Raw genomic sequence first — 115,343 nt, forward strand, 5'->3', positions numbered from 1 at the left:
TACCTCCGGCGGCTTCCGCCGCCTGATCCAGATCGTCTTCGGCCTGTCCATCGCCTTCGCCGCGTCGAGCTTCTTCCTTTCGTTCTTCTCGTTCGGCGGCGGGGCGCTCATCTGATGGCGGGTGGCCTCGAACAGCTCGACGCGGTGCCGGGCTTCTCCATCCCGGTTCACCGGGCGCTGACCGAGCATATCCTGCTCGGCGGCGCACCGCGCTCCATCGCCATCGTCAACGGAACGCTGGCCGGGGCCGTCGGCCTCGGCCTTCGTCTCTGGCTGGTTGGCCTTGCGATCTGGGCAGTCGGTCATTTCCTCGCGGTATGGGCTGCCAAACGCGATCCGCTTTTTGTCGAGGTGGGCCGCAGGCACCTGCGCATACCCGGTCATCTGTCAGTGTGAGGGCGCGGCCATGATGAACCTCACCGAATATCGCCGCACCTCCGCTCGGCTTTCCGACTATCTGCCATGGGCAGCCCTGGTCGGCCCCGGCATTGTTCTGAACAAGGATGGCAGCTTCCAGAGGACGGCAAAGTTTCGTGGGCCGGATCTGGATTCTGCTGTCGCCGCCGAACTTGTCGCGGTCGCCGGTCGGATCAACAACGCCGTCCGCCGTCTGGGTTCGGGCTGGTCGATCTTCGTCGAGGCACAACGCTCCGAGGCTGCGACCTATCCCGATAGCAAGTTTCCAGATGCGGCTTCCGCACTAGTCGATGCTGAGCGCAAAGCCGGGTTCGAGGAAGCGGGCACACATTTCGTGTCAGGCTACTTCCTGACCTTCCTCTGGCTGCCACCCGCCGAAGATGCGGCTCGCGCCGAGACCTGGCTCTACGAGGGCCGTGAGCAATCCGGCGTCAATCCATGGGAGCTGATGCGCGGCTTCATCGACCGCACCGACCGCGTGCTGGCGCTGCTCGACGGCTTCATGCCCGAATGCCACTGGATCGATGACGCGGGCACGCTGACCTATCTCCATTCCACGATTTCCACGAACCGCCATCGTGTTCGCGTGCCCGAAGTGCCCATGCACCTCGATGCGCTGCTGGCCGATCAGCCGCTGACTGGCGGGTTGGAACCGCGCCTTGGTGACAAGCATCTGCGCGTCCTGACCATTATCGGCTTTCCGACAGCGACCACGCCCGGCCTGCTCGACGAGATGAACCGGCTCGCGTTCCCGTATCGCTGGTCCACCCGCGCCATCCTGATGGACAAGACGGACGCGACGAAACTCCTCACCAAAATCCGCCGTCAATGGTTCGCCAAGAGAAAATCCATCGCCGCGATCCTCAAGGAGGTGATGACCAACGAGCAATCGGCGCTGGTGGACACCGATGCGTCCAACAAGGCGCTCGATGCCGACATGGCCTTGCAGGAACTGGGCGCTGACGTCGCCGGCATGGCCTATGTCACAGCAACCGTCACCGTCTGGGACGCCGACCCCCGTATCGCCGACGAGAAGCTGCGTCTGGTCGAGAAGATCATTCAGGGCCGTGACTTCACGGCCATGCCGGAAACTGTCAATGCCGTCGATGCCTGGCTAGGCTCGATCCCCGGACATGCCTACGCCAATGTCCGGCAGCCGCCGATCTCGACGCTCAACCTCGCCCACATGATCCCTCTATCGGCCGTGTGGGCGGGGCCGGAACGGAACGAACATCTCGGAGCGCCCCCCTTGCTGTACGGCAAGACCGAAGGTTCGACTCCGTTCCGGCTTTCCCTTCATGTCGGCGACGTGGGCCATACCCTCGTCGTCGGCCCGACCGGCGCGGGCAAGTCCGTGCTGCTGGCGCTGATGGCGCTGCAATTTCGCCGCTATGATCGCAGCCAGATTTTCGCTTTCGATTTCGGGGGATCGATCCGGGCATCCGCGCTCGCCATGGGTGGCGACTGGCATGATCTCGGCGGTGGATTGACCGAGGGATCGGAGGTTTCCGTTTCCCTGCAACCGCTGGCGCGGATCGATGATGCCTATGAACGGTCATGGGCCGCTGACTGGATCGCCGCGATCCTGATGCGTGAAGGCATGATCATCACGCCGGAGGTGAAGGAGCACATCTGGACGGCGCTGACATCGCTGGCATCCGCCCCGGCGGGGGAACGGACCATCACCGGCCTTGCCGTGCTGCTGCAATCCAACGATCTGAAACAGGCGTTGCGCCCTTACTGCATTGGCGGCGCCTATGGCCGGTTGCTCGACGCCGAGGCCGAACATCTCGGATCAGCCGATGTACAGGCCTTCGAGATCGAGGGGCTGGTCGGCACTGGGGCTGCGCCTGCCGTCCTGTCCTATCTGTTTCATCGGATCGGCGACCGGCTCGACGGTCGGCCAACCCTGCTCATCATCGACGAAGGCTGGCTGGCGCTCGATGACGAGGGGTTCGCCAACCAGCTGCGCGAATGGCTGAAGACACTCAGGAAGAAGAACGCTTCCGTCATCTTCGCCACGCAATCGCTCTCGGACATTGACGGCAGCAATATCGCGCCCGCCATCATCGAAAGCTGCCCGACGCGGCTGCTTCTCCCGAATGAACGCGCCATCGAGCCGCAGATCACGGCAATCTACCGCCGCTTCGGCCTCAATGACCGGCAAATCGAGATCCTCGCGCGGGCCACGCCAAAGCGGGACTATTACTGCCAATCGCGGCGCGGCAATCGCCTGTTCGAGCTTGGCCTCAGCGAAGTCGGCCTCGCGCTCTGCGCCGCATCATCCAAATCCGATCAGACCCGTATCGCCGAACTCGTCGCCGAGCATGGGCAGGACGGTTTTCTCGCGGCCTGGCTGCGCCATCGCGGCGTCGAATGGGCCGTCGATCTGATCCCGAACCTCACAAATCTTGTCGAACGGACAGAGCCCGCTCGGCCGGTCGCGCCAGACCAAATCCATCCAGATGACAGCCAAGAAAAGGAGACCCTGCCATGATCCGTATCCCCGTTTCCCGATATGTCAGTGCATCCGTGCTGGCGCTGACGCTCGCCATGCCTGTTGCACTGTCGCCCATGCTGGCAAGCCCCGCTCACGCTTTTGGCTTCGGCCGCATCGTCTATGATCCGACCAACTATGCGCAGAACCTTCTGACTGCCGCACGTACGCTGGAGCAGATCAACCACCAGATCACCTCGCTTCAGAATGAAGCGCAGATGCTCATCAATCAGGCGAAGAATCTCGCCAGTCTGCCATATTCCTCGCTCCAGACTTTGCAGCAGAATGTCCAGCGCACGCAGCAGCTTCTGGCCCAGGCGCAGAACATTGCCTTCGACGTGCAGAACGTCGATCAAATGTTCCAACAGAAATACGGCAAGGTTTCGCTGTCCGCGACCGACGCCCAGCTCGTCGCCGATGCGCGGTCCCGCTGGCAGAATACGGTCGGCGGTTTGCAGGACGCCATGCGCGTGCAGGCTGGTGTCGTCGGAAATATCGACACCAACCGCGCTGAAATGTCCGCCCTTGTCGGGCAGAGCCAGAACGCCACCGGCGCGTTACAGGCGACACAGGCGGGCAATCAGCTTCTCGCGCTCCAGTCGCAGCAGCTTTCCGACCTGATCGCGCTGATGTCCGCCAATGGTCGCTCCGAAGCCCTGATCGAAGCCGAGCGTGCCACCGCCGCCGAACAAGGCCGCATCCAGCGCGAGCGCTTTCTGACGCCGGGATCGGGCTATCAGCCCGGCAATGCCCGGATGTTCGGCAACGGCAACAACTGACCGGACAGGAGGGGCGCGACATGGACGGCAAGATGCTGGCACGGCTGGGCGCGATCATATTCGTGGCCATCGCCATCACCGCCACGGTGATCGAAATGACCCGCGAGGATGAACCGGCGCAGAACCGTCCGGCGCCATCGCTTCAGCCCTCTGCCGATCCGCTGCGCCAGAGCCTGCGCCACTGCCAGCAGTTAGGCGAGGCCGCCGTGAACGATCCCGGCTGCCTCGCCACCTGGGCCGAGAACCGCGACCGGTTCCTCGGCCGGACGCCGGTGCCCGCCGCTCCGCATCAGAACGGGGGACAGTGAACCATGGGCGGCACCGGCGTCATCGACAATTTCCTGGGCGTCTTCACCAGCTATATCGACAGCGGCTTCGGCCTGCTCGGTGGCGAGGTCGCCTTCATCGCCACCACGCTAATCGTCATCGACGTGACGCTGGCCGCACTCTTCTGGTCCTGGGGCGCCGATGACGACATCATCGCACGCCTCGTCAAGAAGACGCTCTTCGTCGGCGTCTTCGCATACCTGATCGGCAACTGGAACAATCTCGCCCAGATCATCTTCGACAGCTTCGCCGGTCTTGGCCTGAAAGGTTCGGGCACCAGCTTTTCCGCCGCTGATCTGCTGCGGCCCGGCAAGGTGGCGCAGACTGGCCTCGATGCCGGTCGCCCGCTGCTCGAATCCATCTCGGACATGATGGGTTATTGGTCGTTTTTCGAGAACTTCATCCAGATCGCTTGCCTGATGTTCGCCTGGGCGCTGGTACTGCTGGCCTTCTTCATTCTCGCCGTGCAGCTCTTCGTCACGCTGATCGAGTTCAAGCTGACCACGCTGGCGGGCTTTGTCCTCATTCCCTTCGGCCTCTTCGGCAAGACCGCCTTCATGGCCGAGCGCGTTCTTGGCAATGTCGTCTCCTCCGGCATCAAGGTGCTGGTGCTCGCCGTCATCATCGGCATCGGCTCGACATTGTTCTCGCAGTTTACGGCCGGTTTCGGCGGCGTGACGCCGACCATCGACGACGCCATGGCGATCGTGCTGGCCGCACTTTCCCTTCTCGGCCTCGGCATCTTCGGTCCCGGCATCGCTTCCGGTCTGGTTTCTGGCGGCCCGCAGCTTGGCGCAGGTGCAGCAGTTGGAACCGGTCTCGCCGCTGGCGGCATGATGCTTGCTGGCGGCGCTGCCGCAGGCATGGCCGCGAAGGGAGGGGCAGCGGCGCTGTCGGGTGGAGCTGCTGCCGTCCGTGGCGGTGCTGCTGCCGCAGGTGCGGCGAGCGCCGCCTATAGTGTCGGATCGCTCGGCCAGTCAGGGGCTGCCGGTGTTGCCTCCGGCCTCGGCGGTGTTGCCCGCGCGGCAGGCTCAGCCGCAGCATCGCCCCTGAAGCGGACGGCATCGAAAGCAGCGGAAAGCGCCAAATCCAGCTTCTCCGATGGCGCGCGCGCCGGGCTCGGCGTCACCGGTGGATCGTCCTCGCAGGGAACCATTGGTGGTGCGAGCGTGGCCGGTGCCGCACCCGCCTCCGCACCGGCGGGCGGACCGCCTGCATGGGCGCAGCAGATGCACCGCCGCCAGGCGCTCAATCACGGCACGACCATGGCCGCCCATGCCGTCCGCTCCGGTGACAGCCACGGCGGCGGCTCTTCCGTCAACATTTCCGAAAGTGACCGCTCATGAACATCTTCAGACGTCCAGCGACCCATTACGGCAAATCGCCCGAACCCGAGACGCCTTACCAGAAAGCCGCACAAGTCTGGGACGAGCGCATCGGCTCGGCTCGCGTGCAGGCCAAGAACTGGCGCTATATGGCCTTCGGCTCGCTGATCCTCTCGGCGGGCTTCGCTGCCGCGCTGGTTCTGCAATCGGCGCGAGGGACCGTCGTGCCCTGGGTGGTGCAGGTCGATAATCTCGGCCAAGCCCAGACCGTCGCCGCAGCCACCGCCGATTACCGTCCGACCGATCCGCAGATCGCCTTCCATCTTGGCCGTTTCATCGAGCAGACGCGCTCGATCCCGGCGGATGCCATCATCGTGCGCCAGAACTGGCTGCGCGCCTATGAGTTCGCCACTGATAGGGGAGCGGCCGCGCTCAACGACTATGCCCGCGCCAACGATCCGTTCACCCGTGTCGGCCGCCAGCAGATCGCAGTCGAGGTTTCCAGCGTCATACGCGCCTCGAACGACAGCTTCCGCGTCGCCTGGACCGAGCGTCACTATGAGAACGGGCAGCTTTCCAGGACCGAGCGCTGGACCGCGATCCTGACCATCGTGATCCAGACGCCGCGCGATGCCGAGCGTCTGCGCGCCAATCCGCTCGGCATCTACGTCAATGCAATTTCATGGTCGCGGGAGATGAGCCAATGACCATCGCGTCTTCCCGCAATTCCGCCTTGCCGGTTTTCCGTAAACCCGCCTTCGCGGCTTTGTTGCTTTCGGCCACCATGCTCGCCGGCTGCGCCACCAACAAAGCGCCGCAGTTCAGCTATGATGCCGATGTGCCGGCGTTGCCCGTCGTGCCGACCGCTGTCACGGATGACCGGCCTCGGCCGCTTCACACGCCGCCGGCCTGGACGGTCGCACGCGGCGGCACTGCTGCCGGAACACCGGCAGGCCGCGTCGAGAACGCCAATGCCGCCGCCCGCGTCGAGCCGCGCCGCGAGGGTTACTATAACGCCATCCAGATCTATCCCTGGTCGGAAGGCGCGCTCTATCAGGTCTATGCAGCACCAGGACAGATCACCAATGTAGCGCTGGAGCCGGGCGAAAGCCTGACCGGCGCGGGACCAATCGCGGCGGGAGACACCGCCCGCTGGATCATTGGCGATACCGAGAGCGGGAGCGGTACGTCGCGCCGGGTCCATATTCTCGTCAAACCATCCCGATCCGACATCTCAACCAATCTCGTGGTGACGACCGATCGGCGCACCTACATGATCGAGCTGCGCGCCCGTGAGGCGCTCTACATGCCGTCCGTATCCTGGTCTTATCCGGCGCTGCCTGCCGGTCAGCGCCAGACCGTTCCGGCAGCACCCATCATCCCGGTCGAGGCGGCACGCAACTATCGTTACAGCCTGACTGGAGATACGCCGCCATGGCGGCCGATTTCCGTCTTCGATGATGGCCGCCGTGTCTATGTCGTTTTCCCGCGCGGCATCGTGCAGGGAGAGATGCCACCGATTTTCGTCATCGGTTCCGAGGGCGAGACCCAGATCGTCAATTCCCGTGTTCACCAGAACATCTTGATCGTCGATCGGCTGTTCGGAGCGGCTGAGCTGCGTCTTGGTAGCGGCAAGCAGCAGCAGACGGTCAGGATCGTTCGCATCGAGCAAAGACAAGCTGCCCAGCCCGCTAAAGCCGGAGAGCAACCGTCATGAGTGAAGAGGCTACCACCAACCCAACGCCGATGCGTCTGCGTGCCGAGCCGCCGCGCGTCACGCGCCTGTCGCGCAAGATGCTGGCCGGTGCCGGAGCTGTTGCGCTCCTCGGCATCGGCGGGGCGCTGATCTATGCGCTCCAGACGCGCGATATGAGCGGAAACGGTGAAGAACTCTATTCGACCGAGAACCGCGCCACGGCAGATGGACTGGCAGGTCTGCCGAAGGATTATACCGGGCCGGTCCTGGGGCCGGCATTGCCGGGCGATCTCGGTGGCCCGATCCTGGATGCCCAGAACCGGGGTCAGCCCGTCACGCCGCCCGCCATGGCGACGCCTGCCCGCGATCCTGCCGAAGAGCGCCGGCTTGCCGAGGAAGAAGCCGCACGTCTTAGCACCGTGTTCTTCCAGTCCGGGCCAAGAGTGGCGACGACAGCTGGCTCAACGATTCCGGGGCTTGTGGGGCCGGACCTTGGTGCCCAACCTGAAACGCAGGACCGGCACACAGCTTTCCTCAATGGTCCTGTGGATCGGCAGACCGTTGCCATGGATCGGATCATGGCGCCTGCCTCGCCCTACATCCTGCAGGCCGGGGCAGTGATTCCGGCGGCGATGATTACCGGCATCCGCTCTGATCTGCCGGGGCAGATCACCGCGCAGGTGACGGAGAATGTCTATGATAGTCCGACCGGCAGTCTGCTGCTGATCCCGCAAGGAACCCGCATCATCGGCCAGTATGATGCGGGCGTGCAATTCGGTCAGCGCCGCGTGCTGCTGGTCTGGAACCGCCTGATCCTGCCCAACGGCCGCTCCATCGTGCTGGAGCGCCAGCCCGGTGCGGACGCTTCCGGCAATGCCGGGCTGGAAGATGGCGTTGATTACCACTGGTGGGATCTGATGAAAGCGGCGGGGCTGTCCACGCTGCTCGGCATCGGCACGGAACTGGCGACCGACGACGAGGATCGCCTGATCCGCGCCATCCGCGACGGAGCGCAGGATACCATCAATCAGGCCGGGCAACAGATCGTCCAGCGCCAGTTGCAGGTCGCGCCGACCCTGACGATCCGGCCGGGCTACCCGGTCAGGGTCATCGTTACCCGCGATCTCGTACTCGAACCTTACAGGAACTGACCATGACGAAGCTGAAACTCGGCCCCCTCATCGAAGACAAGCCCGTGAAGGTGACGGTGGAACTGCCGGGGCCGCTGCACCGCGATCTTGCCGCCTATGCCGAAGTGCTGGCTCGCGAAACCGGCCAGCCCGCTGCCGATCCTGTCAGGCTGATTGTGCCGATGCTGGAACGGTTCATTGCGACAGATCGGGGCTTTGCCAGCGCCAGAAGATCTCGCTCATGAGGTGCCGCGCGAGTCATGGCGCGTCGCGGCGATGATTTCCATCAACGTATCGACGGCCTTTCGTGTCGCATCCCATTTGGCGGACTGGTCCATTTCCCGGTTCTGAAGGGTGAGGCTCACCGCGCCGTGTACCGTTGACCAGAACATGAAGCTGTAGCGGCTCAGATCCATGCCGGGCAAAAAGCCTTGGCCCTGAGAGCAGCGAAGTCCCGTCAGCAATAGATTTAGTATCTGTCTTCCAGCTTCGCCCGACCATGGATCATCGCTGACTCCGAGCCGTGGCGGCGGTGTGAACATCAGCCGGTACAGCGTGGGGTTTTCCAGGGCAAAGCGGACATAGGCATAGCTGCCATCACGCAAATAGCCGAATGGATTGCCGCGCATCTGCTGGAAGACGGCCAGCTTTTCTCTGTAGAGCTGGTTGAAACCTTCGTCCCGAACGGCGCGCAATAAGGCGCTTTTGTTGCGGAAATGGCCGTAAAGCGCTGGCGCTGTGCATCCGATGGCATGCGCGACCGCAGTCAGCGGTACGTCGAGGTCGCCACGCTCCGACAGCAGCCGGATCGTTGCGTCGATTGTACGACGAGCAATATCAAGTTCTTGCTCTTTCCGGGGACGGGCCATTCCGATGCCTGTTGCAACTTGTCGTGAAAACTAAACGACATTTACTTTTTTCGTTGACGGGCCGGAAGTCAAGAAGCAGCATTCGGTAACTGAACGTCGTTTAGTTTGAGGATGTGCGGAGAGCCGATGAACGCACATAGATCGATTTTCGCGTTGATGATGGCGGGGTGCCCGTCAGAAACCGAACGCTGTTTCGGATGATGCACCATGGCTGTGATCGGGAACAATCAGACCTCGCCTGATGATAGCCTCACGAAGGTCGTTGAGGGGAAACCTGGCACATCTGCGGTCCGGCTGAACCAGTTGCGATATTTTGTTGCCGCCGTCGATTATGGGAGTTTTCGCAAGGCTGCTGCCGCGCTTTCGGTGCAGGAATCCTCCATCAGCCGACGAATCCGTGATCTCGAAGATGAACTCGGGGCGTCGCTTTTTATGCGAAATGCTGGCGGGGTGCGGTTGACCGTTGCCGGGCGGGAATTCCTGCGCAACGCTCGCCATGCTCTTCGCCAGATCGATATCGGGGTGACAAAGGTGGCAGCGGTTGGCCGGGCGGAGCAAGGGCTGATCAAGGTCGGGATATTCTCGTCCCTCGCATCCGGTTTTCTGTTCGATTTGCTTCGAGATTTTGGGTCACGCCATCCGAAGGTGCAGGTCGACATTATTGATGGAAATTCGCCCGAGCATGTCGCCGCTGTCCGCAAGCTTTATCTGGACGTCGCATTCATCACGGGAACGACAGCATGGGACGGATGCGAGACGGAGCATATGTGGTGCGAAAAGGTTTACGTGGTGCTGCCTGATGAACATCCTTTGGCGGGCAAGCCCGAACTTGGATGGGCCGATTTGGCTTCCGAGCGGTTCATCGTGAGCGATGTCGCGCCGGGACAAGAGATCCACGACTATTTGGTCGCTCACCTTGCTGGTCTCGGCCGCCACCTCGATATTCAGTCTCAGCAGGTCGGCCGCGACAATATCCTATCTCTGGTCGCTCTCGGTCGGGGCCTCACTCTGACGAGTGAAGCGACGACCGTCGCGCAGTTTCCGGGGGTCGTTTATCGGAAGCTTGCCGGTGAGGTGCTGCCGTTCAGCATGGTCTGGTCCGCGCAAAACGACAATCCAGCATGTCGGCGGTTATTAAGCTTGGCCCGGTCGATGGCGGGACCGGCCGGGAGAAAGTAGGATTTGTCGGCACATGCGATTGTGCCGACGTGTAAGGCTACCCCAAGTTGCGCCCATCGGCTATTCCAGCGACTTTTCGATGAAGCCGAGCGTATTGGCGTTCTCGACCAAGGTTCGCACCTTGGAGCGCTCGAGTCCTTCAGGCACTTCCGCCTCGATCTCGAGCCTGAGTTTCACCTGACTGCCCGGAAGCGTGGTGAGCTGTTCGACGATCGCCTCTACAATCTGGTGGATGTCCCGGGCCGGACGATCCGGCGAGATCATCACGGTGCCGGAAAACCGCGTCGGCTTCTTTTCCGGCGCAGGCGTGGTCGGCGCGTCGTCCATTGGCGGCCCATCGGGCGCCGGCGTGCCACCACCCGGCCCCGAGGCTGTGTCGCCCGATCCAGGCTGCACCGGCGCCGGGCGGTGGGCTTCGGCCACCTCCGGTGTCACGATGACGCTGTCGCTGTCGATCACGACCGCGGCGCTGGCCGCCCGCTCGATCGCCAGCCCCAGATAGGTGCCGGCCCCCTCCTCCCATCGCTCGGCATAGGCGAACGGACCGGGCAGCATGCCACTCACCGCCGCCTGCACCGCCTTGACCAGTACGTCCTGGCCCTTGAGACGCGGCAGGTAGATGTAGCGGTTGAGATATTCCCGCAGGTCCTTGAGCGACAAATGCGGCTTGTCGTTCCAGATGTATTTCTGCAGGTCACGGTCGAGGCGCGACGGCCCCAATTCCGTCAGCAGGCCCTCCTCGGCCACCAGCTTCTTGCTCGCCCGGGCCAGCAGCCCGTCCTGCGCCGGAATCTTGCCCGACACCCATTCCCAATCCGCCTGTGCGCTTTCCTGGGCGGGATAGTGCAGATAGCACCACGCCTCTTTCAGGCGCGTCTTCATCGTCTCGTTCGCCTCGACCAGCTTCGCCTTGGCCAGCGCACTGTCGCTCTGGGTGAGGTTCAGCCGCTCGGTGTCGCGCACGATCTCGCCCCACGCCAGGGACGCGCGCACGGCGTCTTTCAGATGATCGAGCTGGCGGGCCTCCGCAGCGATGAACACCAGCATGTTGCGGTAGACGCGCGGCGTGCTGCCGCGCTGAGTGAGGATGTCCTTCGCCTCGACCAGCGCGTCCGAACCGTCGCGCCCGTTATGCGAATGCTGGACCCCCAGCACAACGACACGCACGCCGCCCGCCTCATCGGGGACTTCGGCTGACGAGGCCGGCGCGACCTGAACCGCGTCGAAATGCCCGCGATCGGCAAGCCCGTTCACGTATTTTCCGAGTTCGCTGTCGATCATCACATCGACCAGTGCCGCCTCGATCTGCGCCGCCTTGTCCGCTGCGATACGGTTAAGGCTCGCCGACATCGAGTACCAATAGCGGCCCAGATCGGCGTGCATGAACTTGGCCTGATTGGTCAGCCGGCGCAGCGCATCGCCGAAGATCGCCGGACGCTCGCCCGGCTGCACGACACCGAGATTGATCTGTTTGTCGTCGAGTCCGGTGTTCTGCTGCTGATGCGTCGGCGCCGTACCCATGAAGATCGCGCGGGCGACGCGGCGCGTCGCCGAATAGCGGTTAAGGTTGGGCGCCGATTGATCGACCTTGTACGGGGTGGAGGCCGTGCCATCGACGTCGCCGGCGATAATCGACTGCCAGGTCACGTCGAGATAATGGAGCAGTTCCGGCTCCACGCGCGGCGAACTCACCGCCACGCTGCCCGGCATGATCATCACTGACGGGTCTGCGTTCATCCAAAGTTCGTGGATCGCCTGCGCCATCAGGCGCAGGACGCCGCGCGTGCGCTGGAACTTCTCAAGCGAACCCCAGCTCGTATAGAGCTGGTCGAACAGCTCGGGATGGATCGGATAGGCCTTCTCCAGCTTGCGCCGATAATCCTCATCCGCGCAGCCTTGCGGGAAATCGTTGGCGTTTTCCCGGTACAGCTTGGCGAACTGCTTCAGCGTGTTGTCGCGATGATGGAACTTGTCGCCGGGGATTTCCTTGAACAGCCGCCGCCGGACGATCTCATAGCTCTCTTCCTGGCTCGCCGGCCGCCACGAGGATTCCACGCGGCTGAAGGTCTGCTTGAGGCGCGCGAGCGCCTCCTGGCCGCCTTCGCCGCCCACCTCGATCTGAGACGCCGGCAAGGAGGCGACCAGCAGCGTGCCGGGGCTGGCCTTAACCGCCTCGGTCAGCGACTGAACGAACGACAGGTTCGCATCGAACGAGCCGGACGGCAGGCCCTCGACCTTGTATATCTGGCGCAGATAGGCGACCCATTCATCGATCAGGATCAGGCACGGCGCATATTTCTTGAAGAGCGCCTCCAGAAGGTTGGAGCCTGGCGCAATGCCGCTGGCGTCATTTTCCGCCACCATGGCGAAGGCGTCTGCGCCGCCGAGCTGCCAGGCGAGTTCGCCCCAGGTCGTGCGGATCTTCAGGTCGCCTTCCGCGTGGAGCACGTCCTGCGGTCCTCGCGACGTGCCGACCAGGACCGCCCGATTGACGGCCTTCGGCACGGTCAGGCCGAGCTTGTCCAGCAACTGATCGAGGCCCGACAGGTCCTGCACCGGCGTCGGCCCGGCCATGTGATAGAGGGCCAGCATCGAGTGGGTCTTGCCGCCGCCGAAGTTGGTCTGCAGCTCGACGACCGGATCGCCCCCGCTGCCGGACAGCCGCTTGGCCGCGCCGATCAGCAGCGTGCTCAACCCTTCCGTCAGATAGGTGCGGCTGAAGAACTGGCGCGGATCGCGATATTCCGGCGGCGCGCTTCCCGAATGCACCTTGGCGAGGTCGGCCGCGAACTCTGCCTGCTGGAACTCACCGGTGGCGACATCCTGATGCGGCTCGACCACCTCGCGCCACGGCAAGAGGCCGGCCACGGTATCGACCGAAATTTCGAGGCGCTGGGTCTTCCGGCGTTCCTCATTGCGCGCCAGCTCGGTGAACTTGGTGCGCAGGATGGTGTCGCGCATCTTGCCGAGCTGCTCGGCCGTTTCCCCCGCGCTGATCGCCTCCATCAGCCGACGCATGGAATCGAGCGCGCGCTCGGCGTCGTCATAGGTGAAAGTCTCATTGTGCGACAGCTTGTTGCGCACGTCGCCCAGTTCGTTGACCAGCGAGCGCTCCGCACGGCCAAGAACGGTCTTGAACGCTTCAGCCCAGAACCGATCCATCGCGTTGAACAGCGCGGCCTGATCCCAGCCGACCTCGCCGTTGCTGTTCGGGCGCAGGTTCGGCAGCTTCTCCAGAACCTGGACCTGCCAGTGCCCCTTGAGGGAGGTCTCCAGCCTCTTTTCGACGAAGGGGATCAGCGCCGACGGCAGCAGCTCCATCCCCTCAAACACATATTGGCGCGTACTTTTTGCCACGTCCCGTTCCCCCTTAAATATCCAACCGGATCTGACGATCGCCGCTTGTGTCGTGAATGGCCGCCGCGGCCTTTGTCAGCTCGGTCCAGTCGGCGATCAGGGCGTTGTAAGCCGTGGCCTCCTTGGCATCCTTCCGCTTGTTAGCGCTGATGTCGTAAAGGCAGTAGGCGAGATCCTTCACGGCCTCGGCCTGGGTGTTGATCTTCTTCATCAGGACGGCGGTGTCGTGGGAGATGCCGTCCTTCTCGTGCAGGCGGACCAGGTGCTGGAGGCATTCCCACACCGTCAGGTGGCCATCACTTTCCGGCTCCCAATCCCCGGCGAGTTCGTCGCGAGAGAGAATACGGACCTTGCCGGCGGCGCTTTCGACGATACCGGCGTGCTTGACGCTATCGACAGAGATACCGCGCGCGGTGGCGATGCTGTTGGCCGTACCGTATTCGCCCTTGCCCATGCCATTCTGCTCAAACCAGGTGATGGCGAACCGCGTGTCCGCGTCGAACTCGCCCTGGATGCCGCCGAGATATTCATCCAGTTCCCGGTTGATGAGCTGAAGTGCAGTTTTCACGCTCATCGGGCTGTCGTCGGATTCCAGCACGGCCTTGTAGCGCGAGAACACACCCATCCCGGGGCCGATGGCCGACTGCGGCATGTCTGCCGGCGCAATATTGGCAGCCTGAAGCTCGGCGATCGCCGGCGGCAGCTCGCGTTTCAAAGCACGGATGAATTCGGCACGTGAGATGATTTCGGCCGTGGCTTCCTTCTTTCGGCACACGAGAACGACCGAATTGGCGAGGGCGTTGGTGCCCTTGGCGATCAGCCGCCCGGGGCTTTCGGTACGAATGGGCCATGTGCCGAGCACAGAAAAACCAGCGGAAATAACCGCTTGCAGAAAGGTGGACCAGCCCGTTGAGCTGATTCCTTCCTGCTCAACTTCACTTTGCTTGAAAGCATAGTAGATCGTGGCGGGAAAATCTGCGGCCGTTCCGTCAGCCATTCTTCCAATTGCCGCCGTCATTCCTTCAAGGAAAAACTTCTCCGCTGCATCCGCACCGCCGTGCCGATAAGGGGTCGCAACCAATTCTTCAGTTTTCGGCGTCGCCAAAACACCGAAAATCGATGGATAGATTTCTTTTAGACTAGGCTTGAGCCAGCAAAAGAAAAAATCTGAAAGGTCTGCGTATCCGATGTTGTCATAATAGGGCGGATCGGATGAAATTACTGTTCCAGCCTCATAAATCACTTCCCCAGCATTAACTTGTTTAACAGATCCAATTCCTGACGCGGGGAAATCTGCAATTGCCCTGCTGATCTTATCGACCGGCGTCGACCAATTCCCCCCTGAGTTCGAGAAGAAGTTGACTTCAGCATAATCCCAGACCATCGGAATCGCTTGGCGAGCAAAGGTTTCGCGCAGGGCTCCTCGATCGCTCATCCAGCTTGTCACGGTTGAGCCGAGGTTTGTTAATTTCGAGATCGCGAAAGCCAAATATACACTCACCGCCTCCGCATATGCCTTTGCACCATCACCACCATCACGCAGCGGGGCCGTGTTGGAGGATTTGCTTGCAGCCGACGCATCAACCTCGACCTGCGCACGCACCTCATGCACTAGGCTGCTAAAGGTATTCAGGGCCACCAACTGACGATCAGTGAATAGATCACCGAAGGTCGTGAGTCCGTAGTCTACCGTCCAGAAATTGCGAGGATCGTTCGGCAGGCTGGCCTCGGGCTTCCACGCAGGCTTTGCCGACAAGGCCAGCGTTCTGTGCATATCCGTAGGTGCAACATAAGCACGGGTGCGATGGCCTTCGGCGACGATCGCGATCAGTGTCTGGCCCATTTTACCAGCGCGTCCGTTGCTCTTCACATAGTCAGGGGTGATGGCGGTATCCGACATAAGGCATCGGAAATTCGCGCCACGACCCGCCTTGGTCCCTTCCTTAGCCGCGGCGATCTCGGCTTTGGTTCCGCCATGCCTAATCCGATAGGAAATGGTCTTGGCCTGCTTATCGACCATAGGCTCGACCCAAGCCTCCTTGCCGGTCTTGGTGCTGAGCAGGAAGCTTGAAGCGATCGGCACCTGGACGTTGGCAAACGCAGGATCGGGACTAGGCACCGTTCGCGCCCAGATCCAGGCAACTACTGTCGCTTGGCCGCCACCATATTCCTTGGACAGCTCCACCTGCGGATATAGATTCCCGATGCGCTCCCACGCCTTCTCGCGCATCCACTCGCCATAATATTTGACGTCCTCGGCGAGCCCCTCGGCGTTGCGGTAGAATTGCCGGTCCTTCGCGCCCGGATGGATGGGCTGCTTGTCCTTGAACCTCGGTGGGATCTCGATCATCGCCTTGCCGATCATCACCGCGACCGGGTTCAGGTCGGACCCATAAGCGGGCAGACCGAGGCGTTGCGCCTCCAGCGGGATCGAACCGCCGCCCGAGAACGGATCATAGACCGGCGGCAGCTCGCCGCCGCAGCTCTTGCGGATCTCGGCGCGGGCGCGTTCCAGCACTTCCTCGTTGGTCGAGTTCTCCCACACCACAAGTTCCTCAATGATGCCGAACAGGCGCTTGCGTTCGGCCTCCTGCGCTTCGGGCGTGGGGAATTTCCCGGGGTCGCTCGACGGATCATCGACAAGCTGGGCGAACAGCACCGCGCGGCACGCCGCCAGTGGCCGCCGCGCCCACCACATATGCAGCGTGGACGGATGCCCATGCCGGATGGACTTTTCGCGTGCGGAGGCGGCGTTGATCGCTTCAAGCGGGATCGCAACCTCAATCAATTTCTTCTTGGTGTTAGTCGTCGAGGTCATAAACCAGCCTGTAGGTTGCGGGATGGATGGTCAGTTCGCCGCCGTCGCGCAGGGCGCGCAGGCGGGCGCCCGTCATCTCGACGGGACCACCCTCCGGGTTGATAAGAATGAAGGAATAGAGGTCCGGCTTCTGGTCGAGCAGCCCCCAGAGATCGGCCTCGAGCTGGAGCGGTTCGTGCTCCAGACAATGGTCCTTGGGATAATAATGCCGCAGAACCTCGCCGCCTGCCGAGCGGCGCTCCCACGGAAAACGTGTCCCGTTGGCGCGACCGATCCAGCTCCCGTCCGCATGGAAAAAACGGTCCTCGCCGTCAGCCTTGTAGCCTTCAGCCAACGCAAACCGCGCCATGACACTGGGGCGTGGCGGCTTCGGCGCGACGCGGGGCCTGCTCGCCATCTCCGTCTCGATCAGCTCTCGATCCGGTTCCACGGTTGGCGAGACGGGCTCAGGCTGCGACGCCGGCTCATCTTCGTCCGCCAGGCGGAGATCATCCGCATCCGCGGGCTCGGCATCACCGCGTTCGTCTTCCGCGACCTGGTCGACGCCATCATCATCGCCAGGCTTGGCAGGGAGTTGGACTTCGACGATCGGAGCGGCGGCGATGTGCTGGGGACCGAGCGTGAAATTCTCCTCGAGATATTCTTTGATATCCTCAGGCGAGCGCTCGAACGCATAGGCGAGCGCTGCGCGAATGTCCGCGCTCAGAGGCCTGCCGATCTCTTCCGGCACCCGCTTGGCAAGCTTGGCCTTGGATAACGGGCTGACAAACAGTTTGCGCTCGAGCCACAGAATATCGGTGAGACGCGCGGTCCCCGCCGGGACGCCATCGAGATAGGGTACAACCTCCAGCTTGGGTGTCTGGACCCAGATCGTCGCCGCGATCGCTTCCGCCAACGCCCGCACACGCTCGGTCTCGACCGCATCGGCAAGCTCAATCCGCCCGAGCTGGGTTCCGAAGGCCGTGAGCCAGGCGCGGTGATCGTCCATGCCGGCCAACAGCGACGGCTGGTGGAAGCGTTCTTCGACAAGGTCCGACAAGGCCGGCAACGCCGAGAACGGCGGCGCCTGCAGAATCTCGCCCGACAGTCGCTGAAAATCAGCGGTCTTGCGCTTGATCCATTCGTGCAGATGGCTCCACCGGAACAGGGTCTGCATGCTCAGCCCATAGCCGAGCGTCTCGATCGGCGCCCACTCGCCCACGAGGTTCAGCCAGTGCGCGCACTCTTCCCAGATGCGGGTCGGGTATCGGACCAACAGGGTGCGAACCCGCCGGGCGTCGTCGGTCGACAGCACCTTGCCCGAGGCCAGCGTCCCGAGCCATTGCAACGCCAGGTCCGCCGATGGGCGATCGGCGACGCCGATACGATGCCACAGACTGAGATCGAGCACGGACCCGCGCACGACCGCTGCGCCAGGAACATCCCCCTCGTCCCCCGCCAGGAAGACGCCGACTGACGTCACCCACGTGCCGTCCTGGGCGAGGATCAGTTTCTCCGCCTTGAAGGCGGTTCTGATGTTCTGCGCGTCGGCAGTCGAGCAGCCGTCGAGCAGCTGGTCGAGCCGACGATACCATTTCTCAACCTCATGGGCCGGAGCCTTGTCGGATTTCGCCAGGGCGCGCAGCCGGTCGAGCAAACGTCCGGGGCCGCTCGGCGTGCTGCGGACCCCGAGAAGATCGAGCAAGGGGCGCGTCGTCTCCCGGTCGAGCAGCCCATTCACAAAGGGCTCGACGTCGATCAAGGCTTCTGTCTCAGGCGTCCGGCGCACCAGGTCGGCCGGAAGCTGGATCATGTTGCGCGTGTCGGGAAGGCAGGGTTTTGCGCGCAGCTTCATCAACCAGTCCGCCAGCAGGCGTTCTGATGTGACCGATCGCGTTGAGCCCGTGGTCGCGACCTGCGACATGCGAGCGCTGACGGCGCGCGACCAATAGGCGTCGCGCTGATCCAGGATCTTGCCGGCGATCTTGGCCCAGATGCCGGCGTCCGCCTTCGACAACGCCTCCCAATGCCGCCAATAATCGGACGAGAAGTCCCAGTCCTCAATGACGAACTGGTTGGTGACATAGGGATAGTAGAGCGCGCCGCGCGCACCGCGCGCCTGCGCCTCCGCGGTAAGTTGCTGCCGACCATAGGCGCTCTGGCGCTTCTGAACGAGCGGCGCGAATGTCAAAAGCCCCGCACGACCGGACGACACCCAGCGGAGCCAATCTTCGCGCGAGCAGGATTTGAAGCTTGCTACATAGTCGCCGTGCAAAAGCTGCGCCGCCCGCACCGTCTCGGGCAGCAGCTCTTCCAGCGCGCCATTCTCATCAAACAGAACGCCCTTGCCGATCGGCCGAAGCGTCCGATCGGCGCAGGCATAGCGGAAGGATTCCCCAACGGTGACGCCGAGCTTGGCCGCGATCTGAGCGAGCTGGACGCACTCGGCCAGCTTCGGCTGCCCCGAGCCGAAATAGTCGGCGGCGACGCGTTCGATCACGGCATTGACGTCACTCGTGCCGTCGAGACCGATCTCTTCCAGCACCGCGAAAGCCGCCTCGATCGGGTCGTTGCGACCTTCTCCCTCCGCCTTGTCACGGCGCTGTTCGGCGAGGAACCGGGTCCAGTTCTGGTTAAGCACGATCAGATGGCTGGCGAGGAACTCCCAGTCTTCCTCAGATTGAAGCAGCTTCTTCTCGCCAAGCCGAACGATCTCCGAGGCCGCGTAGAGCACGTCCTTGCCCTGAACCGGCACAATCCGCAGGCTGTCGGTGTCATGGCACTGCCAGCCCGTCACCTCGGGCGCGATATAGGCCCACAGGTTCAATAGATGCCGCCAGGTCGAGGGCCGAGGGAGGTGGTGGCTCCGCAGGCGTGTCAGCAGATCGGACTTCGAGAACTCCTCGACCAGCCCCCAATGGACCAGCTTGGTCCGATCCCTGGACGAGACATGCTGGCACAGGGCGGGACGGGCCGTGGCGTCGAGCAACGCCATTGCTTGGTCAGCCGGCCAGATGTCGAATATCGGCTGCGGAACGGTGACGGCGCCCCTGGCGGCGACAAGCTGTCCCTCTTCGGTCAGCAACAGCGAGCGACCATCGATCGCCGCGTCAAACGCCAGCTCGACGATCGCACCACACGCCCCCTCGAGCGTCGTCGCTTCCCGGTCAACCTCGGGAAGCAGGCCATAGGCGTCCGCCCGATCCTGCGCGCTGGCGCCGGCCTTCTCCAGCCACTCCATCATCGCGCTTGCGGCGAGTTCGCCGGCCCGGTTCAGAAGCCAGCGATTGGTCGGCGAGGTTTCCGGATCCTTGATCTTGAGACGCGCCGGGTCCTGGATGAAGGGCGCATTACAAGCGAAGGGAAGCGCCGTTTCAACCCCGGTCGGCAGCACGACATAGAGTCTGCCCTTCGCGCCCAGCACGATCTCGACCCGGCAGGGCGGGAAATCACTACTGTCTTCAGCGCCCAGCATCCGCTCCTTACGGATCTCGTCGAGCGCCTCGTCCGGAAAGGCTTCCTCGCCCGATCGCACCAACAGGAAGGGATCGTCCGCCTTCTCATCGAGGGCCATCCATTCGCTCCCTGCGATGGGGCCGGGTCCAAGGCTCTGCCAATGCACCTCGCTCTCGCCGATCCGCAAGCGTCGGATTGTCTTGAAGAAGAGCAGTGAAACCGGGCTCTTCAACCATTCATCGAGGTTCTTTTCGACCTCCCGCCGCAACCGCGCATCGGCGATCGCCACTTCAACGCGCGTGACGCCCGACGTCAGATTGCGGCCGTCGATCCAATGCGGCTGGGTGAACCGTGCGCGCTCGAAGGCGACCGCCAGAGTCGGCGTGACAAGCTCGACACGATCGCCCAGGCTGAAGGTGCTCTTGAACCCGATCCCTCGAAACCCGATCGTGTGAAGGGCCCGCTTGTTGGAATAACCGAAGCGGCAGATCGAGGCGAAGTGGGCCTCGATGAAATCATCGCCATTGTGCTCGAACACGAAGCGCTCATTCTCGATCGACACACAGGCTTCGCTGGCGCCGGCATCGTCGGCGTTCTGGAGCAACTCAGAGAGGATATGGCGAGGGCTCTGGACCTGCTTGAAAAGCTGGTGCCAAGGCCCTGCAAGTTCAGGATCAGCCTCAAGCTGATCCCATCGCTTGGTGGCGCGGTCCTGGATCGGCTGGAAATAGTCGGGCCACGCGACCGGCGCCGTCGCCATCTGGGAGGTCGCGGTCATAACGGCGCCTCTGCGCGCTCCAGCAAGCGCCGCAGATCGAACTGGATCGCCGTTTCGAGGAACGACGGTTCCCGCTCCACAAGCGGACCGCGCACGTAACGAGGCGCCTGAGCGACGTCGGCGTTGACGGAGACGATCGCCAGGATGAACTTCTCCGGCTCATGCAGGGAGGTGATGACCTCCTGCCGCGTAACCATCACGCTGTCCGCGCCGTCGATGCGACCCTTGACCTCGATGAAGCGCAGATGCCCCGACCTCGGATCGTGAGAAGCGATGTCGTAGCCGATCTTCTGGGCCGAAACATCGGCCGGCACATTGCCCAGCGCCCGCTCCGCGGCCATGACCGCTTCCATCGCCGCAAGCTCGATCCGTCGGCGCGCGGCGGGATCTTCGGCGAAGTGGTTCGGGCTGCCTGGCGCCTGACGCGCTTCGAGCAGGCCCCGCGGAATGACGACCATGCCGCCCCGCACGCGCGGCGGCTGCGATGAGATGAACCGCTCGCGCTCAAGCTGGTCCATTCGGCGCTTCTGCCGTTCCGCCAGATCTTCCGCCCGGCGTTGGGCGTTCTGCCAGTTCACTCGCGTCTTCTTGCCGGCGCGCTCTTCCTCCTTCAGCTCGAAGGCGCGCGCGTCCCAGTAGTTGATCTCCTTCTTGAGCCGCGCGCGAACTTCCTGCTCGACCTTTTCGATCTCGGGCAAACGCCGCGCCTTGACCTCGCCGACATGCCCCTGGGCCAGCTCGACCGTCGCAAACCGGATCGCAGCCTTTTCCAGATCCGTGGTCAACCAACTCTCATGCAGAAGCTCGCGGACGCTTTCGACCTCCTCCGGCGTCGCTGGCCGCAGATTCAAATGCGGCGCGATGCCCGCATTGACAGTATTGCCGGCCTTGTCGATGGCGGCGAACTGCAATCGCTGCGAAATCACATGCGGCTTGCCGGCGCTGGTCACACGCCCGTCCTGGACGCTGTGCTCCAGCAGGAAGATCGCCGACAGCGCGTCACCGGCATCGGTGTCGTCCACCAGGATCGCCCCCTGGCGCATGATCTGCTCATATTGCTCGCGGATCAGGCTGATCACGGCTTCGAGCAACGGATGGCCGGGGCAGACGAAGGCGGCGACCGGCTGCTGGTTGATCTTGTCCTTCTCGAAGCAGATCCGCTCATATTGCGTCTGGATCGGCGCGCCGGTCCCGATCTGGCGATCGCGCTCGCGAATGCGTACCGGCACATGGCTGATTTCCCAACGCCCTTCCTCTCGGCGCTTGATCCGGCCGCCCAGATGCTGGAACGCCTCGACAAAGAAGCTCTGGATATGGTGCGGCTGCAGGCGCAGCGCTTCGGCCCGCTCCATTTCGAGGCGCAGTTCCTCGACCCTGGCCTCCGGCATGGTGTCGTTGGTCAGCGCCCGGCGGCGCAGCAGTTCCAGCAGATGTCCCTGATCGACGGCGCCATCGACCTGCTGGAAGAGGCGCGCTTTGACGTCCTCCTGCTCGCCGTACTGGATCGCCTCGAACAGCAGATCCTTGAGCGCCACGCCGTCGAACAATTCGCCGAGCACGTCATAGACACGGCCGCCCAAGGCCTCGCGCGCCGCCTCAAGCTTTTCCAGCAGCCGCGCATAGACCTCGCCTTCGCGCGTATCGGCGGCGACGAGATTCCACAGATGACACACCTCGGCCTGGCCGATGCGATGGATACGGCCGAAGCGCTGTTCGATCTTGTTCGGGTTCCACGGCAGGTCATAGTTGACCATGAGGTGGCCACGCTGAAGGTTCACGCCTTCGCCCGCCGCATCGTTGGCGATGAGGACGAGCATGTCCTTGTCCTGCATGAAGCGCTCGACGACCTTGCGTCGCTCTTCGCGCGACACCCCGCCATGGATCACTTCGACGGCCTCGGGATTACCAAGCCGCGCCCGCACCTTGTCGAGCAGGTAGTGGAGCGTGTCCTTGGGCTCGGTAAAGATGATCAGCTTGCGGCGATGGCCTGCCGCATCGATCATGAGATCGTCGTCGAGGATACGATTGAGCTGGCTCCACTTTGTGTCCACGCCCGAGCGCAGCACGCCCAGCGCCATGCTTTCGAGACCCTTCAGCGTCTCGACTTCCAGGGCGAGTTGCTCGACCGTCTCGGCCGTCGTCGCGCCCGTCGAGATCAGATCCTCAAGCTCGTCGATCTCCTCCTGGCCATATTCCTCGATATTGCGCAGCATGTCAGCGTTGACCGCCGGTTCGCCCATGCCCGACCGGCGCCCCTTGGCGGCAAGGCGCGCCTCGCCCAGTTCGTTCTCGAGCCGTTCGCGCCGGCGCTTGAGCGACTGGTAGATGGCCGCCGGCGACGAGGCGAGACGCCGCTGGAGAATCTGCAAGGCGAAGCCGACATTGTTGCGCTTCTTCCCGTCGCCCTCGGCGAAGCGCTGCACCCGGTTCATCTCGGTGCGGACATATTCGGTGACGGCGGTGTAGAGCGCGGCCTCCCCTTCCGAGAGTTGATACTTGACCGTGCGCGCCCGCCGCTCGGGGAAGAGCGGTCGGCCATCGAACTTGAGCAGCTCCTCCTTGGTCAGTCGCCGCATCATGTCTTCGGTATCGGCATAGTGGACGCCGTCGCGGAACCGGCCTTCGAACCGGTCGCCGTCGAGCAGCGCCATGAAAAGCTGGAAGTCCTCTTCCTTGCCGTTATGCGGCGTCGCCGACATGAGCAGCAGATGCCGGCAGACCTGGCCGAGCTTCTGACCGACCTGATAGCGGCGCGTATATTTGACCTCGCCACCGAAATAGGTGGCCGACATGCGATGGGCTTCGTCGCAGATGATCAGGTCCCATTCGCGCGCGCTCATGAGCTTCTCCTGAAGCTCCTCGTTGCGCGCCAGCACATCGAGACGAACGATCAGCCGATCTCGGTCGCTGAACGGATTGCCCGACCGCGAGTTCTCGATCATGTCGCGAGAGAGAATGTCGAATTCGAGATTGAACTTCTGGCCGAGTTCGTCCTGCCACTGCTCGACCAGGCTGCCCGGCGCGACGACGAGACAGCGCTCAAGATCGCTGCGGGCGATCAGCTCCTTCATCAGCAGCCCGGCCATGATCGTCTTGCCGGCGCCGGGATCGTCGGCGAGGAGGAAACGCAACGGCTGACGCGGCAGCATTTCGCCATAAACGGCGGAGATCTGGTGCGGCAGCGGATCGACCAGGCTGGTGTGAATCGCCAGATACGGATCGAAATAGTGCGCGAGCTTGATGCGGTTGGCCTCTGTCACCAGTCGCAGCAAGGCGCCATCGGCGTCGAACGACCACGGCCGCCCGTTCTGCTCGACCTCAAGACGGTGCTCGTCGTCCCTATAAAGAACCGCCTCGGCGACCGCGCCATTGTGATCGCGGAAAACGACATTGACCGCCTGATCGCCGATCCAGTCGACCGAAATGACATGCACAGCCTGCGCCGAGGCCACGCCCCGCACGGATGCGCCGTTCTTTATGTCCTCAAGCCTTGCCGCCATCAGTCCGCGCGCCCCCCGTTTCGTTCATAGCTGAAGCTCCGCCCGCTCGAGCGCGGCCTCAGTTTCTTTGCGGTTTATTGTCACGATATGCTGGGTATGGGCGCTCTGTTTCGCAGCATCGCCCAGCAACCCCAGGCGCTTCAAAACATAGAAAAGCATCGCATAACGCACCGTGAGCACGCCGTTACCCTGATCGAGCCCGTAATCTTTGGCCACGACCTTCTTCTGGCTCGCCGTCAGCGCGGGGTGCGGGCCGATCATGACGTCGAAATAATTGTTCCACAGCCAGTCCTGATCGCCAGTCTCTCCCGGCTCGCCCTTCGCCCCCACATCCAGAATGCGCGGCAGCAGGAAATCCTTGAACTTGTGCTCAAGGTGGCAATAGGCCCGGGTGTGCCAGCGAAAGCCGTCATAGCCGAAGGCGTGGGGTGTGATGCGCCGCCAGAGCGGGTCCGGTCGCGCCGTGTTCATCGACTGATAGAAGACCTCGATGGAGACACCCTCACGGCTGGCGTCGAGGATCTTGCGCAAAACCTCTATGTCGATGTCCCGCCTCGGCGTCAGCGCGACATCAGCGCTGGGCAGGGCCGCAATCCAGGAATCATGTGACGGCACAGCCCCTTCGGCGACCGAGCGAAGCTGCGCGAGATAGAAGTAAGGATCAGGATCGAGGAAGCGCAACATGAACTTCTCGGCGGCGACATAGCGCTTGGCGCGCGTGTCATATTCCATGTTTCCAGGCGCCCGCTCCTGATAGAGCGTCAGATCCTTCGACGCCTGAGGAACCGATACGCCAAACGCCTCCACCAGGCCGGCGCGATTGATCGAGCCCTCCCAAAACAGCCGGAACTCAATGAATTCGAGCCGGCGCTCCACCCCCCACTTCAACGTCGTCGCTGCCTCTGCCATCGCTTCCGTCTCGGTTTAATGGGCGTAAAAACTATATTGACAACCAATGTCCGTCCGTGTAATTATTATTCCCATTAGGGGCTTTCGTCAATGGACGATCGGATGCAGGCGGGAGGGAGCATGTACGGCAGCGCTCGGGACAATACACCGGCCGTCAGGCGGCGTTCGCCGCCGCTGACGCGGCACCCCAACGTCAAGAGGCGCCCGGAAGGAGAGCGGTCATGACCATCGCCTATCGATCCACCCTGGTCGTTCACGGCCGCCTCGCCATGCGGGAAGGCCGCCTGGCGGCAGGGCGTGACGGCCGTCACGGTCTCCAGATCATGTCGTTCGAGCAGGCCGCGGTGCGGCTGGCCGGCGGTTTCGTTCGTCCGATCGACGACGAGAGTCTGCGCGCGGCCATCCAGGCCGCCCTGCCTTTGACGCCGATGGCCGAGCTGGAAAGCATCAAGGCCCTGCCAGGCATGATCGATGCGGCGGCTGACACCCTGCATAAAGCCTGGCGCGCCGGCATCGACCTTGCCGCGCGCGCCGCCGATCATCCTCGTCTCGGCGCAATCGCGCGCCTAGAGGCCGCCGTCCTCGACCATCTCCCGGCCGGCATGATGCGCCCCCTGGACATCGTCGCCGCCGCAACCACCCGCCTCGCGCATGCGCCGGCGGTACTCGGTCCGATGGAAATCACCGGCCTGACCGAACTCTCGCCCTGCTGGCGCCCGCTGCTTCAGGCGCTCACCGCCCATATTCCCGTGCAGTGGACCGCCGGCCCAAGGAACGCGCCGGCATGGCTGGAAGGCATGGACGTCGCCGTTTCGCGCGCGTCGGCGCAAACGCCCGAAGTCAGCGCCATGAGCGCGGCGACGGCCTATCACGAGGCCATCGAGGCGATGCGCTGGGTGCGAAGCCTCCTGGCCGCAGGCGTATCGCCCTCACAAATCGCCCTCGCGACCGCTTCACCCGCAGACTATGACGATCACTTCCTGGCCCTGCGCGCGGACGCCAATATCGACCTGCACTTCGTTCACGGAGTCCGGACCGTCGCCGCGCGCGAAGGCCAGGCCGCCGCCGCGCTGGCCGACATCGTCGTGCGCGGCCTGTCGCAGTCGCGGCTGCGCCGCCTGGCGACGCTGTGCCGGGACAGCGGACCTTTCGAAACTCTCCCTGAAGGCTGGCTGCGCGTCCTGCCGACCGATGCCCCGCTTTCGACGTCGAGCGCCTGGAACCGTCTGCTCGCCCGCCTGACGCCTAAAGACTGGCCCGATGGCGCCGATCACGCCCCGGCGCTGCGCGCAGGCGTCGAGCTTCTGGCTCAAGGCCCCGTCGCCGCCGCCAAGATCGGCGACGCCTTCCTCAAGGGCCGGGCGCTCGCGATCTGGCGCAAGGCGCTGCTCGCCGGACCCGCCGCCTCGATCGACGCGACGCTGGAAACCCTGAAGCAGGACGACGGTCTGGAAGCGTGCGTCTGCGTCGCCTGGATGCCGGCCAGCGCGCTTGCGGCGTCGCCGCGCCGCTTCGTGCGGCTCCTGGGCCTCAACTCCTCGCGCTGGCCACGGGGGATCGCCGAAGACCGGCTGATCCCGGACCATATCATCCCGACCCCGGTGCTTGATCCGCTGCCGGTCAATCTCGCTGACCGCCGCGACTTCGAGACGATCCTCGCCACGACCGCCGGCGCGGTCGTTCTGTCACGCGCCCGGCGCGATGCCGACGGACGCCTGCTCGGACGCAGCCCGCTGCTCGCCGGGCATGGCGATGAAACCTACCTGCGCCGCAACGCGACGCCGGCCCACGCCTTCAGCGAAACCGACCGTCTCATGGCCCGGCCGCAGGACTTCGCCGTCGATCCGCAAGCGATCGGCGCGCAGGGCTGCTGGCGTGACTGGCGACAGACCGAGATCACGTCCCATGACGGGCTGGTGCGCGCCGACCATCCCCTTGTGCTCGCCATCCTCGATCGCACCCAGTCGGCCAGCTCGCTGCGCCGCCTGCTGCGCAACCCGCTCAGTTTCGTGTGGATCTATGCGTTCGGATGGCGCGAGCCGCAGAGCAGCGCTGAACCGCTGGTGCTCGACGCACTCGGGATCGGCGATCTCGTCCATATGGTTCTCGACAGCGCCTTGCGCGATCTCGAAACCGGCGGCGGGCTCGCCTCCGCCGACATGGAGACCATCGAAACAGCGGTCGCCCGGGCCGCGCATGCCGTCGCCGCCGATTGGGAAAGCGAGCGCCCCGTTCCCCCCTCCGTCATCTGGGGCCGCACTCTCGACGACGCGCGCCTGATGGCCGGCCGCGCCCTGGCCTACGGCGACGAAGTCCTGCCCGGCGCACGCGCTTTCGGCGAGGTGCCGTTCGGCGGCTCGCAGCCAAAGTCGGACGCGGCGACGCCATGGGACACGAACGCGCCGGTCACGATTCCCGACACCGGCTTCAACATCGCCGGCTATATCGACCGGCTCGATATTTCGGGCGACGGCAAGCGTGCGCTCGTTCGCGACTACAAGACCGGCAGGCCGCCGCGCGGCGACATTCGCCTGAACGGTGGACGCGAGCTTCAGCGCTGCCTCTATGCCTTCGCGGTGAAGGCGCTCCTCGGCGACGACGTCGCCATCAGCGCCTCGCTGCTCTACCCGCGTGAACCGGTCGATCTCCAACTCGACGATCCCGAGGCGGTGCTTACCGAGATCACGGGCTATCTCCGGGCGGCCAGGACCAGCCTCGCCGGCGGCGCGGCCCTACCTGGCCCCGATACCGGCGGCGACTATGACGATCTCGCCTTCGCCCTGCCGGCCAACGCCGGCGCAACCTATTGCAAACGCAAACTCCCGGCCGCGACTGAGCGGCTGGGCGAAGTCGCTCGGATCTGGGAGGTGGAATGATGAGCAGCGTGTCCACAGGGCTGAAGGACGATGGCGCGCGCCGCGCCGCGATCAGCGTCCACGACCGGTCGATCCTGGTGGAGGCCGGGGCGGGATCGGGCAAGACCGCCGTCATGGCGGGACGTATCGCCGCCATGCTGGCCGAAGGCGTCTCGCCGCGCGCCATCGCCGCTGTCACCTTCACCGAACTTGCGGCGAGCGAATTGCTGTCCCGTGTCCGTGAATTCGTCGCTGACCTCTCGATCGGCAAGATCGCGACCGAACTGCGCATTGCGCTGCCCGACGGCCTCACCCAGACCCATTGCGACAATCTCGCCGCCGCCAGCGCCGCGATCGACGAAATCACCTGTTCGACCATTCACGGCTTCTGCCAGCGCCTGATCAAACCCTATCCGGCGGAGGCCGACATCGATCCCGGCGCCGGCGTCATGGATCGCAACCAAGCCGATCTCACCTTCCTCGAAATGGTCGATGACTGGCTGCGCGAGCGCCTGTCCGGCAACCAGGGCGGTATCCTCGCCGAGATGGTGCTGCACAGCCCCGGCGAAACCGTGGCGCTGGTCCACAAGATCGCCGAAAATCTGCGCCGCCGTCGCACGCTCGCAGCGCCGCCCATCTCCCCGCTCGACGGCCACCTGACGGCGTTCCGGCAGGCGACGGCGGATTTCGCGGGGTTCATGGACGCGGCGACGGCGACCGAACCTGAAACCGTGACGATCGTCGAACGGCTCATCGAGATGGCGACCGCCTTGGCCGGCGGACCTGATCTGGCGACGCCCGCTGGGCTCGTCGGGCTCCTCACCTCGCGGCCCCACCCGGACCTTTGCACCAAGGCCGGCACCTTCACCTCTTACCGCAAGAAGGGCAAATGGGCGGCCGCGGCGAAGCAGGCCGGTCTCTCCAAGGCCGATGGCGAGCGGCTGAACGACGCCGCCGACGCCCACTACACGGCCTGCTGCGACGCCTGGGCCCTGCTTCTCCAGGCCGCGGCGAGCCGGACCCTCGCGGCCCTGATCGAGGAAGCGCGTCCGATCCTGGACCGCTACCGCGCCCACAAGCGCGCCAGCGCTCAACTCGATTTCGACGATCTGATTTTCGCCGCGCGCGATCTGCTGCGCGACCATGACGACGTTCGCCGCGCGCTCGGGCGGCGTTTCGCCCACGTCCTCGTCGATGAATTCCAGGACACCGACCCGCTGCAGACCGAGATTTTCTGGCGTCTGTGCGGCGAGCCGGTCGACAGCGATGACGACTGGACCCAGTTCCACATCCGGCCGGGGGCGCTCTTCCTGGTCGGCGACCCCAAGCAGGCGATCTATCGCTTCCGCGGCGCCGACGTCGGCGCCTATGTGCAGGCCCGCGACGCCTTTCGCGCCCAGGACCCCGACAGCCTCCTGTCGATCTCCACCAATTTCCGCTCCTGCGCCTCGATCCTCACCTTCGTCAATGAGCGCTTCGAGGCCGTGCTCTCGGCCGATGGACAGCCGGGCTTCACCGCTCTGGACCCGTTCCACGACGACCGAGGCGGTCTGTGCGTAGCCGCCATCGACATCGCCGTCGCGGACGAGAACGGCAAGGCGAGCGCCGAGCAGCAGCGCGACGCCGAGGCTGACGCCATCGCCGAGCTGTGCGCGCGGCTGATCGACAGCCAGCCCGTCATCGACCGGCGCAGCGGGACCGAACGCCCCTGCCAGCCGGGCGACATCGCCCTGCTGGCGCCGACCGGTGCGGAGCTGTGGCGCTATGAAGAGGCCCTGGAGCGCCGGGGCATTCCCGTGGCGACCCAGGCCGGCAAGGGCCTGTTCCGCCGTCAGGAGATCCAGGACCTGATCGCGCTGACCCGCGTCCTCGCCGATCGCCGCGATACCCTGGCGCTCGGCGCTCTGCTGCGCGGACCTCTGGTCGGCCTCACCGAGGAAGAATTGCTGGACGTCGTCTGGGGGCTTCCGCGCGCCGAGGACGAACCCGCTCGAATCCCGCGCCTCGACCTCGGCGTCGACCCGGCGGTCATCGCCCATCCGCTCGTGCGCGAGGTTATCGAGCGGCTGCAATCGATTCTCCGGCGCGGCAACAGCACGACCCCGCACGCTCTGCTCTCGCAGGCCGTGGACGTCATGCGGGTTCGCCCGATCCTCCTTGATCGCCATCGTGGTCAGGCCGAGCGCGCGCTGGCCAATGTCGATCTCTATCTCAGCCTGTCGACCGGCTACGCCGTGCGTGGCCTGCGCGCCTTCGCCGAGGCGATGACAGCGGCCTGGTCCGACGAAGCGCGGGCGGTCGAAGGCCGGCCGGACGCCCAGGAAGAAGCCGTCGCGCTCTTCACCATGCACGCGGCCAAGGGGCTGGAATGGCCGATCGTCATCCCCATCAACACCATGACCGGCGTCATGGCGCCGGACAGCGCCGTCATCGACCGCCAGACAGACACCTTCTATTGCCCGGTCCTCGGCGTCGCGCCCGATGGCTACGAGACCGCGCGCCAGGCGGAAAAGGACGAGCTGGATCGCGAACGCATCCGGCTTTGGTATGTCGCCGCCACGCGGGCCCGCGAACTTCTCGTTCTGCCGCGGCTCGATACGACGCCATCGAAATCGGCCTGGATCGGTCTGGTCGATCTCTCGCTTGCCGAGCTTCCCGGCCTGGATGCCGCGCATCTGCCTGCCGGGATCACGACCGCCGGCGCCGGAGCGGTCAATGACCAGACGCGCGCAAGCTTCGCCGCGGAAGCCGAAACCATCGCCGCCGGACAGACGCGGCTGACCTGGCTTGCACCCAGCCGCGACGAAAACGCCGCCGGTGCCGTCCTTAGGGAAGAAGAGACGGCGATCTGGACCGGGACGGCCGACGACGCGTCTCCCGAGCTGGACGCCGCCGCCTTGGTCCAGGGCGGCCGTGAACGGGGCCTGATCCTGCACAAGCTCATGGAAGAGGTGCTGACCGGCGAAACCGAGCGGACAGTGGCGGCCCTCGCCGAACGGGCCGGCGTGCTGATCCGCGCCCTCGGACGAACCCCGGTCGCCGATCCGGCGACGGGCCTGTCGAGCGCAGAACTGGCGGGCTGCGTCGCCCGGACCCTGGCGCTGCCCGACATCGCAGCCCTGCTGCCGAAGCTCCAGGCCGAGTTTCCTGTCTATGCCGTGCATCAGGCCGACGGGGCGGAGACGGCGACGGCCGGGATCGCGGACGCCCTGACCCTGACCGACGCAGGCCGGCCCGCCGTCGTCGTGGACTGGAAAGGCGATGTGACGCCGGCGCCTGGAACGCTCGATCACTATCGGGCGCAGGTTCGGGCCTATCTTGACATGACCGGCGCCGAACGCGGCCTGATCGTGCTGATGACGTCCGGCAACGTCATTCCCGTCCAACCGACGAACCCGCCATCGTCCCTTTCTGAGCATGGGGCCGGCTGAACCCATGTCATCTCTTGGATGGATCGATTTCGATGAAGCCGAGCGCCAGCGCGCCCAACGCATCATGGCGCTCTTTCAGGAGCGCGAGACCCGCGACGAGTTGGGATTGGGGGCGATCCGAGATTCCATCGCCGACCACCTCTTTCCAGGCACCAGCACGATCCAGACGCGCCTGCGGTACATGCTCTTCATTCCCTGGCTCTATCGGGCGCTGGAGAAGCGAGAAATCCCCGAGGCCCAGCTCCGCGCCGAGGCGCGCGACACCGAGATCCGGCTTGCCGACGCCTTGAAAGCCGGCGGCGAGTCCAATGGCGTCATTGGCCGCGATGCGGGCCCACGGCTCCAGCGGCTGCCCAGCTCGGTCTATTGGGCGGGGCTGGGCGCGTGGGGCATTCGGGCTTTTCCCGGCTCGCTCGACAGCCTGTTCGTCGCCCTGCGCGGCCGTGGCCGCTCGCGCGGCGCATCCGGAAGCGAGGACGCCCTGGCCAGCGCCCCGGCGCCCGCCGTCTGGAATCCGGCCCTGCCGCGGATGCCAGACGACCTGCTCGATCAGGCCAACTTCCGCCTGACCGCCGACGAGGCGCAGTTCCTCATCGACCGCCTGGTCGCCAGTCAGCCGACCGCTCTGCTCACCATGCTGGCGCGCGAAGGCATCGACGCGGACTGCGACCATATCTGGATGCATCCCCATCTGTCGGCCTTTCCTGCCGCCGCCCGCCGTCTCGTCCAGCACGGCGAAATCTTCTCCCACGTCATGCACGGCGCGGCGTTGCTCTATAACCTCGCACTCAGCGAGCTGCGCCAGCGCGACGACTGGATCGAGGCGTATCGCGAGCGGCTTGCCGCCTGGCGCGACGACCTCGACCCCGGCGCCGTCCGCGCCTGGTCGCTCGATGAGTTCTGGTCCGTCGTGGAGCATCCGGCGCACGCCGTCCGCCCCGCAGCCAAACGCTTCGTGACCGAGTGGCGCGAGCTGGTTCTTGGCGGGGTCGGCCAGGTGATCTCGGCGCCAGGGGCCCGCCAGCTTGTCGAACAACGCGAACGCCGCCTCAAGACCAGTCAGTCCCGCTTCGGCAATCACGCCGTGCGCGACCGCTGGACCGGCGCATCGGGCGCCGATCGCCTCAGCTTCCGCTGGGCGCAGGCCAAGTCTCACCTGCGGGATCTTGCCCATGCTGAATAGACGCAGCCTCGATCCCGAGCAGCGCATGCTCTACGGCGCCAATCTTCAGCCGCCCGCCGGCTATGTCTTCGACGCGGCGGTCGCCACGACCTACTCCCTCGACTTCGAGACCGCGCTCGCCGTGCCGGTCAGCCTGGCCCTCTTCGCCGCCGAAAATCGCGACGATATCCTCTCCCATCCCCTGGCCCTGCTGGAAGGCGCGGAGCGGATCGCCGGTCGGCTCGTCGTCTTCACCGACGCCGGCCACATCCAGGCCAGCGCGCGTCCGCATTCCCGCCTGTGCTCCTTGCTGGAACGCATCGTGGTCGAGGTCGCCGCGCCGCAGGGCGGCGCCTTCCATCCCAAGATGTGGGCGCTTCGCTTCACGCCGCTGAGGCCCGAAGATCCGGCGCGGCTGCGCCTGATCATCCTGTCGCGCAACCTGACGCGCGACCGCTCCTGGGATATCGCCGCTTCCTTCGACGGCGTGATCACGAAGCAGCCAAAGGCCGCCAACCGTGGGCTCGCCGATTTCCTTCGTCGGCTCCCCGATCTGGCGACCGCGGGCGCGCCGGACGGAACCAGCACCCTTGTCGGTGAAATCGCCGAAGACCTGCGACGCGCCGAATGGAGCCTGCCAGAGCCGTTCCAGAGCGTCACCTTCGCGGTCAATGGCCTCGGCGGCAAGCCATGGCGTCCCGACCCCTGCGCGCGGCTCGGCGTCGTCTCGCCTTTTTGCGACGACCAGACCTTGGAGATGCTCGCCGGCCTGGCCAGCGCCGACAAGCCCGTCTTCATCGGACGGTCCGACGAACTCGTGCAGGTGTCGGGCGCGACACTCGACCGTTTCGCCCGCGTCACCGTGCTCGACGAAATGGCAGTCGCCGAAGACGGCGAAGAGGCCGATGCGACGACCTTGCAGGGCCTTCACGCCAAAGCCTTTATCGCCGAGCGCGGCTGGGACACCGCCATCACGGTCGGATCCGGCAACGCCACACGGCCGGCGCTGGTGACCGGCCGCAATGTCGAGCTCTTCGCGACCTTGACCGGCAAGCGATCGCGGGTCGGCAGCGTCGAAGAAATCCTTGGCGACAAAGGGTTCGGCCGGTTGACGCGACCATTTGTCCGCGACGAATTGAACCCTGGAGACGCCGCGCAACGCGCCGCCGAGGCGCGATTGGATCAGGCCCGGCGCGAGATTTGCCGCAGCGGCCTCAGGCTACGTTGCGAACGCGCCGAACCCGCAGATGACGGCGCGCCGCTCTGGCGGGTCTGGCTGGTCCCGTCCGAGCCGCTCTCCCTTGCCGGGATCGGTAGCTTGCGTGTCTGGCCGATCACGCGGGGCGAGGGTCACGCGCGCGATGGGTTGGAGCGGCTTCGGCAGGGACAGCCCGCGGACTTGGGCGCGATGCCGCTGGTCGACCTCACCCGTTTCCTGGCCTGCCAGCTGACGGACGAGCAGAAGGACGTCTCCATCCTGTTCAGCACCGGGCTCATCATGGAAGGGCTGCCTGCCGAGCGCCACGCCGCCATCCTGCGCTGGGTGATCGACAGCAAGGACGCCTTCTTTCGCTATCTGCGGCTGCTGCTTTCCGAATTGGGCGATCCGTTCGCCGCGGCGCTGGCGGCTCAAGACGGTTCGGGCCAGGGCGCATGGCGCGCGGCAAGCGACGATGCGCCGATCCTGGAGGAGATGGTCCGCGCCTTCTGCCGCGGCGGCGACCAGCTGCGCGCCATCGAAAGGCTGATCGCGCGCCTGGAAACCGGAGACGGCGCCGATACCGATCCGATCCCGCCCGAATTCCGCGCCCTGTGGAACGCATTCCGGGGCGCGCTCGCAGCCGAGGACGCCGCGCATGGGCAATGAACGGTTCCGCGCCGAAACGGCGCTCGCCCCTCTCAAGGTCTTCCAGCGGCGGACCGTCGACTATGTGTTCGACCGGCTCTACGGCCAGGACGATCCCGTCCGCCAATTCCTGGTCGCCGACGAGGTCGGTCTGGGCAAGACGATGGTGGCGCGCGGGGTCATCGCCCGGATGATCGAGCACCTGTGGGACAGCACCAAACGCATCGACATCCTCTATATCTGCTCGAACCAGGCGATCGCCGCCCAGAACCTCAACCGGCTGAATGTGCTCGGCCGGCGCGAACTGGCCCTGCCGACCCGCATGACCCTCATTCCCTTGCAGCTGCGGGACCAGACGGGCCTCGACGCCAACAAGGTGAACTTCATCAGCCTGACGCCGGGCACGACCTTCGATTTGCGCTCCGCGACGGGCGTGACGCAGGAACGCGCCCTGTTGTGCCACCTCCTGCGCGATCTCGTTTCGCGCCCGCGCGGCCTCCACAACCTGTTGCAGGTGACGGCCGGCGTCGATGGCTGGAACCGCGCCGTGGAAAGCCTCACCCTTGAAGGCGTCGACAAACGCATCATCGCGCGCTTCCACCGCGACGTGCAGGCGGACCGCGACCTCTTCGAGGAGCTCGAACGGGTCTGCGACCTCTTCCCGCGCCGACGGGACGCCTATCCCCCGGAGATGACCCAGCCGCGCAACGCTCTGGTCGCCCGGCTCCGCGCCAAACTGTCCCACGCATGCGTCGACGCCCTCCAGCCCGACCTGATCATCATGGACGAGTTCCAGCGGTTCCGGGACCTCCTGCATGGCGATAGCGATGCGGCGATCCTCGCACGCGAACTGTTCGACTATTCCGGGGCCGACGGACACGCTGCCCGCACCCTGCTGCTGTCCGCCACGCCGTACCGGATGCTCACACTCGCCGGCGATGAGCCGGACGAAGGCGACCACTATCAGGACTTCCTCGAAACCTTGAGCTTCCTCTATGGCCGGGAGAAAGGCCCGGAGGTGGCCGCCACCCTGGCGCACGAAATGCGCGCCTTCCGCGGCCTCCTGCACGCCCTCCCGCAATCGCACGCTTCAGCCGTCGAGGCCCGCAAGACGATCGAACAGCGCCTGCGCCGCGTGATCGCCCGCACCGAACGGATCGCTTCCACGGTCGAACGCGATTCCATGATGAGCGAGCCCGCTATCGCCGTCTCGGTCGCGCCCGCCGACCTCGCCCAGGCGTCGGCCCTGTCGCAGGTGGCGCGCGCGCTCGACGCCCCGGAAATCATCGAATATTGGAAATCAGCGCCCTACCTGCTCAACTTCATGCGCCATTACAGCTTGAAGCAGCTTCTGGCGGCCCAGGCGCAGGCGCCTACGGCGAGCCTGTGCTACGCCATCCGGACGGCGCGTCCAACCATGCTCGATCGGGAGTCCATCGACGCCTACGCACCGCTGGAGCCAGCCAACGGCCGTATGCGGGCGATCATGGATGACATGTTCGGCCAGCATCTCGAGCAAAATCTCTGGATCCCCGCCGCCATGCCCTATTATGGCGCGACGCCGTCTGGCCCGCCGCTGACCAAGGCGCTGATCTTCTCATCGTGGTCCATGGTGCCCGACGCGGTCGCGGCCCTGCTGTCCTACGAAGCCGAACGGCGTATGGGGGTTGGGGACTCCGGCCGCCGCTATTTCGAGCAGCATCGTCTGCGCCCCTTGCAGTTCCGTCAGGATCAGGGACGTCTCGCGGGCCTTCGCGCCCTGCTGCTCATCTATCCATCGCCGGCGCTGGCGGAACTGGCTGATCCGCTCGCGGTGTTCGCCGAGCAGGACGCCGCCGTTTCGCACGAAGCGATGCGCGCCGCGATCAGGGATCGGCTCAAGCCCGCGCTGGACGCGATCCCGCACGCCACAGGATCAGACGGCGATACGGCAGGCGCGGAATGGGCCGCGCCCGCCGTGATCGACGATGCGCTCGGCAAGCACGTCCGCGCCTGGCTGGAATCGTCCCACGGCATGCGCGCCTTGGCTAGCGAAGACGCCTTCCAGGATCACGTCGCCGTACTCGCGGACGCCGTAAAGACGCGCACGATCAGCGCCGCTTCCGCCGATCTCCCGGACCTGCTGGTTGATGTGGCGCTCGGCAGTCCGGCGGTCTGCGCGCTTCGCGCCCTCAAGCGGATCGCGCCAGAACTAGCGTGGGATGACCCGCGCTTGCTCAGCGCAGCAGCCGATGTCGCTTGGTCCTTCCGGACGCTGTTCAACCAGCACGACGCCGTGGCCCTGCTCAGGCGCAACGCCGACGATCGATACTGGCATCGTGTGCTGACCTATTGTGCGGATCACAATCTACAGGCCGTCCTGGACGAATACGCCCACTACCTCGTCGACGCCGAGGGTCTGGGAGCGCGTCCCGCCGCAGAGCGCGCGATCGGCGTGGCCCGGGCCATGGCCTTGGCCTTGGCCGTCCGCCCCTCGCAGATCGACGTCGATGACGTCCATGTCGATGGCGACGCCCTCACGATCGGCAAATTCCAGATGCGCGGGCGCTTTGCGATGCGGCTCGCCGACTACAAGGACGAGGACGGCGCCGTCGCGCGGCTTGGAGGGGTGCGCGACGCCTTCAATTCGCCGTTTCGGCCGTTCGTTCTCGCCACGACGTCCGTCGGTCAGGAGGGGCTGGATTTTCATCCCTATTGCTATCGCGTCTACCACTGGAACCTGCCGGGCAACCCGGTGGACCTTGAACAGCGCGAAGGCCGGGTTCATCGCTTCAAGGGCCACGCCGTGCGCCTCAACCTGGCGGAACGCCAGGCCGCTGTCGTCAGGGCGCGCGGGCAGGTTCCCGATGACCCGTGGCGGCTGATGTTCGAACAGGCGCGATCCGAGGCCACGGTCGATACCGACCTCATCCCCTACTGGATCTACGAGGGCTCCGTGCGGGTCGAACGGCGCGTGCCGATGTTGCCGTTCAGCCGCGAAGTCACGCGGCTCGCCTGGCTCAAACGCAGCCTCACAGTTTATCGCTTGGCCTTCGGTCAACCGCGGCAGGACGATCTGCTCGACTACCTGCAAACCCTGGCCGGTGACGGCATGGACTCCAACCTGCTCGTAGACCTGCAAATTCGGCTCGAGCCAGAGTCGTTCGACAGGTCAGCGTGATGACCTCACTGCATCTGGCATCAAAAGCCTTTGCAAACGGGAAGACCACTACGCATCCCCGCCTATTTGTATCCTCGACTATCCGCGTTCCCTACGCCTGACGATTGATACTTCCCTGACCACTTCCGCGCGCTCATGTTTGGTCATGCAGGAGCGTGCACCATCAAAGCACGGCCAGCGTGCCGGTGCCTCTGAATGACCGACACATCCCGAAATGCGCATCGCGCTCGACCATCAACGGCAGGTCTTCTGCCGAAGGAGGGATTATGCCAGAGACCACATTTCTCACGCCGGAAGAGGTAGCCGAACGCTATCGTGGCTGCGTTTCCGTTGGCACCCTTCGGAACTGGCGTGCGATGAAGATCGGGCCGTCGTTCGTAAAAATCGGTAAAGCGGTCCTCTACCGGGTCGATGAGCTTGAGGCGTGGGACGACAGGAATCGTGTGCAGTGCTGCGCCCCAAAGCGAGTTGAACAAAGCGCCATGGATAGTGCTTGATCGCTCAGCACAAATGGCGGGCGCGCCGGTCGGCGCTTCCGACGCACCCGCCCACCTTCAGTTCATGCGAGGCAAACCACCCCTCATGCGGCTGGACCATATGACGGCCAACCTAGTGGGCCTCATGCGGGTTCGCCGCCATTCCCACCACCATGATTGATCCGCCCCACGGTGCGGCTTCTCCCATGGTCCCCGCGCTTATCGGGTCCGGGTCCCCATATACCTGCCTCAGGCGCTCGGCGTTTCCGCGATCGGGCCGAGCGTGTCGATCTCGGCGATCTTCTGAAACTCGCTGAGATAGTCCTGCTGATGAGTCGCTAACCAACGAACCACCCGATTGTTCGCCAACAGCTTGGCGATGTATCCGCGCGCGACGGTCAGATGAAGATTGTCGATACCGTAAGTCTCCTCAACCGACTTCACCTGGGTCTGGAGCGCCGCCAATTCGCGCTCCATCCGGGCGATCTGCTGGCCTGAAGGCGTCGGCTTGCCGCCGCCCTTCCCCTTGCGGGCAGTGGCAAGCTGGTTTTCAGAGGTCGCCGCACGCAACGCGCGCGCAAACATGACGGTGAAATTGTTCTGACCGATCATTAGGTCGGCGGCTTCGATTTGCCTGACCGACGTCATCTGGCGCAGAATGTCGAACACCTTCATCGAACAGGGCGTGTCCTTCAGCATCTCGGCCGCCTCGGGGCTGATCCCTTCCAGCAACCGAAAACGCCGCAGCACCGACTCGACCTGAAGGTTCAAGGCGGCGGCGATGTCCGCCGACGACACACTCCGGTCCATTGCACGCGCGATCATTCGGTGTTCCTGGATCGGCGGTATGCGATTGACGCGCTTGTTGTAAGTATAGGTGTCGTCATCGGTGGCGAGCAGGCATTCGACCTCGACGACGCCGAGTTCCTTCAACGCCTCCAGCCGAAGATGGCCATCGAGGAGAAACCAGGTTCCGGGATTCTTTGTGTCGGCCATCACGACGGGCGCTTCAATCAAGCCGATCGCCCTGATGGAACTCAGAACCTGCGCATAGGAGCGGCTCGCCCTGGCGCCGTCCGGCAGCGTCTTGAGCGGCACGATTCCCGCCACAGGGATCGTCAGGAAGTCTCGGTCAAAAGCGAGATGGATATGGCCGTCCTCCCGGTCTTTCGGTTCATCAGCCATGATCGTCCCCCGATACGCGAGCCTTGAGCGCCCGCGGCATGGTCGCCAGCCCTTCGGCGCGCAGCAGATTGATGAAGCCGTCATTGGCGAGCAGGTCCTTCAGCGCCTCGACCACGAACAACAGACGAACCTGGGTGAAATCCGATTTCTTGACGAGCAGGCGCTGGCGTTCCGCCTCGCGCTGGTAGACCTGCATCAGATCGGCCGCCGTCATCCGCCGGCTACTGGCTTTGCGCCCCAAGCGCCCGGTCGGCAATCCGCCCTTGCGCTGGCTCTGCAACCGCATTTCGAGCAGGCGACGAACAGCGGCCAGCCGCTTGCCCCTGAGCTTGCCGGTCTCGTAGGCGTCGAGGAGCAGATTCTGCGCCTCCTCCGTCTCGGCTTTGGAGATTTCCATCGCCAGGGTGATCGGAATGAGCCCCGTTTCGACCGCGGAGACCAACCGCTCCTCGCCGCGATCGAGGAGCGAGCCGATCATGTTGACCCAGGACGCCCCGACGCCGATCTTTTCTCCGATGGTCGCATCGCTATAGCCGCGCGAGCGAAGGGCCCCGATCTCGCGCATCAGGTCGATGGGACGCGGGGTGCGCCGCGCGATATTTTCAACCAGGCTCATCACGAGGCATTCGCTCTCGCTGGCCTCGATAACCACGGCCGGGATCTCGGTCTGCCCCAGCATCTGGAAGGCCTCCAGCCGGCCTTCCCCGCAAACCAGATCATATCGGGGACCGCCGGCCCCGTCGCGGCGGCTTACCGTGATAGGGCGCTTGAGACCAATGGCCTCAATATTGTTCACGATCTCCCGATGCTGCCGCTTGTTGCGGGCGCGGGGATTGAGGACGGTGATCCGGGAGATGGGGATCATCTGGATCTGGTTGGGACGGACGACTGGCATCAGATTTCCTCCGCGAGAGGAACGGGCTTTGCGATGTCATAAAGAAGATCGAGGCCATCAAAACGGTAGGCGTCGAGCCCCAAGGCATTGTCCTCCGCTAGGCGCAGTTTCTCGGAAAACATGTCGATCCGCGGGAGCAGATAGTAGTCGAGCGGCGCCCGATTGGCGCTGTCCATGCGCACCACGATCGTGATGTCGGGGGCAAGCGAGGTGTCGAAGCGCAACTGCCAGCGCAGAAGTCCGGTCGGCGTCTCGACGCATCGCGCCACCACCACGCAGAGGCTGAACTCGTTGTTGACGATCACACGATCGGTCTGGAGATCCTGCCAGGCATCGCTCCCCGTGACTTGCAACCCGTCGAGCACCTGGCGCACAATTTCGGGATGGAGCTTTCGCAGCTCGCGATTGACCTGAACGTAGCGATAGTCGCGATCCGGCGTAAAACCGATGAGGCGATAGGCGCGCAGCAGACTGCCAAAGCGAGAGCTATAGGCGCTGCTCGATGGGAGGCCGTCGCATTCGTCGATCACGATGCCCGATAGCAGGCCCTTCTGCTGGTAGAGCTTGTGCAGGGATCGCAGCATCTCCTCGTCGCTCAAACGAAACGAGCGCGCGTTGATGATGGTTCTCGCCGCCTCGAACAGCTCGCGCTCGACGACGGCCTGAAACACATCCTGCGCCCTGATCCACATCTCGGGCTCATTGGCGACGCGCTTCTTCTTGAGCTTGAAGGAGCGACGATTCCAGACGTTGTCGCCGACATATTTCTCGTTGATCAGAATCTGATGGACCGTGCCCCGGGTCCAAGGACGCCCAAGATCGGTCGGAACGCCGCGTTGATTGAGATCGTCCGCAATTTCCCGCTCGCTGTATCCTCGATGGACGAAAGCCCGGTAGATGCTGCGAACCAGATCGACCTCTTCGGCAGGGCCAAGCGTCAGGATCACCCGATCTGTCTGAATGCTCTTGTGCTCGCCCCGTTCGAGAAGCCCCTTGATGACGCCATGCTCGTCAATCAACGTCCGGCGCAGGCCGAAGCCGGCGGGCCCGCCCTGGCGGTAGCCCTTCTCGATCAGCCGGCCCTGGCCGGCGAACACCTTGGTTGAAAGCTCGCGGCTGTATTCGCCAGCCATCGCTCGTTTGACGCCCTTGACGATAGTCGAAATCGGGCTGCCGTCATTGTCGAATTGCTCGGCGCAATATTCGACGGCGATGCCGGCGCGCCGACAAATATACTCGTAGTAGGCGCTTTCGTCGGCGTCCTGGAAGCGCCCCCAGCGGCTGACATCATAAACGAGCACCAAAGTGAAATCGGTGCTGCCCGATTGCACGTCCTCGATGAGTTGCCTGAGCGCGTCGCGCCCCTCGATCTTTAGCCCGCTTTTTCCAGCGTCTTCATAGGTTCGCACGATCTCGATTCCACGCGCCTCAGCATATTGCTTGATCGCGTCGGATTGGTTTTCGGTCGAATACTTCTGATGATCCGTCGACATGCGGACGTATTCGGCAGCCCGAAGTGGACGTTCAGGCTGCCCTGACCGGTCATCATCGTAAACTCTCCGGCTCATCACATGACGCCCTCCTGAAATCGGCTGCGGCGGTCCGGGCGACCTACCGCCGCAGCGCATGACGGGCCTGTGCCGCGACTCCGCAATGAAACCAGTCTAACTGCGGAGAAAACGGAAGATGTTGCCGAAAACGGGCAGGAAATTACCCCAATGGACAGGCGTCCTCGGCGGGCGTGAAATCTACGCGCGAACCATCGCGGAACTGCTGCGCAAAGAGCATGGCGACAGCCGCCGCGCGATCAAGCAGCTCATGCGTCAAACGGATGCAAGCGAGAGGACCGTGAAGCATTGGCTCTCAGCGCAGCACGGACCGGATACAGTGTATTTCCTGCGCCTTGTGGTTTCGTCGCCCGTCATCAGGGCCTTCGTTCTCGGCCTGCTCGAAGGCCCGGCGGCGATCCCGTTGACCGGCCCGGTGGATCGCATATCGCTCGCCAGAGCTCGTGAAGCCTATGCGGCCGGCCAAGCCGTTGGCGGACGTTCAGCAACGGGTGCGCGGGAATATGACCCTGAACGCGTCCCTGAACGTGACCCTATAAATGTCCCAGATCGGGCAGAGATCAATGAGCGACAACGCTGGTTTCTGGGCCGAGTCGTCGAGGGTCGATGCGACGCCAGGGAGATCGCGGCTGTTTGGGACGTCAGTCTGAAAACCGCGCGACGGGACATCGCCGCGCTCAAGGCGGCAGGTCTCATTTGCTATGTTGGATCACCAAGGAAAGGCCGGTATCGCAAGACAACTGGATAGCCGGAATGCCAGCTCGTGGATGCCCCGAGGGCTCCGCCGAATCGGTGGGCTTGAATTGTGAGGCGGAAAGGGTGAAGTTCGGTGCCGTGCATGACGTGAACTCGCTGAGCGCGGTGATGATCGCCCGTGACGATCACGATAGCGCACTAAGTGCAGCTCCCAAATCCCGGCACCACCTTTAGGGGTCATTCAAAACAATCATTGAATATCAAAATGATAGCGAACTCCGTGGGATGATCCACAACCACCCCAGCGGATCGCCGGAACCCAGCCGTCAGGATGTAGAGATCACCCGGCAGATCGCGGAAGCGGGCAAACGGCTCAACATTGCGGTGCACGACCACATCATCATCGGGACGCAGGGGCATACGAGCCTGCGTGCGAAAGGACTGCTTTAGAGCGGTTTTCGATCTGATTGAATCAGATCGGCCGCTCTATTCCTTCGTTTTGCCGCGATTTCTTAATCGTCAGATGATGCCATCTGACTGGAAATCGCTCCAGGACCGCCCAGCGCTGGCCCGAACTGGGTGGTTTCCCGCCTCCAGTCCATCATCCGGGCAAAGCTGCGACCTCAGGCGGGCGAGCACAACCCGGCCTCACGCGATTCCACCTTTCACCAGGATGCCGGTCGTTGTTGAAGGCAACTCATGGCCGATATGCGGACCTCATCTGGGTCCGCCGGAAACGACGTCAGGCGCCGAACCCCACCGAAAGAAATTCCGGCACCGGCCCGTTCCAGCCCTCGTCCGGGCCGTCGTCCACCGGCACGGGCCGACGCGGACGGGAAGCACCATTTGCCTCGGGTCGGGCAGCGCGCGGCTCTTCGCGACGGCGATCGTCGCGACGCTTGTCGACCTTGCGATCATCCTTGCCGTCCCTGTCGGAACGGCGCGGTTCCTGCTTCACCTTTTCGGCGGGGGCAGCGGCAGCCGGCGCATCGATCGTCTCGATCTTCTGCTTGATCAGCTTCTGGATATTGTCGATCGCCTCGGCATCGTCCGCCGTCACGAAGGTATAGGCGACGCCCTTGGCCCCCGCGCGGCCGGTGCGGCCGATGCGGTGGACATAGTCGTCCGGATGCCAGGGCGCGTCGAAGTTGAACACATGGCTGACGCCCTTGATGTCCAGCCCGCGCGCCGCGACGTCCGAAGCCACCAGGATGTTCACCGACCCGGTCCGGAAACGTTCCAGTTCCGCGATCCGCGCCGACTGGTCGATGTCGCCGTGAATCTCCCCCGACTTGAAACCATGGCGCTGAAGGCTCTTGTTGAGGTCCCGCACCGTGGTCTTGCGGTTGCAGAAGATCACGGCGCTCTGCACCTCCTCCGCCTCCAGCATCGCGCGCAAGGCTTCGCGCTTCTTGCGCGAATCGACCTTGACCAGCCGCTGGGTGATGTTGGTGGAGGCCGTCGCGGGCCGCGCCACCTCGATCGACTTGGGGCTGGACAGGAAGCGATCCGCCAGCTTCTTGATGACCGGCGGCATGGTGGCCGAAAACAGCAAGGTCTGTCGCTGGGCGGGCAGCTTGGTGCAGATTTCCTCGATATCCGGGATGAAACCCATGTCGAGCATGCGGTCGGCTTCATCGATCACCAGCATGCTACAGCCGTTCAGCAGGATCTTGCCCCGCTGGAACAGGTCCATCAGCCGGCCCGGAGTGGCGATCAGCACGTCGACGCCCTTTTCCAGCGCCTTCAACTGGTCGCCCATCTGCACGCCGCCGATCAGCAGCGCCATGTTGAGCTTGTGATATTTGCCGTATTTCTCGAAATTCTCCGCCACCTGCGCCGCAAGTTCGCGCGTCGGCTCCAGGATCAGCGAACGCGGCATCAGCGCGCGGGCACGGCCGTGGGCGAGGATGTCGATCATCGGCAGCACGAAACTGGCCGTCTTGCCAGTACCCGTCTGGGCGATGCCGATAATGTCCTTCATCATCAGCACGGGCGGGATCGCCTGGGCCTGGATCGGCGTGGGCGTGTCATATCCGGCCTCGCTTACGGCCTTCAATAATTCGTCGGAAAGGCCGAGATCGGCAAAAGTCATTCAGATGTCCGGGACAGGAGGCTCTCCACCCGCGCGGAAATGCGCAGAGGAAATCGCGCGCGCCTTGCGGAAATATCGGCCTCTTGTCAAGAAAATCGCGAAAAAGATGCCCTTATTCGTCGGGTTCGGCCTGTTCCAGCCGCCGGAAACTGTCGATCGCGCAACTGGCGCCGCTTCGCGCCTGCAATTCGTCCCGCCCCGAACAAAGCGATCCGTCGTCATCCGGCTCGACATAGAAGCCCGAATAGAAGCCCATGCTGTTGCAGCCTCGCGCCAGCCGGGCGCGATAGCGGTGATTGTCCGCCAACAACAGGTCTATGGCATTGTCCATGATGATGCTGGCCGACCGAATCGAGCGCAGCGCGATGCAACGCGGCCCCTTCTTCTCCTTCCATTCACTCCGCGCCTCCGGGGCCGGGGGCGCCGGCGCGCGGCCCTTTTTCGCCATCGGCACGCGAATGATGATGCGCTGCTCGATCGTCAGCTGCGCCCATTGCACGGGCTCGGCGGCTGGCGCATTCATCAGCAGCAGGACGGAATAAAGCAAATCGAACCCCTTTTGGGACGAAGACGCTATGGAGCCAAGGTTGAACCGTCGATGAATTCCAAGGCATAGGACAGTCCCATGATAGGACAAGATATTATCGCCCGGTTCACCGTCCTGCTGGGCGAAAAGCGCGTCATGACGGATGCGGACGCCATTCTGCCCTGGGTGAACGACTGGCGCGGCCGCTACCATGGCGCGGCCGCCGCCATCCTTCAGCCGGATTCGACGGATCAGGTCGCCGCCGCCGTGGGACTGGCCGCGGAACTGGGCGTACCTCTGGTGCCGCAGGGGGGCAACACCTCCATGGTGGGCGGCGCCACGCCGCCTGCGGACGGCTCCGCGTTGATCCTGTCGCTTCGCCGGATGAACCGCATCCGCAGCCTGGCACCCGACGACAATCTGGCGGTCTGTGAGGCCGGGGTGATCCTTTCGAACCTCCACGATGCCGCCGCCGCCGCCGATCGGCGCTTCCCCTTGAGCCTGGGCGCCAAGGGGTCAGCCACCATAGGCGGCCTCATCTCCACCAATGCCGGCGGCACGCAGGTCCTGCGCCACGGCACGATGCGCGCGCTGGTCGAAGGGGTCGAGGCGGTGCTGCCCGACGGCAGCATCTTCCATGGCCTGGACGCGTTGAAGAAGGATAATCGCGGCTATGACATCAAGCAATTGCTGATCGGCGCGGAAGGCACGCTGGGGGTCATCACCGCGGCGTCGCTGCGGCTGGTGCCCGCCATCGCCGCGCGCGCGGTCGGATGGGTCGGCGTCCCCTCCCCGGCCGACGCGCTTTCCCTGCTCCGCCTCTGCGAGGAGCGGCTGGGCGACAGCGTCGAAGGATTCGAGGTGATCGCCGACGATGGCCTTGGCCATGTCCTATCCCATATTCCCGACACGCGTTGCCCCATCGCCACGCGCACTCCCTGGCATGTTTTGATCGAGATCGACCATGGCGACCTGGGCGAACCGGGCCCCGGCGAACGGTTGGAAGGCGCCCTGGCCGAGGCGCTGGAACGGGGGCTGGCGGTCGACGCCGCCATCTCCGCCAACGAGGCGCAGGCCGAAGCCTTCTGGCGAATCCGCGAATCCCTCTCCGAAGCGGAACGCGCGCAGGGACCGGCACTCCAATATGATATCAGCGTTCCCGTCGCGCGCATGCCCGCCTTCATGACGGATGCGGCAAGGCAGGCGGAACGACGCTTCCCCGGCACCACGGCGTCCTCCTTCGGCCATCTGGGGGACGGCAATGTCCATTTCCACGTCCGCGCACCCCAGGGCACGACGGACGGCCCGTCCTGGATCGCGGCGCAGGGACAGGGCATCAACCGCTTCGTCCACGATGCCGTGGTCGCGGCAGGCGGGTCCATCTCGGCCGAACATGGCATCGGCCAGATGAAACGCGCGGAACTCGGCCGCCTCGCCGGCCCCGCCCGGCTGCATGCCCTGCGCGCGATCAAGGACGCCTTCGATCCCCAGGGCATCATGAACCCGGACAAGCTGGTCCCCCGCCCGGAAGAAGGCTGAAAAGCAGCACGCCTCAAGGCCGGCGAGCCACAAAGCGATTGCCTCGCGCGCCCAAGCCCTTTATCCCCCTCGGCCCAGTATCAGGCCAGCGGCGCTCAGGAAGATGCGCCGCTTTTTGTTAGAAATGGACTAGCACATCATGGCAAGCGCGCCCGCGAACGGCCTTCCCGTCTTCTACAACGACCTTATTCCGCTCAGCAGCGTCGATCACGCCGCCTATCGCAGCCGTTCCGTGGATTCGGCACCCTTCCTCACCACGCAGCACGCCATTCCCCTGACGGTCGACGAATTCGTAGCGGCACAGCGTTTCGTGCCGATCATCTTCTCGGCCGGTGACGAGCCGGTTCCGCTGGCGCTGATGGGCCTCAACGAAGGCGTCAACACCTTCCTCGACGATGAAGGCAAGCTGCGCGGTCCGGCCTATGTCCCGGCCTATGTCCGCCGCTATCCCTGGATGCTGGCGAAGCTGCGGCCCGACAGCGACGAACTGTCGCTCTGCTTCGATCCCACCAGCGACGCCATCGGCGTGTTCGAGGACGGCCAGCCCCTGTTCGAGGACGGCAAGCCCAGCGAACTGACCCAGGGCGTCCTCAAATTCTGCGAGGATTTCGAACAGGCCGCCGCCCGCACCGGCCAGTTCATGAAGGATCTGAAGGATCTGGACCTGCTGATGGACGGCGAAGTCGCGATCCAGGTGCCCGGCAACGACCAGCCCTTCGTCTATCGCGGCTTCCGCATGGTGAACGAGGAAAAACTGCGCGACATGCGCGGCGATCAACTGCGCAAGATCAGCCAGAACGGCATGCTGCCGCTGATCTATGCCCATCTCTTCTCGCTCCAACTGATGCGCGAAGTGTTCGAGGCGCAAGTGTCGCAGGGCAAGGGCCCGATCGCTGTTCCCGCGACTCCCGAACCGGCGGGCGCCTGATTCAAATTAATCACCAATGACAGATATTTAAGGAAAAAGGTTGCGAGGAGCCACTTGAAACTCCTCGCGGCCTCCTCTATTTACTGAACATACGGCGCACCTGCCCCCCTTTCGGGTGTGTCGTATGGGCGCCTCCCCCTTAGGAGGCGTCTCCTCCCTGAACCTTGGCCACCCCATGCGAATGCATGGGGTGGTTTTTTATAGGTCGGTTTCGCTTGACGCGCTCCCGTCCTCCCCGTAGAGGCGTCCCCCTGCCTCGCTCGAAGCGATGCAAGGCCCCTTCGTCTAGCGGTCAGGACGCGGCCCTCTCACGGCTGAAACACGGGTTCGATTCCCGTAGGGGTCACCAAATCTGCTGGAGCGGCAGATTTTGCGCTTTCTGCCCGACCTCCGAAGAGCGCGGCGGCTGACAAATCTGCTAACATATCAAATGGTTGATTGAATTTTGCGTCGAGGCCGCCGTTCGCCCAAGTGCAGTTCGAGAGCAGCAAATTGAGCGCCAGCCGCTTGTGTTTCGGTGGTGTTGAAGCGAAACCTTCGTGCGCATTGGTGGCAAGTTCGATGAGCGCGACACCGTCATCAATATACGCATCGTCGACCGCGTTGAGGTGCTCCAAGTTCCGGATGACACGAGCTCGCTGGTCGCGCCACGGCACCACGATCCGGTCGTGATACGCCGCCGAGATACGTCTCTCAATCTTGTCGAGATAGATGAGGTCGAGACGCTCTTGCAACTGTGCGGCTTCGGCTAGAAGGCGTGTCCTCGCCTCTTCGTGCTCGCGGCGCTCGTCGGCATGACTCTCCTTGAGCGCAGTCCGGACGAGGTCGAACACCGTTTCATCGAGGCGAATCCGTCGGAGCAATTGCTCGAAGTGCTCGTCCATCACTTCTTGTCGCACATAAGGCTCAGGGCATTTGCCCTTATATCCGGTGCAGTGGTAATAGATGTACTTCTTCTTTTTGACCTCGGCGACGATCGCGCAGCCACAATGGCCGCACTTCATGAGGCCCGTATAGGTGAAGTCCTTCGGGTTCACCCGTATGTTTGCTCCCTCGCGGCCATCAATTACCGCCTGGACGGCTTCCCAAAGTTCGTGCGTGATGATCGGTTCGTGCCGGCCTTGATAGATCTTCCCGTTCCAATCGTATGATCCCCCATAAAGCCGGTTTCGTAGTACATAGATGAGTGTGCTTGTCCTGATCGGTTTGCCGCTTCGACGGTACATAAGACCGAGATCGCGTCCTATTTCCGCGAGCTTGTTCATGGAGAAATTGCCCGTCGAGGCATATTCGAACAGGCGCTTCACACGAGGAGCAACCTCGGGATCGATGACGATCACCTTCCTGCCGGAATCGTCTCGCGCGTTGCGATAGCCGAGCGGCGCCAAGGTCGGCCAATAGCCTTGGGCGGCCTTCTCGGTCATGCCCTTGCGAGCTTCCTCAGACAAATTGTCGATGTAGTTCTTGGCCATCAATACCTTGATGGCATGCACGAACTTCTCAGAGGATCGCGACTCGCGCGAAATAATCTCACCCTCTTTCGCGAGATGGATCACCACGTCGAGTTCGTCGAGCGTGACGTAGTCCTTGAAATTGCGGTATAACCGATCGGTCTTCTCGACGAGGATGGAACGGACAGACGTGTGCCGTCGGAGGAACGCGACCATATTCTGAAATTCGGTTCGCCCTGCCTTCTTGGCTGACTCGACGTCCAAATACTCGCCGACAATCTGGATGTCGTTGATCGCAGCGTATTCGCGGAGAAATTTCAATTGGGCCGGAAGCGAAAATCCCTCGCGTTCCTGGTCGGTGGATGAGACGCGGAAATAGAGGACGGCCTTGTTATCGGCCGCGGCAGTGCCGCTCCTCGTTGACCTGCGTCCCGTCGTTTTGGCTCGGGGTCGTGCCATTTGTAATCTCCGATGTTGGTGCATCTGATGTGATATATTCCCACCGACAGCCGCGCGCGAAGCCGAAGCGCTTGCTTCAGGTGGCAAAGTTGTTCACGGTTTATTCTCAATATTGGCGACTTGGGTCAAGGCCAATATCGGGGTTTCACCTTTTCGGCCGGGGCCGGTGCTAGGGGTCTTCACCCTCGCTCGATCGGTCTTGGGCAGCTCGTTTCAGACGCCGATGCCGAACGATGGCTAGTCCATAGAAGTCAGTCAAATTTCCAAGGAGCAACCGCGCTTCGGCCTCGGAAACCTCGCGCTTGAGCCGGTCACGAAAGACGCCCTGCGCGCTCTCTATCAACTGATTAGAGAACTGATCTCGGCGCGCGACGTGCGGCGCCTCCTCATCGTAAATCCCGGTTACGCCTCCCTTGCCCGTTTGGGGTTTTGGAGGTGTCGGTGAGAGACTGTGCATCGGCGTCGACATTTGCTCTGCGCAAGCGGTGAACGCGCCGATGGCGTTCTCCTCTCCCGATTTCCTGTCCTCGGGTGGTCGACCGTGAGGAAGCGAGGCAACAGCCGGCAATGTCTCCGGCTCGGCCATGTCCGGCGGTTCATCCGGCATACCTTCGATCCAGGACTGTGATTCGTCGGCGGGAACACCGGCGTTCGTGCGGCGGCGGCGCCTCATCGCCGTGCAAGCTCGATGTTCGAGCCTTCGAGGAGCCGTCGCAACCTCGCTGCGTCTAATTTGGAAGTTGAGGATGCAATCATGATCCACCGTCCTGTCGACGATGCCCAGAAGGACCATGAAGCTCGGGTATTATACTGCTTGCCACGGTCTTGGGAAACCCTTGTTATTAGGCTGGCGACGCTGGAACTGATAAACGGGCTACCGTGGCTGATCGAGCGAGGTCGCGATCGCCCGGACTGCCTCGCAAAGCGTTCTGCGGGCGCGGCGTTGCGATATTCCAAGGCGCGCCGCGATCTCGCTCACCTCCAGCCCGTAGCGAAGCCTCAGCAGGAGGACATTCCGCGCGAAGGGCTCTAGCCGGGCGAACGCAATCTCGGCCGCCGGCTCAGCCAACGAAAGCGCAGCAACGGTCTCGCTCGGAACAAGGAACCAGGCCCTCACCTGGACTCCCGACGAACACGGCCGCGTCTCGCTCTCGTCCGGGTCGATGGTGATGCCCGGCAGCGCCGCCGAAGCACTTCGGGCATAGGCGATGATTGCGCTCCCGAATCTCGGAGCAAGTCGGGCCGCGTCGAGCCATGACTCGATTCGGTGTATCAACCGGCGATTGGTTATGCGGCCCAGGCTGGGAAAGGACAGGCGGCGGCGACAAGCTTCAAGGAGGACAATATCGGGGATCTCGGTCATGATGGAGCTCACATTTCTCTGGCGACGCGAGCTGGCCGCCGATCCACTCGACAACCACTGCGACGCTACTCCCATCCCCCTCCCCTCCGGTGAGAGCCTTCATACTGACAATGCGCGGTTCGGATCGCTTCCGCCTGCACTGGTTTTTCGGAGAAATGCTGCCGAAATCGCGGCAGACTTGCATCCGCGTCAGACTGGCTGATGTGGACACCTATCGTACACGCGATCCGTCATCCGATCGAGGATGCCGTCCATCAGTTCCCCGCCCCTGTCGGTCATCGCAACGTTGATGCGCCGACGATCGCGCCCTATTTTCGACCGCACCACAAGGCCGCATCGCTCCATGAAGAGAACCTTGCGGTGGGCCGTAGAAAGCGGACAGTGCGACGCGATACACAAGGGCCAAAGATAGACTTCGCGAAGCTCGAAGCGAGCGAGGTAGAGGTCGAGCAGCATATCCCAGATCGGATTGGCGCATACTGAAAACCCCAGTGCCTCGCCCATGACACCACGCATCGATACGAGGAGCCGGCACATTTGGATGCGCCGGCAGAGGGGCCCGTCGTACATCACGTGAGGCCTCCGGTCACAAGCAGCCCCTCGCCGGACCGCGAACCGACGATGTCTGGCGTCAGTTCGCCTCGGCGATAGGCGGCAATCAGGGCCTCCTGCTGTGGAAGCAGGGCATCGACGGCGCCACGGCCACCAGCAATCTCGGGTTCCAGGAGATAGGAGGGGCAGCGCCCCTCATGGGTTCCAAGATTGGGTCGATGAGCTTTATAGCCCGCAAGCGCGGCGACTGCGGGTGCGAAATGGCGCGCCACTTCCGGCGGATAGGCGAGCCAGGGAAGTTCATACGGCTTGAGCCACCCCAGGCTGTAGCTGATGATCATGCCGCGGCGCGTGGCGGCCGTCCTGTTCGCACCGCCACCATGGAGCGTCGAGCCGAGGAAGATGAGCACGTCGCCCGGATCCATCTCGGCGGCGATCGCGTCTTCCTCCGGCAACAGGATATCTTCCTGGCGATGATTGCTTCCCGGCCAGAGAAGCGTGGCCCCATTTTCGGCGCGATAGGGCGTGAACGGCCACATGACGTTGATCAGATATTCTGTGTCGGGCACGTGAAGAGGCCACATATCCTGGTCGCGATGCGGGGGCTGCGCATCGCCGCCCGGCACGATCTCGATCGCCTGGGTGAGGTTGAGCTGCACATGATCGCAATGCGGCCCGAGGATAGTCTTGACGATTTCCAGGATGAGATCGTGGCCGACGAACGCTTCGACGCGGGGCGACCGCGCCAGCAGACCATGAAATCGTCGCGTGTTGGCTCCGTAGAAGGCACCGACCGAGAGCGGAGTACGCTCGAAATCCGGCGCGAGGTCATGGGCGGTTCCTTGGACCAGTTCCTTCGCTACCAGGTCGCGAATGATGCAGTAGCCTTGCTCCTGCAGTTCGGAGATCCAACGGGCTGCGTTCCTGTGGGAGGGCATGTTCATCTTTCCCTCCTCAGGCGTGCGCGACGAGCGCGTCGTCGAAAGCGACGAGGCGGCACGGAATATAGGTTCCCGCCTGCTCGAGCAGGGTCGGGGTCGCTGGCGTGATCTCGATCTGCAGCGCGCCGGTCATGGTGCGATCGATCAGGCGCGGCAGGCCGAGAGGCCGGCAGTCCCATCCCAGCGCGAGCACCTGGCTCCACCAGCCGGAGTCCGCGATGCAGGTGTATGCGGTGATGCCGCGATAGAGCGCGTATTCGACCACGGCCGTGGTCAGGGCATTTCGGGTCTGCTTGCGTGCCATCGGTGTCAACCGGGGAGACAGGCAAGCCCGTGTGAGCTCCCAGATTCCAGGCCCGGTCGGCACTTCCTCATCGCAAAGCTCGGGGAAGAGGTCGCCGAGGATATGAGGGGCGGTGCTCGGAAGAAGCCGGATTGATCCGTTATGGGCACCATATTCGTCCGAAGCGATGCAATATACCGTTCGCGGCCCGTCGAATTGGTCGATCTCGAACTCGCCATTGACGACTGGGACATTCCATTTGCGAAAATCGACGAAGACCCGCTTGCGATCTCGGTGCATAGCGTCAAGTAAGGGGTTGGTACCGGGTTTCTCGGCGCCCTCGATAATTCTGATCATGACTGTGACTCCCGTGTGGACCGGGAGCATCATCATGCGTGGAATATGCATTCACATATCCACTAGGCAGAGGATTGACTTATCGGCGGAAGATGTCTGCGAATGTGATGACGCCATCGAAGACGGCGCGAATCACCATCAATGTTCGTTGGGCGTTGCCATAGGCGAGGCGGCCGGCTTCGACATGATCGTGTGCGGTCGAGCGTGAAATGCCCATGAGTTGGGCGATTTCGGCATCGGTCTTGCCGCGACCGACCAGGATCAGCATTTCGCGTTGCTTGGTTGTGAAGTCCGGCACGGGATCGACTTTCCTTCCATCACGAAGCCGCATCAGGCGGCGGGCACCTTCAAAGGCAAACTGGGCAGCCGCCGGGCTCAGCGCCAATCCGAGTGGATGCACCGTCGAATAGTCGTCGGTGGCGAATGAGCAGCTCCCCTCATACTCGCCGGCAAGCCGGACCGGGATGGTCACGCCCGCGATCAGGCCGAAGCGGCTGGCGCGATCGAGGATCATGTGGTGCAGGTCGGTCATTTTGATGTGATCGGACAGCTCGTTCCACAGGAACGATCGCACCAGTTTGGTATTGACCGCGTGGACCGGATCGTCGGCGAAAAAGCGCCGCTCCAGGGTCTCGCTGATCCAGCCCGGGTCATAGTTCGTCAGCCGGATCGCGTTGCCGGGCGGCCGGACCAGATCGACATGATGGCCGAGCGCGAACTGCCTGAAGCCGAGCACATCGGTCACTTCGCACATCGCCTCGGTCAGCGCGTCCATATCCGGTGCGGCGCGCATCCGGGCGATGAATCTGTCGAAATCCTTGACGCGGTCCATGCAAACACCTCCCCTGGCCGCTGAACGGCAGAGCCCTGGTTTGACGCCTTTCCGGGAAAGGCCAGATCATCATGTGAATGCGACGCTTGTCGACAAATATCGGATCGCATTAATAACTTAGCGGGCCAGGTCTTGGATATTCCTGGCACAAACTGTGGTCCTGGGAGCGGTTAGCTACCGCTGCGCCAAGGCTCGACCTGGACACGCTCCATTCCGGATCGAATTCTGGCTGCCAAAGGCAGAACTTCCGACGAACTCGCGTCCGTAACTTGTGGCGCTCCCCCCTTTGCCGCCCCCGCGATCTTCAAGAGCCGGGCGGATCGCTTGTCCAGTCGTTTCGTAAGCGTTACCTCCGATATGGAAAGGAAATCCTAAAGTCATGTCTGCCTCAGCCGAAGACAAGCCGATGAATGTCTGGGGCAACCGTGACTATTTCGCGGAGATGTATGTTGCCGGCGTGATGGCGGACAAAGGTTGGAACGTCTATTTTCCGCGCCGCGATCAGGGATTCGACTTCATCGCGAGTTGCCGACGGAGAAAGGCACGATCGTTCGCCCGGTGCAGGTCAAAGGCAAATATCCAACCGAGGGCAAGACCGGCAAGGCACGCTATGGCTATGTCGGAAAACCGTTGTGCCAACGGATCGGCCTCGATCGCCGAGAGCCCCTTCCCCGAACTTATGCGGGCGCCCCGCGCGGTCGCACTCATACGCTCTTTGCAAGGACAATATTATTATATAAGTATGGCTTTAAGGCATACATAAAACATGCTGGGAGAGCTGGCGCCGGCAGGTGCCTCCAGAATCTGGGAGCCGGAAATGTCGTCCTTGGGCGATCTCTTGTTCGCGCTGAGCGAATGGTTGCGCTCGACCGCGTTGGTCGAAGGCGCATTATGGCTGGCGGACACGCCGATCAGCGTGTTCGTTCGCGATCATTTCTATGTCATCCCGGTTCTGCAGACGATCCACATCCTCTCGATCGCGGTGGCGTTCGGCTCGGCGATGATGGTCAATGGACATATATTGGGGATCGGCCGGATCTATCCAACGCTTGATGATGCGGTGCGGCGGTTCACGCCCTGGATGTGGATCGCGTTGGCGCTGCTGATCGTGAGCGGCCTTGGGCTGGTGATCAGCGACCCGCCGCGCGAACTGTTGAACGCGGTCTTCTGGATGAAGATAATCCTGGTCGTGGGGATCGTATTGCTGAGTGTCGGTTTCCAGCAGGCGGCGGGGGTTGCTCGGCGGCAGAAGTCGGGCTCGGCGCGGTCGGACGGTGGAGCCGGGCTGCGCGCGGGCGCCATCGGCATCAGCCTTTTGTGGTGCGCGACGATGATCGCCGGGCGCTGGATCTATTACGCGCCGGTATAAGAGCCTGATCCGAAACTAAGTTGAGTGGTATCAGCGGGTTAGCTTGACGCCAGCCCAAGTCGTTGATTCAGGTGGTTTTGCGAAGACTACCGGAGATCAACGATGTGGACCGACACCACTCGGGCGCAGTATGCCCGCGCGGACTTGGCTTTGCCAAGTGATTTGACCGACGCCGAATGGGCGCTGCTTGAGCCGTTTTTTCCGCCGCCGTCGCATGTGGGCCGTCCGCGCAAGTGGCCGCTCAGGCGGATTGTCGAGGCGATCCTGTATCTGTTGCGCGGCGGTCTGCCGTGGCGGATGCTGCCACCGTGCTTTCCGCCGGTCTCGACAGTGCGGCGCTGGTTCTACCTGTGGCGGGACAACCGGCTCTGGTTATCGCTCAATCATGCCCTATTGCTGATCGGGCGCGAGGCGACCGGGCGCGATGCCTCGCCCAGTGCCGGGGTCATCGACAGCCAGAGCGTCAAGACCACCGAATCCGGCGGTCCTCGCGGCTATGATGCGGGCAAAAAGATCAAGGGTCGCAAGCGCCACATTTTGACTGACACCGAGGGCAATCTGGTCCACGCCGTGATCCACACCGCTGACATCCAGGACCGAGACGGTGCACCGCTGGTGCTGGCCGAGATCATCAAGCGCTTCCCGTGGCTGCGCTATGTGTTTGCCGATGGCGGCTATGCTGGCGACAAACTCCGACAGGCGCTGCGCCGGATCGGCAAATGGACCCTCGAGATCGTCAAACGGTCCGATACCGCCAAGGGTTTCGTGGTCCTTCCACGCCGTTGGGTCGTAGAGCGGACGCTGGCATGGCTGAATCGAAACCGCCGACTGGCCAAGGACTTCGAGCAAACCATCGCGTCAGCAACCGCATGGCTGTTCATCGCCTCGATCCAGCTCTTTGCCCGCCGCATCGCAAGGCTATGAATTCGCAAAGGATAATTTTGAATCAGACTCTAAGGGAATATCGATGAATCTCGCATCCTTGTGGCATGCGCTCGAGGCGTCGAGCATTGGCAGCTATGTGGCTTCGTCGGATTGGGTCTTCCCCACGCTTGAGACCGCGCATGTGATCTCGATCGTGGCGGTGGTCGGCTATATCGTGGTGATGGACCTGCGGCTGCTCGGGATCGCCTCGACCACGATCCCGGTCACGCGGCTCGCGCGTGCGACCCTGCCCTATGCGGTAGCGGCGTTCGTGATCGCGACGTTGAGCGGCGTGCTGCTGTTCGTGAGCAAGGCCGCCATCTACATGGTCAATCCCTATTTCCTGGCAAAGCTGGTGCTGCTCGCGCTTGCCGGCGCCAATGTCGCGGTGTTCCATATCTTTACCTGGCGGACCATCGCGGCCTGGGACGGTGACATCGCCCTTCCCTCGCCGGCCCGCGCGGCAGGTCTGTTGTCGCTGACCTTCTGGATCGTGATCGTGTTTTGCAGCCGGATGATTGGATATACGCTCGGGCTATACGAATGAGGCGATAGGCCGCACGTCACCCTGCCATTATCCGGCCGTGCCAGTTGGCTCGATGAGCTGGCGGGCGGCAAGCCAGTCTGCCAGCGCAGGAGCCGACAGAGCCCGTGCGATGAGATAGCCCTGCGCCACGTCGCAACCGAGGCCGGTGAGCAGATCATATTGCGCGTCGGTCTCGATGCCTTCCGTCACCACCGTCAGGCCAAGGCTCTGACCGATGCGGATCACCGCGGTCATCAGCACATGGGCATGCGCATCACTATCAAGGTCGCGCATGAAGCTGCGATCGATCTTCAACTCCGTGATGGGAAGGAGCGTCAGGCGCGACAGGCTGGAAAAACCGGTGCCGAAATCGTCGAGCGAAAGGCCCACGCCAAGATTTCGGATGGCTCGCGCTGTGTCGAGCACCGCGGCCTGGTCCTCCATCATGATGCTTTCGGTGATTTCGAGCATCAGGCTGGAGGGCGGCAGCTGATATTGTTCGAGGAGATGCTGGATAAAGGCCGGCAGCCCCGCGTTACGGAAATGCGGGGCCGAGACGTTCACCGACACCGCCGGCACGGGCACACCCGCCCTGCGCCAGGTCGCCATCTGGCGACAGGCCGAGCGCAAGGACCATTCGCCGATCGCCTCGATCAGGCCGATCTCCTCCGCGAGCGGAATGAACTTGTCCGGCGGCACCGGTCCAAGGTCCGGATCGGTCCAGCGCGCCAGCGCCTCGACGCCATGTATGGCGCCGGTCCGGATCGCGACCTGGGGCTGGTAATGTAGCTCGAGGCCGCATCCGGCGACCGCCGCGCGCAGCGCGGCGGTGAGATGCAGACGCTCCTGCGCGATCTGGTCCATCTCGGCGCTGAAGAAGCGATAGGTGCCGCGTTTGTTCGCCTTGCCCTGCGACATGGCGGCACCGGCATATTTCACCAGCGTATCGCGGTCGGAACCGTTGGCGGGCGCCAGGCTGATCCCGATCGTCGCGGACAGTCCCACCGCGATACCGGTGAGTTCCAGTGGCTCGGCAAGCGCCTCGACAATTTTCTCGGCGGCCGCCGCAGCCCGGTCGGCATTGCTGCCCGGTAGGACCACAAGGAAGGAATCGCCGAGCAGGCGATAGACCGTCGCGCTGCCGCGAAAGAGCCCTTGGAGCCGCGCGGCGGCCTCGACCACCATCCTGTCGCCGGCGGCATGACCGAGGGTTTCGTTCACCCGGTTGAGGTGATCGAGGTCCATGACGAAGAAAGCGGCGCGGGACTGGTCATTCTCGTCGAGCTGTTCGGGATAGTCTTGCTGGAAACGGAAGCGGTTGGGCAGCCCGGTCAGGGAGTCCGTCTGGGATATCCGCGCGAGCTGTTGCTTCGCCGCATCGCGCTCGATCGCGATCATGCAGAGGTGAAGGCAGGCTGCGACGATCTCATCTTCGAAGACGCTGCGGCCACGGGCTTCGCGGTAATAGAAGGCGAAGGTACCGACCACCTGCCCGTCGCGACGCTTGATCGGCGACGACCAGCAGGCGCGCAAGTCGGTCGGCAGCCCCAGCTTCAGATAGGGAGTCCAACGCGGATCATTGGCGATATCCAGGGATTCAACGGCTTCGCCGCGATAGGCCGCGGTGCCGCAACTCCCTTGGTCTGGACCGATCTCGATACCATCGATGCCGGCGCAATAATCGGCGGGGAGGCTCGGCGCGGCAAGGGTCCGCAACCTGTTCTCGGCGTCGACCCGGAGAAAGGAAGCGACCACGCCCGGCGCGAGCTTCTCGACGCGCCGGCACAGGAAGGTCGCGATATCGCACAGCGAGGTATCGCTGGTGATAGCTTCCAGCACATCTTGGCGAAGCCGCTCGATCTCCTTCTGCCTGGTGATGTCGACCGCGACGCAGGCAATGTGACGCACCGTGCCATCGGCGTCGATGATCGGGTGATTGGTCACCATGACCCAGAGGTCGCGTCCCGCCTTGTCGCTGGCAAGGAACTCATGGTGGAAGCCTTCCGGATCCCATGCCTTGCGCTGGACAAAGGCCAGTTGATCGCGATCCATCCGGTCGCTGGCCAGCACCTGTGTCGGCGGTCGCCCGACAAGCTCAGCCTCGCTATAGCCGAACATTGCCGTGAAAGCGGCATTAGTGTGGACGACATGACGCCGTTCATCGAGCAGGATGGTGGCGCGATCGCTCTTGTTGATGACGAGGGAGAGCCAGCGCAACTGCTCCTGGCTATCCGGTTCGTCCGTCGCACCGCGCAGCAGCGCGATGCTATGGGTGCGGCCATCGGCCTCGATCTGTTCGAGCGAGAGGATAGCCGCCGTTTCGCTTCCGTCGGCGCGCCGGATCCGCACCGGTCCACCGCCAGTCGTCGCGGTGGCCCAACGAAGCGCGCCCTGGTCACAAGGCGCCCAGAGACTGGCCTGGTCCTGGCCGAGCATCGCCTCGCTGGTATGGCCCCAGAGTTGTGCCGCGGCCTGGTTGGAGAAGATTGCCTCGTCGCCGTCGAACACGACGACGGCATCTCGCAAATGACCTTCTATCCAGCTGTTGAGAACGGCCGGAAGCGATCCGCGTTTTACAATTTCCCGGTCCAGCTCCACAAATCACCCCGCGCGAATCTTTTTTAGACGGCCGCCTGTTCTGTGAATTCCATTGGTCGAGGGCAGTCTTGATAGGCCCCGGCCGGCCGACTGGTGCGATCCCTTTGCTTCCCCGAGCGCCAGGGCTCCGGGTCGGGCACAGATCCAGTCCGGCATATCACGATTGGCGCCCGAATACCGGGTGATCATCCAGCGCGGCGAGAGAAAGGCATGGTCGCCATCGATCGGGTGAAACCAGCTGAAGTCGCGAAAGAGGCTGAGATAGGCGCGGGCGAAGAAGCGGCCGAACATGCCGGAAAAGGCGCGACGCATTTCCTTGCCGAGCCCAGGTCCGCGACCGCGCCAGACGAAATCGAATCCGCTTGCCAGCAAGTCGTCAAAGAACAGGGCGAGCGAGGTGGACGCGGGCGCCGTCTGAAGGATCTCGCCCCAGGCGCAGCGCGCGACATCGAGCGTGTCGAAGCTGAGATGCGGTCGCGGTGTGCCGGCTGAAATCCGAAGCCCCGGTGGGCAGGCTGTCGGCGGCCAGACGAGATAGGATTGACTGCGGATGCTCACCCAGCGCCCCCGGACCGCTGCCGCAACGGATGCCCCATCTCGCGATTCACCCCTTCCCCCTTCGCCCGCGCCAACATCAAGAGCGGCGCGGATCGCTTGTCCAGTCGTTTCGTAGGCGTTACCTCCGATATGGAAAGGAAAGCCTAACCCGGCTTATTCATGACAGCGGGGTAGTTCGCCTGGATTGGCGGGCGACGGCACTGGCGGCGTGGACGGGACAAGCGTTTTCGTTGCGCCTTTTTCATCGCGGAGGTTCGAGGGGCTTGCGGGATTGAAGGTAGGGTCTCGGGTGTTCGGCGGCACGGCCGCGCTGTCTATGTCGGGGCGGGCCTGAGCGCGGTTGCGATTGTTTGGAAGGCCGCGGCATCAGGGCATGCCGAGGCGAAGGCGATCCGGATGCGGGTGGCGCTTTCGATGACGCGGGCGGCGACCTTGAGCAGCCGCAGGCGCAGTGTGGCGAACTCGGCGGTGGCGAGCGCGGTTGTTTTGGGGATCTCCTGCTGGATGCGCCACATCAACCAGAATGCGGCGGTGTGCAGGATGAGGCGCATCTGGTTGGCATTGGCCGAGCGGCACGAGGTGCGGTCGCTGGCGAGTTGGCTCTTGTGCAGCTTGATCAGGTTCTCGGCGCGGCCCCGCGCACAATACAGCGTGTCGTAGATGTGCTCGGCCGATCCAGCCTCGAGCGAGGTGACGACATAGCGGATGTCCATGCCCAGCGTGCTGGCCTCGATCCGGGCGGCAATGCGGCGCTGGCACTTCCAGCTTTTCGCGCCGTAGCGGGTTTGGGCATAGTTGCGCAGGACCGGATACTGTTTGATCGCTCGTTTGGTTGCGCAAGCATCGGCAACCTTCACGATTTCGGGATCGGCGCGCAGCACGGCGTTGGTGGGCAGGCCAAGCACGTAATCGACACCATTGGCTTCGCACCAGGCCATGACCTCTGGCCGACCGTAGTGCCCGTCGCCCCGGATGGTGATGCGGGTCGTGGGCCAGTGGCTGCGGATATGCCGCACCAGGCGCCGGATATGGCCAGCCGCCTCCGCGCCCGATGGCGTCATGCCGGTGCGCAGCAGCATGGCGACCGGTCGGCCGGTCGCGGTGTCGTAGACATGGATCGGCAGAAAGCAGCGCTCCCCGTAGTGACCGTTCCAGAAAGACAGTTGCTGGGTGCCGTGGACAACATCGCAGGTATCGTCGATGTCGAGCGTCACCGCTCCGGGTTCGGCCGGATAGCTGGCGCAGTAGATGGCGATCATCGCGCGCATCAGCTTCGCCAGTTCGCGGGTCGTCGGCGCGTTCTCCCACCGGCTCATCGTCGGTTGGCTCGCCAGACCCGCACCCGAACCCGGCAGCTTGCCAAGCGCCAGGCGGAAGCCCGGATCATCGCGCAGCGCATCGAGGTCGTCGGCATCTTCGTAACCGCAGGCGATCGCAAATATCCGGGCGCGCAGGATATCGTCCAGCGCATGAATCACGCGCGAAGGATCGCGTGGATCGGCGATGCAAGCGGCAAGGCGCGCGCAAATCCCCATCGCACGTTCTGCCTGTGCCACCAGCAAAACCCCGCCATCCGAGGTCAGCCGACCGCCATCAAAGGCGGCGGTGACTTTCTTGCGCCCAACCGCTGGGAATCCAAATCGAGACGCGCTATCGTTGCCCTCGGCAGGTGTGGCTTGTGGCATTTAATGTCCCGAACAGGAGATGGCTTCGACAACCAATTTCCTACTTCAGAACAAAACCTTACGCTACTCCTGCCACCCCTTCAGGTGCCCCCTGATGAATAAGCCGGGCTAAAGGCGCGTCTGCCCTGGGCGAAGAAAAGCCGATGAATGTCTTGAAGAGCCGCGACTATTTCGCCGAGATGTATGTTGCCGGCGTGATGACGGACAAAGGTTGGAACGTCTATTTTCCGCACCGCGATCAGGGATTCGACTTCATCGCGACGTTGCCGACGGAGAAAGGCACGATCGTTCGCCCGGTGCAGGTCAAAGGCAAATATCCAACCGAGGGCAAGACCGACAAGGCACGCTATGGCTATGTCGGAAAGCTGACTGCCTTTCACCCGGATATGGTGCTGGCGCTGCCGCTGTTCGCCGGGCTCGCCGCGCCCGCGCCTCGGTATATCGCTTGGATGCCGTTCGAGGAAATCCGCGCCATGACCAAGGATCGCTGGCGCTGTGAACCGGCACGCTTCGTCGGCGGCGAGCCACGTCCGCGCGATGGCTTTGTGCACTTTTTCGACGATGCCGGTCTCGCGCGGCTGAGCGCCGAGACCGGCATCGACATTCTGGCGTGAATTGCGAGAAGAAGGCGGGACATCGCGGCCGCGATGCGTCGAAAGCGCTCGGGCGGGTTCAGCCTGCCTTGCTTGCCGGAGCGGTCTCGCGCCGGTTCCAGGCGAAGCCGAGGACGAGCAGAACCAGCATCGCGACCTGCGCAAGGATCGTCTCTCGCGTCGGGAAGAGGCCGATGAATTCGTTGCGCGGGAAGCTCGGCCATGGCGTGGCCGGGAGATAGCCCGCCTCCTGCAACGCCGCCGAGCCCTTGCCGATAAGGACCACCGCCAGCACGGCGATCAGCACCGCGCTATAGGCGAAGAATTTTCCGATCGGCAGCGTCCGGCTGTAGCGCATCATCACGAAGGCGACGATGGCGAGGACGAGGATCGCGGCGAGCGCGCCGGAGATGACCGCGCCGCCATCGCCCTGGTTCCAGATCGAGGCATAGAAGAGGATCGTCTCGAACACCTCGCGATAGACGACGATGAAGGCGAGCGCGAACAGGAACCACGCCGAACGTTTATCGAGAGCCCGCCCGAGCGTCTCCCGGATATAGCGCTGCCAGGCCTGAGCGTTGCTCTTGCCGTGCATCCAGATGCCGACCCATAGCAGGACCAGCGCGGCAAACACGCCTCCGAACCCCTCCGTGAGCTCGCGGCTCGCGCCGCTGATCGCGATGAGCCAGGTCGCCGCCGCCCATGTCGCGACGCCGGCGGCCAGCGCCGCGATCCATCCGCCATGGACATAGGGAAGCACATCGGCGCGGTCGGTCTTCCGGAGGAACGCGATCATCGCAATGACGATCAAGAGGGCCTCGAGGCCCTCTCGCAGCAGGATCGTGAAAGCCGCGAGGAAACTGGATGTCGCCGAGGCTGTGTTCGATGCGAGCGCGGTCTCCGCATCGACGAACAGGCCGTCCAGCGTGGCGACGCGCGCCCTCACCTCTTCGACGGGCTCACGCTTGCCGATGCCGGCGCGCAGCTCCGCCATCGCACCTTCGATGCGGACCATCAACGCGTTGTCACGGGCAGACAGCACTGCCTCGACCGGCTCGAAGCCGTCGAGATAGGCCGAAAGAGCGAGGTCGGTCGCAGCCTTGTGATCGCCGCGACGATAGGCCACCAGCGCTTCGTCCAGCCGCGAACGCGCAAGCGCCAGCGTGCCGCCAGCCTGGGCGGCGACCGCGGCCTCCGGATTCCGGCGAAGATAGGCCATCAGCTGACGCGCCTTGTCCTCGCCGATCTCGCTTGCCAGCGCGGCCGGCGTGATGCCGACCAGCTTCTCAAGATCGAAGCGTTTGCGAAGCTCGGTATCGCCCTCCCATAATCCCTCGCCGCCTGCCTCGGCCTGATGGGGATAGGCGAACGAACCGGCATAGAAGGCGAGCGCCCAGCGATCGGCGGGCGGGAGATCGGCAAAGCTCGCCATGCTGGTGCCGTCGAGGCCCTGCTCGATCACCTGATAGAGCGCGAAGATGCTGCGCTCGCGCGCTCGGGCCTCATCGCGAAACGCGATCGGAGACGGATCGAGCCCGACGGCCTGGGGACCACGGCCATCGCCGGTCGCACCGTGGCAGCTGGCGCAATGCTGGGCGTAAAGCGCCTGCCCGCGCGCGAGGTCTGGCGCCGAGGCCGGGGCGAGCGGTACCGGATAGACCTTGATGAGGCGCGCGGCGAGTTCCCGCGCCGATGTGGCGATCGTATCGGTCGGCGCTTTCGCATCAATGTTCCGTTGCAGCGCGGCGGCCTGCCGGGTGAGGTCAGCTTTAGCCGGGTTGGCCGGAAGGTCGCCGATCAGCTTGGCCGCGGTCGCCGAGAACTCCTGCATCTCGGCATATTCCCCGGCGCTGACGACCTGCCCGTCCTTGATCGCTTCGGCATAGTCGACGGCGATATAGTCGAGCAGGCGCCAGGCGGTCTGGGCGGGCGCGGTTTGCGCGGAAGCCGGTGAGATGCCGAAAGCCGAAAGTAGGAAAGGGAGAGCGACGAGGACGCGGAGGAACATCGGAAAACTTCATTATTAAGAATCATTCTCATTTCCCTAGCGAAAAGGTCCACTCGCGTCGAGGCTGGATGTCCGGAGAGCGCGGACGGAACCGCCGTCGCCAACCGATCAGCGCGACCTCAAATGCCGAAGAAGGAACAGGGCATGTCGGGAGCGAGGAAGCTCAGCGGATTCCTCGGTCCGATCACATATTCGGGCCAAGCGTCCGCTATCGCATCCGCCCTCCCCTGCGGCAGCACGGGAGCGCGCCGGACGTTGATGAGCGCGGCGTCGTGAAACTCGGTGAGGATTGTGATCACCTGGCGTTTTCCGAGGATCGAGGGGATGGTGAGACGGACAGTTTCCCCGAGATTTCCGAGCGCGATATGCACGATCTGCGGGTGCAGCGACTGTGTGCGCTCGAGCAGCGTCCCGAGGTCAAACATGCGGCCGTCCTGGGCGAATATCTGCACGTCATAGAGATAGCCTGGCTCTCCGTCCGCGAGCCGCGCCGAATGCCACGGCCGGCGCTGCGCGGAGACCTTCACGCCAATGGGCAGATCGGTGTTGCGCTTGCCCAGCACCGCCCATTGCTTCGGGCCGATCCGCACATCGGGAAGCGGGTCGAACGCCATGAATTTCCGGGACACCGGGTTCGAGCGCGGCGGCAGGATCGGGAATTCGGCGTTGTAGCTGGTGCAGAACTGCCAGAAGCCCTCGTCCACGTCGCGCAGGAACAGGATCAGGCGGTCATAGTCGTTGGCATTGCCGACGCGGAAATGCGCGACGCGGTTGCGGATCTGGCTGACCTCCTTCAATTTCGCCTCCCACAGCGTCTGCGGCGGAAAATAGCAGGCGAAGCAATCCCAGTGGTTCGAGACGAGCTGGAGGAGCTGGCCCAAGGTCGCGTAGCTGAGCGCGTTCATTTCCGGCGTGGGCATATGGGTAAGCGCCTTGTCGGCGGCGAGGGATCGCGGCGCCGGATCGATGCCGTCGGCCCAATGGTCGCCCAGCAAGGCTCGAAGCTCGACATAGACCATCGTGCGCAGCCAGGTCTCGAGTTGCCAAAGCCGCGAGTAGCAGTTCACGACCTGGAGCGGGACGTCCGAGATGCGCTCAGGAAATTCGTCGGGCGATTGCGAATCGTTGGCCATGCCCTTCGATAAGGTCTGTGTGCCTCGCTGGCACGGCCAAGTTGTGGATAGGACAGCGCCGCCTCACCGGATCGGGCGGCGCGGTCGTCCAGGCGACGTCTCGTGTGGAATGTCGTCAGTGGCGGGAATAAAATGGCTGGTCGCTTGTCTATCGGATAGGCTTCATCGAGGAGACACCGCTGAACGATCTTGTTGAGCTGCTGCAGCCCCTGGTTCCCGGCCTGCGTCGCTATGCTCGTGCGCTATTGCGCGACGCGACGGCGGCGGATGATCTGGTGCAGGACTGCCTGGAGCGCGCCATCTCGCGATGGGGGCAGCGGCGCGGCGATGCCGTGCGTCCGTGGCTCTATGCGATCCTGCACAATCTCGCGATCAATCGCCTGAAGCAGAAGGGCCGCCGGGGTCCGCATATGTCGATCGACGGGGTGCCCAAGGGCGTGTTCGCCCAGGAGCCACAGCAGGATCATGGCTTACACCAGCAGGACGTCCTGCGCGCGATCGACCAGCTCCCAGAGGATCAGCGCGCGGTGCTGCTTCTCGTGAGCGTGGAAGATCTCTCCTATGAGGAAACCGCCGCCGCGCTGCATATTCCTCTCGGGACGGTCATGTCCCGCCTGTCGCGGGCGCGCGAGCGGCTGCGCCGCATCCTCGAAGACAACGAGCCAGGTAGTATCCCGCATCTGCGGAGAGTGAAGTGACGAGCCAACCGATTACCGAAGACGATCTGCAAGCCCATGTCGACGGGCGCCTTGAGGCGCGTCGCGACGTGGAGGTACGTGCGTGGCTTGCCGCGCACCCGACGGAACTGGCGCGCGTGGAGGCGCTTGCGCGCCAGCGCGCGCAACTGCGCGCGGTGCTTGCCCCGATCGCCGAGGAGCCGATCCCGCCCGGGTTGCGCGTCGAGCATCTTGTCGGGCGGTCGCACCGGCAATGGGCGAACGGCTGGCAGACCGCCGCCGCGGTCGTGCTGCTGCTCATTGGCGGCGCTGGTGGCTGGACCCTGCACGGGCAGATGGGTCCGGCGCGCGGCATCGCCGCGCTCGCGCGCGAAGCAGCCGATAGCTATTCGGTCTATGCGCCAGATCGGATGCGTCCCGTGGAGATCGCCGGGACCGAACGCGCGCAGCTTGTCGCCTGGGGCAGCGAGCGGCTCAACCGACCTGTCTCGATCCCCGACTTGTCGTCACTTGGCTTTCGGCTGCTTGGTGGACGGCTGGTGGCGACACCGCATGGTCCCGGCCTCCTCACTATGTTCGAGGACGGTTCGGGAACCAGGCTCGTGATGTTGACCCGGCCGATGACGATCGATCAGAACCGGCCGATGTCGGAGGAGGTGGACGGCGCGATCGGATCGGTCACTTGGTCTCGTGATGGCCTTGGCTACAGCATCGCCGGCGCCTTGCAGCCTGAGCGCATCCATCCGATCGCCGATCATGCGCGCGAGCAGCTCACCGAAAGCTGAGGGCAAAAATATTCGTGGGCGGCGCGGAATAAACCCGCGGCGCGGGTGTCCATCTTTCATCGATCATTTCTCGGATAGCAGACGATGCAAGATACCCCCTCCCCGCGACCGATCGGTCCCTATGCGATCATCGCCGCGGTCCTGCTCCTGCTGATCGGCGGGTTCGCCTGGGCGGCCGGCTGGATCGGCCCCAAGCGGCTCAGCGGCGGCGATGTCGCCGATGCGCTGGAGCATAATACCGGCGCTCCGCAGCCCGGCTATCGGCGCGCCCATTCCAAGGGCCTGTGCCTGATCGGCGATTTCGTCGCGAACGGCGCGGGCGCGGCGCTCAGCAAGGCGAGCATCTTCGCCAAGGGCGACTATCCGGTATTCGGACGCTTCTCGCTGGCCGGCGGCAATCCACTGGCGAGCGACGGCCGCAACGTGTTCCGTTCGATGGCGCTGATCCTGCGCACGCCCGACCATCAGGAATGGCGCACGGGCATGAACCACACGGAGATTTTCCCGGTGGCGGATCCGCAGTCGTTCGTCGAGCTGCAGCGTGCCAGCACGCCCGATCCGAAGACCGGCAAGCCGGACCCCGCGGTGATGAAGGCTTATCTCGCCCGCCATCCCGAGACCAAGGCGTTTCAGGACTATATCAAGCAGGCGGTGCTCCCGAACAGCTTCGGCAACGCGACCTATTACAGCATCAACGCCTTCCGCTTCACCAACGCGACCGGCGAGGAGCGCTTCGTCCGCTGGCAGATGGTACCCGAGACGGCGGTCGAAGGCCTGGACAAGGCGAAGCTCGACAGCCTGCCGCGCGATTATCTGTTCAAGGAGATGGTCGCCCGCACGGCCAAGGGGCCGTCGCGCTGGCACCTTATCGTGGTCGTCGCCAATCCCGGCGACGTGACCAACAAGGCGACGGTCGCGTGGACCGGCCCGCACAAGACGCTCGATGTCGGCACCCTCACCGTCTCGAAGGTCGAAACGGAGGAGGTCGGAAACTGCCGCGACGTCAATTTCGATCCGACCGTCCTGCCGGCGGGAATGGCCCCTTCTGACGATCCGTTGCTGGCCGCGCGCGCCAAGGTCTATTCGACCTCTTTCGACCGGCGGGCGGGTGAGAAGCCGGGGCCGAGCGCGATCGGCCAGGACCTGAATGCTAGGGAGTCCGCACGATGAGCCGCCTCGAACGCACCCATTTCGCGCTGCCGCTCCGATTGATCCACTGGGTCATGGCGGCGCTCATCCTCACGATGCTCTTCATCGGGGTGGGTATGGTCTCCACGGTCGGGTCGGCCTATTCGGCTCTGCTCGAAATCCATCGACCGATCGGCGCGGCATTGTTCATGCTCGTCATCCTGCGCTTAGCGATCCGCCTCGCGACCGGCGCGCCCCCGCTCCCGGCTGATCTGCCGAAGGCGCAGCAGTTCGTCGCCAAGGCCTCTCATCTGCTGCTCTATGCGGCAATGCTCACGATGCCGCTGATTGGCTGGGCGATGCTGTCGGCGGGCGGTCTCCCGATCGTGTTGACGAAAGCGTTGTCGCTCCCCGCGATCCTGCCGCACGACCTGCGCTATTATTTCGCGCTGCGCGCGCTCCACACGATCATCGCCCTCGCCTTCTTCACGCTGATCCTGGCCCATCTCGGCGCGGCGCTCATTCATGGCCTCATCCGCAAGGACGGCGTGCTGCGCAGCATGACGTTCGGAGGCAAGCATCCTGCACCGGTTGCTGCCGCACGGGTCGAGAATCCGCCGCCATCGGTGGAGTAAGCAAATGGAGGCGTCCGCTGGGCGCCTCCGACCCTGTCAGGCGGCCTTCTCGCCCGGCGGTATCCAGCCATGGCCCTTGGCCTCAAGCCGCGCCATGCCCCAGTCGGAAATGCTGTCGAGCAGGGTCATCATGCTCTGCCCGTCCGTGGTGAGCGCATAGCGCGCACCTGCACCATTGACCGAGGTCGGCGCCGATTTGGTGAGCATGCCGTCATCGACGAGCGCTTTGAGCTGGGTAGCGAGCACCTGGTCCGGAGCGTCGGGAAGCATCTTACCCAGCGCCGAGAAGGTCTCGTGTCCGAGCGAGGTCAGCAGCAGGATCCGCGCTTTCCATTTGCCGCCGATAATCGAAAGCACTTCCTCGACGGGACAGGGCTCGAGCGGCGCGCGCTTGGGCTGATAGGTCATGGTTCTCGGCCGACTCAGAAAATTCTTGATCTAGCCTAAGCCACCACAGACTGATTGTATATGCACAAAGGCCACAATGGAAAGCTAGACAGATGGACGTCAAGGTTACGTATTTCGACACCGCAATGGCATTGATCGAGATCGGTTCGATCAGAATTTTGACCGATCCCGTATTCGATGATGCCGGTTCGACCTACAATGATGGTGTCATTGCTTTGGAGAAGACAAGCTCTCGTGCAATCGACCCGAGCGAACTTGGTCGAATTGATGCCGTCTTGCTGAGCCACGATCAGCATAGCGACAATCTCGACACGCGAGGTCGCGAATTTCTTGCCGAGGTTCCGCAGATCCTCACCACGCCGGAGGGTGCAGCGCGTCTTGGTGGACGCGCTATCGGCCTTACGCCGTGGCAGGTGACCGAGATAAGCCGGGATGGCACCACGCTGAAGGTAACGGCGGCACCTGCCCAGCATGGTCCCGATGGCACCGAGGAACTGACAGGTCCCGTCACTGGCTTCTTGATTGACTGGGATGGGCGCAAGGCGCGTGGTCCGATCTACATTTCCGGCGACACGGTTCCCTTCGCGGGCACCAAGGAGATCGTCGAGCGTGCAGCGCCGATCGGGCTTGCCCTCATGCACATGGGGCATGTGACGCCGGCGCCCGATGCTGGGATCTTCTTCTCACTATCGGCGCGCGAGGCGGCGGACTACGCTTCGAACCTGAAAGCTGAGGTGATGATTCCGCTCCATTTCGACGGCTGGGCGCATTTCAGCGAGGCGAAGCCCATCGCCGCCAGTATTCTGTCCCAGGGTGAGGCCGCCAAGCGGACGCGCTGGCTCGCGCCGCGCGAGAGCCTTTCGCTCGAGATGTAGGCATCGACCTGGTTGCGATAGCATCTCCGAGAGGGGGCCTACAGACGGCCCCCTCTTTTCGTCCGGGGCTGGTCGCGGACTGCGGCGACCCTTCTGGTTTCTCAGCCGCTGTTCTTCGTCTGGCTCTCTGTGGTGTATGGCTGGCAATGTTCGTGACCGATCAACACTTTGCTTAGCTCGCCACCTGCGCTGTGCTACCCGCAATACCGCGCGCAAAAATCTGAATGACCCCAAAACATACAAGAAACGCAGCGCTCACCAAAGCGAAGCGAATATCGATCACCGCCTGTGAGCTTCCAAATGGAAGCGTCAGGCTGAGCACCAACGCTCCAACGCCTGTAGCGACCTTCGTTATCGCGGTGAAGCCGGCGGTCAGACGTGCGCTCACTTCGCCGTGAGTTAGGTCGAGCCGGTTGGCTAGCGGGGGCAGCAGTGACCAACTCGTCACGTTGATACCACCGGCACCTGCGCCAAGAAGGCCGGCGGCCAACAGAAACAGTGCTCGGTTCGTGCTGACGGCGAGCATCGCCGCCCCCAGAGCGCAAAGACCAAAGGCAGCGCCCATTGCGCGCCAGCGACTGCCGCGAAATATCCCCCAGGCCGGGAGTGCCGCGATCTTACCGCTCGCTACTGCACCAACGACCCACCCAGCCCAGCGGATGTCGGCGAGACGTTCTTGGGCGAAAAACGCGAATGAGGCATAGGTGAATGCGAGAAGAATGACGTTGGCTGCGGTCAGCAGCAACAGCAAAACCACCTCCTTGTCGCGCAGCCATTGCCAACTGGACAAAGCGCGAACCTCCGATCGCGAGACGATTGGCGCGCGCGCCGTCAAGCGGGACGCCGCCGGCGCGCAGCCAAGCCCCCAGAGGAGCGCCACGACAACCGCTAGCCAGATCGTGACTGTCCCTTCCGGCGCGAGCAGCCGTTGACCGAGCATGGCTACCGTCATGGTAGCAAGAAATGTCGCCATGAGGCGCCCACTCGCCAGCCATCCGGCGTCGCCCGCCTGCCGCACGAGGCTCGTCATCCATGCGTTATGGGGCACATCGAACGCGGCATAACTCGAGCGCAACAGGAAAAAGGCAAGGACGCACATCCAAAGGGACACGCTCGGTGGCACGCCTATCGCCAGAATGAGGAGCGGCACGCCCGTCACGAGACCGAGGACCGCGAGCATCCGCACCTTGGATGGCATCAATCGGTCAACCTGCGAACCGATCAGCAGGTCCAGCGTGGCATGCACGATCATCGTCAGCAACACGAGCGTGCCCGCGATAGCTGGCGTGTTCACGAGCTGCTTACTCCAGATGGCAAGGCCATAGGTCTCGAGCATGATCCACGGCACCGTCTTCGCCCACTGCCCGAGCAAAAAGGCAGCGATATCCTCCCGCGTCCGTGACAGGCCCTCCGTCATTCTCGTCGCCTGATCCCTTAATGTTGCGCGTCAATGACCATGACCCGGCAGCGCACGGAACGGAGCGCTTGCGACCGTCTCTTAACTTACATAATGTAATTATAGTGAGGATAAACCAAGCAAAGAAAGGGTTGTTATGCGCGGATTAGCGATGTTGGGTTTGGCGGGGCTTGCGCAGGCCGGACTCCAAGCGCCCGAGCCTGACGAACATGCATGGGATGGACTGCGCCTCGACCAGGTTCAGATGATCGGCACCCACAACAGCTACCATCAGCGGCCTGATGAGGCGTTGCTGGCGCTCCTGCGCAACGGGAAGCTCGGCGATGGACCTGCCTGGCCGGGACCGCGGCTCGCGCGGGCGACCGATTATGGGCATGAACCCCTCGCCGCCCAGCTCGACCGGGGCGTCCGCGCCCTGGAGCTCGACATTCGCGACGATCCGCAAGGCGGACTCTATGTCCACCCTCCCTTTCTCGATACGCTGGCGATCAATGGCGCGCAGCCGGATGCTCGCTGGGATCCGTCGGGCGTGATGCGCGCGCCCGGGTTCAAGACGATCCACAAGCCAGCCTATGATCCGCGCAGCAATTGCCCGCTGTTCGCGGATTGCCTGACAGAGATCGCCGGCTGGTCGAAAGCGCATCCCGATCATCTCCCGATCGTCCTTATGATCGAGGTCAAGAATGCCGAGCACCCCCGGCCCGGCTGCGCGGGACTGTGCGACGACGGGTGGCGGCGCTTGAAACTGGCGCTGACGGAGGCGTTCGGCAGCACGCTGCTTGCGCCCAATGGCGTTGGATCGAAATGGCCGACGCTCGGCAGCATTCGCGGTCGGGTCATTGTGATGCTGCTCGACGAGGAAGAGCATGCCCGCAGCTATCGCGCTGAAACCGACCGCGATGGGGACGACATCATCTTCACGGCCGCTAGGCCAGCGAAGAATGCGCCCCTACGCGCAGGCCCACATGATCGTATCGCCATCCTGCCGAACCCCGCCGATCCCAGGATCGTGGACGCGCGCCGGATGGGGATGCTCGTCTACACTCGGGCGGACGCGGATACGGAAGAAGCACGAGCCAATGACACCCGCCGCCGCGACTTGGCCTTTCGCAGCGGAGCGACCTTCATTGCAACCGACTACCCAAACTCCGATCCGCGATTTTCGTCCTATTCGGTGCGCTTTGGCAGCGGCTTCGTGCGATGTGATCCCCAGAGCGGGCCGGCACTATGCCAGGGCCAGCCGTGACGATCAGCTCGCGCCCAGCAGCAGGCCGGGCGCGGAACTGTCGCTGTCGCGCCAATCGAGTAGGCGCCGGAAGATCGGCAAGGCGGCAGCGCCGACCATGCCGGCGTGGGGGCCGAGCATCGATCCCACGACCAGCGGGCGCGGCAACCCGACCCCTTCGTTACAGAAGGCCGGGATATTCACCTCGGCGAGCAGAGCCTGCAGCAGCGGCATGGGAAGGCGACCCCCGATCAGGATCGCTTCGGGATCGAACAGCCGTGCGGTGACGCCCAATTGCTCGCGCAATTGCGCGCCTGCTCGCTTGATCCAGCTCCGCAAGGGCGCACAGATCTGGACGCTCAACGCCTCGAGATCAGCGAAATCGTCTACGGCGATGCCTTCCCGCTGGAGAGCGGCGAACAGATCCTGACCGGAGGGACGTGGCTGATCGCTCGGAAACTGGATCCCGATCATGCCGGCATTGCCATGAGCGCCGCGCAGCAACCGGCCATCCACCATGATGCCGCCGCCGACGCCATGGCCGATATGGACCAGGAGGAAGGACTCGAAATGCTGCGCGGCGCCGAGGATGCGCTCGCCGAGCGCGGCGCTCGCGGCATCGTTCTCGATATAGACAGGCGCTGGCAGCTTCGCCGCCAGCTCGAGAAGGGCATCCTCGCGGGCCAGTTCAGGGAAGAAGGCGTGGGCGTGAAGCCGGCGTGCGCCGTCGATGAAGTCCGCCGGCACCGCGATCCCGACCCCGAGCAGGCGGCCCGCCCCTTCCGTCAGACCGCGCTCCCGGACCGCGCCGATGAACGCCGCCGTTAGCGCGCCGAGCCTCGCCGGCTCCGCATTCTCGAAGGAATGGGTCTCGGCATGGAGGATCGTTCCGCCCAGGTCGATCAACCCGATCTCGGCGTGACGATGCGAGAAATACACGCCGATCGACTGTGCGCCGGATCGATTGATGTGGATCGGCCGGGTCGGCTGCCCGCGCGCACCCGCCCGGTTGACGGTCTCCTCGACAAGGCGAAGCGCGTCGAGCGTCCGCACCATCCGCGTCACAGAAGCGGCGGTCAGCCCCGTGATGTCGGCCAGATCGGTCCGCGCGATCGGCCCGCGCCGCCAGACCAGATCCACCAGGCGTCGCTCGTTCGCGGACAGGTTGATGTCGCTCAAGAAGAATCTCCCTCCCGGTCCTTCCTATCAACCGCGGGCAGCTTCGATAACCTCCCCATCTTAATTTTACTTATGTAATTAAACTGTCTCCTGGCCAGGGTAGAGGCACGCTCAACCGAGTCACCGGGCGGATGAGCGCTGCGGCGACAAAACCGAGAAGGGGGAATTATGACGGGACATTCGCGCGTCAGGATGCTGGCAGGTACAGCCTTGCTTATGGCAATCATGCCGGCGGCCGCATGGGCGCAAACCAGCGGTTCCGACCAGCCGAACGCCACCCCGTCCGGCAGCGAGGATATCATCGTAACCGGCTTCAAGGATCTCAACCAATCGATCGCCCAGACAAAGCGCGAGGCCGGCCAGATCGTCGACACGCTGACGCAGCGGGAGATCGAGCGATTGCCGGATCGGTCGCTGGCCGAGGTACTCGACCGCATTCCCGGGGTGAGCTCGGATCGCGGTTTCAGCAGTTCCCAGGCGCGCACCGTCACCGTGCGCGGCTTCGACGCCCGCTACAATTCAATGGACGTCGATGGAAACATCATCTGGAATTCCTCGCGCAACAATCGCGGCACCCAGCTTGATGTTTTCCCCGCCTCGGTCATCAACCAAATCAATGTCTACAAGACCGTGCTTCCCGATCAGGACGCGAATTCGATCGGCGCCCATATCGAGCTGCGGACGCTGCGCGCGTTCGATGGCGGCACGGGCAGCTATCTGAAGCTGCGGGCCGCCTATGGCCAATCGGATCAGGACGGCTATCCGGCAAGCGGCATCCCGTCGCTGCGGTTCGATGGCGCGGGCAAGTTCACTTTCGGCGCCGACCACCAGTTCGGCGTCGTGCTTGGCGGCGAATATCAGCAATACAGCTTCTTCGACCGCTATAACGAGGTCACCGCCTATAGCCAGATCAGCGGCCGGGACGTTGCCAACGGCGACATCTTCCACGGCATATTTCCGACCAAGGAGCGGCGCAAGGCCGTGTTCGGCAAGCTGGAGACGCGCTCCGAGGACCAATATTACGGCTTCCTCTCCATCAGCTATTTCGACGACAATCTCGCGCAGTCCTTCAACCGTGGCGGCACGTTCATCACCGGTACGCGTGTCACCGACGCCACGCCGACGAGCGGTGATTTCACGAAAGGCACCGGCGAGACTTATTTCGAGCAGTACCGGCTCAATCGCGAGACCATCCTGCTGGGCAGCGGCCTCGACTATCGCATTGCGGATCGGGTGTCGCTCGCGCTGCGCGCCGCCTATACGCGCTACAATCATGACGAGGCACTGTTCCGGTCCGAGCGGTTCCAGACCGCAAACCTCGCCGGCAGCTACAATCTCGACCGCGAGACGCCGACCATCGTCCTTGACGGTCCCTCGGATGCGGCCGCGTCCGATCCTGCAAACTGGCTCTCGCGCACTGGCCGCGCGGCTTTCCTCCAGACCCTGCCGCACCGCGATAACGTCTACAATGCGAGCGCGGAGCTGAACTGGAACGCGCAGGACAACGCGCGCGGCTTCGGCCTGATCGGCGGCGCCTCCTGGCGGCGGCTCGACCGCACTTTCAACCAGACCACCTACAATTACACCATCCCTGCGGGGACGGTGCTGCGCCTTTCCGACTTCCTCGATCCGGGCGCGGGCCAGCAAATGGCGAGCGGTTCCGATCCCACTTTCATCAACCGTTCGGCCTATATCGATTGGGTCACCCGGAACGGCACCTTCTCGCAGGACGATGCGCTGACCACGGACTATCGGCTCAAGGAGGATGTGCTTGCCGGCCATCTCTCGGCGACCTGGACGATGCCGGGCCTGCGAATCCTCGCGGGCGTGCGCGTCGAGCGGACCAATGTCGATGACCGGACCGCGAGCACGCTCTCCGGCGTCATCACGCCGCAGACGCGGCGCAGCGACTACGCCGAGGTTCTGCCGAACGTGCAGGCCGCATGGGAACCCGTTGCCGGCCTGAAGCTGCGCGCGGCTTTCACCGAGACGATCGGCCGGCCCGACTTTCAGGATTTCGCGAATGGCGTGACGGTCTCGTTCAATTCAGCGGGCGTGCAGGTGGTGAGCGGCGCCAATCCCGATCTCGGCCCCCGCAAATCCAGGAACTACGATGCGAGCATCGAATGGTATTTCCGGGGCGGCTATCTGTCGCTGGGGCTGTTCCGCAAGGATCTGGAGGGCGAGACCTTCCGGCAGGTCCGGAACACCTATGACGCCAATGGCGTGCTCACGCTTATCGAGACGATACCCCTCAACACCGGCAGCGCGCGGGTGAACGGACTTGAGCTGAGCTTCGTGAAGGACAGGTTCGATTTCCTCCCTGGTGTGCTGGGCAGTTTCGGCTTCAACGGCAATTTCACGCTGCTCGACGGCAAGTGGAACGTCGTGTTCACCGATGGCTCCACGCGCACCGTCGATGGCCTGCGCAACCAGCCCAAATGGCTCGCCAACCTGATCCTGACCTATCAGCAGGACCGTTTCGGCGCGAACCTCGCCTATCGGCTCCGTGGGCGCACTTTTACAGGCACGTTCGGTGCGACGCAGCCCGGCGACATCTGGGTCGACCATTATGCCCGCCTCGACGCGCAGGCCACGTTCAAGCTGTTGCCGCAAGCGACGCTTTTCGCCGAGGCGCGCAACCTGACGAACAGCTATTGGGTTGAGCAGACCGGCATCGATTCTGGCTCGACCACGACCTCGACCACGCCGGGACGATCCTATTGGTTCGGAGTCACCTTCAAGATGTGAGCAGCGGCTGAGGCTGCGACATACGCGCGAATGCTTGGCGCTGGTGGCGGACATGTCGCTGTCGGGCGTGCGGGTCGCCCGGGAGCTTACGCGGCTGATCGGGCTGCGCGGCAAGCCGCATACCCGCTACGACAAACTGGCCGCTAACTTCCTCGCCATGGTCCAACTAGCCTCAATGCGGCTCTGGCTCCGTGCTTAGGAGTCTACGGCCTAGTGACCTGAATCTGAAGTTCGGCACATTGATTTCGTCATCCAGGGGCAAGCCCGGGGTGACGGTCATGAAACGAACTTGATTCCACCACACGAGAAGATAAATTGCTTATTTTACAGTGCGGTTAGAGAAGTCTTGGCATTGCCTGAGACTAAAGTTCTACCCTCGTGAGTGGTGAGATCGGCTTTCTGCACCGTCGGTGAGCCCCGGCCATCGCCGTCCGTCCGGTTGCCAAGCCTATTGCAAGTTTTCAGTGAACATATATGTTCGTCCAATGACAAAGCGACGCTATACGCTTGGGCAACGAGCCGCGACCCAAGGAGAAACCCGGCGCAGGATTATCGAGGCCACGGTCTATCTCCATGGAACGCTTGGCCCGCGAGACACCACGATAAGTGGTGTGGCCGAACGCGCTCAGGTGCAGAGACTTACCGTCTATCGTCATTTCCCGGACGAAGATGCTCTGTTCAAAGCGTGCACCGCGCATTGGTTCGCTGCCAATCCGATTCCTGAGCCCTCCACATGGGCAAAGGAATCCGGCTGCGCACGGGTGCTGAGGGCCTTGAGCCAACTCTATGGCTATTATCGTCGGACTGAACAGATGTGGACCTTGACATTCAGGGACGAGTCTGACGTGCCCGCGCTCGCGGATCCGATGCGTCGCGTGCGCAATTTCCTGGATGCCATTCGGGACGATCTGGTCGAACATCTTGTCCCTGACGCATCAACGATTGCGCGTGTCCGCGCGACTCTGGGATGTGCCGTTCAATTTCAGACATGGCAGTCGCTAGCGCGACAGGGACAGGACGATCCGGAAATCGCCGAGTTGGTTTGCGGTTGGTTACGCGGCACATCCGCGTCGCTGCCTCTCCATCCACGCCCGTAGAGATTTTGCTCAGCCCGCCGGGATGATGCCTGCCCCGGCCTCGCCAAACGGAGACAAGAGACCATGTCCGATATCGATGTCACGCGCGCCCTGTTCGACCGTTGGGAGCGCGTCTGGAACCATGGAGAGTTGGACCTCGTTCCGACCTGTGTGGGGCCGCGCTATCTTCGACATGAAGAAGCCGGCGATCGCATCGTCACACCCGAAACCTATGCCGCCGAGATCGTCGCGCTTAAGCACGACCGGCCCGATTTCCTGATCTTTGCTTATGACTATAGCTTCCAAGGGGATCGTGCGTGGTATCGGGTGTCGATGCGCTGGACCGATCGCATCACAAGCGCCTTCCAGACGCGCGCGGCTATGCAGTCCTACCGGATCGAAGACGGCAAGCTAGCCGAAACATGGGTGATGTCTTGGGCTGTCGGTTCGTCATGGCCAGACGCGGCGCCGCTGGAACGCTGGACCAGCCCGGTCTTCCCAAGTGCCATTGTCGCCTGAAAGCGCGCCGACCGCATCCCTTTCCCTCTCATCCATATTAACAATACAATATCGTTCATTGAATTATTGACCAGGATGTCGCGAGACGGTAGCGCCAGAATCGAGTGAACAGGATCGTTCACTCGATTCTGGAGAATCAGAGATGGAAGAAGCCACTATCTGGCCGGGTAAATCGGCGCCGCACCTGCTTCACATCGTAGGCTCACCCCGGGGAACAATCTCGGCGTCTCAGGATATCGCTAATCGTTTCGTAGAAGCCTGGAGCGCCGAGGATCCCGACCGGACGGTAGGGAAGCTCGACATTTGGGAGATGGACCTTCCAAGCTTTGACGGCGCGGCACTCGAGGCGAAATATGCAAGCCTCGCCGGCACTGAAATGACGGGCGAGCCGGCGCGTGTCTGGGCGACGGTCAGGGAACTCGGTCAGCTTTTTCATGCTGCCGATATCATCGTGATCGGCGTTCCGATGTGGAATTTCGGTATTCCCTATCGCTTGAAGCATCTTATCGATGCGGTGACTCAAAAGGACGTGCTTTACAGCTTCGACGGACAGAACATGGTCGGGCTGCTCCCGGGCCGGAAGCTGGTGCTTTCTGCCGCTCGCGGTGCGCAGCTCGGCGGAGACTATCCAGAGAAGGATTTCGATCACCAGATTGCCTATATGAAGATCTGGGCGCGGATGGTCGGGATCACCGACGTCCATGCAATCGTTGCGGAGGGAACACTCTACGGACCCGAGGCAGACGCAGCAGCACGCGGTCCGGCACGCGCGACGGCGATTGAGCTCGCAAAATCGATGTAGTTCCTGCTGGGCGTGGCCGCAGGCAATGGGCGGCGCCTCAGATGGTCCCCAGGTTGCTCCAACGGTTGGGAGATTTGGCCCGCCTGGCAAGCCAGAGGCGACCGAACACTTTCTAGTGAGCCCAAACGCGTCGCAAGTGGCGTGCCCGTTTTGCTCGGGGCGGTGAAGCCCAGGCGCTGGCTCGCACCGCGCGAGAGCCTGGTTCTGGAAATGTAAGCCGATCGAACAGGCTTCAGGGCAACGGCTCCGCTTGTTCATAAGGGGTGTTCCGACGTCGGAACACCCCTTTCCCGTTCGCCTCGCGAGCTGGAATCAGCCCCGAGATACACCCGGGCTCTGGGTCTGCTTCGCATATCCGGCGACACCGAGCAGGCCCGGCAGATGGTCAACCGCGGCGTTGAGCCGCTTGTTCGTCGGCGAAAAGCAGCCAGTGTCGTGCCGCAGCACGGTCTCCCGGCCGTTCGACTCCTTCCAGACGATCCTGAAATGTGGATGATCGGTAACCCGGTCCACGCATTTGGTATCCGCGGTCGTGCCGTTGGCGGGGCGGAACGATGCGAGCGAGCGCAGGACCCTGCGATAGGTCGCCGGCGTCTTGCGCACGCTCCGGTCGCCCAGAACGGCGGTATGCCGCTCGCCATGGAAGAGCACGGTCCCGTCCGCCTGGATCTTGAGATCGTAAACCGGACAGAATCCATAGCAGGGTTCAAAAGAAACCGAGACCGATTCCCGCGAAGTCCATCCTTTGGCGAACACTACGTCTGACACACTCGTCATCGCGACAACAAATGCAGTCAATACAGTCAATCGCAGCGTCGAATTTTTCACGATGGATTATCCATTTCCTTAAATCCCCAATTTTTATTCCGAGATATTCTTCTATTCCTCGTCTTATGACTCGGTTCTTTGCGCTTTCATGAACGCTGGATCCGCTCGTGCAATTTTAATCGGGCGAAAGAAGGAACGCGATCAGGCCTTCACGAGATCGATGTTCGGATGGTCGGCGATGATGTCCAAGACGATCTCGAAATAGGTCTTGCCCTCGCCGGTCTCGAGCGCGTCTAGGCTGCGCTGAATCTGCGTTGCATCGAAGGTCTTGGGGTGTTCGAGTTTCTGGCGATGCCAGCCTCGCGCGGCCTCAAGGCCGAGATCGGTCGCGCTCTTCTCGATTTCCCGCCAGACCAACGTCACCGGTTCATCGCCGCTGATCGCGCCGAAACCGCCGTAGAATAGATCGTTCAACCCATCGAGGCTCTCGCCGAGCTTCCAGTCCTCGTCGGCCATGAAGATGCGATTGATCTCGCCATAGAAGGACCGGATATCATGGATGGCGCCGCCTTCGATCGTGAAGGTCTTTCGCGCGTCGGTCGTCATTGAAATAGAGCCTCTTCGATTGCGCTCGCAACAACAGCGAGATGCCGCCCTCTAGTTCTGTGATCGCTGCGGCGGGGATGCTTGTATCCCCGTCGGGGCGGATTTTCTGCCTGGCCCTTCCTCAAGCGACCGCGCGATTGACGCTGGTTCCGTCGACCGCGATACTCTCCCGGATAGTGGCGATGTTCTCGCCATAAGCTTCGCCGGTTCCGCCTCGGAAAATCGCCGAGCCGGCTACGAGGACGTTGGCGCCCGCGGCGCAGACCAGCGGGGCGGTCTCGGCGGTGATGCCCCCATCGACCTCGATATCGATCGGCCGCTCGCCGATCAGCGCGTGCAGCCGGCCGATCTTGTCGACGGCGGACGGGATGAAGGACTGCCCGCCAAAGCCCGGATTGACGCTCATGACCAGGACTAGGTCGATGCGATCGAGCACATAGCCGATCGCCGATTCCGGGGTCGATGGGTTGAGCGCCACGCCCGCTTTCTTTCCCAGCGAGCGGATGAGCTGGAGCGAGCGGTCGAGGTGCGGAGTTGCCTCGGCATGGATGGTGATGATGTCGGCGCCTGCCTCGGCAAAGGCGGGGATGAAGGCGTCGCACGGCTCGATCATCAGATGGCAGTCGAAGGGCAACTGGCTCCATCGCCGCAGCGCCTTGATGACGGGCGGACCGAAGGTCAGGTTCGGCACAAAATGGCCGTCCATGACGTCGAGGTGCAGCCATTGCGCACCAGCGCGCTCGACCGCCTCGATCTCCTCCCCTAGCCGCGAGAAATCCGCGGAAAGGAGCGAGGGCGCGATGATCGGACGCATCATCGCGCCGCCTCGCCGTCGGGCGAGCTCTGGGTAAAGACGCGGCTCTGCGCGATGTCAGGCGCGCGGATGGTGCCGAGTTCGGCGGCACTCACGGTGCCGTCGGCGCCACCGAAAAGCCGCACCGCCTGACGCAGCCTGGCGCGATCGAGACCGTTGCGGATGGAACGGGCGTTGGCGAAATGCGGTTGGGCACGGCGCAACGCGACGTAGCGCTCCATCAGTGCGCGCGCCTCCTCGTCAAATGCATAATTCTGTTCGGCCAGCAACCGGTCCGCGATGGTGACGAGTTCGATGTCGTCATAATCGGGAAAGTCGACATGGTGGGCGATACGCGAGCGGAATCCGGGATTGCTGGCGAAGAAGGTGTCCATCCGGTCGGCATAGCCGGCAAGGATCACAACCAGGTCGTCTCGGTTATTCTCCATCACCTGAAGCAGGATCTCGATGGCCTCCTGACCATAGTCGCGCTCGTTCTCGGGCCGGTAGAGATAATAGGCCTCGTCGATGAAGAGCACGCCGCCCATCGCCTGCTTGAGCACTTCGCGGGTCTTGGGCGCGGTGTGGCCGATATATTGCCCGACCAGGTCGTCGCGGGTCACCGTGACCAGATGGCCCTTGCGAACATAGCCGAGGCGGTGGAGGATTTCCGCCATGCGCATCGCGACCGTGGTCTTGCCCGTGCCGGGGTTGCCGGTGAAGCTCATGTGCAGCGTCGGCGGCGCGGAGGCGAGGCCGAGCGCCTTGCGCGCGCGCTCAACCACCAGCAGCGCACCGATTTCGCGGATGCGCTGCTTGACCGGCGCCAACCCCACCAGCTCGCGATCAAGCGTCTCGATCACCTCCGCAACGCCCGAGGATGCGAACTCGGCGTGCAGATCGAATGTGGCCGGCGGCGCGGCGCCGCTCTGGACGGGTTCGGCCGGTCTCATCGCTGGAGCTCGAGCGTGACGTTGGCGGTACGTCCGCGGACGTCCTGCCGGATGACGTGCAGCGTCGGCTCGAAGGCCGGGCGATGGACGATGAACGACATCCGGACCGTCTCGAAGCCGCGAGTGGAATCGAACGCGTTGAGCCGGATATAGCATTCCGGATAGGCCGTGCGGCATTCGGCGAGTTCGACCATGACGCCCTTGGCGTCGCGCAGGTCGAACATCGGATTGCCCCACATCTCCCAATAGGTGTTGCGCGGGTGCGGATCCTGGGTGAACTCGATCCCGATCGCCCATTCGTTGCGCAGGCAATATTCGACCTGGGCGGAGATCTGCTCGTCGCTGAGGTCGGGCAGGAAGGAGAAGCATCCTTGTGTGATGCGCATTGCATCGGTCCTTTCGGTTCGGTCTTCGCTCAGGCGACGCTGGCCGTCGGCACGAAGTCGGAGGTGTCGGTCGAGGCATAGTTGAAGGTGACGTCGCCCCAGGTCTCGAGCGCGGCCGCGAGCGGCTGGCACCAGCGGGCGGCGTCACGAAGGATCTCCGGCCCTTCCGATGCGATGTCGCGCCCCTCATTGCGGGCGAGCACCATCGCCTCGAGCGCGACGCGATTGGCGGTGGCGCCGGCCTGGATCCCCATCGGGTGACCGATCGTGCCGCCGCCGAACTGCAGAACGGCGTCGTCACCGAACAGGTCGAGGAGCTGGTGCATCTGCCCTGCATGAATGCCGCCCGAGGCGACCGGCATGATCTTGAGGAGATCGCCCCAGTCCTGGTCGAAGAAGATGCCGCGTTCGAGATCGACCTTGTTCTGCATCTCGCGGCAGACGTTGTAATAGCCTTGGACCGTGCGCGGATCGCCTTCCAGCTTGCCGACGGCGGTGCCGGCATGGAGATGGTCCACGCCCGCAAGGCGCAACCACTTGGCGATCACGCGGAACGAGATGCCGTGGTTCTTCTGCCGCGTATAGGTTCCGTGCCCGGCGCGGTGCATGTGGAGGATCATGTCGTTCTGGCGGCACCATTCCGAGATGGACTGGATCGCGGTCCAGCCGATCACCAGGTCCACCATGACGATGACCGAGCCCAGCTCCTTGGCGAACTCGGCGCGGCGGTACATCTCCTCCATCGTCCCGGCGGTGATGTTCAGATAATGGCCCTTGATCTCGCCGCTCGCGGCGCTCGCGCGGTTGACCGCTTCCATGCAGTAGAGGAACCGGTCGCGCCAATGCATGAAGGCCTGCGAGTTGATATTCTCGTCATCCTTCATGAAATCGAGGCCGCCCTTGAGGCCCTCATAGACGACCCGGCCATAATTCTTGCCTGACAGGCCGAGCTTGGGCTTGGTCGTCGCGCCGAGCAGCGGGCGTCCGAACTTGTCGAGCCGTTCGCGCTCGACGACGATGCCCGTCGGCGGCCCCTTGAAGGTCTTCACATAGGCGACCGGGAACCGCATGTCCTCGAGCCGCGCGGCCTTGAGCGGCTTGAACGAAAAGACGTTGCCGATAAGCGACGCGGTCAGGTTCGTGATCGATCCCGGCTCGAACAGGATGAGGTCATAGGCGACATAGCAGAAATACTGCCCCGGCACGCCGGGCACCGGATCGATCCGGTAGGCCTTGGCGCGATACTGGTCGCACGCGGTGAGCCGGTCGGTCCAGACGACGGTCCAGGTGGCGGTCGAGCTTTCGCCGGCTACCGCCGCGGCCGCCTCGATCGGATCGACGCCTTCCTGCGGCGTGACCCGGAACAGGGCGAGAATATCGGTGTCCTTGGGCTGATAGTCGCCGTCCCAATAGCCCATCTGCGCATATTTGAGCACGCCCGCCTTATAGCGCTCTGAGCCGCGGACCTGCGTGTGGCTTTCTGTGTCCATTGTCTCTTCTCCCGAATTCATGCGGCGTCTGGGCGGGCGGTCGCCGGTGCGAGCGCTCCCGAGGTGTAGCGGCGTGCCATCTCGGCGAGCGCGATGGGCCGGATGCGCGATGCATTGCCCGCCGCGCCGAACGCCTCAAACCGTTCGCGGCACAGGTCGCGCATGGCGTCCATCGCGGGCTTGAGGAATTTGCGCGGGTCGAACTCGGAGGGATGCTCGCGAGCGATCCGGCGGAACTGGCCGGTCATCGCCATGCGGCAATCCGTGTCGATGTTGACCTTGCGGACGCCGTGCGCGATGCCGCGCACGATCTCCGCGACGGGGACGCCGAACGTCTGCGGCATCGCGCCGCCATTGTCGTTGATGACGTTTTGCAGCTCCTGCGGCACCGAGGAGGAGCCGTGCATCACCAGATGCACGTTCGGCAGCCGGCTGTGGATCTCCTCGATGACCCCCATCGCCAGGATGTCGCCATCGGGCTCGCGGGTGAACTTATAGGCTCCGTGCGACGTGCCGCACGCGATCGCCAGCGCATCGACGCCGGTGCGCAGGACGAAGTCCACCGCCTGGTCGGGGTCGGTGATCAGTTGATCGTGGTCAAGCCGCCCTCCCGCGCCGTGACCGTCCTCCGCCTCGCCCATCCCCGTCTCGAGGGAGCCCAGCACACCCAGTTCGCCCTCGACGGACGCGCCCACCGCATGGGCGAGTTCGGCGACGCGCGCGGTGATCGCGACGTTATACTCGTAGGACGCGCGCGTCTTCGCATCCGCCTCCAGCGATCCGTCCATCATCACCGATGTGAAGCCGTGACGGATCGCGCTCAGGCAGGTCGCTTGGCTGTTGCCATGGTCCTGGTGCATGCAGATGGGGATCTGCGGATAGATCTCGGCCAGCGCCTCGACCATGTGCGCGAGCATGATGTCGTTGGCATAGGAGCGCGCGCCGCGCGACGCCTGGAGGATCACCGGCGCGTCGCAGGCCTGCGCGGCGTCCATGATCGCCAGCGCCTGCTCCATATTGTTGATGTTGAAGGCGGGTACGCCATAGCCGCGCTCCGCGGCATGATCGAGCAACTGCCTCAGCGTAATCAGTGCCATGTCCTATTCCTCCAGTGCGATGCGCGCGCCGGCGACCGCGCGCTGCGCGGTGTCGACGACGGCATCTGCGGTGATCCCGAAATGCCGGTAGAGCTGGTCGGCCGGCGCCGAAGCGCCGAAGCCTTGCATGCCGATGAAAGTGCCCCGCTCCCCGATCCAGCGGTCCCAACCGAGCCGAGCCGCGGCCTCGATCGCGACGCGCGGCGCCGTACCGAGCACATCGGCGCGATAGCGCTCGTCCTGCATTTCGAAACGGTCCCAGCAGGGCATCGAGACGACGGCGGCCGCGATCGCGTGCTCGCTTGCCAGGCGCTCCGCGGCCGCGACCGCCAGCTCGACTTCTGATCCGGTCGCGAGGATCGTGACGTCGCGCCAGCCCACCGGCTCGCGCAGGACATAGGCACCGCGCGCCGCGGCGTTCTCGGTCGGCGCATGTGGATCGCGCAGCATCGGCAGGTCCTGCCGCGAGAGGACGAGAACGGTCGGGCGGTCGCGCTGGTCGAGCGCCACTTGCCAGGCCTCGGCGGTCTCGATCACGTCGGCGGGCCGGAACACGCTGAGGCCAGGGGTCGCGCGCAGCATCGCCAGATGCTCGACCGGCTGGTGGGTCGGACCGTCCTCGCCGAGCCCTATGGAATCGTGCGTCATCACATAGATCACGCCGATGCCCATCAGCGCCGAGAGCCGGATCGCGCCGCGCGCATAGTCGGCGAACGAGAGGAACGTGCCGCCATAGGGAATGAAGCCGCCGTGGAGCGCGATGCCGTTCATCGCCGCCGCCATGGCGTGCTCACGAATGCCGAAGTGAAGGTATCGCCCGCCAAAGTCCACGGCGGTGACGGCGCGCAACTGCGAGGTCATCGTCAGGTTGCTGTGCGTGAGGTCCGCCGAACCGCCGACGGTCTGGTTCGTTGTCGCGTTGATCGCCTCCAATGCGAGCTGCGAGGCTCTCCGCGTCGCGATGCGCGTCCCCTCGGCGCGGTGGCGACGGCGGAATTCATCCAGGGCTTGTCGGACGCCGCCGAGAACGGGCGACGCGTGGAAAGCCAGGAAGTCTCCGCCGCACTGCGACGCCTGGACGCGGGTCAGCCAGTCGCGGCGCGCCTGCGCTCCCCGGTGGGCGATCTGGCGCCAGGCGGCCACGATCTCGTCGGGAATCTCGAACGGCGGATGGTTCCAGCCCATCGCTGCGCGGGCGGCCGCGCAGCCGGCCTCCCCGAGAGGCGCGCCGTGCGCCTTTTCGGTCCCTTCGACCGTCGGGGCTCCCTTGCCGATTACGGTGCTGCAGGCGATCAGCACCGGCCCCTGCGCCTTTGCCACGGCCTCGAGCGCGGTGGCGATCTCCGCGTGGTCGTGGCCGTCGATGGAGAAGGTCTGCCATCCGCTCGCCCTGAAGCGCGCGGTCTGATCGGTGCGGCTCGACAGTGACGTGGCGCCGTCGATGGAGATACGGTTATCGTCCCAGAGCACAACCAGGTTGGAGAGCCGCAGGTTCCCGGCGAGGTCGATCGCCTCCTGGCTCACGCCTTCCTGCAGGCAGCCGTCGCCGGCGATGACATAGATCCGATGGTTCGAGAGCGCTTCGCCGAACCGGGCTGCTTCCATGCGCTGCGCGATCGCCATGCCGACCGCGGTAGCAATTCCCTGGCCGAGGGGACCGGTGGTCGTCTCGACTCCGAGCGTATGCCCGTATTCGGGGTGCCCCGGTGTCGTGCTGCCGAGCTGCCGAAAGGCGCGAAGCGCATCGATCGGCATGTCGGTATAGCCGAGCAGGTAATGGATCGCATATTGCAGCATCGATCCGTGACCGGCGGACAGCACGAACCGGTCTCGGTCGGGCCAGTCGGGATGCGCGGGATCGATCTTCAGGAAGCGGTGGAACAGCACCGTGGCGACATCGGCCATCCCCAGCGGCATGCCTGGATGGCCGCTATTGGCCTGTTGCACAGCGTCCATGGCGAGCGCGCGGACGGCGGCGGCCATGCGTCGCTCATCGGCCTGGTCCGCGGTCGGTGCGGCGAGATCAGGGGTGAACATGTCATTCGCTCCTGTTCTTGCGCTCGACCAGCTTGTGGACGAGCGGCGTGAAGATGAGCTGCATCGCAAGGTCGAGCTTGTCGCCGGGCACGACGATCGAATTGGCGCGCGACATGTAGCTGTTGTGGATCATCGACAGCAGGTAAGGGAAATCGATGCCTTGGGGCCGCGCGAAGCGGATGACGAGGATCGATTCCGCCGGCGTCGGGATCCAGCGCGCGATGAAAGGATTGGAGGTGTCGACGATCGGCACCCGCTGGAAGTTGATGTCCGTCTTCGAGAATTGCGGACAGATATAGTGCACATAGTCCGGCATCCGCCGAAGGATCGTGTCGGTCACCGCTTCGGTGGAATAGCCGCGCATCGCGCGGTCGCGATGGATCTTCTGGATCCATTCGAGATTGATGACGGGCACGACGCCGATCTTGAGATCGCACAGGCGCGGCAGGTCGACCTTGTCGGTGACCGCGCAGCCGTGGAGCCCTTCGTAGAAGAGCAGATCGCTTTCGGCGAAATCCTCCCATGGCGTGAAGGTGCCCGCGCGCTGCCCGAGGCGGGCGGCCTCGGCGTCGTCATGGACATAATGGCGTGTCTGCCCCTGCCCTGACCGGCCATATTCGGCGAACACGTCCTTGAGGCGTTCGAGCTCATTGGCGTCGGCGTGGAAATGGGTGAATTCGATCCCGCGCGCCTTTTGCTCGGCAACCTGGCGCTGCATCTCCTCGCGGTCGAAACGATGGAAAGCGTCGCCTTCGATGAAGGCGGCCTTGACCTTTTCGCGCGTGAAGATCTTCTCGAAGGTGTCCTTGACGGTGGTCGTGCCGGCGCCGGAGGAGCCGGTGATGGCTATGATCGGATGCTTTGCCGACATCGTCCCTCCCCCTTCAGGCGCGAAACAGGCTGCGCGAACCGAATAACGGAGCGCGTTCGCCGATGGCGGATGGATCGCTGTGGTAGCGCCCGATGCGGGCGACCTCATCGGCCGACCCGAAGACGAAGGGCGTGCGCGCGTGGAGCGTGTCGGGCACGAGATCGAGCAGACGCCGCGCGCCGTCCGTGGCCTGGCCGCCGGCCTGCTCCACGAGCATCGCGATCGGGCTGGTCTCATAGACCATGCGCAGCCGCCCGCGCCCATATCCCGGGCGCGTGTCGGCGGGGTAGAGATACACGCCGCCGCGCTGGAGAATGCGATAGCACTCGACGACCACGGCCGCGATCCAGCGCATGTTGTAGTCCTTCTCGCGCGGTCCTTCGTTCCCCTGAAGGCAATCGGCGATGTAGAGCCGGGTCGGTTCCTCCCAGTGGCGAAGGTTCGAGGCGTTGATCGCGAATTCGCCCGCTTTGCGCGGGATCTGGACGTCGCGCTGAGAAAGGACGAACGTCTCCTGGCGTGGAGAATAGACGAAGATGTATGTCCCCTCGCCCCATGTCAGGACGAGCGACAGCTGGGGACCATAGATGAAGAACCCGGCGGCGAGCTGCGCTGCACCCGGCTGAAGAAAGCTCGCCAGCGGATCGGCCCCGTCCAGCACGGGCAGGACTGAGAAGATCGTTCCGATCGAGACATTGGTCGTGATGTTGGACGAGCCGTCAAGCGGGTCGATCGCGACGGCGAGCGGACCATCTGGCCGCAGTCGGACGGGCTGATCGAGTTCCTCGCTCGCATAGAGCCCGACCGGAGCGTCACGCAGCGCGGCCATGAAGAGTTCGTCCGCACGAACGTCGAGCTCATACTGAGTGTCGCCGTCGCTGTTCTGCGTTCCGCGCTGCGCAGTGAGCGCCGCACCCATCGCGCCATCCGCGATGATATCGCGCACTGAAACCGCAGCTTGGGCGATCCCATCGATCACCGCTGCGACATCCGCGCGGGAGCCCCCGTCACTGGCAAGCGTCTCAAGTGTCCGTTCCAGCGTCACCGCCTTCTCTCCCTTTTTGTTATCGGGCTGAAGCGAACGTCGCCTGCTCCGATGATTTAGCCAAGTTTATTCTATTGACCTATGAAATAAGGAAACTTAACTCTTAGGCATGCTCAACCTCTCGCTTCGCCAGCTCAACGCCGTGCGAGCCGTGGCCCGGACCGGTCGGGTCAACCAGGCAGCGCAGGAACTTGGGCTTACGCCGCCGGCGGTCACGCTGCAGATCCAGCAGGTCGAATTGGAAGTCGGCGGGTCGATCTTCGATCGAACCAAGGCCGGCCTGGTACCCACCGAGCTTGGCCTCGCGGTCATCTCGGGCGCGGACGACCTGCATGCGCGCATGGCCGCGCTGTCCGACGAGATCGATGCGCTGGTGCATGGGCGGATGGGCCGCGTGCGGATGGGCGTTGTTTCCACCGCCAAATATTTCGCGCCGGCAATGATCGCCGCCTTCCAGGCCGCGCATCCTCATATCGAGATCCGCCTGTTCGTCGGCAATCGGGCGGAGACGATTACGCGGATCCGCCAGCGTGCGCTTGACGTGGTGATCATGGGACGCCCGCCGCGCCGGATAGCTTTGGAGGCGGCGGTCATTGGCGATCATCCGCTCGTCGTGATCGCGCCACCCGACCATCCGCTTGCCCGAGAGCGGATGATCACGAAGGAGCGATTGGCGAACGAGTTGTTCCTGCTGCGCGAGAGCGGATCGGGAACCCGTATGGCCCTTGAACTCTATTTCACCGACGTGCCCGCGAAGATGGACAATCTGGGCACGGAAATGGGATCGAACGAATCGATCAAGCAGGCGGTGATGGCTGGGTTGGGCGTTGCGATGATCTCCGCGCACACAGTTGCGCAGGAAGTGCATCAGGGAAGGCTCGTGGTGCTGGCCGCGGAGGCAACGCCGATCGTGCGCCAGTGGTTTTGCATAACAATGACCGGTCGCGCGCTCACCCCCGCCGCCGCGGCGCTCCGCGATTTCCTGATCAGCGAGGGCTCGGACATGCTGCCGCGGTCCACCTTCTGAGAAGCATAGGACATGGCTTCTATCTCCGCGTTGTCGGGCGCCTGTCGATGCAGCTCTCCTCGCGGAAGGTCAGCACCAGGGCATCGCGGATGGCGCTGTCCGGTCCTTTCACCGGCTTTATAGGGCTAACGACGTGCTGCACGCGCCGATCGTCGAGCACGACCATTTCGAAGGGTGACGCCAACTCGACCTCCGCGAGGAGGCGGCCTTCCAGATCCCGGATGCCTGTCAGCCCGCCAACCAGGTTCTGGCGCGCGATCAGCATCATGATGACGAGCGTCACCCCGTCCTGGTGCAGGCCTTCGGGAGTCGGGGTTGCCCGCTCGAACGGCTTCGCCTCGATGCGGAACTGGTGCATCTCGCCGTGCCAGTTGATCTCCGCGGTCTCCGAGATCCGGCGCGCGAACGCCGCCCCGAGGCCCAGGATGCCGTGTGTTATCGGATGGTCGGCGATCTCGGGCTCAACGGGTGAGAACCAGCGATCCACCCCGCCGTTCAGCTGGTTGTGAATGCGGCTCTGATAGTGCGGCTGGTGCGGCTTGCGCGCTATGGTGTCACCATCGAGACCAAAGGTCGCGAACCGGCGTTTGCGATAGGTACCGCCGTCTCCCATCCATCGATCCGGATCGAGGCGATCCCAGCTGTCGGCGTAGGGGCGATAACCTTCGGATGCCAGGCCGAGCAGGCCCTGCCACTGCGTCGCCTCGAGTCGGGCAAAGCCGGTCGATCGAAGCTGGGCAACGGCTTTCTGCATCGTCTCGTCCAACGGGGCTCGCCACACGGGGCAGTGGTTCATCCTGTCGTCAGTCCCGCAAGATTCATGAGCCAGCGAAATCCCATCGCGACAATGCCAAGCGCGAGGACGCTCGCTGCCCAGATCAGTACGAGCCAGCCGAAGCGGCCGAGCCACAGGCGGCGCGGACGGTCCGTGGCGCGCATCAGTGATAGCCCTCCCCGACCCGGACTTTTCCGCGGAAGACGTAATAGGACCAGGCGGTGTAGGCGAGGATGAACGGGATGATGAAGAGCGCTCCGACCAGCGCGAAACCGAGACTCTCGGGCGGCGAGGCTGCTTCCCAGATAGATATGGCCGGCGGGATGATGTTCGGCCAAAGGCTGATCGCGAGGCCGGTATAGCCGAGGAATAGCAGGAGCAGTGTCAGCACGAAGGGCGCGGCATGGCTGTCTCGCGAGAGCGAGCGCAGGATGAGGCCAGTCGCGATCAGCACCAACAGAGGCACAGGTAGGAAGAAATAGAGGTTGGGCAGGGAGAACCAGCGACCCGCCACCTCTGGATGGGCAAAAGGCGTCCAGAGACTGACGACGCCGATGATGACGAACAACGCGATTGTCACTGGCCGTGCCAGCCGGCGCATGCGCTGCTGAAGCGTGCCTTCGGTCTTCATCACCAACCATGTGCTCCCGAGCAGCGCATAGGCGACGAGCAACCCCACGCCGGTGAACAAACTGAAAGGGGTAAGCCAGTCGAGAAGGCCGCCGGCATAAGCACCCTTCTCGACGCGGAAGCCGTTGATGAAAGCGCCGAGCGCCACGCCCTGAAAGAAGGTGGCGATGTAGGAGCCCCAGGCGAAGGCCTTGTCCCAGAACAGCTTGTGCCCCTCGTCCGCCTTGAAGCGGAACTCGAAGGCGACGCCGCGCCAGATGAGCCCTGCGAGCATCAGCACCAGCGGCAGATAGAGCGCGCTCAGGATCACCGAATAGGCCATTGGGAAGGCTGCCAGCAGCGCCGCGCCGCCCAGCACCAGCCAGGTCTCGTTGCCGTCCCAGACCGGCGCCACGGTGTTCACCATGGTGTCTCGATCCTCGCGGGCTGGAACGAAGGGCGACAGGATCCCGATGCCGAGATCGAAGCCGTCCATGATGACGTACATCATCAGGCCAAAGGCGATGATGATCGCCCAGAGAAGCGGAAGGTCGATTCCCATCGTTAGTCTCCCTGGCCAATCGGGTCGATATCGTCGGGCGCGGCCGACAGCGGTCGGGCGGGCCGCAAGGCCTGGCCCTTCTCGTGTGCGGCTTCGCCGTCAGCGCTAGCGTGGGGGCCCTTGGCCGCAAGCTTCATCATGTAGCTGATGCCGGTGCCGAACACCGCGCAGTACATGACGATGAAGAGGATCAGCGTCGTCGACAGCGCGAGCGCGCTATGGTTCGAAACCGCGTCCCTGGTGCGCATGACGCCATAGACCACCCAGGGCTGACGGCCGATCTCCGTGGTCATCCAACCAGCGAGGATCGCGATGCTGCCCGAAGGCCCCATGAGGAGCGCGAAGCGCAGGAACCATCGGTTCTCGTAGAGACGCCGTCGCCAGCGCAGCCAGAGCGCCCAGACGCCGAGCAGCAGCATGAGCATGCCGAGCCCGACCATCACGCGGAATGTCCAGAAGACGATCGTCGAGTTGGGCCGATCCTCGGGCGCGAATTCCTTCAGGCCCGGGATTTGACCATAGAGCTCATGGGTAAGGATCAGGCTGCCGAGATACGGCACCTCGATCGCATAATGGGTCTCCTCGGCCTTCATGTCGGGCACGCCGAACAGGATCAGCGGCACGCTTTCGCCCTTGGTATTCTCCCAATGGCCTTCGACCGCAGCGATCTTGGCCGGCTGGTGCTTGAGCGTGTTGAGGCCGTGGGCGTCACCGACCGCGATCTGGATCGGCGCTACGATCAGCATCATCCACATCGCCATCGAGAGCATGGTGCGAACCGCCGGCGTGTCGCGGCGTTTCAGCAGATGCCAGGCGCCCGAGGCGCCGACGAACAGCGCGGTCGAGAGATAGGCCGCGATCGTCATGTGCGCGAGGCGATAGGGGAACGACGGGTTGAAGATAACCTTCATCCAGTCGGTCGGTACGACGCGGCCGTTGATGATCTCGAAGCCCTGAGGGGTCTGCATCCAGCTGTTAGAGGCGAGGATCCAGGTCGCGGAGATCAGCGTGCCTATCGCAACCATGATGGTGGCGAAGAAATGAAGGCCGGGCCCAACCTTGTTCCAGCCGAACAGCATGACGCCGAGGAAACCGGCCTCCAGGAAGAAGGCCGTCAGCACCTCATAAGCGAGCAGCGGCCCGGTGATGCTACCGGCGAAGGTGGAGAAATAGCTCCAGTTGGTACCGAACTGGTAAGCCATGACCAGGCCGGAGACGACGCCCATCGCGAAGTTGACCGCGAAGATCCCCGACCAGAAATGATAGAGATCGCGATAGACCGTGTCCTTCTTCCAAAGCCAGAGGCCTTCAAGGACTGCGAGATAGCTGGCGAGGCCGATCGTGATCGCCGGGAAGATGATGTGGAAGGAAACCGTGAACCCGAACTGGATGCGGGCCAGTTCGAGCGCCGTTAATCCGAACATGCTTTCGCCTCCCCTGTTGCAGCGGCAGCGTCAGATTCGTGCAGTGCTGCGAATTCAGCCTGTCGCGCGAAGACAACCGGCGACTTCGCGCCGGTATCCACTGAAAGATGAAAGACATCTGGCCGCGAATAGTGGCCGACGACATCGAGATCATATTTGCCGCGGACGATCACGCGCCGATCGATATCGGCGATCCTGATCATCTCGCCGGAGAAGTCCGGTTCGACCAGGATATTGCCGAGCGGATCGACGATGCAGGAGCCGCCGCGGATGAGCACGGTCTTGGGATCATCGCCCTGGATTGCATCGTAACCGGGCGGAGCGTCCGCGCGCGTGAGATATTGGCAGGCCGAGATCACGAAGCACCGGCCCTCGATCGCGATGGTCCGCATGGTCGGCAGCCAGGTGTCGCGATCGTCGACCGTCGGCGCGCAATAGAGCTCGATCCCCTGCGCATACATCGCCGTGCGCAGGAGCGGCATGTAGTTCTCCCAGCAGATCACGCTTCCGATTCGGCCAATCGGCGTGTTGACAACACCGATGGTCGAGCCGTCGCCAAAGCCCCAGACCAGGCGCTCTAGCGCCGTCGGCATGAGCTTGCGGTGCTTCGAGAGAAGCCGTCCGTTCGGTCCAAAGGTCAGCGAGCTGCAATAGAGGGTGCCGCCGTCGCGCTCGATCACGCCTACGACGAGATGGACATTGTTGGAAAGCGCGATCTCGCCGAGCCGAGCCGCCTCCGCGCCGGGCACGTCGATCGCGCTCTCATAATAGCGCAGGAAGTCATCCCTGCCCTGCGGGCTGCGGCTTCCAAGCCGCGCACCGAAGTCGAGCCCCTTGGGATAGCCGCCGACGAACGCCTCCGGGAACACGACCAGGGAAGCACCGGAGCTGGCCGCCTCGCGGGTGAGATTGGCCAGCTTGGCGATGGTCTTGGGCGTGTCGAAGAGAACGGGTGCGGCCTGGACAACGGCGGCCTTGAACGTGTCGGACATGGGGCTGCTCCTTGGGAGGCTAGACGACGGCCTTGGTACCGAGCGCCGGCTCGGAGATCAGGCCCGCCAATTGGGTCAATCCATCTTCCAGCACACCACGATCAGGCGCGACGCCGATCGAGATGCGGACCGCTTCCACGGGATGGGCGGTGATGGCGAACGTCGATGCGGGCACGATCGAGACGCCGGCGCGGTCGGCATGATCCGCAAAGTCGGTCGCCCGCCAATGTTCCGGGAGATAGAGCCAGAGATGATGACCGTGGACATCGGCCGAAAAGCGGCATCCATCGAGGATCCCGGCAGCGAGCTTCTGGCGCACCATATTCTCCTCGGCGATCGCCGCGGTCACCTCGTCGAGCGAGCCCTCGACGATCCAGCGGCTCGCCAACGCCGACATGAGCGGCGGCGCCATGAGGATCGTCGCACGCAATACAGCGGCGAGCCGGCGCGCCTTTCCCGCGTTCGGCGCGATCACATAGGCGATGCGCAGCGCCGGCGTCACGCATTTGGACAGCGTGGCGATATGCCAGGTGATATCGTCTGCCAGCTCGACCATCGCAGGCAAGCGCACCGGCCGCAGCGGTGCATAGGAATCGTCCTCGAAGATCACGACGCCATATTCGCGGGCCAGCGCAACCAGCGCGCGCCGCCGCTCTTCGGGCAAGGTCGCGGTGGTGGGGTTGTCGATCGTCGGCACGACATAGAGCGCCTTCGGCTTCTTGTCCCGGCACGCCTTGTCGAAAGCGTCGGGGATGATGCCGTACTCGTCCATCGCGAGGGGTTCCAGGACGAGGCCTTTCTGGGCCGCCACCGCCTTGAGGCCGGGATAGGTCATAGCGCCTGCCGCCACGACGTCGCCTTGGGTCAGGAGCAGTTCGCAGATCGCGAAGAGCGCGCACTGCGCGCCGCCCGTCACGATGATCCGTTCGGCCGTCACTGAGTCGATCCTCTGACCGAGCCACGACGCGGCGGCCTTGCGGTCGGGCTCGATGCCGTTGCTCTCCTGATAATGGAGGGTCATCAGGCCGCGCGGGCTGCCGAGTACGCTGGTCACGCCCTGCGGGAAGATCCGGCGGAAATCCATCGCGCTCGGCTGCGGCGGGATGTTCATGCTGAGGTCGAGGACCGGCTGAAGAACGTCGGGCGAGTCCGCGCCCTCCATGCTCTCCGAGATGAAGGTGCCGCGGCCGGCCTGGGCCTGGATGAGCCCGCGCCGTCGGGCCTCGTTGAACGCGCGGGTAACGGTGGTGAGGTCGACCTCGAGCGCTTCCGCGATCGCGCGCTGAGGCGGGACGCGGTCGCCGCGCGCCACTTTTCCCGAGCGGATATCCGCCTCAAGCGCCTCGACAATGCCGAGATACTTCATGGGCGAGGCTTCATTCAGGCGCGGTCGCCACATGGCTTTGATCCTCTACCGATGTGTATGGCTATTGAACATACAATGCTGTATAGCCTGTATGGCAAGCGATGAAAAGACCTGATCCGCGGGGCCAGCCGATGTTTTCTAGCGCCGATGCATTCCTCGCATCGGCCGTTTTTTTCGAGGACGGAAGGAACGCCAACGAAGCCGTCTTCAATCTCATCAAGCGGCGAAATGCCTCGATCCTCGCCCCTTCTGGCGGTGATGTCGTGCAACCCTAAATTGCACCGGTCCGATTTTTCCGCGGAGCCAGACTTGGGAGATCGCGCCGGCGTTGATCGCTGCCTCGACTTGCTCCGATAGGCTTATGTGAACACCAGGGGTTCATGACAGGTCGGATAATTGGCCAGAAAGGAGCGGATGGTGAGTTTCGAAGCGGCGCGGGCCTTGTGGATGCGGGCGGATGAGCGACGGCGCTGGATTGGCGACGATCATGGTGATCCCTACGAAACGGCCCTCATTACCCAACGCGTCTCCGTCGAGATGCAGATCTCGCTCAAGGAGTTGCTTGAGCATCTCCGATCCGCGCTGGATTATTCGGCGCGCGCCGTCTGCGCCGCCTGCGCGCCGCTGACCGGGAAGGAGAAGATCTATTTCCCGATCGCCCAGCCGAGCGCGAGAGCGGAGGATTTCCGCGGCCTCGTCGGCAAGAACATGCCTGGCGTGATCCAAGCCCGTCCCGAGCTCATTGCGATCCTCGCTTCTTTTCAAGCCTTCCATGGTCCGCAAAATCTGTGGCTCAGCGATCTCGCGACCTTGGCGAACGTCGCGAAGCACGAATATCTCGAGGTCAACGAATCCGCCGAGGTTCCGCACGAGATCACCTTGATCGGACCCAATGCCTATATGTCGAAGACCCATTCTGGCGACATCCGCATGGATGGCCGGGGATTGACCGTGCTGCGGAGCGATCCGTCCCGCTCGGACGGCGTTGGCAGGATGGGTTTCCTATGCCTCCAGCCGGTCCGCCGCGAGCTACTCAGCTTCCTAAGGGACGCGATGCCTCAGACACTGCGCATCGTCGAAGAGCTGGAGATTGCGCTGCTGGACGCCTAATCCGCTTTTGGAGCGGCGATCTCCGCAATTGCGAAGATGCCGTGCGGGCGAGCCCGCACGGCATCCTTGATTCAGGCTTCGCCCATGCCTTCGGCGGGCTTCGGCGCGCCGCCGTAGCGGACCTTGTCCTCGATGCGCTGGCCAACGCCGGCATCGATGCTCTTCCAATAGTCGAAGGCGCGGCTCAGCACCGGCTCGCGGACGCCGCCCAGAAGGCTCGCGGAGACCTGATCGACCAGCGCCGTCCGCTGGGCGTCGTCGAATACCTCGCGAACCAGGGTCCCCGCCTGACCGAAATCATCGTCGTCGGCGTGGAGAGTGTAGGCGCTGCGCACCATCTCGCCATCGGCTTCCCAGCCGTCGTCGGCCGGGCCGGTTTCATCGGCCCAGGGTCGGCCGCCGGCATTCGGCACATAGGTCGGCGCCGCGCCGCTATGATCGAACGTCATCTGGCCGTCGAACATATAGGTGTTCACAGGCACCTTCGGCCGGTTGACCGGGAGCTGGTGGAAGTTGGTGCCGATGCGGTTCCGCTGCGCATCGTTATAGGCGAAGGCCCGGGCGAGCAGCATCTTGTCGGGCGAAAGCCCGATGCCGGGTACGGTGTTGCCGGGCGAGAAGGCCGCCTGTTCGATCTGGGCGAAGAAATTCTCCGGGTTGCGGTTGAGCGTCATCGTGCCCACCGGGATCAGCGGATAGTCGGCGTGCGGCCATGTCTTCGTCAGGTCGAACGGATTGAAGCGATAGTTCGCCGCGTCCGCATAGGGCATGATCTGCACCGAGAGGTTCCAGACCGGGAATTCGCTGCGCGCAATCGCCTCGAACAAGTCGCGGCGGTGATAGTCGGCATCCGCGCCCGCCATGGCGGCAGCTTCGGCATTGTCGAAGAAGCGCATGCCCTGGGCGGTATGGAAGTGATACTTCACCCAGAATTTCTCGCCGGCGGCGTTGACCCACATGTAGGTATGCGAGCCATAGCCGTTCATATGGCGCCAGCTGCGCGGCAGGCCGCGCTCGCCCATCAGATAGGTGACCTGGTGCGCGGTCTCCGGATTACCGGTCCAGAAGTCCCACTGCATGTTGTTGTCGCGCAGGCCGGAGTCCGGCAGCCGCCTTTGGCTGCGGATGAAGTGCGGGAACTTGATCCCGTCGCGAATGAAGAAGATCGGCGTGTTGTTGCCGACCAAGTCGTAATTACCTTCGTCCGTGTAGAATTTCAGCGAGAAGCCGCGCACGTCGCGCCAGGTGTCAGGGCTGCCCTGCTCGCCCGCTACGGTCGAGAAGCGCGCGAGCATGTCGGTCTTCGCACCCTTCTGGAACAGCGCGGCCTTGGTGTAGGCGGAGAGATCCTCGGTCGTCTCGAGGACACCGAACGCGCCGGAGCCCTTCGCGTGCGGCTGGCGCTCGGGCACCTTCTCGCGATTGAAGTGAGCGATCTGCTCCAGGAAATGGACATCGTGGAGAACGATCGGACCGTTCGGCCCGATGGTCAGGGAGTTCCGGTCGCTGCGCGCCGGAGCTCCGGTGCTCATCGTTGACGCTGTCGCCTTTACGCTGCTGTCCGCCATATTCAGTCCTCCTGTCGTGCATTACGGGATCAATATTTGAAGTCGATTTCGTTCTAGCGACTGCCATTGATCGACGCACTCGAAGAGAATCCGCCACAGTGATCGATAAAGCCGCTCAAAGGAGCGGATGCGACTCAAGCGCCTGCGATCGCGTTTCCTGGGCTTTGATTATCGTTCAGCGCCGTCGCGGGAGCAATTCCGGTGATCCCGTCGATTGCACTGAGCAGGCAATCATTTTCGCGCGCGGTCCCGATGGTGATCCGCAGACAGTCGGCGAGACGGTGCTGATCGAACCAGCGAACATGGATGTGCTCGTTCGCCAGAGCGCTATAGATCGCGGCCGCTTTCCCGAGCGTCTCAGGTACCCGGAGGAGGATGAAATTAGCTTCCGACGGAAACACGTGGAAGCCGCGCTCCCGCAGAGCCATGGAAACGCGATGGCGCTCGCCACGCACGAAGTCCCAGCTCGCGCGTGTCGTTTCGACGTCGCCCAGGGCGACCGTCGCGACATGCTGGGCGATGGCATCGACATTGTAGCTGTCGCGTACCTTGTTCAGTATCGGCTCGATGAGATTGGCCGACCCCAGCCCATAGCCAAGTCGCAGGCCAGCGAGCGAATGCCCCTTGCTGAGCGTACGCACGAGCAGGAGGTTGGGCAGATACTGGATCAACGAAACCAGGTCATGGCCGTGAACCGGGTCGGCGAAGTCGACATAGGCCTCGTCGACCAGCAGCACGCCCTGAAACTCGGCGGCCAAGCGAGCGATCACGCCCGACAGGATGAGGCGGCCGGTCGGAGCGTGCGGATTGGTCAGCAGCGCGAGCCGCGCACCGGCCTTGTTCCAGCGGTCGGCGATGTCGCCGGGCAGATTCCAATCGTCGTCGAGCGCGACGCGGGCGACCGGGCAATCCTGGATCGTCGCGAGGACGCCATAAAGATTGTAGCCAGGGTCGGTGATCCCGATCGCATGACCGGGCACGCCAAAGGTCGTCACCGCCAATCGGAGCAGTTCATCGCTGCCGTTCGTAGCGATCACCTGTTCCAGCTCGCAACCATGATAGTCCGCGATCGCGCGCCGGAGCTGCCCCGCCTGCGGATCGGGATAGCGCTGGAGCATCACGGGCGTGATGTCCGAGAGCGCCTTCACGACCGTGCTCGACGGCGCGAGCGGGTTCTCATTGGTGTTGAGCTTGATCGCCGGGGCGAGCGGCTGCTCTCCCGGCACATAGCCAGCCATGCGGCGGATATTGGGGCGCTCATACATTGCGGGATCGTCCGTTGTTGCGAGGGCGGACTGGGGTCGGAGCCGCGGACATGCGCGCGACCCAGGGCCAGCGGCGCGCGGCCTCCTCGTCATAGCCCAGATTGAAGACGGTCGGGCTTTTCATCGGCCGGTCGCGGCGCTCGTAGAGCGTCCCGAACAGCCGGTCCCAGGCGAAATTGGTGATGCCGAAATTGCCGTCCTCATCGTGGAAATGATGCGCGAGATGGCGCGCCTTCATCTCCGCGAACATGCGGTTGCGCGGCTTGTAGGGGAGATGCTCGACGCAATGCACGAACTCATAGAAGCAGGTGATGAGCAGCCCGGCCGCGAAGGCCATCATCGCGGCGCCGAAGCCGCCGATGAGCCAGCCGATCGGCATGGTCGCGACCGCGATCGTCGGCAGCGTCGTGTAGAGCGCGCCGAACAGGACCTCGAGATGGTTCGGATCGATATGGTGGTCGTAGTGAATGCGCTTCCAGACACCCGCGGTGAGCGGTGATTTGAACATCCAGCGGCTGTGCAGCACCCAGCGATGCAGCACATACCAGACGAGCGGATAGATCAGCCCGGCCGCGACGACGGCGGCGATGGTCTGCAGGGCCGATGACGGCCGCATCGCCGCCAGCACCCCTGAAGCGAGCGCTAGCAGTAGATAGGCCCAGACAGCCTGATATTGGAAGAAAGCGACCGTGAGGTCCCGAAACGTCATGCGATCGAGTTGGTGCCTACGTTTCCATATCCGTTGCTGCATATCGTCATGTGTCCCTTCATGCGCCGAACCGCACGATTCCGGCTTTGGGGGGCGGCAGGGAGCCGGGGCGCCGGACTGATGGATGGCGCAGCAATCGTGCGATTCGACACCCGATTATATGCACATTGACTGCATACACTGTCAATGCAATTCGCGTCACACAACCAGGGACGACATTGCCGGAGCCTGCTGGAGGAGATCCCCGATCGTCGACAGGCCATCGGTGAGCCGCTCACGGGTCGCGGGCGCGCCGAGCCCCAGGCGAACCGCCTCGACCAGATGGGAGACCGCGAAGGAGTCGCTCGGCACGACGCCGATACCGGCCTGCCGCAGGCGCGCGGCGAATTCCCCGCGCGTCCAGGGCGCGGCCAGCGGGAGCCAGGAATGGAAAGCGTTGCGCGCGGTCACCAATCCGTGCGCGCCGAGCAGGCGAGATGCTATCGCGCGGCGCGCCTCGGTCTCGGCCCGGATCGCAACGACCACCTGATCAGCCAGGCCCGTCTCGATCCAGCGCGTTGCAATCGCTGCTCCCAGCGGCGAAGCGATCGAAGTGGTGGCGCGGATCGCGCCCGAAAGGCGCACCGAAGCCCGTAGGTCGGGCACGACGACATAGGCGATCCGAAGCGCCGGCGAGAGGCACTTCGAGAGCCCGGCGACATGATAGCCGATATCAGGCGCGAGCGCGGCGAGCGGCGGAATCGCGCTTCCCGACAGCTTGCCATAGGCATCGTCCTCGATGATCTGGACGCCGAATTCCCGCGCGATTGCGACAATCGCCTTCCGCCGCTCCAGCGGCATCGTCGCGGTCGTGGGATTGTGGAGCGTCGGCGTGCAGTAGAGGACGCGCGGCTTGCGCGTGCGGCATACCGCGCGGAAATCGTCGGGATCCAGCCCGTCGCCGTCCATTGCCACCGGAACCAGCTCGATCGACAGATGGGCCGCCAGCGACCGCAGGCCGGGATAGGTCAGCGCCTCGACCGCGATCGGACCGTCCTTGACATCGAGCGCCGTCACCAGCGCCAGTAGCGCACTCTGTGCACCCGGGCAGACCAGCAAGCGCTCCGCAGACAGGTCCGGCAGTCGCTCCGCCAGCCAGGCGACACCGGCCTGACGGTCCATGCCCGCGCCGCCGACATCCTGATAGCGCAGGATGAGATCCATGCCGCCATCCGCTTCGAGGTCCCCGATACCGGCCCAGAGCTGCGCGCCGAGCGCGGCATCGTCGAACTTCGGCGGCAGGTTCATTCCCATGTCGACCAGACCCGATCCGGCGTTCAGCGGCGGCCGACCGACTCGGCCAGCACGGACATAAGTCCCCTGCCCTACACGGCCCTCCACCAGGCCGCGCTTGCGCGCTTCGGCATAGGCGCGACTCACCGTGGTGAAATCGATGTCGAGGGCGTCGGCAAGCGCGCGCTGCGGTGGCAGCCGATCGCCGGCCGAGAGCGCACCCTTCTGAATATCGGCCGCCAGCGCGTCCGCAATGGCGAGATAGAGCGGGCTAGCGCCTTCGGGGATTGCAGGGCGCCATTCGTGCGCGGGCCGTTCGTCATCCATTGTGCAAGCTTTCGTGTCCATATATATGGATATTGTATGTTGATGAGATTCGGCGCAAGACCGAAGTGTGTTCCCCACCCCTGCAAGGGATAGCAGAAGCAAGGCAGAGACCATGGATTATGTTGCGCGGTTTGAGTCGCTGATCACCGAGATGAAGCTCGATGGTCGGTATCGCACGTTCATCGAGCTGGAGCGGTTGTCGGGCGAATTCCCCACCGCGCTGTGGCGCCAAACTGATGGCGCGGCGCGCCGCGTCACGGTCTGGTGCAGCAACGACTATCTCGGGATGGGCCAGAATCGCGAGGTACTCGCCGCGATGCATGGCGCGATCGACCAGTTCGGCGCCGGCACCGGCGGCACCCGCAACATCTCCGGCACCAATCGCAGCCACGTCGCGCTTGAGACGGAGCTGGCCGACCTGCACGACAAGGAGGCGGCGCTGATCTTCACCTCGGGCTGGATCTCCAACCTGGCAGCGCTCGGCACGCTGGGCCGTGTGCTCCCGAACTGCGCGATCTTCTCCGATGCGCTCAATCACAATTCGATGATCGAGGGCATCCGCCGCTCGGGCGCCGAACGCTTCATTTTCCGCCACAACGACGCCGCTCATCTTGACGAACTGATGAGCGCGATCGATCCGGACCGTCCGAAGATCGTCGCCTTCGAGAGCGTCTATTCGATGGATGGCGATGTCGCGCCGATCGCGGACATCTGCGATGTCGCGGACAAGCATGGCGCGATCACCTATCTGGACGAAGTGCATGCCGTCGGCCTCTATGGCCCACGCGGCGGCGGCATCGCCGAGCGCGAAGGGATCGCGCATCGGCTGACCGTGATCGAGGGCACGCTCGCCAAGGCGTTCGGCGTGATGGGCGGCTATGTCGCCGGTTCCTCGCTCCTCATCGATGTGATCCGCAGCTGCGCGGACAGCTTCATCTTCACCACCTCCATCTGCCCCCATCTGGCGGCCGGCGCGGCGGCCGCGATCCGGCACCTCAAGGACAGCGGCGAGGAACGCGCGCGCCAGCAGGCGGCGGTGGACCGGCTGATCACCATGCTGCGCGAAGCCGATATGCCGGTGCCCGATACGCAGAGCCATATCGTGCCGCTGATCATCGGCGACGCGCATCTCTGCAAGGCGACCAGCGATCTGCTTCTCGCCGAACACGATATCTACGTCCAGCCGATCAACTATCCGACCGTCGCGCGCGGCCAGGAACGGCTGCGGCTGACGCCAACGCCCTTCCACACCGATGCGCACATGAAGGCGCTCATCGATGGCCTGGTGGCGGCACGTGCCCGTCTGGGTTGGAACAACCGGCTGCTCGCCGCCTGAACGAAGGATAAGCGATGGCAACGCATTTTGTAACGGCCAGCAGGCTGCGCGATGGCGCGTCGGTATGGCTTGGGGACGCCGCGAACTGGGTCGACACGGTCGAGTTCGCGCAGCGCTTCGAAGAAGAGGCACTGGAAGCGGCGCTGGAGACGGCACGCGCGGACCAGGCGGACCACCGGGTGGTGGACGTCCATCCGGCCCCGGCGCCCCTCACCTATCGCGAGCAGATCCGGGCCCACGGCCCGAGCGTGCGCACCGATCTGGGTACACAGGCCGGCCGGCCTGCGCGCGCGGAAACGCTCCCCCCGCTACCCTCGGATCTGGTGAAGTCGCCCTATGCGGGCATCTATCGCTACGATGAATATGATCGCCAGTTCCTGCGCGACCGGGCGGGGCAGTTCCGCACCCAGGTCGAACGGCGCCTCTCCGGCGAGTTGACCGAGGACGAGTTCAAGCCGCTCCGGCTGATGAACGGGCTCTATCTCCAGCTCCATGGCTATATGTTGCGCGCCGCCCTGCCCTATGGCGTGGTCAGCGCCGCGCAGATGCGCCAGCTTGCCTATGTCGCCCGGCATTTCGATCGCGGCTACGGGCATTTCACCACGCGGCAGAACATCCAGTTCAATTGGATTCGGCTGGAGGACACGCCCGACATCCTGGCCATCCTGGCCGAGGCGGACCTGCATGCGATCCAGACCAGCGGCAATTGCGTGCGCAACGTGACCACCGATCATTTCGCCGGCGCGGCCGCCGAGGAAGTAATCGATCCGCGCCTGTTCGCGGAGATCCTGCGGCAATGGTCGACCGACCATCCCGAGTTCACCTACCTGCCGCGCAAGTTCAAGATCGCGATCACCGGCGGCCCGATCGACCGTGCGGCGATCCATGTGCACGACATCGGGATCATGGCCCATCGCAATGAGGCGGGCGAACCGGGCTTCAGCTTCTATGCCGGCGGCGGCCTGGGGCGTACCCCCGTGGTCGGCGTCAAGGTGCGCGACTGGCTGCCGGTCCGGGACCTGCTGCGCTATGTCGAGGCCATCCTGCGCACCTACAATGCGCTCGGGCGGCGCGATAACATCTACAAGGCGCGGATCAAGATCCTCATCAAGGAGATGAAGTCCGAGGCCTTCATCCAGATGATAGAGGACGAGTTCGCCGCGATGCCGGCGGACTACAACGTCCTTGAGCCGGAGATCATCGCGGCCTTGCAGGCGCGGTTCGTCGAGCCCCCCTTCGAGAAGCTGCCAGCGATCTCGGCGGTGCTTGATGAAGCCTGTGGTCGCGACGCCGCCTTCGCGGCCTGGCTGCAGTCGAACAGCTATGCGCACCGGGTTCCGGGCTATGCCTGCGCGACCGTGTCGCTCAAGCCGACGGGCGGCATCCCCGGCGACATCAGCGCCGATGAGATGGAGCGGGTCGCCGATCTGGCCGACGCCTATTCGTTCGGCGAACTGCGCGTCTCGCACGAGCAGAACCTCGTCCTCCCCCATGTGCGGCTGAGCGACCTTCCCGCGCTCTGGTCGGGACTGGTCGAGGCAGGGCTCGCCAGCGCCAATATTGGTCTGGTGACGGACATCATCTCCTGCCCGGGGCTCGACTATTGCAGCCTGGCCACCTCCCGCTCGATCCCTGTCGCCCAGCGCCTCGCCGAGCGCTTCTCCGCGCCGGAACGCCAGCGCGAGATTGGACCGCTCGACCTCAATATTGTTGATTACCGTTGAGAAGTGACCCGGGATTTCCACCGAGAAGTGACCCGCCTGATATTATGTTTCGGATGTCATTGATGGGTCAAGGTGCAGGTTTCTCCTTTCTGGGTTTGGCCTGGTGGGCCGAGCTGTTTTTGAACCGGAAGCTGTCGTTGCCGGTTTCCAGGATATGGCAGTGATGGGTGAGCCGATCGAGGAGCGCGGTGGTCATCTTGGCGTCACCGAACACGGTGGCCCATTCGCTGAAGCTCAGGTTGGTGGTGATGATGACGCTGGTGCGTTCGTATAATTTGCTCAGCAGGTGGAAGAGCAGTGCGCCGCCTGATGCGCTGAACGGCAGATAGCCTAGCTCGTCGAGGACGACGAGGTCGGAGTGGACGAGCCGGTTGGCGATCTGCCCGGCGCGCCCCTGGGCCTTTTCCTGTTCCAGGGCATTGACCAGCTCGACCGTGGAGAAGAAGCGGACGCGCTTTCGATGATGCTCGATAGCCTGAACACCCAGCGCCGTGGCGACATGGGTTTTGCCGGTGCCCGGTCCGCCGACCAGCACGATATTGTCGGCAACGTCGATGAAGTCGCAGCGGTGCAACTGGCGCACCAGCGCCTCATTCACCTCGCTGCTGGCAAAGTCGAAGCCGGCGAGGTCGCGATAGGCGGGGAACCGCGCGACCTTGAGCTGATAGGCCACAGACCGCACCTCGCGTTCGGCTGTTTCGGCTTTCAGCAACTGGGAGAGGATCGGCACCGCCGCCTCGAAGGCGGGCGATCCCTGCTGCATGAGGTCGGTCACAGCCTGGGCCATGCCGGGCATTTTCAGGCCGCGCAGCATCACGACGAGGGCGCCGGTGGCGGGATCATGACGCATGACGGTTCTCCCGGCGCAGGGCATCGTAGCGTTCGACATTGGCCATCGGCTCACTGACCAGCCTCAACGCCTGTGGCGCCGTCACCGGCGGCGTCGAGAGCGGCTTTCCATCAAGCAGCCGGTGCAGCAGGTTGAGGATGTGCGTCTTGGTCGGAACGCCTGCATCCAGCGCCATGGCGACGGCGGTCAGCACCGCCTGCTCGTCATGATGGAGGACCAGCGCCAGGATCTCGACCATCTCCCTGTCGCCGCCGGGGTTGCGCAGCAGATGCCGTTGCAACCGCTGGAAGGCATCGGGCAGTTCGAGGAACGGCGCGCCGTTGCGCAGGGCGCCGGGCTTGCGTTGAACGACGGCGAGATAATGACGCCAGTCATAGACGGTGTGGCCGGGACCATCATGGGATCGGTCGATGATGCGCTGATGCTCGCATATGACCTGTCCCTCTGCGACGACCAGGAAGCGATCGGGATAAACCCGAAGGCTGACGGGCCGATTGGCGAAGGACGCCGGAACGCTGTAACGGTTGCGTTCCAGGTGGATCAGGCAGGTTGGCGAGACCCGTTTGCCATATTCGACAAAGCCATCGAACGGTCTGCCCACCGGCATCAGGCTTTCCACTTCATCGCCCCAGGCATCGGCGACCGAACCCGGTTCGATCCCGTGCGGGATATCCTGCCACAGCGCCTTGCAGCGCTCCTCCAGCCACAGGTTCAGGGCATCCAGGCTTTCCGCCTGCGGCGTGGGTTGCCATAGCCGATGACGGGCATCCTGGACATTCTTCTCGACCTGGCCCTTTTCCCAGCCCGCTGCCGGATTACAGAACTCGGCCTCGAACAGATAGTGACTGACCATGGTGAGGAAGCGGTTGTTGACGTTGCGCTCCTTGCCGCGCCCGACCTTGTCGATGGCGGTGCGCATATTGTCGTAAATCCCACGGCGCGGAACGCCGCCCAGCACGCGGAATGCGTGATTATGGGCATCGAACAGCATCTCGTGGGTCTGGAGCAAATAGGCCCGCACGAGGAAGGCCCGGCTGTAGCTGAGCTTGAAGTGCGCCACCTGCAGCTTGGTGCGCACGCCGCCGATGATCGCCCAGTCCTCGCTCCAATCGAACTGGAATGCTTCCCCCGGTGCGAAGGACAGCGGCACGAATGTCCCGCGCCCGCTCATCTGTTGCTCACGACGATAATCATCGCGCCAGTCCCGGGCAAAGGCCGCCACCCGATTGTAGGAGCCGTCATAGCCCAGGCTGACCAGATCAGCATGCAGCTGCTTCATCGTCCGCTTCTGCTTGCGGGTCCGACCCATCTCCCGTCTCAGCCAGGCTGACAGCCGCTCCGCGAACGGGTCCAGTTTGCTCGGCCGATCGGGCACCTTGAACCGCGGCTCGATCGTGTCCGAACGTAGATATTTACGGATCGTATTACGTGACAGCCCGGTACGCCGCGCAATCTCGCGGATCGAAAGATGATCGCGGAAATGCCAGCGCCGGATAACGCTCAATAACGCCATGTCCAACACTCCATGACCCCTCGCTCGTCAATGCCAGGGGTGAGTTCAACATGGGTCACTTCTCAGTGGAAATATCGGCCCTTCCCGGGTCACTTCTCAACGGTAATCAACATCTGGCTCAAGGGTTACGAAGGGACCTCGCTGTCCGATCTCACTGCGGCGATCGGAATCGAACGGCCGAGCCTCTATCGGGTGTTCGCGAGCAAGGAGGAATTGTTCGGCCAGACTCTCGAACGCTACCGACGACAGCATCTCGAATTCGTGGAACAGGCACTCGAAATTCCTTCGATCGAGATTGCGATTGAGACGTTTATCTGTCGGTTCATCGAGGTTATCGCCGACCCCGACACGCCACTGGGCTGCCTGACCTTGAATGGTGCGATTGCATGCGCACCGGAACATGAGACGATCCGGCAGAAGCTCGTGAATTACCGCGCCTATTATGAAGGCGTATTGCGTCGACGCTTCGAAGCCGCGCTTGCGAAGGATGAACTCGTCGACAACGCCGCACCAGAGGTACTCGCCCATTTCGTCATCTCGGTTTGTGGTGGTCTGGCACTTCAGGCCAAGTCCGGCGATCTTCGAGAAACCTTGTGCGCAACCACGAAGATGGCCCTTAGCTGCGTCTCGCAGCAGCTTCGATAGGATCTGCATGGAACCCAACTTGAAGGGTATGACGCCCTAGATCAGCTGTGATCTGGCGTACCCTCCTTCAGCCCGGCACCATGAGGTCTTTCAAGTTGGGCAAGTGCGTTGGACTGCGCCCTCGGTCCGGGAACGGGATGTTCGACCGATTCGAGCACCCATTCGTAGATTTTGCTTCACGCCTATGAGGGCATGACCTGTAGAGACGGCTTGGGACAGGCCTCCCCTGCGCGCCCACCCTTTGACCGCCCTTCTTGGCTATGTCCGCGTGCCCTGACGCCACAGCCCGAGGATCACGATCTGCCACGCGACTGCTATGGCGCCTGCGATGAACACCACGTCGCCAAAGGTACGGATCCAGCGCAGCGTCTCAATGTTGATTACCGTTGAGAAGTGACCCGGGATTTCCACCGAGAAGTGACCCGCCTGATATTATGTTTCGGATGTCATTGATGGGTCAAGGTGCAGGTTTCTCCTTTCTGGGTTTGGCCTGGTGGGCCGAGCTGTTTTTGAACCGGAAGCTGTCGTTGCCGGTTTCCAGGATATGGCAGTGATGGGTGAGCCGATCGAGGAGCGCGGTGGTCATCTTGGCGTCACCGAACACGGTGGCCCATTCGCTGAAGCTCAGGTTGGTGGTGATGATGACGCTGGTGCGTTCGTATAATTTGCTCAGCAGGTGGAAGAGCAGTGCGCCGCCTGATGCGCTGAACGGCAGATAGCCTAGCTCGTCGAGGACGACGAGGTCGGAGTGGACGAGCCGGTTGGCGATCTGCCCGGCGCGCCCCTGGGCCTTTTCCTGTTCCAGGGCATTGACCAGCTCGACCGTGGAGAAGAAGCGGACGCGCTTTCGATGATGCTCGATAGCCTGAACACCCAGCGCCGTGGCGACATGGGTTTTGCCGGTGCCCGGTCCGCCGACCAGCACGATATTGTCGGCAACGTCGATGAAGTCGCAGCGGTGCAACTGGCGCACCAGCGCCTCATTCACCTCGCTGCTGGCAAAGTCGAAGCCGGCGAGGTCGCGATAGGCGGGGAACCGCGCGACCTTGAGCTGATAGGCCACAGACCGCACCTCGCGTTCGGCTGTTTCGGCTTTCAGCAACTGGGAGAGGATCGGCACCGCCGCCTCGAAGGCGGGCGATCCCTGCTGCATGAGGTCGGTCACAGCCTGGGCCATGCCGGGCATTTTCAGGCCGCGCAGCATCACGACGAGGGCGCCGGTGGCGGGATCATGACGCATGACGGTTCTCCCGGCGCAGGGCATCGTAGCGTTCGACATTGGCCATCGGCTCACTGACCAGCCTCAACGCCTGTGGCGCCGTCACCGGCGGCGTCGAGAGCGGCTTTCCATCAAGCAGCCGGTGCAGCAGGTTGAGGATGTGCGTCTTGGTCGGAACGCCTGCATCCAGCGCCATGGCGACGGCGGTCAGCACCGCCTGCTCGTCATGATGGAGGACCAGCGCCAGGATCTCGACCATCTCCCTGTCGCCGCCGGGGTTGCGCAGCAGATGCCGTTGCAACCGCTGGAAGGCATCGGGCAGTTCGAGGAACGGCGCGCCGTTGCGCAGGGCGCCGGGCTTGCGTTGAACGACGGCGAGATAATGACGCCAGTCATAGACGGTGTGGCCGGGACCATCATGGGATCGGTCGATGATGCGCTGATGCTCGCATATGACCTGTCCCTCTGCGACGACCAGGAAGCGATCGGGATAAACCCGAAGGCTGACGGGCCGATTGGCGAAGGACGCCGGAACGCTGTAACGGTTGCGTTCCAGGTGGATCAGGCAGGTTGGCGAGACCCGTTTGCCATATTCGACAAAGCCATCGAACGGTCTGCCCACCGGCATCAGGCTTTCCACTTCATCGCCCCAGGCATCGGCGACCGAACCCGGTTCGATCCCGTGCGGGATATCCTGCCACAGCGCCTTGCAGCGCTCCTCCAGCCACAGGTTCAGGGCATCCAGGCTTTCCGCCTGCGGCGTGGGTTGCCATAGCCGATGACGGGCATCCTGGACATTCTTCTCGACCTGGCCCTTTTCCCAGCCCGCTGCCGGATTACAGAACTCGGCCTCGAACAGATAGTGACTGACCATGGTGAGGAAGCGGTTGTTGACGTTGCGCTCCTTGCCGCGCCCGACCTTGTCGATGGCGGTGCGCATATTGTCGTAAATCCCACGGCGCGGAACGCCGCCCAGCACGCGGAATGCGTGATTATGGGCATCGAACAGCATCTCGTGGGTCTGGAGCAAATAGGCCCGCACGAGGAAGGCCCGGCTGTAGCTGAGCTTGAAGTGCGCCACCTGCAGCTTGGTGCGCACGCCGCCGATGATCGCCCAGTCCTCGCTCCAATCGAACTGGAATGCTTCCCCCGGTGCGAAGGACAGCGGCACGAATGTCCCGCGCCCGCTCATCTGTTGCTCACGACGATAATCATCGCGCCAGTCCCGGGCAAAGGCCGCCACCCGATTGTAGGAGCCGTCATAGCCCAGGCTGACCAGATCAGCATGCAGCTGCTTCATCGTCCGCTTCTGCTTGCGGGTCCGACCCATCTCCCGTCTCAGCCAGGCTGACAGCCGCTCCGCGAACGGGTCCAGTTTGCTCGGCCGATCGGGCACCTTGAACCGCGGCTCGATCGTGTCCGAACGTAGATATTTACGGATCGTATTACGTGACAGCCCGGTACGCCGCGCAATCTCGCGGATCGAAAGATGATCGCGGAAATGCCAGCGCCGGATAACGCTCAATAACGCCATGTCCAACACTCCATGACCCCTCGCTCGTCAATGCCAGGGGTGAGTTCAACATGGGTCACTTCTCAGTGGAAATATCGGCCCTTCCCGGGTCACTTCTCAACGGTAATCAACAGTCTCAAGAAAGCCTTGCTGGAGGAACGCGTCGCTGCGCGCATACCACATGCCGGTGGTGACACTGGCTTCGAACTGGAACAGGCCAACCGGAAGCAGGCTGGTGAAGATCATCAGCACTAGCCCCGCGTTCAACCCCCAGAAGCCGGTCTGCATCAGCCGCTCGTTGAAGGCGATGTCGGACCTGATGTAGCGCAGCACCAGAAGGGTGAACCCGAGCGCCAGGAAGCCATAGACTCCGAACAGCGCCGCGTGGGCGTGGACCGCGGTCGTGTTCAGCCCCTGAAGGTAGAACAGTGCGACCGGCGTGTTGATCATGAAGCCGAAGACGCCGGCACCCAGCATGTTCCAGAAGGCGACCGCGATGAAGCACATCAGCGGCCAGCGCATCGCGCGCATCCAGGGGGCGTGATTGCGCAGGCTCCAGCGCTCCCATGCTTCGTAGCCGAGCACGATCAGCGGCACCACCTCAAGCGCGCTGAACGCCGCGCCGACCGCCAGGATGGGCGTGGTCGTGCCCGAAAAATAAAGGTGGTGGAAAGTGCCAGGCACGCCGCCCACCATGAACAAGGAGGCCGAAGCGAGGCTGGCGGCGGTCGCGATCCGCCGTGACACCAGGCCCATGGAGGCGAAGATGAAGGCGATCGCAGCGGTGGCGAACACTTCGAAAATGCCCTCCACCCACAGGTGGACGACCCACCAGCGCCAATATTCCATGATCGTGATGTGGGTGCGCTCGCCGTAGAACAGTCCCGAGCCGTAGAAGAGACCGATCGCGACGGTGGAGACGGTGAGCAGCGCCAGCAGGCTTTTGTCGCCTCCATCCTTCGCGCGCAGCGCCGGCAGCATGCCGCGCAGCATCAACGTAAGCCAGAACAGCAGCCCGCCGAACAGTGCGATCTGCCATACGCGGCCCAGGTCGAGGAACTCATATCCCTGATGCCCGAACCAGAAACTGAGATTGGCAGGCAAGGCATGCGAGAGCGCTAGAAAATTGCCGATGAAGGATCCGGCGACGACAAGGATCAGCGCCCAGAACAGGATGTCGACGCCGAGCTTCTGATACTTGGGGTCACCGCCGTTGATCACCGGCGCAAGGAACAGACCGGCGGCGAGGAACGCCGTCGCGATCCATAGTATCGCGCTCTGCACATGCCAGGTGCGGGTCAGCGCATAGGGAAACCATTGCGAGACATCGATGCCGTAGAAGCTTTGTCCTTCGATCGTGTAGTGCGCGGTGAAGCCGCCGATGAAAACCTGGAAGATGAACAGCGCGGCGACGACGAACAGATATTTGCCGAGCGATCGCTGCGACGGGGTGAGCGCGGCCAGCGTCAGCGGGTCCCTGTCCGCCGCGACGAGCGGCGTATCGTCGTGACGGCGCAGGAACGCCCAGCCCCAGATCAGCGTGCCGACGCCCGCGATCAGGATGACGACGCAGGCAAGCGACCAGAGGATGTTCTCCGGCGTCGGCTGGTTGCCGATCAGCGGTTCGGGTGGCCAGTTGTTGGTGTAGGTGGCGACCGTCCCGGGCCGTTCCGTCGCGGCGGCCCAGGCCGTCCAGAAGAAGAAATCGGCGAGCTTGGCGCGGCTTTCCGGGCTTGGGAGCGTCCCCTCTTTCATCGCATAATTATCGCGCATCTCCTGAAGCGCGGGATCATTGCCGTAGAGCCGGCTATAATGGTCGGCAGTCAGCGCGATCGCGCGGGCGCGGCGATCCGACACCGTGAGGACGCCTGTCGCGGCATCATGGCCGTTGTGGCGATATTCCTGCCGCAGGCGATAGGTCAGCGCGGCCTTCTGCTCGACACCCAGCGTATCGAACGCCTTGCCGTAGGTCTCCCACGCGGCGAGATCCAGCCATGCGACCAGTTCGCGATGGAGCCAGTCGGCACTCCAGTCAGGAGCCTGGTAGGCGCCGTGGCCCCAGATCGAGCCGAGTTCCATCCCACCTGTACTTTGCCAGGCCGCTTGACCCGCCAGGATGTCGTCATGGGTCATTAGCACCGAGCCGGAGGGCGTGACGACCCTGGCGGGGATAGGTGGAGCCTTGCGATAGACTTCAACGCCCGATACGCCCAATATCGTGAAGGTCACGGCCAGGACCGCGATCAAAGTCCACCAAAGCTTGCGATACTCGCCCACTGTTTCCCCCCCTGTCGTTACCACCGCGTCGTACCAGTCGCTCAGGCCGGTTCAGGCCCTCCGCCATGGGATTCATCGAACATGATCGTCAGAAGCAAGGAACTGTCGACGATCGCTTCTACCGCGTGCGGGGCACCCGGATCGAGGAAGAGCCAGTCGCCGGTTCGAAGCTCCGGCGGCGTGCTACCCTCAAAGCGTACATGACCCGCAATACAGTAAAGCGTCATCGAACCGGCAACGTGGTGCGGTGCGATTGATTGGCCGGCGCGAATGACCAGGTGAACGGCCTCGAAGGATGGTGTGCGTGCCAACGCCACAGTCCGTGTGGTCTTATCGCCGAGCGGTGCCAGGCGAAACACCTCTCCTGGTCGGGAATGCGGCAGCGCCACAATCAGTCCGCCTGCGCTGCGCGCATCGCGCGGCTTACGCCGCCTATCAGCCTTGAGAGTTCCGCAAAAAATCGCTGGGTTGCGGTCTTGAGCGGAGCGCTGTTTCGTTCGCACGACACAGGATGTCGCAAATCAAGCGGGCCCGATCCGATCACTTCACCGCATTCTGGACAGAGCATTGCGATACCTCAGCCGTTATTTTCCGCTAGACGGTTTTCGTTCCAGCCGCTGCCCGAATCTAGCATAGTCGAGGGATTCGAGGTTGCGCTGGCGCAAACTGCTCCACTTTTGCGAACCCGCTCTTACAAGGAAGCCATGATTGCTCGGAATCCCGTTAGCGCAGATCCGATCTCGGGCATCGCGCTGTTCACGGCGTTGCCGCCGGATGTACGAGCGCAAGCGGTTGCGATCGCGCGCAAGCGGGATATCCCCCGTGACGTACGGGTCTTTGACCAGGGACAGCCGGCCGGCCGTGCACACGCCCTATTGTCTGGGAGTGTCCGGATTACCCAGTCGGGGAGCGACGGCGGCGAGATACTGGTCCGGTTCATTGGTCCGGGCGAAATTTTCGGTTGTGTTCCTTTGTTGACCGATGGCCTCTATCCCGCCGACGCAACGACGATGGTTGATTCGATCGAGATCAGCTGGAGTCCCGTCGATCTCCTGGAGCTGATGCGGCAGCATTCCACGATTGCGATCAATATGACCGCCATTCTCGGCACGCGGTTGAGCGAAGCGCAGGAAAGGTTGCGCGAGCTTGCCACGCAGAACGTCGACCGACGGATCGCGCGGGCCTTGCTAAGGCTAGCCGACCAAGCCGGAAGACGAATGAATGACGGCATCCGGATCGAGTTTCCCCTGCGGCGCAAGGATATCGCCGATATTGCCGGCACTACGCTCCATACCGCCAGCCGGGTCGTTGCAGGGTGGGAACGGCGTGGCTTGATTGCGAGCCATAATCAACAATTGGTCCTGCTATCTCTCGATAAGATTCGTGAGATCGCCGACGGTGCTGCCGGGCATTAGGTCAACCGATGCCAAGCGAAGCCGAGCCCAGCGGCGCCTTCCGCCTCGATGAACCAGACCGCAGCAGCCTTGCGTTCATTGCGCCATCTATCACAACCAACAGCCGCGACGGATTCCGAATCGTCACCTATCCACGCATTGAAGAAAGCAGAGCGTTCAAGCGAACTCAGGAAGACTGACGTTTTCCACGAGGGAGGATGCGTTCTCTGTCCTCTGATCAACGTGTGCCGCCGGCAGTGTAAAGGGCGGAAACATTACCCTCATTATTCACAGATATGAAATTCAGTATTCCGAAATACTGCTATTACAGCACTACCATAGATGGTGGCACATACCCTATAATGAATAATATGCATTTTTTGAGAGAAGTACGATGACAAAGCGTGTTCTATTGTTACTTGCTGACGGATTTGAGCCCCTGGAAGCAGCCGGATTTACCGATGTTCTCGGCTGGGCGAATCTTGATGGAGAAGAGGGAATAGAGCTCGTTTCTGCAGGCTTGCGGTCGCCGCTCAAGGCGACATTCGGATTCTCAGTTTTGCCCCAGGCACTGGTGGCAGACCTTGATCTGGACGGATTTGATGCCGTTGCCGTTCCAGGGGGATTTGAAGGTGCGGGCTTCTATAACGACGCTTTGTCGCAGCCATTTACCGACATTATTCGCAGATTTGTGGAGAGGCAGCAAACCGTGGCGGCCGTTTGCGTCGCATCCCTATCATTGGGTGCAGCTGGAGTGTTGAATGGCCGACGCGCTACGGTTTATCACCAGATCGGCGGCAAGCGGCGAGCTCAGCTCGAAGGTTATGGAGCGCAGTTTGTCGACGAAGCCGTTGTCGTCGACGGCACGTTGATTACCTCGACTGGTCCAGGCACCGCGATCGAGGTTGCCTTTGAACTGCTGACAACCCTAACATCGCAAGCGAACTCAGATCATATCCGCAAACTGATGCGGATCCCAGAACCCGCGGAATCGTGGCGTCGCACGCCTCAGGTGCCCTGAGCTTGAAATAGCGGTCTGGCGGATGGCCGTCCGACTATTGACAGCGCGTATCCGGGTTCGATCGGGCCTTTCGCACGCTAGCCGAAACCCGAAGGTGCCTTCGGCCTCGATGAAAAGGTTCATGGAGGCGGGTGTTGTGTCGGCCCCTTCCAGTCGAGCCGATCCACTCATCGACCTCTGCTGGGGTTCGCCGACATCGTCGACCCGCCGCAAGGACGCGAAACGCATCATCGATATAGTGCTCGCCTGCCTCTGTGAGCCGGACGCTGCGAGTGGTCATCTCATTCTGTCTGGCGATCCCTGGCAGACCGC

Annotated in this window: 95 protein-coding genes, 1 tRNA gene and 1 pseudogene (1 of these 97 cut by a window edge); 46 read left to right on the forward strand and 51 right to left on the reverse strand. The window is 63.5% G+C overall.

The genetic code is table 11. From position 1 onward, the window contains the following. The 10 genes in view from CAF53_RS01355 to CAF53_RS01400 are tightly spaced (at most 20 nt apart) and all read left to right on the forward strand, a layout consistent with a single transcriptional unit that may run on beyond the window. A protein-coding gene (locus CAF53_RS01355) for a TrbC/VirB2 family protein (RefSeq protein WP_009450539.1) crosses the window boundary here: on the forward strand, positions 1-115 show its end. Its footprint begins 218 nt before the window's first position; only the last 115 of its 333 coding nucleotides appear in the window; the start codon falls outside the window, past its left edge; it ends in the stop codon at positions 113-115. Next, positions 115-396, forward strand: coding sequence for a VirB3 family type IV secretion system protein (locus CAF53_RS01360; RefSeq protein WP_100237039.1), 282 nt, complete (start codon positions 115-117; stop codon positions 394-396). Before CAF53_RS01355 ends, CAF53_RS01360 begins: the two co-directional genes overlap by 1 nt. A 10-nt stretch (positions 397-406) precedes the next feature. Then, complete coding sequence (gene trbE, locus CAF53_RS01365; RefSeq protein WP_100237040.1) at positions 407-2,914, forward strand: conjugal transfer protein TrbE; 2,508 nt, start codon at positions 407-409, stop codon at positions 2,912-2,914. After that, on the forward strand, positions 2,911-3,693 hold the full coding sequence (gene trbJ / locus CAF53_RS01370; protein WP_009450535.1) for a P-type conjugative transfer protein TrbJ: 783 nt from the start codon (positions 2,911-2,913) through the stop codon (positions 3,691-3,693). Before trbE ends, trbJ begins: the two co-directional genes overlap by 4 nt. Before the next feature lie 20 nt (positions 3,694-3,713). Further along, complete coding sequence (gene trbK-alt / locus CAF53_RS01375) at positions 3,714-4,001, forward strand: putative entry exclusion protein TrbK-alt (RefSeq protein ID WP_100237041.1); 288 nt, start codon at positions 3,714-3,716, stop codon at positions 3,999-4,001. A gap of 3 nt (positions 4,002-4,004) precedes the next feature. Further along, a complete protein-coding gene (gene trbL / locus CAF53_RS01380; RefSeq protein WP_015740168.1) occupies positions 4,005-5,366 on the forward strand; it encodes a P-type conjugative transfer protein TrbL in 1,362 nt (453 codons plus the stop codon). After that, the gene (trbF, locus tag CAF53_RS01385) at positions 5,363-6,052 is read left to right on the forward strand and encodes a conjugal transfer protein TrbF (RefSeq protein WP_100237042.1); all 690 of its coding nucleotides are present in this window, start codon (positions 5,363-5,365) and stop codon (positions 6,050-6,052) included. The genes trbL and trbF overlap by 4 nt, the downstream gene beginning before the upstream one ends. Beyond that, positions 6,049-7,062, forward strand: a complete 1,014-nt coding sequence (gene trbG, locus CAF53_RS01390) for a P-type conjugative transfer protein TrbG (protein ID WP_038148831.1) — start codon at positions 6,049-6,051, stop codon at positions 7,060-7,062. Before trbF ends, trbG begins: the two co-directional genes overlap by 4 nt. Next, complete coding sequence (locus CAF53_RS01395) at positions 7,059-8,192, forward strand: TrbI/VirB10 family protein (RefSeq protein ID WP_038148828.1); 1,134 nt, start codon at positions 7,059-7,061, stop codon at positions 8,190-8,192. Before trbG ends, CAF53_RS01395 begins: the two co-directional genes overlap by 4 nt. A gap of 2 nt (positions 8,193-8,194) precedes the next feature. After that, positions 8,195-8,416 (forward strand): DUF2274 domain-containing protein, encoded by a 222-nt coding sequence (locus CAF53_RS01400; protein WP_038148826.1) that lies wholly within the window; start codon positions 8,195-8,197, stop codon positions 8,414-8,416. On the opposite strand, the gene CAF53_RS01405 is transcribed toward CAF53_RS01400, so the two are convergent. Beyond that, positions 8,411-9,040, reverse strand: a complete 630-nt coding sequence (locus CAF53_RS01405; RefSeq protein WP_100237043.1) for a TetR/AcrR family transcriptional regulator — start codon at positions 9,038-9,040, stop codon at positions 8,411-8,413. The genes CAF53_RS01400 and CAF53_RS01405 overlap by 6 nt on opposite strands. A gap of 207 nt (positions 9,041-9,247) precedes the next feature. Here CAF53_RS01405 and CAF53_RS01410 point away from each other — a divergent pair, with 207 nt between their 5' ends. Continuing rightward, on the forward strand, positions 9,248-10,219 hold the full coding sequence (locus tag CAF53_RS01410; protein WP_038148823.1) for a LysR family transcriptional regulator: 972 nt from the start codon (positions 9,248-9,250) through the stop codon (positions 10,217-10,219). A gap of 60 nt (positions 10,220-10,279) precedes the next feature. Here the strand turns inward: CAF53_RS01410 and CAF53_RS01415 are convergent, their stop codons facing one another. The 5 genes from CAF53_RS01415 to CAF53_RS01435 are packed head-to-tail and all read right to left on the reverse strand — an operon-like array spanning position 10,280 to position 25,016. Continuing rightward, a complete protein-coding gene (locus CAF53_RS01415) occupies positions 10,280-13,576 on the reverse strand; it encodes a DUF499 domain-containing protein (RefSeq protein WP_100237044.1) in 3,297 nt (1,098 codons plus the stop codon). Between the two features lie 13 nt (positions 13,577-13,589). Then, positions 13,590-16,394, reverse strand: a complete 2,805-nt coding sequence (locus CAF53_RS01420) for a DUF1156 domain-containing protein (protein ID WP_100237045.1) — start codon at positions 16,392-16,394, stop codon at positions 13,590-13,592. After that, positions 16,378-20,607 carry an ATPase gene (locus CAF53_RS01425; protein WP_100237046.1) on the reverse strand — a complete coding sequence of 1,410 codons (4,230 nt, stop codon included), beginning with the start codon at positions 20,605-20,607 and terminating at the stop codon, positions 16,378-16,380. The genes CAF53_RS01420 and CAF53_RS01425 overlap by 17 nt, the downstream gene beginning before the upstream one ends. After that, on the reverse strand, positions 20,604-24,107 hold the full coding sequence (locus CAF53_RS01430; RefSeq protein ID WP_100237047.1) for a DUF3883 domain-containing protein: 3,504 nt from the start codon (positions 24,105-24,107) through the stop codon (positions 20,604-20,606). Before CAF53_RS01430 ends, CAF53_RS01425 begins: the two co-directional genes overlap by 4 nt. A 24-nt stretch (positions 24,108-24,131) precedes the next feature. Next, a complete protein-coding gene (locus tag CAF53_RS01435) occupies positions 24,132-25,016 on the reverse strand; it encodes a WYL domain-containing protein (RefSeq protein WP_100237048.1) in 885 nt (294 codons plus the stop codon). Between the two features lie 221 nt (positions 25,017-25,237). On the opposite strand from CAF53_RS01435, the gene CAF53_RS01440 reads away from it, so the two are divergent. The 6 genes from CAF53_RS01440 (at position 25,238) to CAF53_RS01465 (ending at position 37,967) form a co-directional block, all read left to right on the forward strand. Beyond that, complete coding sequence (locus tag CAF53_RS01440) at positions 25,238-27,892, forward strand: PD-(D/E)XK nuclease family protein (protein WP_100237049.1); 2,655 nt, start codon at positions 25,238-25,240, stop codon at positions 27,890-27,892. Next, positions 27,889-31,302: a UvrD-helicase domain-containing protein gene (locus CAF53_RS01445; RefSeq protein ID WP_242443350.1), complete on the forward strand. Its 3,414-nt coding sequence runs from the start codon at positions 27,889-27,891 to the stop codon at positions 31,300-31,302. Before CAF53_RS01440 ends, CAF53_RS01445 begins: the two co-directional genes overlap by 4 nt. Positions 31,303-31,306: 4 nt before the next feature. Continuing rightward, on the forward strand, positions 31,307-32,485 hold the full coding sequence (locus CAF53_RS01450; protein WP_100238644.1) for a DUF6361 family protein: 1,179 nt from the start codon (positions 31,307-31,309) through the stop codon (positions 32,483-32,485). Continuing rightward, entirely contained in the window at positions 32,475-34,331 is a 1,857-nt protein-coding gene (locus CAF53_RS01455) for a phospholipase D family protein (protein WP_242443351.1), read from the forward strand. The genes CAF53_RS01450 and CAF53_RS01455 overlap by 11 nt, the downstream gene beginning before the upstream one ends. Before the next feature lie 64 nt (positions 34,332-34,395). After that, complete coding sequence (locus tag CAF53_RS01460) at positions 34,396-37,470, forward strand: helicase-related protein (RefSeq protein WP_242443352.1); 3,075 nt, start codon at positions 34,396-34,398, stop codon at positions 37,468-37,470. Positions 37,471-37,736: 266 nt separating this feature from the next. After that, positions 37,737-37,967 (forward strand): helix-turn-helix domain-containing protein, encoded by a 231-nt coding sequence (locus CAF53_RS01465; protein WP_100237053.1) that lies wholly within the window; start codon positions 37,737-37,739, stop codon positions 37,965-37,967. Between the two features lie 228 nt (positions 37,968-38,195). On the opposite strand, the gene CAF53_RS01470 is transcribed toward CAF53_RS01465, so the two are convergent. The 3 genes from CAF53_RS01470 to CAF53_RS01480 all read right to left on the reverse strand — a co-directional run bounded on the left by CAF53_RS01470 (position 38,196) and on the right by CAF53_RS01480 (position 41,594). Further along, a complete protein-coding gene (locus CAF53_RS01470; protein WP_242443353.1) occupies positions 38,196-39,044 on the reverse strand; it encodes a plasmid partitioning protein RepB C-terminal domain-containing protein in 849 nt (282 codons plus the stop codon). A 79-nt stretch (positions 39,045-39,123) separates the two neighbouring features. After that, positions 39,124-40,026, reverse strand: coding sequence for a plasmid partitioning protein RepB C-terminal domain-containing protein (locus CAF53_RS01475; protein WP_100237055.1), 903 nt, complete (start codon positions 40,024-40,026; stop codon positions 39,124-39,126). Beyond that, on the reverse strand, positions 40,026-41,594 hold the full coding sequence (locus CAF53_RS01480; protein ID WP_268877522.1) for a recombinase family protein: 1,569 nt from the start codon (positions 41,592-41,594) through the stop codon (positions 40,026-40,028). Before CAF53_RS01480 ends, CAF53_RS01475 begins: the two co-directional genes overlap by 1 nt. Positions 41,595-41,712: 118 nt before the next feature. On the opposite strand from CAF53_RS01480, the gene CAF53_RS01485 reads away from it, so the two are divergent. Together CAF53_RS01485 and CAF53_RS01490 are read left to right on the forward strand one after the other, a co-directional pair. Beyond that, complete coding sequence (locus CAF53_RS01485) at positions 41,713-42,342, forward strand: DeoR family transcriptional regulator (protein WP_100237057.1); 630 nt, start codon at positions 41,713-41,715, stop codon at positions 42,340-42,342. Between the two features lie 233 nt (positions 42,343-42,575). Beyond that, positions 42,576-42,740 (forward strand): annotated as a pseudogene (locus CAF53_RS01490) (JAB domain-containing protein); the annotation flags it as partial. 292 nt (positions 42,741-43,032) lie between these two features. Here the strand turns inward: CAF53_RS01490 and CAF53_RS01495 are convergent. Both CAF53_RS01495 and CAF53_RS01500 read right to left on the reverse strand, forming a co-directional pair. Further along, positions 43,033-44,385, reverse strand: a complete 1,353-nt coding sequence (locus CAF53_RS01495; protein WP_100237058.1) for a DEAD/DEAH box helicase — start codon at positions 44,383-44,385, stop codon at positions 43,033-43,035. 112 nt (positions 44,386-44,497) lie between these two features. Beyond that, positions 44,498-44,932: a hypothetical protein gene (locus tag CAF53_RS01500; RefSeq protein WP_046763142.1), complete on the reverse strand. Its 435-nt coding sequence runs from the start codon at positions 44,930-44,932 to the stop codon at positions 44,498-44,500. Positions 44,933-45,010: 78 nt separating this feature from the next. Here CAF53_RS01500 and CAF53_RS01505 point away from each other — a divergent pair, with 78 nt between their 5' ends. From CAF53_RS01505 to CAF53_RS27965, 5 genes are all read left to right on the forward strand, one after another. Next, positions 45,011-46,450, forward strand: coding sequence for an FAD-binding oxidoreductase (locus CAF53_RS01505; protein ID WP_100237059.1), 1,440 nt, complete (start codon positions 45,011-45,013; stop codon positions 46,448-46,450). A 139-nt stretch (positions 46,451-46,589) separates the two neighbouring features. Beyond that, entirely contained in the window at positions 46,590-47,378 is a 789-nt protein-coding gene (locus CAF53_RS01510; protein ID WP_046763144.1) for a SapC family protein, read from the forward strand. Between the two features lie 274 nt (positions 47,379-47,652). Beyond that, positions 47,653-47,727: transfer RNA gene (locus tag CAF53_RS01515), tRNA-Glu, on the forward strand. 190 nt (positions 47,728-47,917) lie between these two features. Next, the gene (locus tag CAF53_RS27960; protein ID WP_242443354.1) at positions 47,918-48,130 is read left to right on the forward strand and encodes a hypothetical protein; all 213 of its coding nucleotides are present in this window, start codon (positions 47,918-47,920) and stop codon (positions 48,128-48,130) included. 42 nt (positions 48,131-48,172) lie between these two features. Continuing rightward, complete coding sequence (locus CAF53_RS27965) at positions 48,173-48,529, forward strand: hypothetical protein (RefSeq protein ID WP_242443355.1); 357 nt, start codon at positions 48,173-48,175, stop codon at positions 48,527-48,529. Positions 48,530-49,457: 928 nt separating this feature from the next. Here the strand turns inward: CAF53_RS27965 and CAF53_RS01525 are convergent. The 6 genes from CAF53_RS01525 to CAF53_RS01550 form a co-directional block, all read right to left on the reverse strand. Continuing rightward, the gene (locus CAF53_RS01525; protein WP_100237060.1) at positions 49,458-50,081 is read right to left on the reverse strand and encodes a hypothetical protein; all 624 of its coding nucleotides are present in this window, start codon (positions 50,079-50,081) and stop codon (positions 49,458-49,460) included. 81 nt (positions 50,082-50,162) lie between these two features. Beyond that, complete coding sequence (locus CAF53_RS01530) at positions 50,163-50,651, reverse strand: sigma factor-like helix-turn-helix DNA-binding protein (RefSeq protein ID WP_157801165.1); 489 nt, start codon at positions 50,649-50,651, stop codon at positions 50,163-50,165. A 189-nt stretch (positions 50,652-50,840) separates the two neighbouring features. Beyond that, on the reverse strand, positions 50,841-51,155 hold the full coding sequence (locus CAF53_RS01535; RefSeq protein ID WP_157801166.1) for a MarR family winged helix-turn-helix transcriptional regulator: 315 nt from the start codon (positions 51,153-51,155) through the stop codon (positions 50,841-50,843). 65 nt (positions 51,156-51,220) lie between these two features. Next, complete coding sequence (locus tag CAF53_RS01540) at positions 51,221-52,147, reverse strand: phytanoyl-CoA dioxygenase family protein (RefSeq protein WP_100237063.1); 927 nt, start codon at positions 52,145-52,147, stop codon at positions 51,221-51,223. 10 nt (positions 52,148-52,157) lie between these two features. After that, positions 52,158-52,835 (reverse strand): acyl-homoserine-lactone synthase, encoded by a 678-nt coding sequence (locus CAF53_RS01545; protein WP_242443356.1) that lies wholly within the window; start codon positions 52,833-52,835, stop codon positions 52,158-52,160. A gap of 28 nt (positions 52,836-52,863) precedes the next feature. Continuing rightward, positions 52,864-53,616 carry an autoinducer binding domain-containing protein gene (locus CAF53_RS01550; RefSeq protein WP_100237064.1) on the reverse strand — a complete coding sequence of 251 codons (753 nt, stop codon included), beginning with the start codon at positions 53,614-53,616 and terminating at the stop codon, positions 52,864-52,866. Between the two features lie 817 nt (positions 53,617-54,433). On the opposite strand from CAF53_RS01550, the gene CAF53_RS01560 reads away from it, so the two are divergent. The 3 genes from CAF53_RS01560 to CAF53_RS01570 all read left to right on the forward strand — a co-directional run bounded on the left by CAF53_RS01560 (position 54,434) and on the right by CAF53_RS01570 (position 56,456). Next, positions 54,434-54,985 (forward strand): hypothetical protein, encoded by a 552-nt coding sequence (locus CAF53_RS01560; protein ID WP_100237066.1) that lies wholly within the window; start codon positions 54,434-54,436, stop codon positions 54,983-54,985. 102 nt (positions 54,986-55,087) lie between these two features. Next, positions 55,088-55,909 carry an IS5 family transposase gene (locus CAF53_RS01565; protein WP_100237067.1) on the forward strand — a complete coding sequence of 274 codons (822 nt, stop codon included), beginning with the start codon at positions 55,088-55,090 and terminating at the stop codon, positions 55,907-55,909. A gap of 43 nt (positions 55,910-55,952) precedes the next feature. After that, positions 55,953-56,456 carry a DUF2214 family protein gene (locus CAF53_RS01570; protein ID WP_100237068.1) on the forward strand — a complete coding sequence of 168 codons (504 nt, stop codon included), beginning with the start codon at positions 55,953-55,955 and terminating at the stop codon, positions 56,454-56,456. Positions 56,457-56,483: 27 nt separating this feature from the next. On the opposite strand, the gene CAF53_RS01575 is transcribed toward CAF53_RS01570, so the two are convergent. The 3 genes from CAF53_RS01575 to CAF53_RS01585 form a co-directional block, all read right to left on the reverse strand. After that, positions 56,484-58,961, reverse strand: coding sequence for an EAL domain-containing protein (locus tag CAF53_RS01575; protein ID WP_100237069.1), 2,478 nt, complete (start codon positions 58,959-58,961; stop codon positions 56,484-56,486). Between the two features lie 75 nt (positions 58,962-59,036). Further along, positions 59,037-59,591 (reverse strand): hypothetical protein, encoded by a 555-nt coding sequence (locus CAF53_RS01580; protein ID WP_100237070.1) that lies wholly within the window; start codon positions 59,589-59,591, stop codon positions 59,037-59,039. A gap of 314 nt (positions 59,592-59,905) precedes the next feature. Continuing rightward, positions 59,906-61,276, reverse strand: a complete 1,371-nt coding sequence (locus CAF53_RS01585; RefSeq protein ID WP_067739343.1) for an IS1380 family transposase — start codon at positions 61,274-61,276, stop codon at positions 59,906-59,908. 143 nt (positions 61,277-61,419) lie between these two features. On the opposite strand from CAF53_RS01585, the gene CAF53_RS01590 reads away from it, so the two are divergent. Beyond that, on the forward strand, positions 61,420-61,890 hold the full coding sequence (locus tag CAF53_RS01590; protein ID WP_100237071.1) for a hypothetical protein: 471 nt from the start codon (positions 61,420-61,422) through the stop codon (positions 61,888-61,890). Between the two features lie 58 nt (positions 61,891-61,948). Here the strand turns inward: CAF53_RS01590 and CAF53_RS01595 are convergent, their stop codons facing one another. Both CAF53_RS01595 and CAF53_RS01600 read right to left on the reverse strand, forming a co-directional pair. Further along, positions 61,949-63,877: an FTR1 family protein gene (locus CAF53_RS01595; protein ID WP_100237072.1), complete on the reverse strand. Its 1,929-nt coding sequence runs from the start codon at positions 63,875-63,877 to the stop codon at positions 61,949-61,951. A 119-nt stretch (positions 63,878-63,996) separates the two neighbouring features. Then, entirely contained in the window at positions 63,997-65,010 is a 1,014-nt protein-coding gene (locus CAF53_RS01600; RefSeq protein WP_100237073.1) for a hypothetical protein, read from the reverse strand. Between the two features lie 209 nt (positions 65,011-65,219). Between CAF53_RS01600 and CAF53_RS01605 the strand changes: the two genes are divergently transcribed. The 4 genes from CAF53_RS01605 to CAF53_RS01620 all read left to right on the forward strand — a co-directional run bounded on the left by CAF53_RS01605 (position 65,220) and on the right by CAF53_RS01620 (position 68,235). Then, the gene (locus CAF53_RS01605; RefSeq protein WP_277949205.1) at positions 65,220-65,708 is read left to right on the forward strand and encodes an RNA polymerase sigma factor; all 489 of its coding nucleotides are present in this window, start codon (positions 65,220-65,222) and stop codon (positions 65,706-65,708) included. Further along, positions 65,705-66,472 carry an anti-sigma factor gene (locus tag CAF53_RS01610; protein WP_100237075.1) on the forward strand — a complete coding sequence of 256 codons (768 nt, stop codon included), beginning with the start codon at positions 65,705-65,707 and terminating at the stop codon, positions 66,470-66,472. The genes CAF53_RS01605 and CAF53_RS01610 overlap by 4 nt, the downstream gene beginning before the upstream one ends. Before the next feature lie 84 nt (positions 66,473-66,556). After that, complete coding sequence (locus CAF53_RS01615) at positions 66,557-67,642, forward strand: catalase family peroxidase (protein WP_100237076.1); 1,086 nt, start codon at positions 66,557-66,559, stop codon at positions 67,640-67,642. Then, positions 67,639-68,235 (forward strand): cytochrome b, encoded by a 597-nt coding sequence (locus CAF53_RS01620; protein ID WP_100237077.1) that lies wholly within the window; start codon positions 67,639-67,641, stop codon positions 68,233-68,235. The genes CAF53_RS01615 and CAF53_RS01620 overlap by 4 nt, the downstream gene beginning before the upstream one ends. A gap of 36 nt (positions 68,236-68,271) precedes the next feature. Here CAF53_RS01620 and CAF53_RS01625 read toward each other — a convergent pair whose 3' ends face one another. Then, entirely contained in the window at positions 68,272-68,643 is a 372-nt protein-coding gene (locus tag CAF53_RS01625) for a helix-turn-helix domain-containing protein (protein WP_100237078.1), read from the reverse strand. 92 nt (positions 68,644-68,735) lie between these two features. Here CAF53_RS01625 and CAF53_RS01630 point away from each other — a divergent pair, with 92 nt between their 5' ends. Beyond that, on the forward strand, positions 68,736-69,518 hold the full coding sequence (locus CAF53_RS01630) for an MBL fold metallo-hydrolase (RefSeq protein ID WP_100237079.1): 783 nt from the start codon (positions 68,736-68,738) through the stop codon (positions 69,516-69,518). Between the two features lie 172 nt (positions 69,519-69,690). On the opposite strand, the gene CAF53_RS01635 is transcribed toward CAF53_RS01630, so the two are convergent. Further along, complete coding sequence (locus CAF53_RS01635; protein ID WP_100237080.1) at positions 69,691-70,935, reverse strand: MFS transporter; 1,245 nt, start codon at positions 70,933-70,935, stop codon at positions 69,691-69,693. Positions 70,936-71,086: 151 nt separating this feature from the next. Between CAF53_RS01635 and CAF53_RS01640 the strand changes: the two genes are divergently transcribed. Then, complete coding sequence (locus CAF53_RS01640; RefSeq protein WP_157801168.1) at positions 71,087-72,181, forward strand: Ca2+-dependent phosphoinositide-specific phospholipase C; 1,095 nt, start codon at positions 71,087-71,089, stop codon at positions 72,179-72,181. A gap of 3 nt (positions 72,182-72,184) precedes the next feature. Here the strand turns inward: CAF53_RS01640 and CAF53_RS01645 are convergent, their stop codons facing one another. After that, positions 72,185-73,339 (reverse strand): ROK family transcriptional regulator, encoded by a 1,155-nt coding sequence (locus CAF53_RS01645; protein ID WP_100237082.1) that lies wholly within the window; start codon positions 73,337-73,339, stop codon positions 72,185-72,187. 168 nt (positions 73,340-73,507) lie between these two features. On the opposite strand from CAF53_RS01645, the gene CAF53_RS01650 reads away from it, so the two are divergent. The 5 genes from CAF53_RS01650 (at position 73,508) to CAF53_RS01675 (ending at position 78,487) form a co-directional block, all read left to right on the forward strand. Then, positions 73,508-76,090 (forward strand): TonB-dependent receptor, encoded by a 2,583-nt coding sequence (locus CAF53_RS01650; protein WP_100237083.1) that lies wholly within the window; start codon positions 73,508-73,510, stop codon positions 76,088-76,090. 34 nt (positions 76,091-76,124) lie between these two features. Then, entirely contained in the window at positions 76,125-76,289 is a 165-nt protein-coding gene (locus tag CAF53_RS27475; protein ID WP_197707460.1) for a hypothetical protein, read from the forward strand. A gap of 286 nt (positions 76,290-76,575) precedes the next feature. After that, positions 76,576-77,187 (forward strand): TetR/AcrR family transcriptional regulator, encoded by a 612-nt coding sequence (locus tag CAF53_RS01665; protein WP_100237084.1) that lies wholly within the window; start codon positions 76,576-76,578, stop codon positions 77,185-77,187. Between the two features lie 63 nt (positions 77,188-77,250). Then, complete coding sequence (locus tag CAF53_RS01670; protein ID WP_100237085.1) at positions 77,251-77,685, forward strand: ester cyclase; 435 nt, start codon at positions 77,251-77,253, stop codon at positions 77,683-77,685. A 142-nt stretch (positions 77,686-77,827) separates the two neighbouring features. After that, positions 77,828-78,487 (forward strand): NAD(P)H-dependent oxidoreductase, encoded by a 660-nt coding sequence (locus CAF53_RS01675; protein ID WP_100237086.1) that lies wholly within the window; start codon positions 77,828-77,830, stop codon positions 78,485-78,487. 312 nt (positions 78,488-78,799) lie between these two features. Here CAF53_RS01675 and CAF53_RS01680 read toward each other — a convergent pair whose 3' ends face one another. The 10 genes from CAF53_RS01680 to CAF53_RS01725 form a co-directional block, all read right to left on the reverse strand. Beyond that, on the reverse strand, positions 78,800-79,315 hold the full coding sequence (locus CAF53_RS01680; protein ID WP_157801169.1) for a DUF6438 domain-containing protein: 516 nt from the start codon (positions 79,313-79,315) through the stop codon (positions 78,800-78,802). Between the two features lie 141 nt (positions 79,316-79,456). After that, the gene (locus CAF53_RS01685) at positions 79,457-79,861 is read right to left on the reverse strand and encodes a ribonuclease inhibitor (protein WP_100237088.1); all 405 of its coding nucleotides are present in this window, start codon (positions 79,859-79,861) and stop codon (positions 79,457-79,459) included. A 121-nt stretch (positions 79,862-79,982) separates the two neighbouring features. Then, complete coding sequence (gene rpe / locus CAF53_RS01690) at positions 79,983-80,678, reverse strand: ribulose-phosphate 3-epimerase (RefSeq protein WP_100237089.1); 696 nt, start codon at positions 80,676-80,678, stop codon at positions 79,983-79,985. Then, positions 80,675-81,607: a CbbX protein gene (cbbX, locus tag CAF53_RS01695; protein WP_100237090.1), complete on the reverse strand. Its 933-nt coding sequence runs from the start codon at positions 81,605-81,607 to the stop codon at positions 80,675-80,677. The genes rpe and cbbX overlap by 4 nt, the downstream gene beginning before the upstream one ends. Beyond that, complete coding sequence (locus tag CAF53_RS01700; RefSeq protein ID WP_100237091.1) at positions 81,604-81,993, reverse strand: ribulose bisphosphate carboxylase small subunit; 390 nt, start codon at positions 81,991-81,993, stop codon at positions 81,604-81,606. Before CAF53_RS01700 ends, cbbX begins: the two co-directional genes overlap by 4 nt. A 29-nt stretch (positions 81,994-82,022) precedes the next feature. Next, the gene (locus tag CAF53_RS01705; RefSeq protein ID WP_100237092.1) at positions 82,023-83,483 is read right to left on the reverse strand and encodes a form I ribulose bisphosphate carboxylase large subunit; all 1,461 of its coding nucleotides are present in this window, start codon (positions 83,481-83,483) and stop codon (positions 82,023-82,025) included. 17 nt (positions 83,484-83,500) lie between these two features. Continuing rightward, positions 83,501-84,580: a class II fructose-bisphosphate aldolase gene (fba, locus tag CAF53_RS01710; RefSeq protein WP_100237093.1), complete on the reverse strand. Its 1,080-nt coding sequence runs from the start codon at positions 84,578-84,580 to the stop codon at positions 83,501-83,503. Positions 84,581-84,583: 3 nt separating this feature from the next. Continuing rightward, on the reverse strand, positions 84,584-86,617 hold the full coding sequence (gene tkt, locus CAF53_RS01715) for a transketolase (protein WP_100237094.1): 2,034 nt from the start codon (positions 86,615-86,617) through the stop codon (positions 84,584-84,586). Between the two features lies 1 nt (position 86,618). Then, on the reverse strand, positions 86,619-87,488 hold the full coding sequence (locus CAF53_RS01720; RefSeq protein WP_100237095.1) for a phosphoribulokinase: 870 nt from the start codon (positions 87,486-87,488) through the stop codon (positions 86,619-86,621). 13 nt (positions 87,489-87,501) lie between these two features. Next, a complete protein-coding gene (locus CAF53_RS01725; RefSeq protein WP_100237096.1) occupies positions 87,502-88,533 on the reverse strand; it encodes a class 1 fructose-bisphosphatase in 1,032 nt (343 codons plus the stop codon). A gap of 109 nt (positions 88,534-88,642) precedes the next feature. On the opposite strand from CAF53_RS01725, the gene CAF53_RS01730 reads away from it, so the two are divergent. Beyond that, positions 88,643-89,560, forward strand: coding sequence for a LysR family transcriptional regulator (locus CAF53_RS01730; protein ID WP_100237097.1), 918 nt, complete (start codon positions 88,643-88,645; stop codon positions 89,558-89,560). Positions 89,561-89,579: 19 nt separating this feature from the next. Here the strand turns inward: CAF53_RS01730 and CAF53_RS01735 are convergent, their stop codons facing one another. The 6 genes from CAF53_RS01735 to CAF53_RS01760 are packed head-to-tail and all read right to left on the reverse strand — an operon-like array spanning position 89,580 to position 95,321. After that, on the reverse strand, positions 89,580-90,326 hold the full coding sequence (locus CAF53_RS01735) for a 2OG-Fe dioxygenase family protein (RefSeq protein ID WP_197707329.1): 747 nt from the start codon (positions 90,324-90,326) through the stop codon (positions 89,580-89,582). Positions 90,327-90,352: 26 nt separating this feature from the next. Continuing rightward, positions 90,353-90,499 carry a DUF2474 domain-containing protein gene (locus CAF53_RS01740; RefSeq protein ID WP_100237098.1) on the reverse strand — a complete coding sequence of 49 codons (147 nt, stop codon included), beginning with the start codon at positions 90,497-90,499 and terminating at the stop codon, positions 90,353-90,355. Then, entirely contained in the window at positions 90,499-91,506 is a 1,008-nt protein-coding gene (gene cydB, locus CAF53_RS01745; RefSeq protein WP_100237099.1) for a cytochrome d ubiquinol oxidase subunit II, read from the reverse strand. Before cydB ends, CAF53_RS01740 begins: the two co-directional genes overlap by 1 nt. Positions 91,507-91,508: 2 nt before the next feature. Next, the gene (locus CAF53_RS01750) at positions 91,509-92,930 is read right to left on the reverse strand and encodes a cytochrome ubiquinol oxidase subunit I (protein ID WP_100237100.1); all 1,422 of its coding nucleotides are present in this window, start codon (positions 92,928-92,930) and stop codon (positions 91,509-91,511) included. Then, on the reverse strand, positions 92,918-93,922 hold the full coding sequence (locus tag CAF53_RS01755; protein ID WP_100237101.1) for a carbon-nitrogen hydrolase family protein: 1,005 nt from the start codon (positions 93,920-93,922) through the stop codon (positions 92,918-92,920). Before CAF53_RS01755 ends, CAF53_RS01750 begins: the two co-directional genes overlap by 13 nt. Before the next feature lie 19 nt (positions 93,923-93,941). After that, entirely contained in the window at positions 93,942-95,321 is a 1,380-nt protein-coding gene (locus tag CAF53_RS01760; protein WP_100237102.1) for a PLP-dependent aminotransferase family protein, read from the reverse strand. Positions 95,322-95,702: 381 nt separating this feature from the next. Here CAF53_RS01760 and CAF53_RS01765 point away from each other — a divergent pair, with 381 nt between their 5' ends. Then, the gene (locus tag CAF53_RS01765; RefSeq protein WP_100237103.1) at positions 95,703-96,398 is read left to right on the forward strand and encodes a hypothetical protein; all 696 of its coding nucleotides are present in this window, start codon (positions 95,703-95,705) and stop codon (positions 96,396-96,398) included. Between the two features lie 71 nt (positions 96,399-96,469). Here the strand turns inward: CAF53_RS01765 and CAF53_RS01770 are convergent, their stop codons facing one another. From CAF53_RS01770 to CAF53_RS01785, 4 genes are all read right to left on the reverse strand, one after another. Continuing rightward, positions 96,470-97,966 (reverse strand): catalase, encoded by a 1,497-nt coding sequence (locus CAF53_RS01770; RefSeq protein WP_100237104.1) that lies wholly within the window; start codon positions 97,964-97,966, stop codon positions 96,470-96,472. 134 nt (positions 97,967-98,100) lie between these two features. Next, positions 98,101-99,231: a histidinol-phosphate transaminase gene (gene hisC, locus CAF53_RS01775; RefSeq protein ID WP_100237105.1), complete on the reverse strand. Its 1,131-nt coding sequence runs from the start codon at positions 99,229-99,231 to the stop codon at positions 98,101-98,103. Then, positions 99,224-99,940 (reverse strand): sterol desaturase family protein, encoded by a 717-nt coding sequence (locus tag CAF53_RS01780; RefSeq protein ID WP_347337855.1) that lies wholly within the window; start codon positions 99,938-99,940, stop codon positions 99,224-99,226. The genes hisC and CAF53_RS01780 overlap by 8 nt, the downstream gene beginning before the upstream one ends. Positions 99,941-100,138: 198 nt before the next feature. Next, entirely contained in the window at positions 100,139-101,539 is a 1,401-nt protein-coding gene (locus CAF53_RS01785) for a PLP-dependent aminotransferase family protein (RefSeq protein ID WP_100237107.1), read from the reverse strand. 112 nt (positions 101,540-101,651) lie between these two features. Between CAF53_RS01785 and hemA the strand changes: the two genes are divergently transcribed. Together hemA and CAF53_RS01795 are read left to right on the forward strand one after the other, a co-directional pair. Then, entirely contained in the window at positions 101,652-102,875 is a 1,224-nt protein-coding gene (gene hemA / locus CAF53_RS01790) for a 5-aminolevulinate synthase (RefSeq protein WP_100237108.1), read from the forward strand. Between the two features lie 14 nt (positions 102,876-102,889). Beyond that, on the forward strand, positions 102,890-104,599 hold the full coding sequence (locus CAF53_RS01795; protein WP_242443358.1) for a DUF2849 domain-containing protein: 1,710 nt from the start codon (positions 102,890-102,892) through the stop codon (positions 104,597-104,599). Between the two features lie 67 nt (positions 104,600-104,666). Here the strand turns inward: CAF53_RS01795 and istB (CAF53_RS01800) are convergent, their stop codons facing one another. Then, the gene (gene istB, locus CAF53_RS01800; protein WP_100236963.1) at positions 104,667-105,449 is read right to left on the reverse strand and encodes an IS21-like element helper ATPase IstB; all 783 of its coding nucleotides are present in this window, start codon (positions 105,447-105,449) and stop codon (positions 104,667-104,669) included. Further along, positions 105,439-106,962, reverse strand: a complete 1,524-nt coding sequence (istA, locus tag CAF53_RS01805; RefSeq protein WP_100236964.1) for an IS21 family transposase — start codon at positions 106,960-106,962, stop codon at positions 105,439-105,441. The genes istB (CAF53_RS01800) and istA (CAF53_RS01805) overlap by 11 nt, the downstream gene beginning before the upstream one ends. 30 nt (positions 106,963-106,992) lie before the next feature. On the opposite strand from istA (CAF53_RS01805), the gene CAF53_RS29005 reads away from it, so the two are divergent. After that, on the forward strand, positions 106,993-107,607 hold the full coding sequence (locus CAF53_RS29005) for a TetR/AcrR family transcriptional regulator (protein ID WP_157801170.1): 615 nt from the start codon (positions 106,993-106,995) through the stop codon (positions 107,605-107,607). A 457-nt stretch (positions 107,608-108,064) separates the two neighbouring features. On the opposite strand, the gene istB (CAF53_RS01815) is transcribed toward CAF53_RS29005, so the two are convergent. The 4 genes from istB (CAF53_RS01815) to CAF53_RS01830 all read right to left on the reverse strand — a co-directional run bounded on the left by istB (CAF53_RS01815) (position 108,065) and on the right by CAF53_RS01830 (position 113,005). Further along, on the reverse strand, positions 108,065-108,847 hold the full coding sequence (istB, locus tag CAF53_RS01815) for an IS21-like element helper ATPase IstB (protein ID WP_100236963.1): 783 nt from the start codon (positions 108,845-108,847) through the stop codon (positions 108,065-108,067). Further along, entirely contained in the window at positions 108,837-110,360 is a 1,524-nt protein-coding gene (gene istA, locus CAF53_RS01820) for an IS21 family transposase (RefSeq protein ID WP_100236964.1), read from the reverse strand. The genes istB (CAF53_RS01815) and istA (CAF53_RS01820) overlap by 11 nt, the downstream gene beginning before the upstream one ends. A gap of 96 nt (positions 110,361-110,456) precedes the next feature. Then, complete coding sequence (locus tag CAF53_RS01825; protein WP_100237110.1) at positions 110,457-112,616, reverse strand: nitric-oxide reductase large subunit; 2,160 nt, start codon at positions 112,614-112,616, stop codon at positions 110,457-110,459. 41 nt (positions 112,617-112,657) lie between these two features. Beyond that, positions 112,658-113,005: a cupin gene (locus CAF53_RS01830; protein WP_100237111.1), complete on the reverse strand. Its 348-nt coding sequence runs from the start codon at positions 113,003-113,005 to the stop codon at positions 112,658-112,660. Positions 113,006-113,092: 87 nt separating this feature from the next. Between CAF53_RS01830 and CAF53_RS01835 the strand changes: the two genes are divergently transcribed. Continuing rightward, on the forward strand, positions 113,093-114,031 hold the full coding sequence (locus tag CAF53_RS01835) for a Crp/Fnr family transcriptional regulator (protein ID WP_242443359.1): 939 nt from the start codon (positions 113,093-113,095) through the stop codon (positions 114,029-114,031). Positions 114,032-114,404: 373 nt separating this feature from the next. Continuing rightward, positions 114,405-115,031 carry a DJ-1/PfpI family protein gene (locus tag CAF53_RS01840; RefSeq protein ID WP_100237113.1) on the forward strand — a complete coding sequence of 209 codons (627 nt, stop codon included), beginning with the start codon at positions 114,405-114,407 and terminating at the stop codon, positions 115,029-115,031. Positions 115,032-115,343: the final 312 nt, after the last annotated feature.

Origin of the sequence: Sphingobium sp. LB126, assembly GCF_002795205.1 — a bacterium.
GTDB classification, from domain to species: domain Bacteria; phylum Pseudomonadota; class Alphaproteobacteria; order Sphingomonadales; family Sphingomonadaceae; genus Sphingobium; species Sphingobium chungbukense.

Bases quoted from the DNA above. Each gene is read 5' to 3' on its own strand.
- CAF53_RS01360 (WP_100237039.1), top strand. From the start codon at position 115: ATGGCGGGTGGCCTCGAACAGCTCGACGCGGTGCCGGGCTTCTCCATC.
- trbE (WP_100237040.1), top strand. From the start codon at position 407: ATGATGAACCTCACCGAATATCGCCGCACCTCCGCTCGGCTTTCCGAC.
- trbJ (WP_009450535.1), top strand. From the start codon at position 2,911: ATGATCCGTATCCCCGTTTCCCGATATGTCAGTGCATCCGTGCTGGCG.
- trbK-alt (WP_100237041.1), top strand. From the start codon at position 3,714: ATGGACGGCAAGATGCTGGCACGGCTGGGCGCGATCATATTCGTGGCC.
- trbL (WP_015740168.1), top strand. From the start codon at position 4,005: ATGGGCGGCACCGGCGTCATCGACAATTTCCTGGGCGTCTTCACCAGC.
- trbF (WP_100237042.1), top strand. From the start codon at position 5,363: ATGAACATCTTCAGACGTCCAGCGACCCATTACGGCAAATCGCCCGAA.
- trbG (WP_038148831.1), top strand. From the start codon at position 6,049: ATGACCATCGCGTCTTCCCGCAATTCCGCCTTGCCGGTTTTCCGTAAA.
- CAF53_RS01395 (WP_038148828.1), top strand. From the start codon at position 7,059: ATGAGTGAAGAGGCTACCACCAACCCAACGCCGATGCGTCTGCGTGCC.
- CAF53_RS01400 (WP_038148826.1), top strand. From the start codon at position 8,195: ATGACGAAGCTGAAACTCGGCCCCCTCATCGAAGACAAGCCCGTGAAG.
- CAF53_RS01405 (WP_100237043.1), bottom strand. From the start codon at position 9,040: ATGGCCCGTCCCCGGAAAGAGCAAGAACTTGATATTGCTCGTCGTACA.
- CAF53_RS01410 (WP_038148823.1), top strand. From the start codon at position 9,248: ATGGCTGTGATCGGGAACAATCAGACCTCGCCTGATGATAGCCTCACG.
- CAF53_RS01420 (WP_100237045.1), bottom strand. From the start codon at position 16,394: ATGACCTCGACGACTAACACCAAGAAGAAATTGATTGAGGTTGCGATC.
- CAF53_RS01425 (WP_100237046.1), bottom strand. From the start codon at position 20,607: ATGACCGCGACCTCCCAGATGGCGACGGCGCCGGTCGCGTGGCCCGAC.
- CAF53_RS01430 (WP_100237047.1), bottom strand. From the start codon at position 24,107: ATGGCGGCAAGGCTTGAGGACATAAAGAACGGCGCATCCGTGCGGGGC.
- CAF53_RS01435 (WP_100237048.1), bottom strand. From the start codon at position 25,016: ATGGCAGAGGCAGCGACGACGTTGAAGTGGGGGGTGGAGCGCCGGCTC.
- CAF53_RS01440 (WP_100237049.1), top strand. From the start codon at position 25,238: ATGACCATCGCCTATCGATCCACCCTGGTCGTTCACGGCCGCCTCGCC.
- CAF53_RS01445 (WP_242443350.1), top strand. From the start codon at position 27,889: ATGATGAGCAGCGTGTCCACAGGGCTGAAGGACGATGGCGCGCGCCGC.
- CAF53_RS01450 (WP_100238644.1), top strand. From the start codon at position 31,307: ATGTCATCTCTTGGATGGATCGATTTCGATGAAGCCGAGCGCCAGCGC.
- CAF53_RS01455 (WP_242443351.1), top strand. From the start codon at position 32,475: ATGCTGAATAGACGCAGCCTCGATCCCGAGCAGCGCATGCTCTACGGC.
- CAF53_RS01465 (WP_100237053.1), top strand. From the start codon at position 37,737: ATGCCAGAGACCACATTTCTCACGCCGGAAGAGGTAGCCGAACGCTAT.
- CAF53_RS01475 (WP_100237055.1), bottom strand. From the start codon at position 40,026: ATGCCAGTCGTCCGTCCCAACCAGATCCAGATGATCCCCATCTCCCGG.
- CAF53_RS01480 (WP_268877522.1), bottom strand. From the start codon at position 41,594: ATGAGCCGGAGAGTTTACGATGATGACCGGTCAGGGCAGCCTGAACGT.
- CAF53_RS01485 (WP_100237057.1), top strand. From the start codon at position 41,713: ATGTTGCCGAAAACGGGCAGGAAATTACCCCAATGGACAGGCGTCCTC.
- CAF53_RS01495 (WP_100237058.1), bottom strand. From the start codon at position 44,385: ATGACTTTTGCCGATCTCGGCCTTTCCGACGAATTATTGAAGGCCGTA.
- CAF53_RS01505 (WP_100237059.1), top strand. From the start codon at position 45,011: ATGATAGGACAAGATATTATCGCCCGGTTCACCGTCCTGCTGGGCGAA.
- CAF53_RS01510 (WP_046763144.1), top strand. From the start codon at position 46,590: ATGGCAAGCGCGCCCGCGAACGGCCTTCCCGTCTTCTACAACGACCTT.
- CAF53_RS27965 (WP_242443355.1), top strand. From the start codon at position 48,173: ATGACTCTCCTTGAGCGCAGTCCGGACGAGGTCGAACACCGTTTCATC.
- CAF53_RS01525 (WP_100237060.1), bottom strand. From the start codon at position 50,081: ATGGTCCTTCTGGGCATCGTCGACAGGACGGTGGATCATGATTGCATC.
- CAF53_RS01530 (WP_157801165.1), bottom strand. From the start codon at position 50,651: ATGACCGAGATCCCCGATATTGTCCTCCTTGAAGCTTGTCGCCGCCGC.
- CAF53_RS01535 (WP_157801166.1), bottom strand. From the start codon at position 51,155: ATGGGCGAGGCACTGGGGTTTTCAGTATGCGCCAATCCGATCTGGGAT.
- CAF53_RS01540 (WP_100237063.1), bottom strand. From the start codon at position 52,147: ATGAACATGCCCTCCCACAGGAACGCAGCCCGTTGGATCTCCGAACTG.
- CAF53_RS01545 (WP_242443356.1), bottom strand. From the start codon at position 52,835: ATGCATATTCCACGCATGATGATGCTCCCGGTCCACACGGGAGTCACA.
- CAF53_RS01550 (WP_100237064.1), bottom strand. From the start codon at position 53,616: ATGGACCGCGTCAAGGATTTCGACAGATTCATCGCCCGGATGCGCGCC.
- CAF53_RS01560 (WP_100237066.1), top strand. From the start codon at position 54,434: ATGTCGTCCTTGGGCGATCTCTTGTTCGCGCTGAGCGAATGGTTGCGC.
- CAF53_RS01565 (WP_100237067.1), top strand. From the start codon at position 55,088: ATGTGGACCGACACCACTCGGGCGCAGTATGCCCGCGCGGACTTGGCT.
- CAF53_RS01570 (WP_100237068.1), top strand. From the start codon at position 55,953: ATGAATCTCGCATCCTTGTGGCATGCGCTCGAGGCGTCGAGCATTGGC.
- CAF53_RS01585 (WP_067739343.1), bottom strand. From the start codon at position 61,276: ATGCCACAAGCCACACCTGCCGAGGGCAACGATAGCGCGTCTCGATTT.
- CAF53_RS01590 (WP_100237071.1), top strand. From the start codon at position 61,420: ATGAATGTCTTGAAGAGCCGCGACTATTTCGCCGAGATGTATGTTGCC.
- CAF53_RS01595 (WP_100237072.1), bottom strand. From the start codon at position 63,877: ATGTTCCTCCGCGTCCTCGTCGCTCTCCCTTTCCTACTTTCGGCTTTC.
- CAF53_RS01600 (WP_100237073.1), bottom strand. From the start codon at position 65,010: ATGGCCAACGATTCGCAATCGCCCGACGAATTTCCTGAGCGCATCTCG.
- CAF53_RS01615 (WP_100237076.1), top strand. From the start codon at position 66,557: ATGCAAGATACCCCCTCCCCGCGACCGATCGGTCCCTATGCGATCATC.
- CAF53_RS01620 (WP_100237077.1), top strand. From the start codon at position 67,639: ATGAGCCGCCTCGAACGCACCCATTTCGCGCTGCCGCTCCGATTGATC.
- CAF53_RS01625 (WP_100237078.1), bottom strand. From the start codon at position 68,643: ATGACCTATCAGCCCAAGCGCGCGCCGCTCGAGCCCTGTCCCGTCGAG.
- CAF53_RS01630 (WP_100237079.1), top strand. From the start codon at position 68,736: ATGGACGTCAAGGTTACGTATTTCGACACCGCAATGGCATTGATCGAG.
- CAF53_RS01635 (WP_100237080.1), bottom strand. From the start codon at position 70,935: ATGACGGAGGGCCTGTCACGGACGCGGGAGGATATCGCTGCCTTTTTG.
- CAF53_RS01640 (WP_157801168.1), top strand. From the start codon at position 71,087: ATGTTGGGTTTGGCGGGGCTTGCGCAGGCCGGACTCCAAGCGCCCGAG.
- CAF53_RS01650 (WP_100237083.1), top strand. From the start codon at position 73,508: ATGACGGGACATTCGCGCGTCAGGATGCTGGCAGGTACAGCCTTGCTT.
- CAF53_RS01665 (WP_100237084.1), top strand. From the start codon at position 76,576: ATGACAAAGCGACGCTATACGCTTGGGCAACGAGCCGCGACCCAAGGA.
- CAF53_RS01670 (WP_100237085.1), top strand. From the start codon at position 77,251: ATGTCCGATATCGATGTCACGCGCGCCCTGTTCGACCGTTGGGAGCGC.
- CAF53_RS01675 (WP_100237086.1), top strand. From the start codon at position 77,828: ATGGAAGAAGCCACTATCTGGCCGGGTAAATCGGCGCCGCACCTGCTT.
- CAF53_RS01685 (WP_100237088.1), bottom strand. From the start codon at position 79,861: ATGACGACCGACGCGCGAAAGACCTTCACGATCGAAGGCGGCGCCATC.
- rpe (WP_100237089.1), bottom strand. From the start codon at position 80,678: ATGATGCGTCCGATCATCGCGCCCTCGCTCCTTTCCGCGGATTTCTCG.
- cbbX (WP_100237090.1), bottom strand. From the start codon at position 81,607: ATGAGACCGGCCGAACCCGTCCAGAGCGGCGCCGCGCCGCCGGCCACA.
- CAF53_RS01700 (WP_100237091.1), bottom strand. From the start codon at position 81,993: ATGCGCATCACACAAGGATGCTTCTCCTTCCTGCCCGACCTCAGCGAC.
- CAF53_RS01705 (WP_100237092.1), bottom strand. From the start codon at position 83,483: ATGGACACAGAAAGCCACACGCAGGTCCGCGGCTCAGAGCGCTATAAG.
- fba (WP_100237093.1), bottom strand. From the start codon at position 84,580: ATGGCACTGATTACGCTGAGGCAGTTGCTCGATCATGCCGCGGAGCGC.
- tkt (WP_100237094.1), bottom strand. From the start codon at position 86,617: ATGTTCACCCCTGATCTCGCCGCACCGACCGCGGACCAGGCCGATGAG.
- CAF53_RS01720 (WP_100237095.1), bottom strand. From the start codon at position 87,488: ATGTCGGCAAAGCATCCGATCATAGCCATCACCGGCTCCTCCGGCGCC.
- CAF53_RS01730 (WP_100237097.1), top strand. From the start codon at position 88,643: ATGCTCAACCTCTCGCTTCGCCAGCTCAACGCCGTGCGAGCCGTGGCC.
- CAF53_RS01740 (WP_100237098.1), bottom strand. From the start codon at position 90,499: ATGCGCGCCACGGACCGTCCGCGCCGCCTGTGGCTCGGCCGCTTCGGC.
- cydB (WP_100237099.1), bottom strand. From the start codon at position 91,506: ATGGGAATCGACCTTCCGCTTCTCTGGGCGATCATCATCGCCTTTGGC.
- CAF53_RS01750 (WP_100237100.1), bottom strand. From the start codon at position 92,930: ATGTTCGGATTAACGGCGCTCGAACTGGCCCGCATCCAGTTCGGGTTC.
- CAF53_RS01755 (WP_100237101.1), bottom strand. From the start codon at position 93,922: ATGTCCGACACGTTCAAGGCCGCCGTTGTCCAGGCCGCACCCGTTCTC.
- CAF53_RS01760 (WP_100237102.1), bottom strand. From the start codon at position 95,321: ATGTGGCGACCGCGCCTGAATGAAGCCTCGCCCATGAAGTATCTCGGC.
- CAF53_RS01765 (WP_100237103.1), top strand. From the start codon at position 95,703: ATGGTGAGTTTCGAAGCGGCGCGGGCCTTGTGGATGCGGGCGGATGAG.
- CAF53_RS01770 (WP_100237104.1), bottom strand. From the start codon at position 97,966: ATGGCGGACAGCAGCGTAAAGGCGACAGCGTCAACGATGAGCACCGGA.
- hisC (WP_100237105.1), bottom strand. From the start codon at position 99,231: ATGTATGAGCGCCCCAATATCCGCCGCATGGCTGGCTATGTGCCGGGA.
- CAF53_RS01780 (WP_347337855.1), bottom strand. From the start codon at position 99,940: ATGACGTTTCGGGACCTCACGGTCGCTTTCTTCCAATATCAGGCTGTC.
- CAF53_RS01785 (WP_100237107.1), bottom strand. From the start codon at position 101,539: ATGGATGACGAACGGCCCGCGCACGAATGGCGCCCTGCAATCCCCGAA.
- hemA (WP_100237108.1), top strand. From the start codon at position 101,652: ATGGATTATGTTGCGCGGTTTGAGTCGCTGATCACCGAGATGAAGCTC.
- CAF53_RS01795 (WP_242443358.1), top strand. From the start codon at position 102,890: ATGGCAACGCATTTTGTAACGGCCAGCAGGCTGCGCGATGGCGCGTCG.
- istB (WP_100236963.1), bottom strand. From the start codon at position 105,449: ATGCGTCATGATCCCGCCACCGGCGCCCTCGTCGTGATGCTGCGCGGC.
- istA (WP_100236964.1), bottom strand. From the start codon at position 106,962: ATGGCGTTATTGAGCGTTATCCGGCGCTGGCATTTCCGCGATCATCTT.
- CAF53_RS29005 (WP_157801170.1), top strand. From the start codon at position 106,993: ATGCCAGGGGTGAGTTCAACATGGGTCACTTCTCAGTGGAAATATCGG.
- istB (WP_100236963.1), bottom strand. From the start codon at position 108,847: ATGCGTCATGATCCCGCCACCGGCGCCCTCGTCGTGATGCTGCGCGGC.
- istA (WP_100236964.1), bottom strand. From the start codon at position 110,360: ATGGCGTTATTGAGCGTTATCCGGCGCTGGCATTTCCGCGATCATCTT.
- CAF53_RS01840 (WP_100237113.1), top strand. From the start codon at position 114,405: ATGACAAAGCGTGTTCTATTGTTACTTGCTGACGGATTTGAGCCCCTG.